The organism is Mycobacterium sp. NPDC048908, assembly GCF_043197955.1.
Lineage (GTDB): Bacteria > Actinomycetota > Actinomycetes > Mycobacteriales > Mycobacteriaceae > Mycobacterium.
The window spans coordinates 339897-451861 of record NZ_JBICUE010000003.1; the positions used below are offsets into that span (position 1 = coordinate 339897).

Consider the following 111965-nt stretch of genomic DNA (forward strand, 5'->3'; position numbering starts at 1 on the left):
AAGTGATCTCGCGGCCACGCATCGTCGCATGGTTGCGGCGTAGTTTCGCGGCGACCTATGTCATTCTCGCTGGCAGGCTCGTAGCGCAGACGCGCTGAGATCCGCCATCCCGGCCGCCCGACGAATGCAACGCCAATTCCGCGGTGAACGGGAAGGTCCAAGCGCGATGCGCGACAGGCACCTTCGCGACGGTGAGGCTGCCATCGACTGCGGCCCGTCCCGACCTCACGGCTCGCACGTGCCCGTCACGGACAATGGCCACCACGTCGTAGAGCTGAATGCGCGTGGTCAGTTCAACGCACAGCGTCATCACATGAAAGCCGTCCACCGCGACGTCCAAGTTGTGCTGCTGGGAAGCGGTGATGGTGTGGGTGCACAACTGCACGACGTGGTCGACGCCCCTTTGATGTAGGGACGTGCTGATCGCTCGCTTGACGGCACCATAGCTTCGCCAACCCCCGACGACCAGATCGGCGATCGTGTCGTTGAGGACGCTCCGAAGCTTTGTCTCGATCTCATCGACGAGAGCCCGTCGAGCGACGACGCCCAGCTTCTGCAGGGGGCGCGCACGCTCGCCCGCCCCAGCCGCATTGTGCGCCAACACTTTCTCGAGGCGGAGGCGGGTGCCGTCGGACATCGGCAGTAACCAACTTGCTATCGCAGTGTCGGGCCGTGCACCCGATGGCGGGGGCGCTACCGGCCTCGTCATGGAGATCGTCATAGTGGGTGTTCCTCCAGGGTCGTGGACTGTCGGACTTCGACGGGGACGACGCTCAATACGTGATCGCAGTCGGACTCATCTGTGGGCTTGTTCTCGAATGCCGCAGCGTTACCGGGCCGCTGGGTCACGGTGACGTGGGCGGCAAGCCACGACACGCCGCGACGACGGTATGCGCGCAGGAGCAACCCGGCTGTCAGCAGCACTGCGCCGACGAGCAGCAGCGGGGTTGCGGACATCCCGCCAGTGCGGGTCACCGCGTCGGTGACGGGGGTGGTGGACGGGGTGACGACAGTCGGTGGCGTGGGGGGCGGGCTTGTTTCCTCCGTCGGTGATGTTGCCGGAGCGGTGGGCTCCATGGGGGACGTCGTGTTGATGGTCGTCGTCGCCGTAGAGGTGGTCGTGGTCGTGGTTGTAGTCGTTGTCGTTGGTGTTGTCGTTGGTGCGGTCGTACTGGTGGGCGCAGTCGTCGTCGTGTCGGTCGTGGTCGTGGGTGTGGTCGTCGGGCACGGGGCGGCCTGGACACTGGGTGTCAGTGTCGGGCATTCGTTGTCCAGCCCGGCCGGGCGGATATCAACCGGTTGCCGTTGGGGCGAAGACGACGAGTCGGCGTACACCGAGACCGTCCCCGTCAGCGCGGTGATCCAGATCGCCGTCGCGACGGCCATCAGCGCCGCGGCGAGGCGACACTGGGCCGCTGCGGTCACTTCCCGCCGATCACCGCCAGCTTTCGCCACTGCCCCCACCGCCTAAGCCGCTCAACTACCGCCTCACCAGCATTGATCTACTGTCGCTGGTTGGACCGCGTAGACGAGTACTCGTTTTCTGATGGCTGCGCTGTTCGGTCGGCGCCTGCGGTGGCGGAGTGACTCAACGCGCAAGTCGCGAATCGCGCCCTCGGTCAGCTCACATCGACCGGCGCTTCCGACGCCTTGACCAGCCGCACCTCGGGTCTGGCAGGCACGGCGTCGGCAAGGAACCACCGGAATGCGAGGTTGCCCCGCGGATAGTCCAGGGTGGTCAAGGAATTCGGGTGCGCCGTCGACCCGCGGGAAACCACGATCGTCACCGAGCCATCGGGATTCGGCAGCGCGCTGTGGCCGTTCACCGAACTGCGCGCATCGTTGACATTGTGCGTGGCCATGAACTGGTTCCACACCACGAGGTTCCAGAACCGGCACTTCGGCGGTCGATGCGTGATGACGAGCGCTTCGTCGTCTTCGAGGACGAAGCTGCTGTATGCGTAGCATGCGTCGCGCGCAGACCAGCCGAAGTTGGCGTCGGGAACCTGATAAGGGTCGGCGAATTGGTTTGCTAATTGGGAGATTTCGTGCCCAAGGGTATGGGAGTCATCGACGCGTACGCCCACCCCGAGCGGCACGATGGCGAACATCGTGCGAAGCCAGGCGGCGCTGGCCCTCAGCGCCGCGGCCGTCTCGGCGTCGCCGTGCCGAATCGGTTCTGGCTCGTCGAGTGTCTCGATGCGCCAACTGACGGGGCGTCCGGTCAGCGGATCGGCCTGGTAGTCACGGGTCATCAGCACCGCGGCGTCGGGCGTCGGCCCGAATTCGAACGAGAAGTTGCCCGCCGCGTCCAAGTCGAGATCGTCATCACGGAAAAGCGCCACGATGCGGTCGGACCATGCGCCTGGCGCAGGCTCGTTGTAGGCGGTCACCGAGAAGTACACGCTGTCGCCTCTGTTGCCGCTGATGCGGTAGCGGCGCTTCGGGTCGACCGGGCACATGTGGTAGTAGGCGTCCGTGTTGTCTCCGCCCCACCGGCGGTCACGCCGGAACGGCGTGTTGACCTCCACGAACATCGGCCTGCCCGGTTCGGCGAACAAGTAGGTGTCGAACGCCACGCCCAGCGTGGTCGCGAGCATCCGGTAGCCGTCGGCGATGTGCCGGTCGTCGGTGACGGCGCGGTCACCCTCGAGGAACGAGCGGTCAAGGCCGCCAAGGGTTTCGAGCAGTTCGCGCCATGCCGCGGTCGATTCGTGGGTCATGAACTGATCCCTCTCAATATCAAGGTGGCGGTGCGCTGAACCCAGGTGTCGTCGAGTGCAGCGCCCCGGGTGAGCAGTGCCAGGAACGTGATGCCTGCGAGGGCTTCGGTGATCTCCGCTGCGGTGACATCGGGCCGAATCTCGTTGCGCGCCATGGCTTCGTCCAGTCGCTCGGTCAGACCACGCGACAGGATGCCGCCAAACCGCTCGAGCAGCGCGGTATGCAGCGTGAGGTCTGCGGCCATCTCGCCGACCAGGCCGGGCAGCGCCGCACGCGCCGCCGGAGTGGTCAACACGGCGGCCGTGCGCCTCACCATTTCGCGGACATCGTCGGCCAGCGAACCGGTGTCGGGGAGGTCCGTCCCGCTGCCGATGGGGAAGACCGCCTCATGGACGAGGTGCGCCTTGCTCGGCCAGCGGCGGTAGATGGCGGGCTTGCTCGTGCCTGCCCGGCGCGCGATCGCGTCGACGGAGAGCGCGGCGTACCCGGTCTCTCCGAGCAGGTCGACCGTCGCGCCCAGCACCGCATTGTCGATGCGCGGATCACGGGGTCGGCCAATTTCCACTGTCATTACGGAACTCAAAGTAACATAAGTCGGTGTGACGCACGCCGCGCCGGATCTGGTCCACCTCGACGATCTCGCCGAACCGCGATTCAGCCCTGAGGCGCAGCAGATCCGCGACATGATGACCGCGCTGGCGCGCGACTGTCCGCTCGAGGCGGACGCCTTGCACGCCAGGGCGACCGCGGACACCGGTCTGGACGACTTCGGGCCTGATGACTACCGCGAACGGCTCGATGTCTACCTTGCAGCGCTGCACGACATCGAGGACATGCACGGCCCGGGCATCGTGAACTTTTTCGGCCAGTTGACCCAATGGCTGAAGAACCGGTTACTGCTGACCGACCTGTTGAAGCGGCATCCGGAGATTCACGACATCCAACTGCAGCCGCCGGTGGTCATCGCGGGGCTGCCGCGCACCGGCACCACGCACCTGCACAACCTGCTGGCGGCGGGGCCGACCTTCAGGACGTTGCCGTACTGGGAGAGCTTCGAACCGTTCCCGTTGCCCGCCGAGGCCGACATCGAGCCCGATCCGCGGGTCGCGCGCATGGACATGGCGGTGGCCGTGATGAACACGCTCATGCCGCACTTCGCGCTCATGCACGAGATGACCACCGAACACGTCCACGAGGAAATCCAGCTGCTGGCCAACGATTTCTCCACCATGTTCATGGAGACCCTCGCGCACGTCCCGAGGTGGGAAACCTACTACCTCGGCCATGACCAGACCTCGACCTACGAGTATCTGGCCACTCAGCTCAGGGCGCTGCAGTTCCTGCGTGGCGGCAGACGCTGGCTGCTCAAGTCGCCCCAACACCTCGAACAGCTTCCCGTGCTGGACAAGGTGTTTCCCGGCGTCGCGGTGGTGTGCACGCACCGCGACCCGATTCCGGTGGCGATCTCGATGGTTGCGATGCTCACCTATTCCGCGCGCATGCACCGATCGCCGGTTCCGGTCGAAGAGATCGCCGAGGGCTGGATCGTCCGGCTCGCGGCGATGCTGAATGCGCTTGTCCGCGACCGCGATGTCATTGGGCCGGAGCGCTCGATCGACGTGACCTTCGACCAGTTCATGGCCGACGAACTCGGGGTGGCCGATCGGGTTTACGGTCTCGTCGGTGAACCGATGACCACCCAAGCTCGGGCGGCGATCAGCGGATATCTTGCCGGCCACCAGCGCGGCAGGCTCGGCAAGGTGGTGACGTCGACTGAGATGTTCGGGCTCGACGAGGACGAAATGTGTGAGCGCTTCGCGCCCTATGTCAGCCGATTCCTGACGTGACGACGCTGCGGGATTGCCGCGCCTCGAGCACCAGGATGCCCACCAGGCAGAGGGCCGACAGGATCGCCACCGCGATCGCGAAAGTCACGCCCGCCGTTTGCAATCCCCAGTCTTGAGCCGCGACGCCTTCACCGACCACCGGCAACGAGATTGCGATGTAGGCGACGACGAAGTACGTGGAGCTGACCTCGGCGCGCCGATCGGCAGGCGTGCGTTCGGCGACCGCAGCCAAGCCGCGACTGAAGCTGATGCCCTGCCCGATACCCGCCACCACCGCTGCCGCGACCAGCCCGGCCAATGACGAAACCTCCAACGCCACCGCGAGAACCACCATGCCGACCACCAAGATCGCGCAGCCGATCGCGACCGCGCGGTTCGGGTTGAGGTTGCGGGCCGCCAACTGCGTGGCCGCCGACGCGAAGAAAATCGAGCTGGCGATGAGCCCCGCGACCGCGTGGTTGTCGATGCCGACCACACCGGACACGAACGACGGCGCCACCGCGGCGAACAGCCCTGTCACCGCGAAGCCCGCGAACGCCGCCAGCGAGGCGACCACGAAAACGGCGCGCACTTCGGCGGGCACCGATAGCCGTTGCACGCCGATGCTGCCCGTGCGCGCAGAGGTCTCCGGCACGACCAGCACCGCCGCGCCGGCCAGTACCGCCAGCACAATGTGTACGACGAAGCTGAGTTGCAGTGGCGCGGGCGCATATTGGACGAGCAGTCCGGCCAGCAGCGGCCCGATGCCGAGGCCGCCCATGTTGGCGACCGTCGCCACCGCCGCGGCCTTGCTGTGCCACGATGCCGGGGCGGCCTCGATGACGGCTGCGGTGGCGGTGCCGGTGAAGATGCCCGCCGACAGCCCCGACAGCACACGACCGACGAGCAACAGCGACACCGAGTCGGCCACCAGGAAGACGGCCGCGCTGGCCAGCGCGCACACCACACCGGCCAGCAGCACCGGCCGTCGGCCGATCGCGTCAGACCAGCGCCCGAACACCAGCAGGGCGAAGAGCACGCCTGCCGCATACGTCGCATAAATCACCGTGGTGGTCAGCACCGCAAAGTGCATGTGCTCGCCGTACAGCGCGTACATCGGCGTCGGCAAAGTCGTGCCCACCATGATGGCCGCAAACGCGTACGCCAGCAGGCCGAAGGCGAATCGTCGAGCGGTCACGGGTGAAGATAACCCACCGGTCGGCCGCGGTAATCATTCGGTGTTAGTGGCTGACCGCCTTCTCAGCGCCGATGCCGGTCAGCGACCGCACCTCGAACTCGGCGTTGATGGCCGGGTCGCCGCGGTCGGGTGAGCTCAGCGTGCCGACGATGCCGAGCAGGAACGCCAGTGGGATCGACACGATGCCCGGATTGGCCAGCGGGAACCACGCGAAGTCGAGTTGCGGCAGCATCGCCGTCTTTGCGCCTGACACCGCGGGAGAAAAGACGATCAGCACGATCGTGGAGACCAGGCCGCCGTACATGCTCCACAGCGCGCCGCGGGTGTTGAACCGTCGCCAGTACAGCGAGTACAGGATCGTCGGCAGGTTGGCCGCTGCGGCGACCGCGAACGCCAGCGCGACGAGGAAGGCGATGTTCTGTTCGGCGGCCAATATGCCGAGGCCGATCGCCAGGATGCCGAGCACCACGACCGTGATCCGGGACACGCGCACCTGCTCATCCTCCGTCACTGTGTTTTTTCCATGGGCGCTTCGCACTACGCTGGCGTAGATGTCGTGCGCGAATGATGTTGCGGCGGTGATGGTCAAGCCCGCAACGACCGCGAGGATCGTCGCGAACGCGACCGCTGAGATGACGCCAAGGAGGATCACCCCGCCGAGTTCGAATGCGAGCAACGGCGCGGCCGAGTTCTGCGCTCCCGGCGCCGCCAGGATCTCGTCCGGCCCGACCAGCGCTGCGCCGCCGTAGCCCAGCGCGAGGGTGAACAAATAGAAGGCACCGATCAAAACGATGGCCCAGACCACCGAGCGGCGGGCTTCTTTGGCTGTCGGCACCGTGTAGAAGCGCATCAGCACATGCGGCAGGCCCGCGGTGCCGAGCACCAGCGCCAGCGCCAGCGATATGAAGTTGATCTGTGACGTCAGCGAGGTGCCGTACTGGGCGCCGGGAGCCAGCACGTCGCGCTTGGCGACGGCCTCATTGGCCGACCCGGAGACCGCGGACTGGGCCGCGCCGAGGATCTCGGAGAAGTTCAGCCCGAACTTGCCGAGCACGATGATGGTCATCAACGCGGCACCGCCGATCAACAGCACCGCTTTGATGATCTGCACCCAGGTGGTGCCCTTCATTCCGCCGATCAAGACGTAGACGATCATCAGCAAGCCGACGACGGCGATCACCAGAGCTTGGCCCACATCCCCGGTGACGTTGAGAAGCAACGCGACCAAACCCCCTGCGCCTGCCATCTGTGCAAGCAGATAGAACAGGCAGACCACGAGCGTGGTGGTGGCCGCGGCTATCCGTACCGGCCGCTGCTTGAGGCGGAAGCTCAGCACGTCGGCCATGGTGAATTTGCCTGAATTCCTTAGCAATTCGGCCACCAGCAGCAATGCCACCAGCCACGCGACCAGGAAGCCGATGGAGTACAGGAAGCCGTCGTAGCCGTATACCGCGATGGCGCCCGCGATGCCGAGGAAGCTTGCCGCCGACAGGTAGTCACCGGAGATCGCAATGCCGTTCTGCGGGCCGGTGAAGGCGCGCCCAGCGGTGAAGAATTCGGCAGCGGTGGCGTTCTTCTTGCTCGCTCGAATCACGATGAACAACGTGATGGCGACGAACAGAGCGAAGATGCCGATGTTGGCGACGGGATTGCCGACGGCCTGTGCGGCAACGATGTTGACCGTCATGCCGCACCGCCCTCTAGCTCTGCGCGGATGGCGTCAGCGCGCGGGTCGAGTTCGCGGTTGGCGAACCGGACGTAGATGCCTGTGATGACGAACGTCGAAACGAATTGGCCGAGGCCGATAAGAAGTCCGATGTTGACGTTGCCCCACACCTTGACCGCCATGAAGTCGTGCGCGAACGCGCCGAGCAACACGTAGGCGAAGTACCAGACCAGAAACAGCGCGCTCATAGGAAAAACAAACCGGCGCAGCCTATTTCGGAGCTCGTGGAACTCAGGACTGGCCTGCACGGCCAGATACTCGTCACCGCTGACGGCGGTGTCCTGGGGCGGATGTGGGGTCTCGGGCACGGTGACTCCTGACCTCGATGTGTAGATGTGCGCGCGTCGTCGTGAGACCCGCGTCACAATAAGCTAGTTCCCAGGCAACTCCAAGCTCAAACCGGGGGCCGGACGGATCAGGAGATAAAACGGCAGCTAGTTCGTTATCTGGCGGGCCAACTAGTTACCGGCGGCATAAGAAAATGTCGCGGCTGCAGTAGTGGAATCTGGCTTCCCGGCGATTTCGGCCGCGGCGTTGGGTCGCCACCATTTGCTCATCAATGGATGCGGCGAAAGGCCGCGAAGGAAAGGAACTTACGATGAGCAACACCATCGCGCTCAAGCGCGTACTTGTTCGATCTGTTGTCGCCGCAGGGGGCATCGCCATCTCGGCGTTGATCGTGACGGCACCCCTTGCGGGGGCCACGGACGCCAAAGACATCTGCACGCAGATGAGCGGCAAATTCGACTCTTCGAAGGACAAGGACGGAAACCGGGTCGAGTCGTGCAGCGTCGAAAGCGGCGGCGGTCCAGTGGTCGGATCGTGGGTCAACGGCCAATGGCAAGGCTCGGTGGCTCCCGGCGAGGACATCAGCAAGCCAGGTGCCGGTCACGTCTACGTCCCGATCAACCAGTATCCCCAGTAGCGCACGACAACTGCAGGCTCGAGAGCGTCGGCCGGTCGGAGACGCGCGGAACTGCGCCGAGACTACGGAATATGACGCTTTTTGCGCGAAATCCGTCAGAAACCGTAGCCTCGCCGAGGCCGGGCAGGGAGCGGAGTCGCCACCCGGCTGGCAAAGGCGGTTCAGACATTGCTGCGAATAGTCGAGTAGCGCGGTGAGGCGAGACTCCCATCGCTTCGGCGGTGGGGGTTTTCCCGTCTTGCCTAGACTGCGTTGATGCCGAACATTCAACTGACGGGCGACGCCGAAGCGGATTCGTTGCTCGCGGAGAACGCTTTCGCTCTTCTGGTGGGGATGCTTCTCGACCAGCAGTACCCGATGGAGGCCGCGTTCGCGGGGCCCAAGAAGATCGCCGACCGGATGGGCGGGGTGGACGCCCGCGAGATCGCCGACTACGACCCCGACAAGTTCGCCGCGTTGTCGTCGAAAACCCCTGCGATTCACCGCTTCCCGGGATCGATGGCGAAGCGGATCCAGGCCTTGGCGCAGATCATCGTCGACCAGTACGACGGTGACGCGGCGGCGCTGTGGACGGCCGGCAGTCCGGACGGGCCCGAGGTATTGCGTCGGATCAAGGCGTTGCCCGGCTTCGGTGAGCAGAAGGCGAAGATTTTCCTGGCCCTGTTGGGCAAGCAGTACGGCGCGACACCGAAGGGCTGGCGGGAAGCGGCAGGAGACTACGGCAAGGCCGGGTCGTTCATGTCGGTGGCCGACGTCAAGGACGCCGCCTCGCTGGAGAAGGTGCGGTCGTACAAAAAGCAGGCGAAGGCGGCGGCGAAGGCCGGCAGGGCCTGAGCCACTGGTCGAGCGAAGGCCGGCAGGGCCTGAGCCACTGGTCGAGCGAAGGCCAGCAGGGCCTGAGCCACTGGTCGAGCGAAGGCCGCCAGGGCCTGAGCCACTGGTCGAGCGAAGGCTGGCAGGGCCTAGCGTCGGTGGTCGCGCTGCAGGTCGAGCTGGGCCAGTGCGGTCAGTATGTGCGCGACGACGCGGCCGGTCGAGGTGCCGGTGTCGAGGCCCTCTTTCAGTGTGCGGAGCCGGATTCCGCGGTCGGTGAGGTCGGCGATGGTTCGGGTCACCTCGGCGGCCGAGCGGCCGAGGCGGTCGACGGCGACGACGACGACGGTGTCGCCCGAGCGCGCGTAGCTCAGCATCGCGTACAGGCCGGCACGGGCGCGCTCGGCGGAATCGGACAACCTGTCGGTGAACACCCGTCGCGGATCCACGCCCGCAGCATTCAGTTCCGCGAGCTGTCCCTCGAGGTTCTGCTCGGCGGCGCTGGCTGTGGCGTAGCCCAGCGTGCAGGTCACCGACCCAAGGTCTCATGGCCCGCGCCGTCAAGGAAGCGATGACACGTCATCGAGTTCGGCTCACCGCCGAACCGTTACCGAACGACGACCGGACGTCAGGCGGTGAACGGCTCGCCGTCGAACCGCTCACGGGTGGCGATTTCGCTGACCGGTTTGCGGGTCAGCTTCTTGAATTGCTTGACGGGCTTGCCGATCGGAACGATGGCCGCGATCGCGTGATCGTCGGGGATGCCGAGCAGTTCCTTGACCCGCGGCTCCTCGGGCACCGCCATGGTGGTGAGCACGCCGCCGTAGCCCTCGTTGCGGGCGGCAAGCAGGATGTTCCAGACAAACGGATACACAGACGCGCCGGAGACGACGCCGATGCGGTCGAGGTTCTGGTCCATTGCCGCACAGATGTTGAGGTCAACCGTGACGACCAGGACGGCGCCTGCGCTCAACACGGGCGCGCCCAGTTGTGGTGGCACCTCGGTGGCTGCCACCTCTTCCGGAGAAACCTCCATGGGCCGCACCGGGTTCCACGGCCCTTCGCCGTTCTTCGACTGGGCGATATAGCGTTGCGCGCCGGTGACGCTCAGTTCGACGATCGCCACCCTGGTGGCCGGGTCCCGGACGACGATGACCCGCGTGCCCTGGCGGTTGCCGCCGCTGGGGGCGAATCGGGCGTTGTCCAGGATGCGCTCGATGACCTCGTCGGGCAGGGGGTCGTCGGTGAACCGGCGGGCCGCACCGGTGGTGCGCATCACGTCGTACAAGTCCATGACCGACATCCTGCTGGATATGCGATTGTGAACATATGAAGACTCACTTGAACTGCCCGTGTGGTGAGGCGATCACAGGCAAAGACGAGGACGACCTCGTCGAGAAGGCTCAGGCCCATCTGGCCGAGGCACATCCCGGCCGCGAATACGACCGGGACATGATCCTCTTCATGGCCTACTGACCGGACCGGCGTTACGGAACGACGGTCGAACCGATCGTCGGCATGAACTGGCACTGCTTGTCGAGGGTGGTGACCTGACCGAAGATCGTCGAAATGATGCTGCCCGAGCCGGTATCGGCGATGGCCGACAGCGTCGTCGGTCCGCTGGGATTGATGTCGGGTCGCGGCTTGAGCGTCGCACTGCCCGACTTGCCCGTCGTCAGGTTGACCCAGGTGACGTTCAGCGGCAGCTTCTGCTCGGCCGCCGGCGCGGGTGTGCCAATCGCGGTGAACACGTAGGCCGTCTGGCCCGCGGCAGGCCCCGGTGCGGGAATCTTCGCAGGCCCGGCGACCGAGATCGCGGTCGCCAACACATTGCCGCCGTCCGCCAGGCACCCGTTGCTGATCGACGGATACAGGAAGTCCTGCGTCGTCGGTGCGTCAGGACCGAAGCCCGGCGCCGCGGCCGGGGCCGCGGCCGGAGCGGGCGCCGGTGCCGGTGCCGGTGCAGCTGGTGACGGTGCGGCGGCGGCCTGCGCCGGTGCCGCGGCCGCCGGAGCGGGGGCGAGCACTGGTGTCGCGTCCGGCACGGGGCCGACCGCGTGAGCCGGGTCCACGCCCAAGGGCAGATGCGCCTCCGTGCCCGGCACAGCGCCCTGCGCGGGAACGTGAGCGACGAACTGGTTCACCGCCGTCGCCACGTTCCGCGAATCCGACGGCAGCGCCGAATTCCCCGCGAAGGCCGCCGCCGCCGCCATCAATGTCGAAGCGGCGTTGGTCGGATCCGCCGCCGCCTGTTGAATGATCGGCCCGATGCCCTGCACCGCCGACAAGCCCGGCGCCTGCACCGCATCGATCGGCAGCGGCGCGGGCGCCGGATCGGCGGTGGCCGCCGGCGCCATTCCACCCAACAGCAGCGCTACCGACGACCCGACGACGGCTGCGGCGCCGCCGAACTTCGTGCTGATCGATCCCATGATGTCCCCGATTCCTGGTTGTGGTTATCGCTGCGCGCCTGCCGTCACGGCAAGGCGGACAACGGCATCAACAGCGGTGCGACGCTGGCGGCGGGCGCTGCCGCAGCCGGAGCGGCGGGTGCCGCGGCCGCGGGTGCGGCAGCGGCGGGTGCGGCAGCCGACGTCGCGGCGGGCAACAAGCCGGCCAACGGCGTGCCCTGCGGCAGCAGCGACGCGAGCCCGGTGGGCAACCCGGACAGCAGGTTCTGCGGTGCTGGGGCGGCAGCAGCCGGCGCGGCTGCGGGCGCAGGCGCCTGAGGCAGCGTGAGTGAGGCGGTTGCCGTCGGCGCGGGTGTGGCCGTCGCAGCGGCGGGCGCCGCGGCCTGCGTACCCGTCAGCACCGACGTGAGGCCCTGCATCAGCGATGTCGCTGCGGCCGGGTTGGTGGCCAATTGCTGGAGGAATGGCAGGCCGGGCACGCCGGGGGTGGGCGCCGGTGCGGCCGCCGGGTCGGCCGCCGCGGTGGCGCTGAGTCCTAAGGCGACGGGTACGGCAGCGGCTGCCGCGATCATGCTGGTGACGAGGGTTTTTCTGGTGAATTTCATGGTTCTCCCAATCCGTTGATGGCACGCCTGCGCCCGACAGTCGTCCAGTTACTGGTGTTACTCAAGTGACACGTGTGGCGGTTACTCAACCGTTACGGATGCGAAGGGAATCGGTGACCGTCGCTAGAGTCGGGCAGATAAGCACCTCGACTGACGCCGCACCGCGCATGGCCGCCCGCTTGGCCGCCACGGCGCCCGTGCTGTTGGCGCTCAGCATCGCGGCGCGCTTCGCATGGACCTACCTTGTGCCCAACGGCGCCAACTTCGTCGACCTTCGCGTGTATGTCGGCGGCGCGGCAGCACTCGACCACCCCGGCACGCTGTACGACTACGTCTACGCCGACCAGACGCCCGACTTCCCACTGCCCTTCACATATCCGCCGTTTGCTGCGGTCGTGTTCTATCCGTTGCACCTGCTTCCGTTCGGAATCCTCGCGTTCGCTTGGCAACTCGGCATCATCGTCGCGCTCTACGGCGTGGCCCGGGTCAGCCAGCGGTTGCTGCACGGCCCCGACAGCGATCGACGCACCGCGATGTTGTGGACCGCGGTCGGCATCTGGATCGAGCCGCTGCGAAGCACGTTCGACTACGGCCAGATCAACGTGCTTCTGGTGCTCGCGGTGTTGTACAGCGTCTACAGCACGCGATGGTGGCTGTCCGGACTGCTGGTCGGGCTCGCCGCAGGCGTGAAGCTGACGCCTGCGGTGTCGGGTCTGTACTTCGTCGGCGCCCGTCGATGGGGCGCCACGGTGTTTTCGGCGGTGGTGTTCTTCGCAACCATCGCCGTCTCGGCTCTGGTCGTCGGCGACCAAACCCGTTACTACTTCACCGAATTGCTCGGCGACGCCGACCGGGTGGGACCTGTCGGCACGTCGTTCAACCAGTCATGGCGCGGCGGAATCTCGAGGATTCTCGGCCACGACGCCGGCTACGGGCCGATCGTGGCGGCAGGCATCGTGATCACCGCGGTGTTCGCAGTGCTCGCCTGGCGCGCGATCGGCGGCGCCTCCGACCGGCTCGGCGGCATCGTCATCGTGCAGTTGTTCGGGCTGCTGCTGTCGCCGATCTCATGGACCCATCACTGGGTCTGGCTGATCCCGCTGATGATCTGGCTGCTGCACGGCCCGCTGCGCCAACGGCTCGGCGCGAAGGTGCTCGGCTTTGGCTGGCTTGTCCTCACGCTGGTCGGCGTGCCGTGGCTGCTGAGCTTCGCGCAACCGACGATCTGGGTGATTCCCCGGCCGTGGTATCTGGCCTGGGCAGGTCTGATCTACATCGTCGCCACGCTGGCGACGCTGGGGTGGATCGCCGCTACGGGTTCCCGACGATCTTATTTATCTCCCGCGCCATCGCCAGATCGTTCTCCGTAATACCACCCGCCGAGTGGGTGACCAACGCGAAAGTCACGGTCCGCCAACGGATATCGATGTCCGGGTGATGGTCCTTTTCCTCCGCTTTCTCTGCGACGCGGCGCACGGCGTCGATGCCGTCGAGAAACGCTGGGAACTTGACCGAGCGGCGCAGAACCCCTTCGACGCGTTCCCAGCCAGGAACGTCGGGCAGTGCGGCGTCTACTTGGTCGTCAGTCAACACAGCCATGTAGTCAACGTAGCGCGAGTATCCGCCCCCTGACAGGGTCCTGGCAGAGTGGTTTTGCAGGATTGAGCGGTGTATCGGCGTTCCGCATCTGTACTTGCCGCCGGCGGCTTGCTCGTCGTCCTGTTGGTCGGGCTGGTCGTCTCCGTCCTCTGGGTTTCTGACGACGCGAAACACCCCCTGAGGCAACCAGTTTCGTCACCACCATCGGCAACGGCGCCCGCCCCCACCGCTACGACCGCCGCCGTCCCGCCTGCGCCGTCAACGGTCGCCGAGGAGCCGGCACCGTTCGACGCATCGCAGGTGACGGCCGAGATGATCACCCCGCCACCCACCGCGCCGCGGCGTTGGCGGCTACACGAGTTGTTTCCCCAGCTGTTCCCAAGCGGTTAGCGCGCGATATAGCGTCGCTGGCAGTGTCGAACCAGATCGTCGTTGCGGGTGCGCTGACCTCAGGCCCTCTGCTGCTCGTGGCCCAGCGTGCCCGACCGCCGGAGCTGGCCGGTCTCTGGGAGCTGCCTGGCGGGAAGGTGGCGGCGGGGGAGACCGATGCCGCGGCCCTGACTCGCGAACTGCGCGAAGAACTCGGCATCGAGGTCGCAGTGGGCTCACGCATCGGCGCCGACGTGACATTGAGCCCGACGATGACGCTGCGCGCCTACCGCGTCACGCAGACCGGCGGCGCCTTGCAACTCAACGATCACCGCGCGCTGCGCTGGGTCGGCGCCGACGAGCTGGACGGCCTGCCGTGGGTGCCGGCCGACCGCGGGTGGGTCGGTCAGCTCAAACAGTCACTCGCTCAGTGATTCGTGTTTGCAGTAGCTCAGATTTGGCTGATCGAGTCGTTCTTCGCGCTCCCGCTGAGCTTCTTCATCGCCAAACTCATCGACATTCGGGTGATGCTCGCGATGTCCTACCCAGAGGTTTGTTCGGGCTGCGCGACTCGGTGCTCCACGGCCACAAGCTCTTCGCCGTGGATGAACCGGCCGTGGGTCTCGGGTAGGCGGAACAAGCCGATGAACACGATGACGATCAGCGCGGATACCACCGTCGTCGCCATCGCAATGCTGCCGCCGAACCAGCCTGTCGCGATGGCGCCCGCGAACAGCGGTCCTGCTGCGGTGAAGAAGCGACCGATGCTGTTGGTGACCGCGATAGCCGATGCCCGCACCGACGGTCCGAACAGTTCCGGGAAGTACACCGCGGTGCCGCCGATCGTTCCGAACACACCGAATCCGACGACTGGAAGCAACGCGAGGTACATGGCATAGCTGTGCGCGAACGGGTACAGCACACAGATCGCACCGAGCCCGATCAGCACACTCATCCCGAAGGCTTTTTTCCTGCCGATCTTGTCGGCGATGAAACCCCAAGTGGCGTAACCGATTGCGCCGCCGATGTTCAGCATCGCCACACCCCACGCGACTGCGGTGACCACCTCGCCACCGGTGACTCCTTGGTCGGCCATGACCACACGAATGTTCTGCGGTGTCCATGTGGTGACACCCCAGAACGCGAACAGCGCGCCGATGCATATGAGCGTGCAGGCGACAGTGGTCGACACCAATGGTTTGGTGAACAGCCGGACGAGCACGAAGCGGTCCGTGCTTGTCTTTGCCGAGCCTGCGGCACGTTGGGCCTTGCGTCGCCTGCGGGCCGCCTTCACCCCGACCATCGACGCGGGCTCGTGCACGGTGCGCCGGATGTAGAGCACCAGAAGCGCGGGTAGTAGGCCGAAGGCCATGGTCCACCGCCAGCCGAGATGCCCGACGAAGTTGTAGACAACCGCGGACAGCAGCGCGCCAAGGGCCAGCCCGGACATCATCACGCCGCTGGCTTTCGCCCGATGCCTGCTGCTCGACCAGGCCTCGGCGACCAGGGCCGCCCCGATCGGAAGCTCGACTCCGGACCCGATCCCGGCGATGAACCGGAATGCGACGAACTGTTCGTAGTTCACCACCACAACGGCCAGCGCAGTGAACACCGAATACAGCAGCACCCCGGTGATCAGTACGCGGACCCGGCCCACGTAGTCCGCGATCACTCCGAAGAGAATCGCGCCGACCGCCCAGCCGGTGAGGAACACGGTGACGGCGAGCCCGGCGTGGAAGGTGGACGCACGCCCGAGCAGATCGGCGGTCGCAGGTCCCGCGACTTGGGTGAACAAGCTGTAGTCGAATCCGTCGAGCGCCCAGCCAAGTGTGGTCGCCAACAGCACAGACCATTGGTAGCGGCTGATCTCCCGGTGCCAGGGCAAGTTCGCGCTCGCATCGGTCATAGCTGGCTCCTTTGCCACTTGGAACGAGATTCTTCGGGACTTGTCAAAGGTCGGGCTCACTGCGGCGCAGTGCCCCTACCACCAACCGATTGACGCTGAGTTCGAGAGCCTGGTCCTCGTCGAGCGAACGGAAAGCCCGTAGAAGGTCCTTGATCTCGGAGTGGATTCGCGGGTGGCGAGCGCGCAGCGCAGCGACCCGCTCGGCCACCTCCTTGGCCAGAGCGTCAGCGTCGCTGACGATCTCGTTCACCAGACCCATTTCCCGTGCCCGGTTTGCACCGATGGCTTCACCGGTTGCCGTGAGCCAGAACGCTTCTCGCTCACCGACTACGCGTGGCAGCCAGGCAAGCACCAGCGCAGGCGCGAGGTTGATGCCGACCTCGGGGAACGAGAACTGGGCGTCGGCCACCGCGATCGCGACATCGCACGCCGCAATCAGACCCACGCCGAAACCCGCTGCGTCGCCGTGGACCTCAGCGATCGTGACCAAAGCGGAATCGCGCAACGCCTGGTGCAGGGCAACCAAGATCCTGGTTTCAGAGACCAGGTCAGCAGGGGTTGCGCCGGCACGCTCCCTGCCGAGGCAGAACACGGCCCCGGCGGCGCGCAACACCAGGACATGGGCGCCCGCGGGTGGGTGTTGCAGCAGTTCGGTGAGTTCGACGCACGACTCGACGGTGAGCAGATTGTGCGGTGGCCGGTCGATGACCACCTCGAGGACGCCGTCCGACCGGGTTTCGACGCGCAGGCCCGCCACCTCAGTTCAGCCGATCCGTGGCCACGCCGCCATACCAGTCGACGTCGTCGGGTGCGGTGCGGACGGTGACCGCGCGGATATGGGTGAAGTCGTGGAACGACTCCCAGCCGCCCTCTCTGCCAACACCGCTGTCCCGCACACCGCCCCACGGGGACGAGGGGTCCAAGCGGTGGTGGTCGTTGACCCAGACCATGCCCGTCTCGAGTTGAGCGGCCACCCGGTGGGCACGGGCCACATCACGCGTCCATATCGACGAGCCCAACCCGAAGTCGGAGTCGTTCGCCATCGCGACGGCGTCGGCCTCGTCGTCGAACGGGATGGCGACGACCACCGGCCCGAAGATCTCCTCACACGCGACACGCATGTCGTTGGTCACGTCGGCCAGCACGGTCGGCTCGACGAAGAACCCGCCGGGCAGACCGGGCACGTCGGCCGCCCGACCACCGGTCACCAGCTTTGCGCCTTCGCCGACGGCGATGTCGACATAGTTGAGGATGCGCTCCTGGGCTCGCTTCGAAATGACCGGTCCCAGTTGGGTTGTCGGCTGCGCGGGATCCCCGATGCGGATCGACGCCGCGACCTTGGCAAGTGCGGAGACGACATCGTCGTACACGGTGCGTTGGATCAACAGCCTGCTTCCCGCGATGCACGTTTGCCCTGCGCCGATGAAACCGCCGAAGGCGGCGCCGCGGGCGGCCACGTCGACAGGGGTGTCGTCGAAGATCAGGACCGGTGACTTGCCTCCCAATTCGAGCGTCGCCTTGGCGAACCGTTTCGCCGTCGCGACCGCAATCGCCCTGCCGGGTTCGGTGCCGCCGGTGAAGACTGCCTTCTTGACGAGCGAGTGTTCGGTGAGCGCCGCACCGGCCGTCGGGCCAAGGCCGGGAACGACATTCAGCACGCCATCGGGGATACCGGCCTCCATGGCGATCTTGCCAAGCATCAGCGCGGTCAGTGGCGTCTGCTCGGAAGGCTTGAGTACCACGGTGTTTCCCGTTACCAATGCCGGCGCCAGACTCTTCGATGCGATCATCATGGGGTGGTTGAACGATGCGAGGATGCCGACCACGCCGATGGGAAAACGGCTGGTGTAGGAGTGGTAGTCACCGCGTAGGGGCACCACCGAGCTGCGATCGGCAAGCAGCAGTGCGGCGTTGTAGCGATACCACTCGGCGAGCCGGGTGATCTGGGCCTTCGTCTCGGTGATCGGCCGCCCGTTGTTCAGCGTCTCGAGCTCGTACAGCTGCGCCATATGCGCTTCGATGCCGTCGGCGAACCGGTGAATGACCCGGGCCCGATCGTGAATCGGCATGGTCCGCCACTCGCCGTGACGGAACGCTTCGTGGGCGGTCCTGACCGCGTCGTCGACATCCTCGGCGCTGGCGCCCGCCACTTCGGTGATCAGCTCGCCGGTCGCCGGGTTGATGACGGGGATGGGATCCGCCCGTCCCTCGACGACGCGACCGCCGATCAGCAACCCGGTCGGATAGGGCGCTCGCTCATCCGCGGAGGTTTCGGAGGGGGAGTCGATCAAGGTCATCGCTTAGGTGCTCCAGTCGTATACCAAAATGAAAAGTCGTATACGAAAGCTATCCGATGTGTGCGTAAAGTCGCAAGGGGATACAAAAGGAGTCCGATAGACTCGGTTTGCCACGCATGTCTGGCGACGACTGATCGAGAGGGTCGACATGGCGAGTGAGTCCGCGGCCGGCCGAGTCGCCCAGGCGCTTCGGCAGCGCCTGCTGAGTGGCGAACTGCGCCCGGGGACTCGGTTGTCCCAGCAGCAGGTCGCCAGCGATTACGGGGTCAGCCGGATGCCAGCCCGAGACGCCCTTCAGGCGTTGGCAAGCGAGGGGTTGGTCGATATCAGCGCGGCGACTGCGGTGGTGCGACGGCTGTCGGTTGCTGAGCTACAAGAGCTCTACGAACTGCGCGAGGCGGTCGAGCCGCTGTTGACCCGCATCGCCGTGCCGAACGTCGGAAGAGCCGAGCTCACCCGGATGGCGTCGATCCTGGAAATTATGGAGGCCGGGCCTGCCCCGCACGAATGGCTGGAGCTCAACACGCAATTCCACGCCCTGATCTATACGCAGGCGAACCGGCCCACGATGATCCATCTCACCGAACAACTGCGCCGTCTCACCGACCGCTACCTCTACTTGCATGTCGGGGTGTTCGGTGACATGGGACATCTTCACGAGGAGCATCGGCAGATCTACGAAGCGGTGAGTCGCGGCGATGCCATCGCCGCCGCTGAGCTGACCCGCAAACACCTGGCGACGTCGCACGATTTCATCCTGCGGTTCCTGCTGGACAGCGAACTCACCACGATGCAACCCGAAGAATCCAGTGCGGCAACGCCTTTCGGCGTCCTGGGAGTCGGCGGAACCGGTTGATGACTCGGCGCAACGCCGACCCAGCCGACCTAGTAGTGCAGCCTGTCGTTCACCACACGCACGCCCGAGTGCCGCAACGAGTAAATCGGATGCATCAACGCTGGGTGACGGCAGTGGGCGCACGACTCCTGCGCATGGTTGGCCGATGAGAACGTCAGATGGCGGCACATCTCGCATCGGACGATGTAGAAAGCGCCTATCCAATTGAGCAGACCGAGGTAGATCGCCGCAGTGGCAGCGGTCGCCAGAACGGCGATGACAACGATGGTGAAGACCTCTTCTACTGTCATCTAAGTCAACCTCCAACCCATCTCGACCAACGATGCCGACGCTACGCGCGCCAGCTGTGAGCGGACTGTCCTTCGAGTGACGGGCATCTCTCGTTTTCGTGATTGGCCGATCACACTGGGATGATTCGGACGTGGATTTGCGGCCTGACTTCAGAAACGTCGCCATCGTGGCACATGTCGACCATGGGAAGACGACCCTCGTCGATGCGATGCTGCGCCAATCGGGCGCGCTGCACCACCGCGGCGACGACGCCATCGAGCGCTTGATGGACTCCGGTGACCTCGAGAAGGAAAAGGGCATCACCATCCTGGCCAAGAACACCGCGGTGCACCGCAAGCACCCCGACGGTTCGACGACGGTGATCAACGTCATCGACACCCCCGGCCACGCCGACTTCGGCGGCGAGGTCGAGCGCGGCCTGTCGATGGTCGACGGCGTGCTGCTTCTGGTCGACGCCTCCGAGGGTCCGCTGCCGCAGACCCGTTTCGTGCTGCGCAAGGCCCTGGCCGCGCACCTACCGGTGATCCTCGTGGTCAACAAGACCGACCGGCCCGACGCCAGAATTTCGGAAGTCGTGTCGGATAGTCACGACCTGCTGCTCGACGTCGCCTCCGATCTCGACGAGGAAGCCCAGAAGGCTGCCGAGGAGGCGCTCGGATTGCCGACGCTCTACGCGTCTGGTCGGGCAGGTATCGCCAGCACTGTCGAACCGGCCAACGGCCAGAATCCGGAAGGCAAGAACCTCGATCCGCTGTTCGACGTCCTGCTCGAACACATCCCCCCGCCGAAGGGCGATCCCGAAGCGCCGCTGCAGGCGTTGGTGACCAACCTCGACGCATCCTCCTTCCTCGGCCGCCTCGCGCTGATCCGCATCTACAACGGCAGGATCCGCAAGGGCCAGCAGGTCGCCTGGATGCGTGAGGTCGACGGCCATCCCGTCATCACGAACGCCAAGATCACCGAACTGCTGGTGACCGAGGGCATCGAGAGGACCACAGCCGACGAAGCGATCGCCGGCGACATCGTCGCCGTCGCGGGGCTGCCCGAGATCATGATCGGCGACACCCTGGCCGATCCGGATCACGCGCACGCGCTGCCGCGCATCACCGTCGACGAGCCCGCCATCTCGGTCACCATCGGCACCAACACCTCGCGGCTCGCGGGCAAGGTGTCCGGACACAAGCTGACCGCGCGGATGGTGAAGTCGCGCCTCGATCAGGAACTCGTGGGCAACGTGTCGATCAAGGTCGTCGACATCGACCGGCCTGATGCCTGGGAGGTGCAGGGCCGCGGGGAGCTGGCACTGGCCGTGCTCGTCGAGCAGATGCGCCGCGAGGGCTTCGAGTTGACGGTCGGCAAGCCGCAGGTGGTCACGCAGATGATCGACGGCAAACTGCATGAACCGTTCGAGGCGATGACGATCGACTGCCCCGAGGAGTTCGTCGGCGCGATCACGCAGCTAATGGCTGCCCGCAAGGGCCGCATGGAGGAGATGACCAACCACGCCGCCGGGTGGGTCCGGATGGACTTCATCGTGCCCAGCCGCGGCTTGATCGGTTTCCGCACCGACTTCCTGACGCTGACGCGCGGCACGGGTATCGCGAACGCCGTGTTCGACGGCTATCGGCCGTGGGCGGGGGACATCCGCGCGCGGCACACCGGCTCGCTGGTGTCGGATCGGTCCGGGACGATCACACCGTTCGCGATGATTCAGCTGGCCGACCGCGGCCAGTTCTTCGTCGAACCGGGCCAGGACACCTACGAGGGCCAGGTGGTCGGCATCAATCCCCGCGCCGAGGACCTCGACGTCAACGTCACCCGCGAGAAGAAGCTGACCAATATGCGCAGCTCCACCGCTGACGTGATCGAGACGCTGGCCCGCCCGCTGGAGCTCGACCTCGAGCAGGCAATGGAGTTCTGCGCCGCCGACGAGTGCGTCGAGGTGACTCCCGAGGTGGTCCGGGTGCGCAAGGTGGAACTCGACGCCACCCAACGGGCCCGGGCGAAGGCTCGCGCCAAGGCCCGCGGCTAGTCGTGCCGATACCCTGAACAGCGTGCCGGGGCCCCTTCGCGTCATAGCTGCGCTATCCGCGCTGGTGACCTTGGTGGCGGGGTGTACCGTCAGCCCGCCGCCCGCGCCGCAGAGCACCGACACCAGCCAGTCGACGCCGCCGCCCCCGGCCAAGGCGACGCAGATCATCATGGCCATCGATTCGATCGGCCCGGGCTTCAATCCGCATCTGCTGTCCGACCAGTCGCCGGTGAACGCCGCGATCAGCGCGCTGGTGCTGCCGAGTTCGTTCCGTCCCGTCCCGGATCCCAAGTCGCCCACCGGATCTCGCTGGGAACTGGACACCACGCTGTTGGAGTCGGCGGAAGTGACCAGCCAGAACCCGTTCACCGTCACCTACAAGATCCGGCCCGAGGCGTCATGGACGGACAATGCGCCCATCGCCGCCGACGACTTCTGGTACCTGTGGCGCCAGATGGTCAGCCAACCCGGTGTCGTCGACCCGGCCGGCTACGACCTGATCACCGGCGTGCAGTCGATCGAGGGCGGCAAGACGGCGGTGGTGACGTTCTCGCAGCCATATCCCGCCTGGCGTGAACTGTTCAACGACATACTGCCGGCGCACATCGTCAAGGACGTGCCCGGCGGGTTCGGGGCCGGTCTGGCGCGCGCGCTTCCGGTCACCGGCGGGCAGTTTCGCGTGGAAAGCATCGACCCGCAGCGCGACGAGATCCTGCTGGCCCGCAACGACCGCTATTGGAGCGCGCCAGCCAAACCGGACCAGGTGCTGTTCCGGCGCGGCGGTGCACCTGCCGCGCTTGCCGATTCGATCCGCAACGGCGACACCCAGGTGGCTCAGGTGCACGGCGGGGCCGCGGCGTTCGCCCAACTGTCGGCGATCCCCGACGTGCGGACCGCGCGCATCGTCACACCACGCGTCATGCAATTGACGCTGCGGGCCCAGCAGCCGGCGCTCTCGGATTCCCAAGTGCGCAAGGCGATTCTGGGGCTGCTCGACGTTGACCTGCTGGCGTCGGTTGGTGCAGGCGACGACAACACCGTCACGTTGGCGCAGGCGCAGATACGCTCGCCGTCCGACCCTGGGTATGTTCCGACCGCACCCCCGGCCATGACCAAGGAGGCCGCACTGGCGTTGTTGGCCGGGGCCGGTTATCAGGTCGAGCCCATCGACACGACGTTGCCGACGACGCCGGGCGCGCCCACGCCGGAGAACCGAGGGCGCGTCACCAAGGACGGTGTGCCGCTTACGCTCGTGCTCGGGGTGGCGGCCAACGACCCGACCGCGGTCGCGGTCGCCAACACCGCAGCAGATCAACTCCGCAATGTCGGCATCGCCGCGTCGGTGTCGGCGCTGGACCCGGTGGTGCTCTACGGCGATGCGTTGCTCAACAACCGCGTGGACGCCGTGGTGGGCTGGCATCAGGCGGGCGGCGATCTCGCGACCTCGCTGGCGTCGCGGTACGGCTGCCCGGCGCTGGAAGCGACGGCCGTCTCGACCGCGACCCCTGGCACGGCGACGTCGTCACCAAAACCCACCAGCACCTCGCCCACGCCGCCGAAGCCGGCCACCACGGCCACCCAGACCAGTCCCGCCCCGGCACCGGAATCCGGTGCGCTCGTCCAAGCCCCCAGCAATATCACCGGGATCTGCGACCGCAGCATCCAGCCGAAGATGGACGCCGCCCTGGATGGCACCGAAGACATCGGTGAAGTGATCAACGCGGTGGAACCTCGCCTGTGGAACATGTCGACCGTGCTGCCGATCCTGCAGGACACCACGATCGTGGCGGCGGGTCCCAGCGTGCAGAACGTCAGCCTGTCCGGCGCCGTTCCGGTCGGCATCGTCGGAGACGCCGGAAAATGGGTCAAAGCGCCGCAGTGATCACTTCACGCATGGAGTGTTCGTCCCGGCCATCTCGGTGAGGTCGGTGGGTGCAGGCGCCTGGCTTCCGCTTGCTGTCGCGTCGACGGTGGTGACCGGCGCCGCCGAGGTGGTCGTCGGGCTGCTGTCGGTCATGTACTGATCGGCGGGAAAGTCCGAGCCGACGGTCAACTGGACGGTGTCGGGAGCGACGGTGTCGGAGGCCGTCGCGCTGAGCTGCAGATGGTCGGCCAGCATGCGAGCCGCGTCGGCGGCCCCCACCCCGTAGGCGATGGCGCTGGTGTCGGCCAACCGGTCGGCGGTCGACACCGAGCCTGCAACCAGGCCGTCGGCGCCGAGGATCCGCTCGAGGGCCGATCCGAGCCCGTCGTGGTCGGTGGCATTGACGACATCGAGTGTTGCTGGGGCAGAGGGTGTTTGAGTCGGGGTCGGGGTGGGTGGAGTCGATCCGTCCGTGAAAAGGCTGTGCACGATTTGCCGAATGCTTTGCACGTCAACGATATTGACATCTTCGCCCTGGGAATTCTGTCCGAACTCGCTGATGGGCAACGTGTACAGCGTCAGGCGGCTGTCGGTGAGGGCCGTTGCGCGGTCGACGAAGCGGGCGAGGTCGAACCCGTCGTCCACGGCGATGTTCTGCTGGGCCACCTGCAGAAGGTTCCTCAGGTCGGCGGGATTCGAAAGCGCTCCGCCGTGACGCAATGCGGTCACCAGCGAGACGATGAACGCCTGCTGTCGCCGGGTGCGGTCCATGTCCGTGAACAGTTGGTCGTTCTCGTCGCGGCGTTGCCGCACGAATGCCATTGCCTGTGAGGCGTTGATCTGCTGGACGCCGCGATGAAAATCCGCGCCTGAGTAGCTGTCTGAGGTGTCGTCGTTGAGACACACCGTGATGGGCTGAACGACCTGTGCGATCTGAAAGAACGCGCCGAGCGTGACTTCGATGAAGTGATCGATCGACACGGCAAGCAGGCGGCGCACGGTAGCGATCTCGGCCTTGCGACCCGCTTCGCGCGCTGTCTGCTCGCGGGTGGACTGAGTGATGCTGTCATCCAGCGAGTCCATCTTCTGCTGATACGCCAACCCGTAGGCCTGCTTGACCTTTCCTTTGCACACTCCGCTCGGGCAGCCTGGCAAATCAACATAGTCGTCGCGCGGCACCGATACGGCGCTGACGGATCCGCCACCTGACAGGTGCAACAGAATCAACACATTGGCGTTGTAGCCACCGACGGTTTCATCGCCTGCGTGCAGCGCGTCGTAGATGTCCTGGGGCAACGGCTGGCCGTGCTGGTCGAGTCGGCTGTCCAGCCCCATGATCAGAATGTTCTCCGCGCCGCCGACCGACGCTGGGGCGCCGACCAAGGCTTGAGATGTGGTGATGCCGCCGGACAGATTGCGGTAGCCGGACCACCCCGCTGCCGTCACCACCAAAGCGGCGACGGTGGCCAACGCGCCCAGCGCTCGGCCGGTGGCGAGGGCTCGGCGGCGGTTGCGCTCGCGGGGAAGCCGGTGCCGGGCGCCCGCGACCCGCGGTATCGGCTCGGTTTCCGGCCCTGAGACGGCTGGTCGACTCATAACAGATGCGGATTATCCCGGCGCCTCCTGAGCGGAGACTGAGGACCGCGACAACGGAATCGGCCCCCTCCGGTAGCGGAGGGGGCCGACCGACCTGCAGCGATTACTTCTTCTTCTTACCGGTCTTGGCGGTGCCTGACTTCTTGACCGTGTCCTTCTTGGCGTCGCCCGACTTCGCGGTGCTGTCGTCCTTCGCAGACGAGGCGGAGCCGGAGTCAGACCCCTTGGCTCCCTCGGAGCTACCGGTGCCGCCCTTGGCGCCGGTGTTGTCCTTGGCGCCCGCGTCGTCCTTGGCGGCGTTGTCATCCTTGGCGGAGGTGTCGTCGTTGGCAGCGGTGCCAGTCGACCCGTTCGAGGACTCCGCTTCGGTGGACGTCGAGTCGGCGGCCTTACCGGCCGTCTCGTCCTTGGCCGCGGTCTCGTCCGTGGCCGCGGCGCCCTTCTTTACCGTCTCCGTGTCGCCGGCGGAGGTGATTGCCGACGAAGAGTCCGTCGACGCTGTGCCGGTCTTCGGAGCAGTGACGTCCAGGGTGACGGTCCTGGCGGCCGCCGTCTTCGCCGAGGCCACCTCGTCAGTCGCGGCCGTTGTCTTGGCCGCTGCAACCGCCGGTGGGGTGATCGCAGTGACGATCGCGTCCCGGATGGTGACCAACAGGCTGAGGGTGCCCAAACCCGGCGACAACAATCCGCCCGTCTGGGTCGGCGCGTAACCGTTCAGGAAGCCGTCGAGCATCACAGCGGGGGCGTTGATGATCGCGTTGACGACGCCAAGGGGATCGCCGGACGTCGCGGCGTCGAAGACATTCTGCAGGGCCTGGCCCGTGGCCTGCACCAGCGCCAGCGGCGGCTGTATCACCCCGAGGCTGACCCCGAGCACCACGGTCGGCAACTGATCCACGACGTGGACGAAGTTGTTCAGCGGCTGCAGAAGCGGCGGCAAGAATGGAAATGCGGCCTGGATCAAACCGGTGGCGACGGTCTCTGACGCACCCTGGATATTGCCGGCGCGCAGTTCGCTCAACGCTTTCTGCAGCAACGCCGGAAAGCTGGACGGGTTGCTGATTTGCAGCGACTGCTCCAGCGCCTGGCCGAGTTGAGTGATCATGGTCGACTGGTTCTTCAGGACTTGCGCTAGAAGCGGTGCGACACCGTTCGCGAACGTCTGTTGAAACAAGTCGTTCAGATTGGTGACCGTGTGTTCCAGCAGCTGTCCGTAAGGACTGGTTGCCGCCGACAGCGCGACTTCGGCCGAGCGAACGCTGGGCAGCGACACGTGGGGCGGCGCTGGTGCGACGGGAGCGACCGCGATGACGCTTGCCCCGACCAGGGCGATACCCGCATTGAGATAAGGACGACGAACAGTGGCACCGTGCATAGCATCTCCTTCAAAATGCAGTAGATCGAGCATTCGAAACTTACTCACAAGTAAGAGGTCAAATCTCGCGTTTCAAAATATTATTTGTGGCTCACAGCGCGCTGGTAGAAATGGGTCAGTAGCTGAGCTAATCGAAAACGAACCGTATGAGTTAACAATGAAATTCGAAGGCTGAAATCGAACTCTATGAGCGTCTCGACCCAAATATCATTACCGATGTTTATTAGCTGGACTTTTCGAATCTTTGACAAAAGCGGCAATATATGTGCCTAACGCATATCGGCGACGTTGCCGGAAGGTTGCCGAAGCGGGGGGACTGATCTGATGCGCCATCCGAACGACGGACGGGTCCAGCAATGCTTGATTTCGCAACAAAGCTAAGCCGCGTCGTTTGCCGTCCGACTCAGACGCGACGCGGACCGACTTCAGGCCTGGATGCCACCGAGTGCTGCTCGCGGAGCAGACGCAGCCCGTGCGAGGCGAACGCTGCGATGGCGAACACCGCAAGTAGCCAATAGGGCGGCCGGGCGAGTTCCCAGACGAACAGAGCCGCGAACAACGGGGCCCGCTGCGTGATCGCGAGGACGCCCGCGGCGCACGTCAATGACACCGCTGCCACGTGGATATCGGTGCCTGCCCACTGATTCAGTGCAAGGGCCGCAAGCGATCCGGCGGCGGCGCCGGTGGCCATCGCGGGCGTCAGCAGGCCACCAACGGCGCCCGCCCGCAGGAACAGCGCGCTCAACAACGGCTTCAGCAATAAGATGAGCGCTGCTGCGCTCAACGTCAGACCGCTGTTGATGCTCACGGTCAGAATGCTTCGTCCGTTGCCGGGCAGTTCCGGCCACCAGATCGAGCAGATGCCGGTCAACAGGCCGGCCGCGGCCACCGAAGGACTCAGCACCCACGACTTCAGTTGCCGCGCGGGGCGTGCGATCGCCATGACGCGGTTGAACCCCAGTCCTACCGCGGCGGCCAGCGGCGCGATTACCAGTGCCAGGAACGCGAAGAGATAGGAGAGCTTCGCGTCCGGCCACGTCAGCGCGTGCGCGAGATGGGTGACGGGCGAGGCCACCGCAACCGCGAGGCTCGACGTGATCAGAGCGGCACCGAACGCTCTGGGATGCCAGGTGCCGAGCATGATGCGGGCTGTGAACAACGCTCCACCGAGCGGCACGCTGTAGACGGCGCCGAGACCGGCCCCTGCCGCACACGCCAACAGGATCTCGCGGTCGCGCGGTGTCAGCGCCAACCGTGTGGTGCCGAAATCGCTTAGCGCTGCGGCCAATTGGCGAGGTGCGCCTTCGCGGCCGAGCGACGCGCCCGATCCGACGAGGAGCACCTGAAGGAAGGCGTCGATCGACAGTGGCATCCGTGCAACGGCGCGGTGACTCTTGATGGTCTCGGTCAGGGCGGGAACCTGACTGCGCCGGCGAAGCATCCACCATCCCCAACCGGCCAGAGCACCGCCGATCATCGGGCCGACGGCCCGCCGGACCGGGCTGCTGCCCCCGACGCCGGTCAACAGTGAGCCGAAGGAGTAGTGATAAGTGAGGTGTTCGACTGCGTGCAGTAGCAGCGTCGTGGCCGCACCGGCGACGCCGGCCAGCAGGCCGACGATGACGATCGCACAACCGAACTCGATGTTGCGCCGCGTCACCAACTGAATCTATACGTGAATCGGCCCCCTCCCTGGTCGGATGAGGGGGCCGATTCCTGTGAGCGGTGTTCTGCTAGCTCGTTGGGCTTTGTCAATCCGCCTGCCGTCGAGCCGGTACGGCCCGCGATACCCGCCGCAACCGGCGGGTCCGATTCGGTTGAAGCGCATGCACGCTGCCGCACGGGTGCACCGTCGATCGCCGTCAGATCGGCACCTCCAGTCGCTGGCCCGACCCCCGACGGTAGCGTTGCATTCGATGCAGCCACAGGAAACCCCGCGTCTATTGTTCGTGCATGCCCATCCTGACGACGAAACCCTGACAACTGGTGCCACGATTGCGCATTACGTCGCACTTGGCGCCGAGGTCCACGTCGTCACCTGCACTCTCGGCGAAGAAGGTGAGGTCATCGGCGACCGCTATGCGAAGCTGGCGGTCGATGCCGCGGACCAATTGGGCGGCTATCGCATCGGTGAGTTGTCGACCGCGTTGCGCGCGCTGGGTGTCGCTGAACCGATCTTCCTCGGCGGTGCGGGTCGCTGGCGTGATTCAGGCATGGCCGGCACCCCGCCGCGGCACTGGCAGCGGTTCGTCGACGCCAACACGGACGAAGCCGTGGGCGAACTCGTCACGCTGATCCGGCAACTTAGACCCCACGTCGTGGTTACGTACGACAGCAAGGGCGGTTACGGTCATCCGGACCACATCCACGCGCACGAAGTCACGATGGCTGCAGTGGCCGCCTCGGGGGCCGAAAAGTTCGCCGGGGCACCCTGGACCGTTCCCAAGGTGTACTGGACGGTGATCTCCACGTCCGCGATGGCCGAGGGTTTGAAGGCGCTCGGCGACGCCCCGGCAGGGTGGCTGCGAGTGTCGATCGACGACGTCCCCTTCGGCTACCCCGACGACGCGATCGACGCCGTCATCGACGTACCCGATCAGCTACCCGCGAAAGTAGCTGCGCTGCGCGCCCACGCCACCCAGGTGACCGTCGCCCCGGACGGCAGGTCGTGCGCGCTTTCGAACAACATCGCGCTGCCGGTCGGCGCGGCCGAGCACTACATCCTTGCCGCCGGGACATCCGGCGCGCGCGACGGCCGCGGCTGGGAAACCGATCTGCTCGCGGGGCTGAACCTTCAATAGGCTCGCGGTAAGCTGCCCGTCAACTGCTCATGTGTGGAAGGGATGGCAATGGACCCGGACATGGATCCCAACCTGCAGCACTGGCAGGATCGTGGTGACAGCTTTCAGTGGGTGATCGGGTCGCTCGTCTCACTGCTCGACAGCATCCCGACCTGACGCCACTGCGTCCCCTCGTCCTGACGCTGCTCGCCATCGACGGCGTCGTTTCGGCCATCGCGGCCGCATTCTTCCTCCCTGTGCGAATCGGTCCCGTTCCATTTCCGATCAGCGCACTGCTCAGCGGTCTCGTCAACGCCGCTCTGGTGTGGGCCGCGTTGCAGTGGACCCAGTCGCCGCGGCTGGCCGCGCTGCCGCTGTGGTGCTGGCTGTTGACTGTCGCCGGGCTGACATTCGGCGGTCCCGGTGACGACATCGTGTTCGGCGGCGTCGGCGTCATGGAGTACGCACCGCTGCTGCTGATCGTGTTGGGCGCCCTGCCGCCCGCTCTGTTGCTCTGGCGGCGAGTGCGCGCGGACGCCTGACCGCTACTGGTGGTCCTTCTTGCCGGAGTCCTTCTTCTTTTCGCCGACGTCGTTCGTCTTGTTTTCGCCCTTGCCGTGGTTGGCCTTGGTTGAGACCGACGACTGTGTAGCAGCCTTCGGTCCCTTGTCGGCCTTCTTCTTGTCACTGGTCTTGTCCATGGTTGGGGCATTCTTGGCATCGGTGGCATCGTCGTTGGACTCTGCGCCGTCCTCGGCCGCAGCCGTGACCTCTGTCGTCGGATTCAGCTTCCTCGGTCCCTTTGGCACCTTGGGCGTCTTCAGTGCCTCGCCGTTGGTCTCGTCGACAGCGCCGGCGGCCTCTTCGTCGGGGGTGTCAGCGACGCCCGCAACCTGGATAGTGGCGTGCTTTTCCTTGGGCGACGTGGTGGCGGCGACCGCAAGCGTCGTGGCGTCTTCGGTCGTCGTCGTGCCCGCCGCCGCCGCGAACGGGAGAGGTGGCAGGGACGGTAGCCAGAAATTCCACTGATCGATGCCCAATTGGATGAACGCATCGATGGTCCATGCGATGCCCTCGCCGACGTTCTGCAAGAAGCTACCGTTACCACCCAGCCAGTCCAGAGTGTTGTGGGCGATCGCGTGGACGATGCTTTCGCCGAAGTTGTAGAAGATCATGATCTGGCCGGACAGCCAGCCGACCCAGGGAATCCAGCCCACCGCGTAGGTCGCAAGCTCGAAGCCGTATCGCACCCACGGCTCGATGGCGTGGTACGCCCATTCCAATGTGCCCGTAAGTGATTGGGGCGCCGGGGCTGGACCTGACGGCGGCGCCGGGAACGCTTGGCTCGCGCTCGGCGGCACGATGAATCGCTCCACCCACCCGGCCAAGAGATTCGGTAGCTCGGCCACTGCCAGCGGCTGCACTTGCGCAACGAGGCGAACCGGCGGCGACGCGATCTGTGCGACGGGCGCGGGCGCCCCAACGGGCCTCGGCTCCTGCACGGCCGGGCCGAACGCGACGGCGGCGGCCGCGATGGTCGTGACCCCCACGGTCAGGCACGAGCGAATCGGGTCACGCATTGGACCTCCCCCTCCAGCTATATCAGCTACTAGACAGTTCGCGAATTTACGCCAGTGTTATGAAGGTCGCGGCGCATTGAGCAACGTGTCGGGGGCGGGGGGCGATCACAGTGCCCGGCTGGGACTACTGTGGCCGATATGTTCGTCGCAGTGGTTTCAGAATGTGAGACATGCGGATGATTCTCGACGACCGTGGGGTTACACGGGAGTGGCTCTGAACCCCCAGCGCGGCGCCGATCTGCCCAGCCCGGTGGTCCCTCCAAAGTCAGGTGCGCCCTCCTCGGCCTCGTTGAGACGTGTCCTGCGGCGGGCCCGCGACGGCGTTGCGCTCAACGTGGAGGAAGCCGCGGTCGCGATGGCTGCCCGCGGCGACGAGCTGGCCGACTTGTGTGCCAGCGCGGCGAGGGTTCGCGACGCGGGCCTGGCGTCCGCAGGCAGGCGCGGCGCCACCGGTCGGTTGCCGGTCAGTTATTCGCGCAAGGTCTTCATCCCTGTCACCCATCTGTGCCGTGACACCTGCCACTACTGCACATTTGTCACGGTGCCCGGCAAGCTGCGTGCGCAGGGCATGGGCATGTACATGGAGCCCGACGAGATTCTCGACGTCGCGCGTCGGGGCGCCGAATTGGGTTGCAAGGAAGCGCTGTTCACCCTTGGTGACCGTCCCGAGACTCGATGGGATGAGGCGCGGCAGTGGCTCGACGAACGAGGTTACGACTCCACGCTGGACTACGTGCGCGCGATGGCCATCCGGGTGCTCGAGGAGACTGGGCTGTTGCCGCACCTGAATCCGGGCGTCATGTCGTGGTCGGAGCTGTCGCGGCTCAAGCCGGTCGCGCCGTCCATGGGCATGATGCTGGAAACGACGTCGCGGCGGTTGTTCGAGACCAGGGGCTTGGCGCATTACGGCAGCCCCGACAAGGATCCCGAGGTGCGGTTGCGCACCCTGGCCGACGCAGGCCGGTTGTCGATTCCCTTCACCACGGGCCTGCTGGTTGGAATCGGGGAAACACTCACCGAACGCGCCGAGACCATCCACGCAATTCGCCGCTCGCACAAGGAGTTCGGTCACGTTCAAGAAGTGATCGTGCAGAACTTCCGGGCGAAGGATCACACCGCGATGGCCGGTGTGCCCGACGCCGGTTTCGATGACTTCGTCGCCACCGTGGCAGTCACCCGGTTGGTGATGGGCCCGAAGATGCGCATCCAAGCGCCGCCGAACCTGGTGTCTCGCAACGAGTGCCTGGCGTTGGTCCGCGCGGGTGTCGACGACTGGGGCGGAGTGTCGCCGCTGACGCCGGACCACGTCAACCCGGAACGGCCGTGGCCGGCGCTCGACGAGCTCGCGGCCGTCACCGCCGAAGCCGGTTACGACTTGGTGCAGCGGCTCACGGCCCAGCCGCAGTACGTACAGGCCGGTGCGGCCTGGATCGATCCGCGGGTCCGCGGGCACGTCGACGCGCTCGCCGATCCGGAGACCGGACTGGCCCTGGACGTCAATCCGGTCGGGCGGCCGTGGCAGGAACCAGACGAGGCGGCAGAATCGCTGGGGCGCACAGATTTACATTCGGCGATCGATTCCGAGGGCCGTCTCACCGAAGCCCGCAGCGACCTGGGCAGCGCGTTCGGCGATTGGGAGTCGATTCGCGAAAAGGTGCACGAACTCGCGGCGCGGGCGCCGGAACGCATCGACACCGACGTGCTCGCGGCGCTGCGCTCGGCCGAGCGCAATCCGGCGGGCTGCAGCGACGACGAGTACCTGGCTCTGGCCACAGCGGACGGGCCGGCTCTCGATGCCGTTGCGGCTCTTGCGGATTCACTTCGCAAAGACGCGGTGGGCGACGACGTCACGTTCGTCGTCAACCGGAACATCAACTTCACCAACATCTGCTACACCGGCTGCCGGTTCTGCGCGTTCGCCCAGCGCAAGGGCGACGCCGATGCGTACTCGCTGTCGACCGCCGAAGTCGCCGACCGGGCATGGGAGGCGCACGTCGCGGGTGCCACTGAGGTGTGCATGCAGGGCGGCATCGACCCGGAGCTACCGGTGACCGGCTACGCCGATCTGGTGCGGGCCGTCAAGAACCGGGTGCCGTCGATGCATGTGCATGCATTCTCCCCGATGGAGATCGCCAATGGCGTTACCAAGAGCGGACTTTCGATTCGGGAGTGGTTGACCAGCCTGCACGAGGCGGGTCTTGGAAGCATCCCGGGAACGGCCGCCGAGATCCTCGACGACGAGGTGCGCTGGGTTCTCACCAAGGGCAAGCTGCCGACGTCGATGTGGATCGACGTCGTCACCACCGCGCACGAAGTAGGGCTGCGGTCGTCGTCGACGATGATGTACGGCCACGTCGACCAACCGCATCACTGGGTCGGGCACCTCAACGTGCTGCGCAAGATCCAGGATCAGACCGGCGGGTTCACCGAGTTCGTGCCATTGCCGTTCGTACACCAGAGCAGCCCACTGTACTTGGCGGGTGGGGCGCGGCCGGGGCCGACGCACCGCGACAACCGGGCGGTTCATGCACTGGCCCGAATCATGCTGCACGGCAGGATCTCCAACATCCAGACCAGTTGGGTGAAGCTGGGCGTCGAGCGCACGCAGGTGATGCTCACCGGCGGCGCCAATGACCTCGGCGGCACTCTGATGGAAGAGACCATCTCCAGGATGGCCGGTTCGGAGTTCGGTTCGGCGAAGAGTGTCCAGGAACTCGTCGAGATCGCGGCAGGCATCGGCAGGCCCGCACGCCAACGGTCGACGACATACGCGCCTTTAGCGGCGTAAATCACAGCGCAGCCGTGAACTAGTCGCCACGCTCGGCACGTGTACATGGCGAACCGACGCTGAGGAGAGCAATGACCACGATCACCGGTATTCCCGCGCACGCGCTGCTTGTGCACGCGATAGTGGTGCTGGCGCCACTGACCGCGCTGCTCGAGATGCTGTGCGCAGTGTGGCCGGCAGCCCGTCGTCGCTTCGTGTGGCTGGTGTTGGCGTTCGCGGTGGTGACCCTGGTGCTGACGCCGCTGACGACGGAGGCGGGCGAGTGGTTGTACCACCAAGAGGCGCGACCCAGCCCGATTCTTCAGGAACACGCTGAACGCGCCGATTGGATGATCTACTTCTCGATCGGTCTGTTGCTCGTCGCGGTCGCGCTCGCTGTACTGCACTGGCTGACAAGCAGATCGGACAAGTCGAGAACAGTGCTGACGGTGATCGTCGCGGTCCTGGCGCTAGCCGTCGGAGTCTCGTCGATCGTCGCTGTGGTGCGGATCGGGGACGCCGGCGCGCACGCGGTGTGGGGCCGGCAGAGCTGACGCCCCACCGGCCCCTGGCATCGTCAGGACTGCTTGACCGCCTCGATCTCCAATGCGATCGTGACCTTGTCGCCGACGACCGTGCCGCCGGTCTCCAACGGCATCTCGATGTCGATGCCGAAGTCCTTGCGGTTCAGCACCACTGATGCGTCGAAGCCGGCGACCTCACCGTGGCCCATACCAGGGTTGACGCCGTTGAACTCGAGGTCCAGGGTGACCGGCTTGGTGACGCCCTTCAACGTGAATTCGCCGTCCACGGCGTAGTTGTCGCCGTTGGCCCGCACGCCGGTGGATCGGAATGTGGCCGTCGGGTACTTCTCGGCCTCGAAGAAGTCCGCCGACTTGATGTGTGCGTCGCGCTGTTCGTTGTTGGTGTTGAGCGAGTCCACCGCGATCTCAGCGGTCACCGACGGCGTGCCGTCCTCGGCGACGACAATCGCGCCGCTGAACTTCTCGAAGTGGCCTCGAACCTTGCTCACCATCAGATGGCGTACCGAAAAGCTGATCGACGAATGCACCGGATCGATCGCCCACGTGCCCGCGCTGAGTTCGGTGGCTGCGGTGGCATCAAAGGTTGAGGTCATAGCGATGTCTCTTTCCACGGTGGTGTCGGCCTTCCCGACACCTTCGACGGGGTAAACGGACCATAGTCCGAATCCATTCCCCGGCGCGTTCCGCTGTCACCGAAATGCCGCCAGCGTTAACCTTTAGTTCACCTTCAGTTCAGCATTGGTTCAAAGGAGAGCCGCGATGATTGGAAAGGCGCTAGTCGCGATGTCGGTGGCCGCCGGCGGACTGCTCGTCCCCGCAGTGGCGCAGGCCGACAACATCATGAATCTCGGCACATACGCCGGTGATGTCATCGAGCAGCTGCAGGACTGGGGCTACACCGTGATGCTCAACGGCCTCGACAGGGACATCCCCTACATGGACGAAAACCAGAAGAGGCACTGCCAGGTACTCGGCATTTATCCGACCGTCGCGGAGCCGTTGCCCGCCGGTGTTTTCCAGACGGTGCACGTGCAGTTGTCCTGTCCGGAGAACCCGAGCAGCTCGACGCCGTCTACCTAGAGCTTGGCCGCCGACTCGGTGCCATCGGCGGGCAGGTGAGTCACCGCTCGGTGCACGGCGCTTTGAGGCGAGTCCGCGGCGCTATGCAACTTGTTGCAGTGCAATCAAGCGCATAGGCCGCGGATCGTGATCAGCACCAGGTCACGTCGACCGGTGACCCCTGGTAGTTCACGTGCACCGCGCAATCAACCGGCCGGGTGATGGCGCCGGGGTGGATGTTCGTCGAGTACACGTCTTCTCGTCCGGGAACGACGTAGTCGGGCGACGCCATAGCGGGGCCGGCCAAACCGATGGTGATCGCCGCGAAGGCGCCAGCGCTGGCCAGGCCGAGGGCAAATTTCCTCATTCCTGACTCCTTGGATACGACTTAGGCACACCTAAGTGACTGTCATTGGTTTAAACGTCTGGACAATTGCGGGATCTTCCCGTGAACGGGCGTTTTCGCTGGATGCGGCGAAGATCACTACGGAGATGGCATGCGCCCGGGCGTCACATCTTGCCCGGCACGCGGAAAGCAAGGTGTCGCTGGGCGTGCTGTATGTGCAACGTCTAGTATCAGTAACCACGCGGAACCCTTAACCGGGCGACGCGGAGGTTAGGGCACACTGATACGCACGTCCAGGTTCCGGCAACGGATACTTGGCAACGACTTTCGGCGGGCCCGACCAAGCACGGCAGCCCACTGACAGGAGATCGAGGAGACCTCAGTGACGTACACGATTGCCGAACCCTGCGTCGACATCAAGGACAAGGCCTGTATCGAAGAGTGCCCTGTCGACTGCATTTACGAGGGCGCACGCATGCTGTACATCCATCCGGACGAGTGCGTCGACTGCGGCGCGTGCGAGCCGGTCTGCCCTGTCGAGGCCATCTACTACGAAGACGACGTGCCCGATCAGTGGAGTGGATACACCCAGATCAACGCCGACTTCTTCAGCGAACTCGGATCGCCGGGCGGAGCGTCGAAGGTGGGCCTGACCGAGAACGATCCTGAGCCGGTCAAAAGCCTGCCGCCGCAAGGTGAGGACTCCTGACGGCTTCCGCGGAGATCCGCAGGCGCGTTTCTTCGTCATTGCCGGAGTTCCCGTGGGACACCCTGGCTGACGTCACCGCGCTGGCGAGTTCGCACCCAGACGGCATCGTCGATCTGTCGGTGGGAACACCGGTCGATCCGGTGGCGCCGCTGATTCGCGACGCGCTCGCCGCGGCGAGTTCTGCTCCGGGCTACCCGACGACTGCGGGCACTCCGGCGCTGCGGGCCTCGGCTGTCGCTGCGCTGAACCGTCGCTACGGCATCACGGGCCTCGACGAACAGGCAGTGCTTCCGGTCATCGGAACCAAGGAACTGATCGCGTGGCTGCCCACGCTGCTCGGTCTCGGCGCCGACGACGTCGTTGTGGTACCCGAATTGGCTTATCCCACATACGAAGTCGGTGCCAAGTTGGCCCGCGCTCGAGTGCTGCGGGCGGACTCGCTGACGCAGTTGGGTCCACAAACGCCGGCACTGGTCTACCTCAATTCGCCGAGCAACCCGACCGGCAAGGTGCTGGGCGTCGACCACCTCCGCAAGGTCGTCAGCTGGGCCCGCGACCGCGGGGTATTGGTGGCATCCGACGAGTGCTATCTGGGACTGGGTTGGGACGCCCAGCCGTTTTCGGTGCTGCATCCCGACGTCTGTGACGGCGACCACACCGGGTTGTTGGCCGTGCACTCGCTGTCGAAGACGTCGTCGCTGGCCGGCTATCGCGCGGGCTTCGTCGCGGGCGACCCCGCGGTGGTCGGCGAATTACTGGCCGTGCGCAAGCACGCGGGCATGATGGTGCCAACGCCGATACAGGCCGCGATGGTCGCCGCGCTCGACGACGACCCACATGAACTCGAGCAACGCGAGCGGTATGAGCGCCGTCGGGCAGTCCTGCTTCCTGCGCTGCGGGCCGCCGGCTTGAGCGTCGACAACTCCGAGGCCGGGCTGTACATCTGGGGCACTCGCGGCGAACCGTGCCGCGAGACGGTCGCGTGGCTGGCGCAGCGCGGGATCCTGGTGGCGCCCGGCGAGTTCTACGGCCCACGGGGTGCGCAGCATGTCCGGGTGGCGTTGACGGCATCCGATGAGCGGATCGCCGCCGCGGTGCAACGGCTGACCCCGTAACCCCGGCGAACGTGAGCCCAAGCACACGGTCGGCGACAAAGGCTAAGGCGCCGTCGCCCGCAACCCCACCGCCAACACCAAGCGGTCGTCGGGGTCGTCCAGCGATGTCGACAGCAGCTTCTCGATCCGGCGGATCCGATAGCGCACGGTGTTCGGGTGTACATGCAATCGCTGCGCGACCGCCGCGATGTCGCCGAACCCGTCGAGATACGCGTGCAGCGTCTCGGCCAGCATCGGTTCGTTGGCACGGAGTCGCCGCACCCGTGGGTCCACCAGTCGCGGTTGGCGTGCCACCTGCGAGACTATCTCGTCGAGCAGCACCGTGGTGCGCGCCTCGTCGAGCGAACTGACCTGACCGATCGCGCCGGGATGGCGCTCGGCGCTGTCGAACACCCGATCCACTTCGGCGCGGGCCGACGCCGCCGTCGACAGTGCGATCGGGGCGGCGATCACCGCGCGCAGGGTCAGCCCGAGTTCGCGACGCAATGCCGCGACCACGCCGCGCACCCACGACGCCACCGAGGACGCTCCGCCGGTCTTGGGTAGCAGCACGTACACCCGCTCGCCGGTCGACGCGATCTGGGCGTCAGCGCGAAAAGCGCTGGCGCTCAACGCGATTACGTCCGCCGGAACGGAGCCTTCCACGCCGACGAAGCCGATCAGTGCGGCGCGCCCGTCAGCGGTGATTCCGAGTTCGCGCGCGATCGCACCGATGTCTCTGCCCTCCAAGTCGTCGCCGACCAGTCCGAGTAGCTCCTGCACTCGCAGAGTGTGTGTCGACGGTGTCGCTGCCAGCCGCGACATGATGCGGGCGGCCAGCACCGCGCCGCCACGCAGGATGTCCTCGACATCATCGGACAGCGGAGCCGAACCCTGTTGCAGCCAAATGGTTCCGGCATAGCCGGGCCGTCGAGGCGAATCCGTGGGGGGCAGGTGGATGCCGACGGCGAGGCGCGGTCGCAGTCCCAGCTCCGGGCGTTCGGCGACCCGCACCACGTCACCGCTGGCGCGCAACGCGTCGAAAATGCCCCACTGTCCAAGCCATTCCAGATGTTCGGGCGGGCCCGCCCGGCCCAGAATCGTCAGCCGCCGCAGTTCGTCGGCTTCGTCGCTGGACGCCGAATACGCCAACATGTGAGAGTCTGCGTCCTCGATGCTGATCATTCCGCGGGTGCGATCGGCGATCGATTGTGCGAGGCCGAACAGATCGGTGCCGGAGTTCAGCGGGTCACCGCGGTCGCCATGGTGCTCGAAGGCGTGGTTGACCAGCTTGTAGAGCAGCTCCCAGCGGGCCTGCGGTTCGACGGCCACGACGGCGATGCCGAGCGCGACCGCCCGCGTGATCGCGGCGGCCGACGGTTCCTTGACGAAGATGGCCGTGGGAACGCCTGCGGGCTGTTGCCCGATCCAGCGCACGGCTTCCGCGTCCGAGACGCCGAGCAGAAAGAACAGATCCGCCGAGCCGGGACCGACGGCCAGCCCGTGGCGCACGTCGTCCGCGTCGACGAGCGCTACGGAGTTGACCGGCATGTCCAGGCCGCGCGGCGCCTCGACCAACGACACCATGGTGCGGTCGAGCGCCAGCAGCAGCTGTCCGAGACCCAGTCCGGGGGCGCGCTCCGCCATGGCCGCTCCTTTGTCTGATTCGACTATAAACGGCGGACTGCTTTGTTCGATCGGCCATGTGTTGCGCGTCGCATTCCGGGGATCCTTGCAGCTATGGACGCCATCACCGACGTGCCCTTCCCGGCCAACGAGCCGGTCCACGACTACGTACCAGGTTCGGCCGAGCGGACCCGGATCACCGAACAGCTCCGGGCCCTGGCCGACGCCCCTATCGACCTTCCGCATGTCATCGGCGGCGCTCACCGCATGGGCGGCGGCGACCGTGTCGACGTCGTCCAGCCACACCGGCACTCGGCGCGGTTGGGCACGTTCACCAACGCCCAGCACGCCGACGCGTCGGCCGCGATCGAGGCGGCGATGACAGCCAAGTCCGACTGGGAGGCCACCCCGTTCGACGAACGGGCCGCGGTGTTCCTGCGCGCCGCCGACCTGCTGGCCGGACCATGGCGGGAGAAGATCGCCGCCGCCACCATGCTGGGGCAGTCCAAGACCGCCTACCAGGCCGAGATCGACTCGCCGTGTGAGCTCGTCGACTTCTGGCGGTTCAACGTCGCATTCGCGCGGCAGATCCTGGCGCAGCAGCCGATCAGCGGCAGCGGTGTGTGGAACCGCACCGATTATCGTCCGCTCGAGGGCTTCGTCTACGCGATCACGCCGTTCAACTTCACCGCGATCGCGGGGAACCTGCCAACCGCGCCCGCATTGATGGGCAACACCGTGGTGTGGAAGCCGTCGCCGACGCAGACGTTCGCCGCCTACCTGACCATGCAGCTGCTGGAGGCGGCCGGCCTGCCGCCGGGGGTGATCAACCTGCTCACGGGTGACGGCATCGCGGTATCCGATGTGGCCCTTGCGGATCCGCGGCTGGCCGGTATCCACTTCACCGGTTCGACGGCGACCTTCCAGCACCTGTGGCGGACCGTCGGCGCCAACATCGACCGTTATCACACATACCCGCGCCTCGTCGGCGAGACCGGCGGCAAGGATTTCGTGGTTGCGCACACGTCGGCACGGCCGGATGTGTTGCGCACGGCGCTGATTCGCGGCGCGTTCGACTACCAGGGACAGAAGTGCTCGGCGGCGTCGCGCGCGTTCATCCCGCGTTCGGTGTGGCAGCAGATGGGTGACGACTTCCTGTCGGCCACCGAGGCGTTGCGCTACGGCGACGTCACCGATCTGACCAACTACGGCGGCGCGGTCATCGACGACCGGGCGTTCGCGAAGAACGTCAAGGCCATCGAGCGGGCCAAGAGCGCGCCGAACGTGACGATCGCGGTCGGCGGCGAATACGACGACAGCGAGGGCTATTTCGTGCGCCCGACGGTGCTGCTGTCCGACGACCCGACCGACGAGTCGTTCTGCACCGAATACTTCGGGCCGATCCTGTCGGTGCACGTGTACGCCGACAACGAATACGACCGCATACTCGACGTTGTCGACGGGGGCGCGAAGTACGCGTTGACCGGTGCGGTGATCGCCGACGACCGGTCCGCGGTGCTGGCCGCCGAGAAGCGCCTACGGCATGCGGCGGGCAACTTCTACGTCAATGACAAGCCGACGGGAGCCGTCGTCGGGCAGCAGCCGTTCGGCGGATCGCGTGGCTCGGGCACCAACGACAAGGCGGGCTCTGCGCTGAATCTGATGCGCTGGACGTCGGCCCGGTCGATCAAGGAGACGTTCGTGCCGCCGACCGACCACAAATACCCGCACATGGAGTCGGAATGATGACCGAGGTGTTCCACCGGGTCGCGCGCCCGGTGATACTGGCCGCCAGCAGACGAGACGGGCTGCGCAGGACCGCCGAGCGGCTACCCGTGACCAGGGACGTGGTGCACCGCTTCGTGCCTGGTGAAACGGTGGCCGATGCGATGAACTCCGTTGCGCAACTGCGTCATTCGGCGCGTCTGGTCAGCATCGACTACCTCGGCGAGGACGTCACCGACACCGACACCGCGAACGAGACTGTCGCCGCCTACCTGGCACTGATCGACGCGCTCGGCGGCCGAGACGAGCGCGCGGCGGCGGTGCGACCGCTGGAGGTGTCGCTGAAGTTGTCGGCGCTGGGTCAGGCTTTGCCGCGCGACGGCGAGAAGATCGCGCTGGAGAACGCGCATGTTATCTGCGAGCGAGCCCAACAAGTTGGAGTATGGGTGACCGTCGACGCCGAAGACCACACCACCACGGACTCGACGCTGTCGATCGTGCGGGATCTGCGCACCGAGTTCGACTGGCTGGGAACGGTTTTGCAGGCGTATCTCAAGCGCACCGAAGACGACTGTCGCGAGTTCGCGGGTGCGGGAGCGCGCATCCGGTTGTGCAAGGGCGCCTATGACGAACCGGCGTCGGTGGCGTACCGCTCCGGCGACGACGTCACCGACTCCTACCTGAGGTGCCTGGCCGTGCTGATGGCAGGGTCTGGCTACCCGATGGTGGCCTCGCACGATCCCCAGATCATCGCGGCGGTGCCCGAACTGGCCGGCGAGAACGGCCGTGGCGTCGACGATTTCGAATACCAGATGCTGTACGGCATCCGCGATGCCGAGCAACGCAGGCTGGCTGACGAGGGCAACCACGTCCGCGTCTACGTCCCGTTCGGCACGCAGTGGTACGGCTACTTCGTGCGCCGATTGGCCGAGCGACCGGCGAACCTGACGTTCTTCCTCCGCGCGCTGGCGGAGCGAAGGCCCTAGCCTGCCAGCGGGAACGAGCCGTGTTCGTGGGTGACGACCCAGCGGCCGCCGCGCTTGCGCAGTCCGAACGTCATTCGTAGGCGGTTGTCGGGGTTCGTCGCGAAGTCCTCCGGTTTACCGCAACGCGCCAGCGCGTACGCGAATGCGACGTCGTCCCCGGCGGTCACGTCGAGCTCGATGATCTCGAAGACGGCGCCCTGGCGCTGCCACTCGAAGAACTCCGGCCAGGAATCCCGATAGGCGTCGATGCCGCGAAGGCCGTCATACGGCGGCGGTACGTCGAACATCACGATGTCCGGATCACGGTCGGCCAAAACGGCTTCGATATCACCGGTGTGAACGGCGTCTGCCCAGCGGAGGATGAGTTGGCGGATGGTGTCCGCATCATTCATCGGGCTTACATCCTTTGCGTTCGGCGGTGCCGCCGGAGGACACGAGGACGTAGCCGGCACTGGCGAACAAGACTGGCATCATTGCCATCATGCCGAACATTGCGGTCATCGTGTCACCTCCTCGGACCTCTTGTTTGTTCAACGGTGCAGACCGTCGTGCGGTTCAAAAGTCATCGCCTGAGGTCGAATCTGGTGGCGCCGTACAGTTCGGCGGTGCCGAACGCGAACACGGTCTCGGGTTCGATCTTGTAGACGAACCATGGCGGCGGCCCGGCCGATGGCGCACTGAATTCGGCGGTCAAGGCTTCGCCATTGACCTGAGCGGGCCACCCATCGCGGTTGTATTCATCTGCGACAGAACGCAGTTCATCGTGATCGGTGACCCGGCCGGCGCTGCCCTCGAGCACCAAGTCGAACGGATGAGTGGCAATGCTCACGCTACAGCGCGGGTCTGCGGCCAGGTTCCGGGACTTCCGGGTGCCCGGTCCGGACGTGAAGTACCAAGCGCCGTTGACGTGGCCGCCGCCGACCGGGGTCACGTGTGGCGAGCCGTCCGGGTTGATCGTCGTCAGCCACATTGTGTGCCGATTCGGGCCGCCGGCGTCCGGTGCCTGGGTGATGTCCGAGCTGAGCACGGCGCGGACGCGCTCCCAGTCGATGGGCGGTGCTCCGTAGCCGTCTAGGTTCTTCGCTTTGATGACCATGCCGGTATAGACCGCGCGCTCCGCGAGAACTCATCAGGTGGGATGTGTCTCCTCCATCTGGCTGGCCGTCCACGAGGCAAGTAGGTCGAGGGCATGCGCCGTCGCGGATGCCGGTTCCGCGACGTAGAACGTGAGTGAGAGTCCAGGTTCGGACACCATGTCGACGCTTTCGTAGGCCAACTCGAGATTGCCGACAACCTGATGGTGAAAGTGTTTGAGTCCGGCACCGTGGGCGCGGACGTCGTGCGCGCTCCACCGGCGCCGGAAATCCTCACTGCGGGTGGACAATTCGCCGACGAGGTCGTGCATCAGGGTGTCGAAGGGATCGCGGCCGGCTTCGGTGCGCAGAATCGATACGCAGATGTCCGCAGCTCCGTCCCAGTCAGGATAGAAGCGACGGGAGTCCTCGTCGAGGAACGTGTAGCGGGCGAAGTTCGGATATTCGGTCGTGCAGTTGTCATACATCGCGGAATGCATACCGCGGCCGAGATGGTTGACAGCCAGCAGGTCCATGCGGCCGTTGCGCACGATGGCTGGGCCGGCGTACTTGTCGAGCACCCACTGCAGGCTGGGCCGAGGTGTCCACCGTTTTGCGGGCCGTCGCCGTGGACGCATTCCCGCACTGGTGCCGTCGGCGGCGTGGGCGAGGTGGAAGAGGTGGGCCCGTTCGGCGTCGTCAAGCTGAAGCGCTCGGGCGATTGCATCGAGCACCGACGAAGACACACCGGCCAGCGCGCCGCGTTCCAGCTTGCTGTAGTACTCGATGCTGACCCCTGCCAGCGCAGCGACCTCGCCGCGGCGCAGACCCGGCACCCGGCGGGTACCGATGACTGGCAGCCCCGCCTGCTGCGGGGTGACTTTGGCACGTCGCGAGATCAGGAACTCGCGGACCTCGGCGCGATTGTCCACGTCAACCACGGTACGGCTGCGCTTGCGCGGGTGGGATGCCTTCTCAGTACACCTCTCATCAGGCACTCGCACATCGACCGGGAAGGGAGTTCTCTGGGGATCGGCAATTCGATTGGTAGGAGGTCTTGATGCGTGGTGTCGTGATGTATGCCCCCGGCGATGTGCGGGTCGAGGACGTCGAGGAGCCTCGGCTCCTGAAGCCCACTGACGCGATCATCCGGCTGTCGGCCACCTGCATCTGCGGGTCGGACCTTTGGCCATACCGCGGCGCCGATGACGTCACCGAGCCGTTCCATATGGGCCATGAGTACGTCGGCATCGTCGAGGAGGTCGGCGATGCGGTGACCACGATCAAGCCCGGGCAGTTCGTCGTCGGCTCGTTCTTCGCGGCGGACAACACCTGCGAGATCTGTCAGGCGGGCTACCAGACGTCGTGCGTCAACCGCGAGGTGCTCGGCACCACCGGTCGGGCTCAGGCACAGCGGATGCGGGTGCCGCTGGCCGACGGCACGCTCGTCGCCACGCCTGACGTTCCGCCCGACGATCTGGTGCCAAGTTTCCTGGCCGCCTCCGATGTGCTCGGCACCGGCTGGTTCGGTGCCGTCGCGGCCGCTGCGGGACCGGGCAAGACGGTGGCGGTCGTCGGCGACGGTGCGGTCGGCCTGATGGCTGTGCTGGCCGCCAAACAGCTTGGCGCAGAACGAATCATCGCGATGAGCCGCCACGAGTCCAGGCAGAGCCTCGCGACGGAACTCGGGGCCACCGAGATCGTGGCAGAGCGTGGCGAAGAGGGCGTGGCCAGGATCAAGGAGTTGACCAACGGACTCGGGGCGCATTCTGTCGTGGAGGCGGTCGGTACTCCGCAGTCGATGGCGCAGGCGATAGGCGCAACGCGGCCCGGCGGGTCTATCGGCTACGTCGGCGTGCTACACGACGTCGAGCTCAAAGGCGATGACCTCTTCATGTCTCACGTCCACATCCACGGCGGGCCCGCCCCGGTACGCCGTTTCCTCCCCGAACTGATCGACCTGATCTGGAATCGAAAGATCAATCCAGGCAGGGTTTTCGACCTCGAACTACCCATCGACCGGGCAGCCGACGGCTATCGGGCGATGGATGAACGTCAAGCGATCAAGGTGCTGTTGCGGCCCTGAGCCCAGCGGTGCCCCACCTCAGAACAAGGAGTCTCAAGAATGAACGCGACCACACGCCGCGACGTGATCCGACGGTTCGGCGCCGGTGCCGCTTTACTCGGCGTGATGGCGGCCTCGGGCTGCACTCCATCCGAGCGAAATGCCAGCTCTTCGCCGTCGACAACACAGGCGGCGGCAAGATTGGCCGCGGGGGACCGGTCCAACGGCGCCGACAACTTCTACACGAGCGAGCGCGTCGACGTTGAGAAGGTGTCGTTCAACAACCAGTACGGAATGAGGGTGGCGGGAAACCTTTTCGTTCCGAAGGATCTCAACCGCAACGCGAAGGTCGCGGCGATGGTCGTCGGGCATCCGATGGGCGCCGTCAAGGAGCAGAGCGCGAACCTCTACGCCACCAAATTGGCCGAACGCGGGTTCGTGACCATGTCCCTCGACTTGTCGTTCTGGGGGGAGAGCGAAGGTCAGCCGCGCAATGCCGTGTTGCCAGACATGTATGCCGAAGACTTCAGCGCCGCAGTCGATTACCTGCGGTCTCAGTCGTTTGTCGACAAAGAGCGGATCGGTGCCCTCGGAATCTGCGGCAGCGGCAGCTTCGTAATCAGCGCCGCTAAAATCGACCCGCGTATCAAGGCGGTCGCCACCGTCAGCATGTACGACATGGGCGCCGCCAACCGCGACGGGCTGCGCCACTCGCAGACCGTCGAACGGCGCAAGCAAGCCATCGCAGCGGCGGCCGAGCAGCGTGATGTGGAATTCGCAGGTGGGGAAACTGAATACACGAGTGGTACCGTTCACCAACTCACACCCGACTCGACACCGGTCGAGCGCGAATTCTACGACTTCTACCGCACCTCTCGAGGTGCATATACTCCGCAGGGCACGACAGATCAGTTCACCACGCACCCGACGCTGACCAGCAACGTGAAGTTCATGAACTTCTATCCGTTCGAAGACATCGAGACGATCTCGCCTCGGCCGATGCTCTTCATCGCTGGCGAGAACGCGCATTCCAGGGAGTTCAGTGAAGAGGCATACCGCCTCGCCGGTCAGCCCAAAAGAACTGGTGATCATTCCTGGCGCCGGTCACGTGGATCTCTACGACCGGGTCGAATTCATCCCGTTCGACAAGCTGACGACGTTCTTCCAGAACAACCTGAGGTGACGCTCGCCGTTAGCTCAAGTACTGGTCGTCCGTGACGTGTTCGAGCCAGTCAACGGGCTTGCCATCGACGCTGTCCTGGATCGCGATGTGGCTCATCGTGTTTGAGTCGGTAGCGCCGTGCCAGTGCTTGACACCCGGCGGCGTCCAGATCACGTCACCGGGATTGATCTCCAGCTTGTCGCCGCCCCACTGCTGAATCCAGCCGGTCCTGGCGGTCACGACGAGTGTCTGGCCGGCGGGGTGCGTGTGCCACGCGGTGCGCGCGCACGGCGTGAAGGTAACGTGTGCCGAACTGAAGGTCCGCACGGCGTTTGGTCCGAACAGCGGCTTTACGCTGACTTGTCCAGTGAAGGTATCGGCGGGTCCGTCAGCGGCGGGCCGTGATTCGTCGGCCGAGATCTCCATACTGTCCTGGGATTCCACCGTTGTCCTTTCCTGCGGTCTCGATTGTGATCGGTGGTCCTGTCACCGTGCGGTGTACCCGCCGTCGACGGGCAGTGCGACGCCGACGACGAAGCTGGCGCCACCGCTACACAGCCAGAGCACGGCGGCGGCGACCTCACTGGCTTCGCCGATGCGGTTGATCGGCTGGTTGGCGACGGCGTCGTCGATGTCCAGTTCCCCTTTGTCGATCATGTCGGTGACCATAGGGGTCGCGATGGTGCCGGGGCATACCGCGTTGATGCGGACGCCGCGCGGCGCGTACTCGAGCGCCGCGCTGCTCGTCAGGCCGAGTACGCCGTGTTTGGACGCGTGATAGGCGGCCCGACCGGGAAGGCCGACCAGCCCTCCGAGGGAGGAGCAGTTGACGATTGCGCCGCTTCCCTGCGCGCGCATCTGAGCGAGTTCGTGTTTCATGCAGGCCCATACACCGCGAAGGTTGATGGCATTGACTCTGTCGAACACGTCGGCAGCTTCGTCAGCGGCATCGCATGGTGGAACTTGAATTCCGGCGTTGTTGAAGGCCATGTCGATCCGGCCGAACGCCTCGACGGCGGCCTGCACAGCGTCGGCGACACTCGTCTCGTCGGAGACATCGCACTCGACAGCGAGCACTTGGTGCCCAACCTCACTCAACGCATCGGCGGCGGCTTTCAACTTCGCGGTGTCGATGTCGGCCATCACGACCGCTGCGCCGGCTTCCGCGAACGCTTGGGCGGTGGCCAGACCCATGCCGGAGCCGGCGCCGGTGACCAAAGCCACCTGGCCGGTGAAGTCGTAGGACGGGTTCGAAGTCATGCCACCGACGTAACTCGCGTTCGTCGCGAACAGGGAGTGCCTGGCAAGACGTGTACCGGCAGTGCATCCCACTAACGGCCGGCAAGCAACAGCAAGGCCCAGGCGGCGATGCTCTGTGCGTCGGTAATACCGCCGTCGCGGATCATCTGCTCGAGTTGCGCGCGGCAGAACCACTGGCTGTACATGTCCTGCTCTTCATGCTCGCGGTCGTGCTCTCCCTCGGTGATGCCTGTAGCAAGAAACACCCGACCCCGTTGACTACTCATGCCCGGTGCCACATCCAGCATGCCCAGCAACTCCATCGACGCGGCCCGCAGCCCGGTCTCCTCGCGCAGTTCACGGTGAGCCAGCTCGATCGGGTCGGATTCCTGCTGGCCCGGCGCCGTGCCTTGAGGGAACTCCCAGCGCCGCAAACCCAGCGGATATCGGAACTGCTCGACCAGGTGGAACCGGTCGCCGTCGCGAGGAATCACCAGTGCACACGTCGGCTTGTCGACCACCGAGTAAATTCCCAGACTCCCGTCGGGACGCCGGATGTCGTCTTCCCGCAAAGTCAGCCAGTTGTTCCGGTACACCTCACGCGAGCCCACCCGCTGGATCTGGTTCACGCGCCCAGTATCGCCGAGCGCCATTTGGGTAACCTCACCTCGTGCTACTGGCCTCGCTCAACCCCTCCGCCGTCGCCGGCAGCGACGACGTCGCCGACGCGGTGCGTATCGACGGCGCCACCCTGAGCCGCAGCGACCTCGTCGGGGCTGCGACCTCGGTGGCTGAGCGGGTCGCCGCCGCCGACCGGGTAGCCGTGCTGGCCAGGCCCACCCCGGCGACCGTGTTGGCGGTGGCTGGATGCCTGATCGCGGGCGTCCCCGTTGTCCCCGTACCCGCCGACGTCGGTGCCGCCGAACGCCGTCACATACTGACCGACTCCGGCGCGCAGGTGTGGCTAGGTGAGAAGCCTGACGAAGCCGAGGGGCTGTCCCATATTCCGGTGCGTCTGCATGCCCGGTCGTGGCATCGCTATCCCGAGCCCCATCCGGACACGACAGCCCTGATCATCTATACGTCGGGCACCACCGGCCCGCCCAAAGGCGTGGTGTTGAGCAGACGCGCCGTCGCCGCCGACATCGACATGCTCGCCGAGGCCTGGCAGTGGACCGCTGACGACACGCTCGTGCACGGGCTGCCGATGTATCACGTGCACGGCCTGGTACTGGGGTTGATCGGATCGCTGCGAATCGGAAATCGATTGGTGCACACCGGAAAACCGACGCCGGAAGCGTACGCGCGGGCCGAAGGCTCGATGTACTTCGGAGTTCCGACGGTGTGGACGCGCATCGTCGGCGATGAGTCGGCGGCGCGAGCGTTGTCCTCGGCGCGGCTTCTGGTGTCGGGCAGCGCGCCGCTGCCGGTGCCGATCTTCGACAAGCTGGTCGCGCTGACCGGTCACCAGCCCGTCGAACGCTACGGGGCGACGGAGTCGCTGATCACTCTGTCCACCCGTGTCGACGGCGAGCGCAGGCCGGGTTCGGTGGGGATGCCGTTGACCGGCGTGCAGACCCGATTGGTCGACGAGCACGGCGAGACTGTGCCGCACGATTCCGAAACCATTGGGCGGCTGCAGATTCAGAGCCCGACGATGTTCGACGGCTACCTCAACAGGCCGGAAGCCACCGCCGAGGCATTCGACGCCGACTGGTATCGCACCGGCGACGTCGCGGTGATCGACGAGGCGGGCATGCACCGCATTGTCGGGCGCGAGTCCGTCGACCTGATCAAGACCGGCGGTTTCCGGGTGGGGGCAGGAGAGATCGAGACCGTGCTGCTGGGTCATCCCGGCGTCAGCGAGGTGGCGGTGGTCGGCGTGCCCGACGACGACCTCGGCCAGCGCATCGTGGCCTTCGTTGTCGGGGATGCCGATCCGCAGCATCTGATTGACTATGTCGCTCAAGAACTTTCGGTGCACAAGCGGCCGCGGGAGGTGCGATTGGTGGAACATCTGCCACGCAACGCGATGGGCAAGGTGCTGAAGAAGGAATTGACCAGATGACCTTGACGTTCGACGAGATCTGCATCGACGCCCACGACGCCGAGGCACTCGGCGCCTGGTGGTCAAAGGTGCTGGGCTGGCGGCACTACCGCGATGAGGACGGCGATGTGGTGCTGGAGGCCCCACCCGGTGCAGGACCCAACTTGCTGTTCCTCGACGTGCCCGATGACAAGGTGGTGAAGAACCGGATTCACCTCGACTTCCGGCCCGACGACCAGCAGGCCGAGGTCGACCGCGTGATCGGTCTTGGCGCACGGCATGTCGACATCGGACAAGGCGAGCAGACCTGGGTGGTGCTAGCTGATCCCGAAGGCAACGAATTCTGCATCCTCGCGGCGAACGATTGATGCGTATCTCGATTCTGCTCGTCGTGGCGGCACTCCTCGTCGGGGGATGCGCGACCGCGATCCCGGTCCAGCCGGTATCCACCACCGAGTCGCCGTTGCCTCCCGCGCCGCTGGACATCGGCCCTGCCGCGACCGACACCTATGGCGGGTGGATTCCCGACGGTCAGACGCTGAGCCCTTACGACACGTCGAATCCCGCGGTCACCAACTTGGATCCGGCGTTGCTCGGCGCGGTGCAGAAGGCCGCCGACGCGGCCAAAGCGCGGGGTGTCGATCTCAGGATCAATTCCGGGTGGCGCTCAAGAGGCTTTCAGCAGCGATTGTTCGACGACGCCGTCCGCGCCTACGGCAACGCCGACGTGGCCCGGCAGTTCGTCGCATCGCCGGACGTATCGAAACATGTTGTCGGCCAAGCAGTCGACGTCGCACCCGTCGATGCAGACAAATGGTTGATCGTCAACGGCGCGCAGTTCGGATTGTGTCAGATCTACGCGAACGAGATCTGGCACTTCGAGTTGGCACTGGACGCGCAGGGCAACTGCCCGCCACTGCTACCCAACGCGGCAGGCTAAGCGGTAGCGGGGAAGGCCTTATGGGACAGCAGAACCACCACAAGACCGATGCCAACCAACGACGCTCCCACCCAGGGCAACGACGACAGGCCCGCCGTCGGAAGCAACCAGGCGCCGATGGCAGCGCCACCGGCGATCCCCGCGTTGGCCGTCGCGTTCACCCACGCCCCTGCCAGTTCCGGCGACACCGCGTGTGTGCGCACGGCGCACGCCTGATAAATCGATGGCAGACCGCCGAACGCCCCATTCCAGACGGCCGTCGCGACGACGACGGCCACCATCAACGGCCACACGCCACCGAGCACGATCACCGCGACGACCACCGTGCCGAGCACGGCCACGGCGGCCGTTCTGGGGCTTCGGTCGAGATGCCTTCCCACCCACCACAGCGAGAGCAGTCCACAGGCCCCGCACACCAGTAGGATCGGGCCGACGAAGGCCGGCCTGACCCCACTGGACAGCAACAGCACGCTGACGAATGTGTACACCGTGAACTGGCCGAGAAACGAGAACAGATTCGACGCGGACACCGCGGCGAGCGCCGTTCGACCCGCGGTAGCCGAACGATTCGAGATCGCTTCGTGATTCACGCTCGGCAGCAACCGGCCGACGAGCAGCAGGGTGACGACCGACAGCGCGGCCAGCAAGGCGAACGATGCCCGCCAGCCCACCGCGGTGCCCAGCGACGTGGCCACGGGAACCCCGAGCACCATGCCCGCCGAGGCGCCACCGCCCGCGAGCGCCAATGCGCGGCCGACGTGCGCGCGCGACACCAGTCGCGGGGCGTATCCGATCATCAACGAAAAGAACAGCGCGTGGGTCACCCCGCCGATCGCCCGTCCGGCGGCGACGACCGCGAACACCGGCGCGACGGCGACAAGGGCATTGCTCACCGCGTACCCCAGCACGGTCATCAGCAGCAGTGGCTTTCGGCCGAACCGAGCGGTCGCGGAGGTCAGCGGTACCGCAAGCGCGGCGACCATCACCGCGTAGAGGCTGACCAACAGGCCGGTGACGGAATCGGACACTCCGAACGTGGCGCCGACCGCGGGTAGCAGTCCCACCAACGAAACCTCGGTCGTCACCGCGAGAAATGCGGCAAGCGCGAGCGACAGCAGTCCCGGCAGGCCTTGTCGGAGCCCACGCTCGGCGGCACGCTCAGCGGCTAACGTCACAGTTGCCGAATATACTCGGCCGTTGAGTCTATTCAAAGAGGAATACTACCGGCGATGGCACAGGATCCGCGGCAGGGTGCGCCCATGCGTTGGTTGGGCGCTGCTCAACTGATCGATGTGGTTCGGGCCGAACCGGGTATCACGCGCGCCGCCGCCGCGCAGCGCCTCGGCATCGGCAGCGGCGGAGCCACCGAATTGGTGGCACGAATGCGACAAGCACGCCTGCTCGACGAAACGCCTGCGCCCGCGTCCGGACGCGGAAGACCGACGACGGTATTGGGCCCTCACGCCGATGGTCCGCTGGTGATCGCGGCGGACCTACGGGTGACCGACTGGCGCCTTGCCGTCGCCGGCCTCGACGGCGTGCCGAGGCCGGTGGCACAGGCCGCGTACGCCGGCGACGCGTTGGCGCCGGTCCTCACCCAGTTGGCCGATGCGATAGCCGCCGTCTATCGACGAAACGCCAAGCGGCTCAGGGCGATAGCGATATCGGTAGCGGGCACCGTCAGCGACTCCAAATTGGTTCAGTTCACCTCCCGCGGCTGGAGTGACGTCGACCTTTCGGTGTTGACCTCGAAGATTCCGAACCGGGCCGGCATCTCTTTGTTCGTGGGCAACGACGCGACGCTGGCCGGGCTGGCGGAGGCACGTACCGGCGCCGCTCGATCAGCCGCGACTGCGCTGTATCTGATTGTCGCGCAGGGCATCGGCGGTACGTTGGTGGTCAACGGCGAGACGCTGACGGGCGCGCACGGCGCGGCGGGCGAATACGGCCACGTGCCGTTCGGGGACCCGGCGCTCGTCTGCCCGTGCGGTGCGCGCGGATGCTGGGACCTCACCGTGGACGGGCGCGCACTGGCCAGGCATCGAGGCGATCAACCGCCTGATGATCCCGTCGCATACCTGCACACCATGGTCGGAGCGCGCGATGCCGCGACCCGTCGAGCTTTCGACGCCGTTGCCGCGTCACTCGGCCGAGGTGTCGGTGGCCTGGTGAACCTGCACGATCCTGAGGTGGTCACGCTGGGCGGGGTGGCCGCGCTGATCCGGTCCGCCGCGCCGGACGTTTTCGACGCCGCCTACCGCGACGGTTTGATGGCATTCCGCAAAGCCACGCCGCCGGCCGTGCGTGACGCGCAACACGGCGAAGAGGGACCGTTGCACGGTGCGGCCGTCTTGGCGCTCGACCATGTCACCAAGCCGGCTGGGCTGGCGGACTGGGTTGGCCGGCAGCGTGATTGACGACTCAGCCGCGGACCACCTTCTCAATGAGGTCAGCGGCCAACAACCGTCCCGGCGAGTCCTGCAACCGCTTGGACGCGACGGCCAGGCGTGCCGCAAGCTGCCGGTCGTCGCTGAGCCGCTCGATCGCCGCGTGCAACTCGTCGTCGGTGAACTCGTAGGTGGAAAGGCGTACGCCGTAGCCACATTCGTCGATTCGTTGCGCGTTGTCGTATTGGTCCCAAAACAGCGGAAGCACGATCGTCGGCACCCCGAACGTGAAGGCCTCGCCGACGGTGTTGTTGCCGCCGTGAGTGATCATCACGTCGCACTGCGGCACGATCGCGGTCTGCGGGACGAACTGCTCACCCCACATCCGGTCGCCGAGTGTGAGTTGCTCGTGCAGCGGACCCATCGACACGATCACCCGGTGCGGCGTGCGGTCCAGCGAGTCGATCACCCGCTGCATCAACGGCACATCCATACATCCGAGGCTGCCCAACGACAGGTACACGAGTTTGCCGTCGGTGCCAACCTTCTCGGCGACGTCGAAATCACCATCGGAGTTCCTGGTCGACGTGTCGATTCGGCGCCACGTCGCACCGAGCGGACGCGAGCGCTGATAGTCGAGTTCGGCGGGATACATGTAGAGGTTCAAATAGGGCGAGACGTATTGGAATTCGCCATCCGGCAGCGGCGGGGCACCGCACTGCTGATGAAACGCCGACGCCCGTTCGACCAGAGGGTCGGTGAGCCGGCGGTACTCCACCCAGAATTCGTCCCATCCGCTGCGGTCCCGCGAGGGGTAGCCGGAGAAGACCGGCGGGATGTCGGGATCGGTGATCTCGAGCGGATTGGCCGACACCACCCGAATCCATGGACATCCGGCCCGCGACACCGAAGGGAAGCTGGCCACGCAGTCGTGCACGATCGCATCGGGCCGCAGATCGGCCCAGATCTCGGTCAGCCTGTCGTGTGAATACTCGGCACCCTCCACGAATTCGGCCCAGATCGGCGCAGTCACCGTCGCCAACTGCTCGATGGTCGGCCGCCGGAACTGCGGTGAGGTCTCGCGGACGAATTCCGCCCAACCGCCGCCGACGGCCTCGGGCTCCGGAGCCGCTTGGCCGGCGACATATGGCTCCGGAGCCGCTTGGCCGGCGACATCTGATTCCGACGGCGGCGGCGTCATTCGCATCAACCGCTCTTCGAAGCCACGGTTGGCGAGTTCACCTTCGAAGGATTCGTCGATGACGAAGACCGTGCGGATTTCTCGCTCCCGCAGGTGATTTCCCAGGGCGACCAGGTTGTTGGTCGGCCCCCACGCGCCGGGCTCGGGAAACAGTGCCACGGTGGGCTGGCTGCTCATGAAGGCCGAATGTACGCCGCTCAGCCGCCGCGAGCGTGCGCAAATTGCGCACCATTACCGGCGTGTCGGCGTACAGACACGCGCGCTCGCGAGGGGTGGGGAACCTAGTTGGCGTGCAAGGCTTCGTTCAGCGTGATGCCGCTGCCGTCGCGCTTGACCACCTCGACCGCACCGGACACCGAATTGCGGCGGAACAGCAGGTTGTTGGCGCCGGACAGCTCGCGCGCCTTGACGATCTCACCGTCGGCGGTCTGCACCTTCGTCCCCGCGGTCACATACAGGCCCGCCTCGACAACGCAGTCGTCGCCGAGCGAGACGCCCAACCCGGCGTTGGCGCCAAGCAGGCAGCGCTTGCCGACGGAGATGACCTGCGTGCCGCCGCCGGACAGCGTGCCCATGATCGACGCGCCGCCGCCCACATCGGAGCCGTCGTCGACGACCACGCCCGCCGAGATGCGGCCCTCGACCATCGAACTGCCCAGCGTGCCCGCGTTGTAGTTGACGAAACCCTCGTGCATGACGGTGGTGCCCGACGCCAGGTGGGCACCCAGTCGCACCCGGTCGGCGTCGGCGATGCGCACGCCGGAGGGCACCACATAGTCGACCATCCGCGGGAACTTGTCGATGCCGTAGACCGTCACCGGTCCGCGCCGGCGAAGCCGGGCCCGCACCACCTCGAAGCCGTCTACCGCACACGGGCCGTAATTGGTCCACACCACGTTGGTGAGCACGCCGAAGAAGCCGTCGGCGTTGAGTCCGTGCGGGGTCACCCGCCGGTGCGACAGCAGGTGAAGTCGCAGGTAGGCGTCGTAGGCGTCGGTGGCCTTGTCGTCCAGCGATGTGATCGTCGTGCGCACCGCCACCGTCTCGACGTCGCGGTCATCGTCGCGGCCGGTCAGCTCGGCCAGCTCGTCGGGCACCTCGGCGACCGACAGCCGCACGGTGCCGGTCGGGCCGTCGGCACCCAGTTCGGGCGCCGGGAACCAGGTGTCGAGTACGGATCCGTCGGCGGCGATGGTCGCCAAGCCGACGCCTGAAGCAGAAGTCACGTCGCCAAAGGCTACTCGACTAACCTCAAGGCCTGTGGGCCTGGATTTACACGGCGACCCCGTCGCGCTGACCGCGGCGCTGGTGGACATCCCTAGCGAGTCGCGCGACGAGCAGCGCATCGCCGACGAAATTGAGGCCGCGCTGCGCGAGCAGACCACCGGCTTCGAGGTGGTGCGCAACGGCAACGCGGTGCTGGCCCGCACCTCGCTGGGTCGGCCGTCGCGGGTCTTGCTCGCCGGCCACACCGACACTGTGCCGATCGCGGACAACCTGCCCAGCCGAATGGACGGCGGCGAGTTACACGGCTGCGGCACCTCCGACATGAAATCCGGCGACGCGGTGTTTCTGCACCTCGCCGCGACGGTCGCGGACCCCGCGCACGACCTGACGCTGGTGATGTACGACTGCGAGGAAATCGAGTCGGCCGCCAACGGCCTGGGCCGCATCGAACGCGAGCTACCCGACTGGCTTCACGCCGATGTCGCGATCCTCGGCGAGCCGTCGGGCGGCTACATCGAGGCCGGCTGTCAGGGCACGCTGCGCGTCGTGGTCAGCGCAACAGGCACCCGTGCGCACTCGGCTCGATCGTGGTTGGGCGACAACGCCATTCACAAACTCGGCGAGGTGCTGGCCAGGTTGAAGGCATACCAGGCGCGCAGTGTCGACATCGACGGCTGCGTCTATCGCGAGGGGCTGTCGGCCGTGCGCATCGACGGTGGCGTCGCGGGTAACGTCATCCCGGATGCGGCGTCGGTGACCGTGAACTTTCGCTTCGCTCCCGACCGCAGCGTCGAGCAGGCGCTTCACCACGTTTACCAGGTGCTGGACGGGCTGGACGTGCACATCGAACTAACCGACTCTGCGCCGGGCGCCTTGCCTGGCCTGACCAAGCCTGCCGCCGCTGCGCTCGTCGAGGCCGCAGGCGGACAGGTGCGCGCCAAATACGGCTGGACTGACGTGGCGCGCTTTGCGGCGCTGGGCATTCCGGCCGTCAACTACGGCCCGGGTGACCCGAACCTCGCGCACCGCGCCGACGAACGCGTCGACGTCGCCGCGATCAGCGCATCCGCCGACATGCTGCGCGGATATTTATCCGCTTGACCCCATCCGTACCCTGGAGGCATGTGAGTCAGCGACAGCCATCGGCCGTCCGTCCGTGCATCGTCACGAGAGATCACTCACATGTCCATTACCTGTTCCAACCTGTCCATTTCCTGGTCCGATGGCACGCCGCTGTTCGAGGATCTGTCGTTCACCGTCGGCGACGGCCGCACCGGGCTGGTAGCGCCGAACGGTGCCGGAAAGAGCTCGCTGCTCAAGCTGATCGCGGGCGAATACCGGCCTACCGCAGGGACAATCGTCGTAGACGGCACCGTCGGCTATCTCCCGCAGACGCTGCCGTTCGCTGCTGATCAGCGCGTCGCCGAGTTGCTAGAGGTGGCTCCCGTCCTCGATGCGCTCGCGGCGTTGGCCGCGGGCGATGCACGCGAAGAAGTGTTCACCGCAATCGGCGACGACTGGGATATCGAGGAGCGCACCCGCGCCCAGCTGGACCGGTTGGGCCTTGGCGATCTCGACTTCGACCGACGGCTGGGATCACTGTCCGGCGGTGAGGTCGTGTCACTCGGGTTGGCGGGGCAATTGGTCAAGCGGCCCGACGTGCTGCTGCTCGACGAGCCGACCAACAATCTGGACGTCGACGCCAGGCATCGGCTCTACGCGGCGCTGGACGACTACCCCGGATGTCTGCTGCTCGTCAGCCACGATCGGGTGCTGCTTGACCGGATGGACCGCATCGCCGAGCTCTATCACGGCGAAATGATGTGCTACGGCGGCAATTTCACCATGTATCAAGAGGCCGTGCAGGACACGCGGCAGGCTGCCGAAGCCAACCTGCGCAATGCCGAGCAGCAGCTGAAACGCGAGAAGCGGCAGCGACAGGAGGCTCATGAGCGGGCCGCGAGACGGTCGAGCGCTGCGGCGCGCAACCTGAAGAATGCGGGGCTGCCGAAAATCGTCGCAGGCAAGTTGAAGCGCGATGCCCAGGAGTCGGCGGGCAGGGCCGACGACGTGCACGCCAAACGGTTGCACGAGGCGCGGGCTCAGGTCGACGAGGCCGAACGGGCGCTTCGCGACGACGATGTGATCGTGCTCGACCTGCCCGACACCACGGTGCCCGCGGGGCGCACCATCTTTCACAGTGAAGGCCTGCAGGCCTGTCGTGGCGGGCGAAAGCTGTTTGCTGACAACGGGATCGACCTGGATATCGGCGGCGCGGAACGCATCGCGCTGACCGGGGCCAACGGTGCAGGCAAGTCGACGCTGCTGCGCATCATCGGCGGAGATGTGCCACCCGATGCGGGGATGGTGACGCGTGCCGACGGCCGCATCGCCTACTTGTCGCAACGCCTGGATCTGCTGGACGAAGAGCGCACCGTGGCGGAGAGTCTGGCCGCATACGCACCGAGCCTGACGCATACCCGAAGGATGCATCTGCTGGCCCAATTCCTGTTCAGCGGCAACCGGATTCATCTTCCCGTGGCGGCGCTGTCGGGTGGTGAGCGACTGCGCGCCACGTTGGCTTGCGTGCTCTACGCACAGCCCGCCCCGCAGTTGCTGCTGCTCGACGAACCCACCAACAACCTGGACCTGCTCAGCGTCACGCAACTGGAGGCGGCGCTCAATGCCTACCGGGGTGCGTTCGTCGTGGTCAGCCATGACGAGCGGTTCCTCGGTGAGATCGGGATCCAGCGTCGGCTGCGGCTGCTGGAGGGCCGGTTGGAGTCGATTTAGCGGACCGACAGCTACCGCAGGCACGGTAAATTCGAGCGCATGGCAATCGAGCCCGACAGCAGCCCATACGGGTCGCAGACGGTAACGGGTCCCGGCTGGCCGAATGTTGACGAGGAGATGTTGGCGGCTACCGCGGCGAACTATGAGGCACTGGCCGCGAAGATCACCGGAGCCGTCGTGCCCCAGCAACAAGGCCAGCTGATGAAGCTTGCCGACGTCTGGGAGGGTGCCGGGGCGCTGGCGGCCACCGGCGAGGCGACCACGATCATCGGCGGCCACGAGGCCAACGCCGCGCACGCCGCGGCGATCGCGGGCAAGCTGCGGGCGATGGAAGCCACTGTGGTGAAGGCGAAGATGCTGGCGAACACCATCGCTCAAGAGGTCCAGCACGAGTGTGAGGCGCTCTCGGCCATGCCGTTCAGCAATACCCAGGAGTTGGTGCAAAGCCGGATCAAGATGGGGTTGTCGCAGAACATCGCCAACGTGACGGCCCACACGACGGAGCTCGCCAACACCCTTGGCGTGCCTCCGAGCATTCCGTTTCCCGGTGCCGCGCCGTCGGTGCCCGGCGGTAAGGAGGCGAAGGACACCAGCGAGGAGGCCACGAAGCAGGCGGGCCAGGGTTCGCAGCAGGCGATGCAGATGATGAGCCAGATGGGCTCGATGCCCGCGCAATTGCCCATGCAGCTGGGCCAGGCGGTGTTGGCGGTGCCGCAGCAGATGGGTCAGCAGCTGGCCCAGCCGCTTCAACAGCTGACGTCGATGTTCGGCAAGGGCGGGAAGGCGGATTCCCTTGGTGCCGCCGGCCTGCCGTTCTCGACGTTCTCCAACCACCCGCTGGCGGGGGGTTCCGGCGCTGGCGGAGGCTCCGGCATGGTGCGGTCGGCGTCGCTGCCCGGCGCGGGGGGAAGTCCGCTGCAGACGCCGCAGATGGCGAATCTGGTCGGCACCAGATCGGTGAGCACCGCGCCGGCAGAGGGCGCGACGGCCGGAACCAGTGCGTCGGGTGGGGCCGCGCCGGTGGCTGCGGGCAGCGGCATGGGCGGCATGGCCCCGATGATGGGGCAGCGCGGCGAAAGTGGCGGTATGAGTGCGAGCTTGGCGGTGCCCGCGCCGCTCGACTATGACCTTGCCGAGGACGACGTCGACGATGATTGGTGACTTGCGATGACTGACCCGCTGCGCAAACCCGAGGGCCTGAGCTGGGACCCGGCGTCCGTCGAGCTTCCCGAGATCCCGATGCTTTCCGCCGGACAGGACGCGTTGAGTGCCACCATCTCGGCAGTGCTGCCGACGCTGGCCGCCCCGCTGGCGGCGAACGTCGCGACGCTGCAGGCCAAGGAGGGCATGTTCGCCGGCAAGCTGGGCGTCGCGCAGGCGGCGTACCAGAATTCGGATGACGCCGGTTCGCAATCGGTCGGACACGTAGTCGGCATGCTCGGCCAGCTGGGGCAGCAAGCGGGCCAGATGGGGCAGATGGCCGGCGCGCCCGCGCAGGCGATCGGCGGGCAGACCGGCATGTTCGGCTCACTCATGCAGCAGGCCATGCAGGCCGCGCAGGGCGGTGGGGGAGGCCAGCCGGCAGCGGGCGCGCCGCCCGCCACAGCCGCGGCCCCGAGTTCACCGGCCGCAGCGGCCGCCGCGCCCCCGCCCGTGCGCGAGAATCCTGCACAGGCCCCGCAATCCCACGAACCCCGGCGCGAACCGCTGCACCGCTTGGAAACAAACGATCGCGCCGGGGCGGGACCGTCGGAGGGCGGCAAGCAGGGCCACGCCCCGGTGAAGCAGCCGGAGCACCAAAGTCACCGCAGCGAGGACGATCTCGGCCGCAGGCTCTGATGGCTGACAAAGCCGATTACGTGTAGCGCCCTTCTCGGCGAGAGTCAATGGGTTCCGTGCGCTCGCCCGCAGTCTCGGCGGGCGCCTTGCCTGCGCGCGCGGTGTCGCCCGCGGCGGCCTGATCTCCTTTTTCGTCGACCTTCTCGGCGGCTGACGACGCCACCTGCGACACCTGTTGGGCGATCTGCTGCGCACCCTGCAGGACCTGTTGCGGAACCTGTTGCAGCCCTTGGCCAATGCCCTGCAACGGCTGGGTGATGGACTGTGCCACCTGGCCGACCTGCTGGCCGACCTGTCCCATCACGTCTGCGCCGCCACCCGCACCCGACGCGCCGGCCGCTGCTGTCGACGTGTCCGCGGGAGCGCCAGACGATCCCGGCGAGCCTTCCAAAGCTTCTGCAGCGGCGCGCAACGTCGCTGCGCCCTTCTGATCGCCGTGCTCGTACATCTGCGCGGCCTTCTGCAGCAGTTCCGAAATGGTCTGCGCGGAAGACGATGTCGCTTGCAGCGTGCCCTGACGACCGCCGAGCACCTGGCTCAGTGCACTGCTGACAGACGAGGCGATCGCCCCGTGACTGGTCTGCACCCCCGCGGCCTCCGGTGCGGCCACCCCCATCAACTGCGACAATCCAGCCGCCACTTCGTCGTGGATCTGCGAGTACGACCGCACGCTGTCGGGCTGGACGTACAGTGGGTCACTCATTTCGATCCTCCATACCGAAGTCGTTGGCGTAATTCATCTTTGACGGTCCTCTGTGTCAACTCAGAAATGCGATGAGGGAATAAACGCTTGCGATCACCGGCAACACCGGCGCTACTGCGATACCCAGGGCGATGGAACGTCTCTCGGATCCTCGAAGTTGCCGGGTCAGCGCAAACGAAAGAGTCAGTATCACCCCGAGGTATACGATGATCATGAATCTTATTGGGATGGTGACGGTTAGAGCGGTTATCCCAACCAGCCACAGAACGTATCCCATCACCATGCCGGGTAGGACCGCCGCCGATCGCTCAATCATCTTTGGCTTCATCCGCTAGACCGTGACTCCGCCGGAGCTGTGTGGCGAGGCGGGCAGTCGGCTGCCGAGATTGTCTGCGAATACTTGCGACCCTTCGCCAAAGGATTTTCGGGCGCCCGACCACACGGACAGGAAGGCGTCGATCATGCCCACTGCGCCAACCTCCAGCTATTACGACAGCTCACTCAAGTCTATGAGGACCGATCCGACCCTTCCGTCACCAATTCGGCAGTCAGACGCGTTCGGCTTGCGCGGCAGCGGCGGCCGCCGCGCGCTTCATGCCGATCGCGTCGAACCGAGCCGACACCGCGTTCAGTGCTTCCGCGTCTTTGGCGACCAACGCCCGCGCATGCGCAAGCGCCAACTGCCCCAGCGCACAGTCGACTTCGCCGGTGAGCCGCGCGATGCCGTCGGCTGCCCGGAGGTCGCCGAGCCGTGCCGCGTCCAGCAGCGCGCGCAGCGCCACCGCGGTCTGACCGCCGCGCTCGGCGGCCTTCGCCGCGTCGCGCGCCGCCGCGACCGCCCCGTGCTCGTCGCGTCGCGCCCACATCGTCCACGCGCGCGCCAACGAAAGCTCCGGTGCGAACAGCATCGACTTCAACCCGTGCCGGGATTCCGCGCGCGACAGGATCTTTCCGGCCTCGGCTGTCTCACCCAACTGCCCCAGCGCCTGCGCCAACAACATCAACGCCAGCGGACCCCACGAATACCCGGTCGGCGCGAGTGCCGCGGTGGCGCCGCGCAACAGCGACACCGCCGACTCCAACTCGCCCTTGGCGATCAACACGTCGGCAACCAGCACCTCACCGATCGCGCGGCCGGGCTGCTGCAGCTGCGCAAAGTCGGTGAGCCGCTGGCCCAAGGCCTGCGCCCGGTCCAGCTCGCCCGCCATCACCAGCGCCGTCGTCTGGCCGAACCCGCTGGTGAACCGCAACAGGCCGGGATGCCCGGCCGCGATCGCGCGCTCGGCCAGCGCGTCCACCTCACTGAACCGGCCCATCCGCGCCGCGCTCAGCGCCGCCGCGGCCGCAGCCCAGCCGACGGCGGTGTCGTCAGCGGCCGGCGACGACAGCACCTCGTCGGCGATCGACTTCGCCCGGCTCGGGCCACCTGCGTTCATCGCGAACGTGGCCGACAGCGCGTCCAGTGTGGTCTGCGCGGCCGGTGTCGACACCCGGCCCCGCGTCGTCCGCAGAAACGCCGTCGCCCGTTCCGGCTCCGAAAGCATCCAGAACTGGTTGGCCGCGCGCGGTAGCGCCCACGCCATCAGCTCGGTCTCGGACAGCGTCGACGGTTCCACACCGCCGAGCACCGCGTCGGCCTCGCGGCCGCGACCCTGCCACGCCAGTGCGTAGGCCAGTGTCAGTCGGGTCCCCAGATCGGAGGATCGATCGACCGCAGCGCGGGCCAACCGCTCGGCGAACTCGAGATCGCCCAGCCGCAGCGCATCCTCGGCCGCGGCGGCCAGATCGGCCACCGGCTGCGGGCTGTCGCTGTCGAGTGCGAGCACCGCGAACCGCAGTCGCTCCACCACGCCGACCGGCGGCGCCAGCCGATTCACCAACTCCGTTCGCAGCCGCCGCAACTCCGGCCCGCCGAGCGCGTCGCGGACGGCCTCGACGAACAACGGATGCCCAGGCCGAACGAGGTCCCCGTCGACGACCACGGCGCCCGCCGCCTGCGCATCGGCCACGTCACCTGCCAGCGCAGCGACGTCGGCGCGCGTCAGCGGGTCGGCGACGGCCAGATACTCCAACACCCGGTGCGCCGGGCCCGGCAGCGACCCGACGAATTCCCGGACAAGAGCTGCCTGCCTGCTGTCGTCGTGGCCAGGCGGGTCCACGTCGACCCTGGCCAGCAGGTCGTCCCGCCACAGCGCCGAGATCTCGTCGGCCACGACGCTATTCGGGTCGACGGTGACGATCGTCTTCACCGCGCCGCTGACCGCAAGCTGGTAGACCAACGCCGCGGACAGCTTGTCGAGCAGGTGCGCGTCATCAACGATCAGCAGCCTGCCATCGCTCAGCGACTCACGCGCGGTCCGCAGCACCTCCGCCGTCTTACCGGAGTCGGGCACCTCGATGAGGTGGTTGAAGGCGGCGAACGGAACCGCGTCCGCTGTCCCGGTGACCCAGTCGACGCGATCGAACTGTGCGGTCAACCGGTCGGCCGTCGCGCGCGCCAACCATGTCTTGCCGACACCCGCGGACCCGATGAGCACTGCGCCCGCCTGCTCGCGGAGACCCGCTTCGACCAACTCCAGTGCCGGTTCGGGCGGCGCGGTTACCCACTCAACTGGCACCGCCGGAGACTATCGCTACGTTGTGCGTGTGTCCCCAGAACCCAATCGCGAATGGGCGGTCTGCGTGTACTGCGCGTCCGGGCCAACGCATCCGGAGCTGTTGGCGTTGGCCGTCGAGGTCGGCGAGGCGATCGCCGAGCGCGGCTGGACGCTGGTGTCCGGCGGCGGCAACGTGTCGGCGATGGGCGCGCTCGCCAGCGCGGCCCGCGCGCGCGGTGGCCGCACCGTCGGCGTCATTCCCAAGGCACTGGTGCACCGGGAGGTGGCCGACACCGACGCCGACGAACTCGTGGTGACCGACACCATGCGCGAACGCAAGCAGGTCATGGAGGACCGCGCCGACGCGTTCATCGCCTTGCCGGGAGGCATCGGCACCCTCGAAGAGTTCTTCGAAGCCTGGACAGCGGGCTATTTGGGTATGCACGACAAGCCGGTGGTCATGCTCGACCCGATCGGGCACTACGACGGCCTGCTGGCGTGGTTGCACGGGCTGGTCGACAGCGGTTATGTCGCCCAAGGTGCGCTGGACCGATTGGTCGTCGTCGACGAGGTAGCCGCGGCGATGGCGGTGTGCGCACCGGCCCAGTGACCATGGTCACTAGGGTGTGGCACAACAGAACAGTGGAGGGGACGCACCGAACATGAGTGACAAGGGGACTCGCAGCAGCGTCGGGTTGCTCGACATCGCCAGTCAGGTACCGGGTCTGCTGATGGACCTACCGACCATCTTGAGTGGGGTGATCACCGGATTCGGCGCCCGCCCGTCGGCCAAGACGTCCATCGGCAAGGTTTTCCAGGACCGAGCGGCCCGCTACGGCGACAAGGTGTTCCTGAGGTTCGAGGACCGCGAGATCACCTACCGGGAGGCCAACGAGACCGCCAATCGGTACGCCGCCGTGCTCGCGGCACGCGGGGTCGGCCACGGCGACGTCGTCGGCATCATGCTGCGCAACTCGCCGGAACCGGTCCTCCTGATGCTCGCCGCGGTCAAGTGCGGCGCCATCTCCGGAATGCTGAATTACCACCAGCGCGGCGACGTCCTCAAGCACAGCCTGGGACTGCTTTCGGCGAAGGTCGTCGTCGCCGACTCCGAATTCGTCGACCCCATTCATGAAAGCGGCGCCGACACCGACGGTCTGGTGACGCTCGACGAATTCAACCGTCTCGCCGAAACCGCACCGACCGGTAACCCGGCCACCGCGTCGGCCGTCCTCGCCAAGGACAAGGCGTTCTACATCTTCACCTCGGGCACGACCGGCATGCCGAAGGCCAGCGTGATGACGCACTACCGGTGGCTGCGGGCGCTGGCCGGGTTCGGCGGTCTGGGGATGCGGTTGAACAGCAACGACACCCTGTACTGCTGTCTACCGCTCTACCACAACAACGCGTTGACGGTCGCGTTGTCGGCTGTGCTCAACGGGGGTTCGACACTGGCACTGGGCAAGTCGTTCTCGGCGTCGAAGTTCTGGGACGAGGTCATCCGCTACAACGCAACCGCTTTCGTCTACATCGGCGAGATCTGCGCGTATCTGCTCAATCAGCCGGAGAAGGACACCGACCGCAAGCACAAAGTGCGGGTGATCGCCGGAAACGGCCTGCGCCCTGCGATTTGGGACGATTTCACCAAGCGGTTCGGGATCGCCCGAGTGTGCGAGTTCTATGCCGCCAGCGAGGGCAACACCGCATTCGTCAACGTGCTCAACGTCGACAAGACGACAGGCATCTGCCCGACGCCGGTGGCCTTCGTCGAATATGACTCGGAGACAGGCGATCCGGTGCGCGACGACAACGGCCGCGTCCGCAAGGTGCGCAATGGCGAACCCGGACTGCTGCTGTCAAAGGTCAGCAGCTTCCAGCCGTTCGACGGTTACACCGACAAGGAAGAGTCCGAGAAGAAGCTGGTGCGCGACGCCTTCAAGGACGGCGATGTGTGGTTCAACACCGGCGACTTGATGCGCTCGCAGGGCTTCGGGCACGCGGCGTTCACCGACCGGCTCGGCGATACCTTCCGATGGAAAGGCGAGAACGTGGCCACCACCGAGGTCGAGGCGGCGATCTCCACCGACCCGCAGGTCGAGGAGGCGACGGTGTTCGGGGTCGAGGTGGAGGGCGCCGGCGGCAAAGCGGGCATGGCGGCCATACAGCTCAAGGAGGGCGAGGAGTTCGACGGCAAGGCGTTGGCAAAAGCGGCTTACGACAAATTGCCCGGTTATGCGGTGCCGCTGTTCGTCCGCGTCGTCAAGGAGTTGGCGCACACGTCGACGTTCAAGAGTCAGAAGGGCGACCTCCGCAAGGAGGGCTACGGCGGCAACACCGGCGAGGGTGACGAAGAAGCCGACAAGATCGAAGACCCGATCTACGTGCTGGCCGGCCGCGACGAGGGCTACGTCGAGTTCTATGACGAGTACCCGAAAGAGGTCGCGGACGGCAAGCGGCCCAAGAACTAGCGATTCCGGTCAGTCGTAGACGATCACCGCGCGGCCGAGCACATCGCCGCGAGCGATCGATTCCAGCGTCTCGTTCACGTCGTCGAAGCGCGAGCACTTCTTTGAGATCGTTGTAGCTTCCCCAGAACGAGCCGAAGTACGTGAACTCCCTCGCCACCAACGGAAACAGCGGAATGTCGACGCGGTTGCCGATCAAGCCGACGGAAGCCACCGCGCCCTCGGTCGCCAGTAGCGAGAACGCCAGCCGGATGGAGTCCTCGGAGCCCGCGCATTCGATGACCGCGTCGAGTTCGGGGCGCCCGGTGAGCGCCTCCAATTCCGAGCGCACCGATTCGGCCGTCTTGTCCCGAACGTTGATCGCGTGGTCCGCGCCGTTGTCGAGGGCGATCTTCAGCTTCTCCTCGCTGCGCGCGAACGCCACGACGTCGGCGCCGCCTCCGAGAAGTTTCGCGTACTGGGCGGCATAGCTGCCGAGACCACCGACGCCGCTGACGGCCACGGTTCTGCATGCGCCGAGATGTCCCGCATCACGCAGTTTCTTCAGACCGCGATAGGGGGTGAGCCCGGCGTCGGTGAGCGGTGCCAGATGCTCCGGTGTGAGGTCGTCGTGCCGCGGCACCTTGATCAGGTAGCGGTAGTTGACCGGGAGGTACTCCTGGTAACCGCCGTGGAGTCCGAAACCGGACCAGGTGCCGTGCGCGCACAGTTGCTCGAGGCCGTCGTGGCACTGCCTGCACACGCCATCGCCCCAACTGCCGTAAACGACGACCTGGTCACCCTCCGCGAGACCGGACGCCTTCGGCACGTCCGGCCCGACGCTGTCGACCCAGCCGGCGACCTCATGACCCGGGGTGATCGGAAACGCCATGTCGAGCCCGGTGTTGAAGTAGCCGTCGATCAGTTGGAAGTCGGTGCGACACATCCCCGCGCCGCCCACCTTGACGAGCACCTCCTCTGGACCCACCGATGGAATCGGAATCTTCATTCGGGCGGCGCGCATCGGCCTGTGCAGCGATTTGTGGAGTCTCAACCGCGCTGAGCGCGGCCCGCGCTCCACAAATCGCACGCCCGTAGCCTGGAAGGCGTGCTGTCCACCTTCTGCGGTCGTCCGGTGGCCGCCGATCGCGCCTTGATCATGGCGATCGTCAACCGCACACCGGACTCGTTCTACGACCGCGGTGCCACCTTCACCGACGAGGCTGCCAAGACGGCGGCGCACCGGGCGATCGAGGACGGCGCCGACGTCGTCGATGTGGGCGGCGTGAAGGCCGGGCCGGGCGAGACGGTGGGAATCGACGAGGAGATCGTCCGCGTCGTGCCATTCATCGAGTGGCTGCGCGCCACCTTTCCCAATCAGTTGATCAGCGTCGACACCTGGCGTTCCGAGGTGGCCAAGCAGGCCTGCGCGGCCGGTGCCGATCTGATCAACGACACCTGGGGCGGCGCCGATCAGGCCCTGCCCGAGGTCGCCGCCGAATTCGGGGCAGGGTTGGTGTGCTCGCACACCGGCGGAGCGACACCCCGGACGCGGCCGTTCCGGGTCAACTACGGCATCTCCGAACGCGGCGTCGTCGACGACGTGATCGCGGAAGTGACCGCGGCGGCCGAGTGCGCCGTGGCGGCAGGTGTGGCCAGGGATGCGGTGCTGATCGACCCGACCCACGATTTCGGCAAGAACACTTACCACGGTCTTAGTTTGTTGCGCCATGTGAAAGACCTTGTAAACACTGGATGGCCGGTCCTGATGGCGCTGAGCAACAAGGATTTTGTCGGGGAAACTCTGGGTGTGGAATTGACCGAACGCCTGGAAGGCACCCTGGCCGCGACGGCTCTGGCCGCCGCAGAGGGGGCTGCCATGTTCCGCGTGCACGAAGTCGGTCCCACGCGGCGGGTGCTGGAGATGGTCGCGTCGATTCAGGGCGCACGTCCACCGGCGCGGACAGTGAGGGGACTGGCATGACTGTGATCATGGAGCCGACGCCCGGCTCCTCAGGAACGGACGTCGTCACCGGCAGATGGCTGGACGACCACACCTGGAACCGGCCGTCGTGGACGGTCGCCGAACTGGTGGCCGCCAAGGCCGGCCGCACGATCTCGGTGGTGCTGCCCGCGCTCAACGAGGAAGAGACGGTCGGCAGCGTCGTCGAGACCATCACGCCGCTGCTCGGCGGGCTGGTCGACGAGTTGATCGTGCTCGACTCCGGATCCACCGACGAAACCGAGATCCGCGCGATCGCGGCGGGCGCCAGGGTGGTCAGCCGCGAGGTCGCGCTGCCGGAAGTCGAACCGCAACCGGGCAAGGGGGAAGTGCTGTGGCGGTCGCTGGCCGCGACCACCGGCGACATCATCGTGTTCGTCGACTCCGATCTGATCGACCCCGATCCGATGTTCGTGCCCAAGCTGGTCGGCCCTCTGCTGACGACCGACGGCGTGCACCTGGTGAAAGGCTTCTACCGGCGTCCGCTGAAGGTGAGGGGCAGCGAGGACGCCAACGGCGGCGGCCGGGTCACCGAACTGGTCGCTCGCCCGCTGCTGGCGTCGCTGCGGCCAGAACTGAGCTGCCTGCTGCAACCGCTGGGCGGCGAATACGCCGGCACCCGCGAACTACTCACCTCGGTACCTTTCGCGCCGGGCTACGGCGTGGAAATCGGGTTGCTGATCGACACCTACGACCGGCTCGGACTTGACGCGATCGCCCAGGTCAACCTCGGCGTGCGCACCCACCGCAACAGGCCGCTGACCGAACTCGCATCGATGAGCCGCCAGGTCATCGCGACCCTGCTGTCGCGCTGCGGTGTGCCGGATTCCGGGGTGGCGCTGACGCAGTTCTTCGCCGACGGCGACGACTACACCCCGCGCACATCATCGGTGTCGCTGGCCGACCGGCCGCCGATGAACACGCTGCGCGGTTAGCGACCTGTCGGAGCCATCCGGCAATATCGTGGCGTGACCCTGGTTTTGCTCTACCTCGTGGTGCTGATCTTGGTGGCCGTGGTCTTGTTCGGCCTTGGCAGCGTGCTGTTCGGCCGCGGCGAGTCGTTGCCGCCGCTGCCGCGCGCCACCACCGCCACCGTGTTGCCGGCCTCTGGCGTCACCAGCGCCGACGTCGACGCCGTGAAGTTCACCCAGACTGTGCGCGGCTACAAAACCAGCGAGGTGGACTGGGTACTCGACCGACTCGGACAGGAACTCGACCTGCTGCGGGGTCAACTCGCTGCGGTGCGGGCCGCCCACGGCGTCGAGGACGACAGCGACCAAACAGAGGAACACGTCGAGGGTGGCGCCCACGCATTGCCAAGCGGCGAGGATGATTCGTGACCGACGACGGCCGCACCCGGTGCGGCTGGATCGACCAATCACGTTTGGCCCCAGCCGATTTCATCCTGTACCGGGACTATCACGATACGGAGTGGGGTCAGCCGCTGCGGGATTCGGCCGCGCTGTTCGAACGGATCAGCCTCGAGGCGTTCCAAAGCGGTCTTTCCTGGTTGATCATCCTTCGCAAGCGGGAGAACTTCCGCCGCGCGTTCCACAGGTTCGACGCAGGGCGCATCGCCCGCTACACCGAACGCGACGTCGACCGCCTGATGGCCGACACCGGAATCGTGCGCAACCGAATGAAGATCGAAGCGACCATCGCCAACGCGCGCGCGGTCGCCGATCTGGATGTCGATCTCGGCGAGTTGCTGTGGTCGTTCGCGCCGCCGGACCGAGCACAGCGGCCAAGACCCGCCGACCTGTCCGAGGTGCCCGCGGTGACGCCGGAGTCGACCGCGATGGCCAAGGAATTGAAACGCAGAGGCTTCCGATTCGTCGGCCCCACGACGGCCTACGCGTTGATGCAAGCCACCGGGATGGTCGACGACCACACCGTCGACTGCTGGGTACCAACCATCAAAGCCGCATGATATTGACGGTCATGGCCGGGTCTTTGCACACCGGACGCCGCGGATAGGGAACAATAGGGGGAAGATCAACAGCCCGAGCGGGGCCAACTCATGTGGAGGGAGCACTCGATGGCGGCGATGAAGCCCCGGACCGGCGACGGTCCACTGGAAGCAACCAAGGAGGGGCGCGGCATCGTGATGCGGGTACCACTGGAGGGCGGCGGGCGACTCGTCGTCGAACTGACGCCCGAAGAGGCGGCCGCTCTCGGCGACGAACTCAAGGGCGTCACGAGCTAGGTCGTACCGCCTAGGAAGACACTTTTCGGTAGATCTCCAAAGTCTGTTCGGCGATATGCGCCCATGAGAATTCTTGGATGCAACGCTGGCGTCCTGCGTGGCCGTACTGGCGGGCCCGGTCCGGGTCGGCCACCAATGAGTTGACCGCATCGGCGAGTTGGCGCTCGAACAGTCCTGGGTCGCCCGCGTCGTAGTGCACGAGCAGCCCGGTCTGACGGTCCGCGACCACCTCCGGAATGCCGCCGACATCGGAGGCGACCACCGCCGTCGCACACGCCATCGCCTCCAGGTTCACGATGCCCAACGGCTCGTACACCGATGGGCAGACGAAAACGGTAGCGGCGGAGAGTATTTCGCGGATCTTCCCGATGGGAAGCATCTCACGAACCCAATGCACGCCGCTGCGAACAGCCGCCAGCTCCTGCACGGCCGAGGTCACCTCGGCTGCGATTTCGGGGGTGTCCGGGGCGCCCGCGCACAGCACCAACTGGATCTCGGGTGCGAAGTGATGCGTCGCCGCGATCAGATGCGCGACGCCCTTCTGCCGGGTGATCCGCCCGACGAAGGCCACGATCGGCCGGGTCAGGTCGACGCCGAGCTCGGCGAGCACCGAGCCGCTGGGCTCCGGCTCGGCCGGATACCAGACATCGGTGTCGATGCCGTTGCGCACCACGTGCACCCGGTTGGGATCGAGCGCGGGATACGTCTTCAGCACGTCGTCGCGCATGCCGGAGCTGACCGCGATCACCGCGTCGGCCGCCTCGACCGCCGTCTTCTCCACCCACGACGACACGCGGTAGCCACCGCCGAGCTGTTCGGCCTTCCACGGCCGCATCGGCTCGAGCGAATGCGCGGTCAGCACGTGCGGGATGCCGTACAGCAGCGCGGCCAGGTGGCCGGCAAGCCCGGTGTACCAGGTATGCGAATGCACGACGGTGGCGTTCGACGCTCCGTTGACCATGTCGAGGTCCGCCGACAGCGTCGACAACGCCGGATTGGCGCCCTTGAGAGCCGGATCTGGCTGGTGGACGAACGCCCCCGGTCGCGGTGCCCCCATGCAGTGCACGTCGACCTCACACAGGTGGCGCAGCTGCGCGACGAGTTCGGTGACGTGGACGCCCGCCCCGCCGTACACCTCGGGTGGATACTCCCGAGTCATCATCGCCACCCGCATAGTCACGACCGTAGTAGCTGTCGAAGGTTTAATCGACCGCCAGAACGCCAAATACCTTGACTGACAAAACCGATCAATAGCACTCAATGGCTGGCAGCCACGTGCACCTGCGGATAGGTTTGATCCATGAGGGAGTTGCCACACGTCCTTGGCATCGTCCTGGCCGGCGGGGAAGGCAAGCGGCTTTACCCGCTGACCGCCGATCGCGCGAAACCAGCGGTTCCGTTCGGGGGCGCGTACCGGCTGATCGACTTTGTGCTGTCCAATCTGGTGAACGCCCGATACCTGCGCATCTGCGTGCTGACGCAATACAAGTCGCATTCGCTGGACCGCCACATTTCGCAGAACTGGCGGCTGTCCGGGCTGGCAGGCGAGTACATCACTCCGGTGCCGGCCCAGCAGCGGTTGGGGCCGCGCTGGTACACGGGGTCGGCGGACGCGATCTATCAGTCGCTGAACCTGATCTACGACGAGGACCCCGACTACATCATCATTTTCGGCGCTGACCACGTGTACCGGATGGATCCCGAGCAGATGCTTCAGTTCCACATCGAAAGCGGTGCGGGGGCCACGGTGGCCGGAATCCGGGTGCCGCGCGCGGAGGCCAGCGCCTTCGGCTGCATCGACTCTGACGAATCCGGGCGCATCCGTGGCTTCATCGAGAAGCCTGCCGATCCGCCGGGCACCCCTGACGACCCCGAGTCGACGTTCGTGTCGATGGGCAACTACATCTTCACGACCAAGGTGCTGATCGACGCGATCCGGGCCGACGCCGACGACGACCACTCCGATCACGACATGGGCGGCGACATCATCCCGCGCCTGGTTTCCGACGGCATGGCCGCCGTCTACGACTTCCACAACAACGAGGTGCCCGGCGCCACCGAACGCGACCACGGCTACTGGCGCGACGTCGGAACGCTGGACGCGTTCTACGACGCCCACATGGACCTGGTGTCGGTGCACCCGGTGTTCAACCTCTACAACAAGCGCTGGCCAATCCGCGGCGAGGCGGAGATGCTTGCGCCCGCCAAGTTCGTCAACGGTGGTTCGGCGCAGGAGTCGGTGGTGGGCGCGGGCAGCATCATTTCGGCCGCGTCGGTTCGCAATTCGGTGCTGTCGTCCAATGTGGTGGTCGACGACGGCGCGATCGTCGAGGGCAGTGTGATCATGCCGGGCACCCGGGTCGGCCGGGGCGCGGTGGTGCGCCACGCGATTCTCGACAAGAACGTCGTCGTCGGACCCGGCGAGATGGTCGGTGTGGACCTGGAGAAGGACCGCGAGCGGTTCGCGATCAGCGCAGGGGGAGTGGTCGCGGTCGGCAAGGGCGTCTGGATCTAACCCGGTGCCGCTTGACGTCGCCGCCGCCGCCGCACGATCCGCACCACGGCCCACGCCAGCGCGATGACGACGGCGAGCACCAGCACGGGTATCAGGATCGCCAGGAACACCAGGCCCACGCTGGCGACGTCTTCGATCGTGGACAGCACCGGCGCGGCCACCCCGGCGGTGGCGATGTTGGCGGCGGGCCGCACCGTCGACTTCGCCAACGACACCACCAGCGCGGTGACCACCCCGATCGCGACCGGGATCCATTGACCCGATTGCGCGAACGCCCCCGGATCGGTGACCGCGGACGTCTGGGCGGCGGTGCCGGACCCGAACACGATGCCGCCTGCTGTCGGCCGAACGAACGTCTGGATCGCGTCGTTGACACTGTCGAGCGCGGGAACCTTGTCCGCGACGATCTCGGCAACGAGCAACGTCGCGACGATCGTCATCACCCAGCCGTTCTCCAACCATGCCCAGCCGTGCGGCAACGTGACCAGATCGGTGAACCGCGACAGCAGGCCCAGCGCCAGCAGCGGGATGTACGCGTTCAGCCCCGCAGCGGTGGCCAGCCCGAAGCCGGTCAACAGTTCCACATACCGATTATCAGTCCAGCACGGCCAGACGAAACCGACTCAGCCGTTGCGGATCGGCGACGATGTCGATCTGCGTGATCGCGTCGCCTGCAATCACGAAGCGCAGCACCAGCGCCAGCTTGCCGTTGGGGGCGACGACGATGCCCACTGCGTCGTCTACCAACGCAGACTCGGCGAACCGCGCGTTGGCCGAGAACGCCTGCGCATTGGCGGCGACCGTGCGGGCCCCGCGGAATGTGGTCGGGGTGCCCGCAGCGGCGGCATCCACATGCAGTACCACGTCGCTGTCGAGCATCGCGAGCAGCGCATCGAAATCGCCGTTGCGGGCGGCGGCGAGGAATGCGTCCACGAGCCTGCGTTGATACGCGAAATCCGTTGCGGCGCCCGGGGCTTTACCGCGGACCCGGCGACGGGCCCGCGACGCGAGCTGGGCGGCGGTGCTCTCGGTCCTGCCGACGATCGGTGCGATCTCGGCGAACGGCAGGTCGAACATGTCGTGCAGCACGAACGCGAGGCGTTCGGCTGGGCTCAGGGTCTGCAGAATGACCAGCAGTGCCACTCCGATCGAGTCGGCCAGGACCGCCTCGCCTTCCGGGTCGACGGATTCATCGGCGGCGACAAGCGCTTCGTCGAGCGGTTCCTCGGCCCGCGCCCTGCGCGCCCTCAGCATGTCGAGGCAGACGTGCGCCACGACCGTGGTCAACCAGCCGCGCAGATTGCGTACATCGCTGACATCGGTGCGCTCGAACCGCAGCCACGCCTCTTGGACGGCGTCGTCGGCCTCGGTCAGCGAGCCCAACAGCCGAAAGGCGACCGCGCGCAGATGGGTGCGGTGCTCCTCGAACAGTTCCACGGGCATATCGCACCTCCTGCTGTCATATTGCGCCGCTGCGGGCCGTCACGGTTATGACGGATGAGTGCTCGGCGACATGACAGGGAGGACCGATATGACGGCGCTGAGGGCGGTTTTCGTATTGCACGGCCTGATCACCCTGGCAGGCGCGGCAGTACTGATGGTGTTTCCCAGGGCCATTCCGGCGATGGTGGGCATCACCATCACGAAGCCCGACTACCTGCTCGTTTACCTGGTCGCCGCGGCGGAACTCGCCGTCGCAGTGCTGTCGTTCGGCGCAAGCCGCATCACGGATCGGCCCGCGCTGGGTCTGATCGTGACGACGGTGGTGGTGCTGCACGCGACAAGCGGCGTCCTCGACGTCGTCTACATGACACTCACGGCACCGAACGCGACCATGATCTGGAACACCGGCTTGCGGTTCGCGGTCGTCGCGGTGTTCCTCGTGGTGTGGTCGGCCGCGCGTCGTCACCAGACGCCTGGCACCAACCGGTAGTGCACTCGCTGGGCGTATTCGTCGTACCCCGTGAGATCGGAAGTCAGCGCCTTCTCCTCGTCGAGAATGCGCGCGGCAAGCACAGCCAATCCGGGAAGCACCAACATCAGTGCCCAATACGAACCGAGCGCAAGCGGAACACCGATCATCAGCACGACGTTGCCGGAGTACATCGGATGGCGGACAACGGAATACATACCGGTCGACACCACTTTCTGGTCGGCTTCCACGTTGATGTTCGCCGCGGCATAGCCATTCTGGATCGTCGTTCCCATCGCGATCAGCAGGCCGACACCGACCAGGACATCGCCGACGACGGAGACGGCGGCCGGCACCGATGACCAACCGAAGCGGTAGTCCAGAACGCTCACCACGATCATCGCTGCCAGCGTGAGAAACGCGAACGTGATGATGAGTTTCTGCAACGGCCGACTCTCCGCCGCGGGACCGGCCCGCATACGTCGTTGCAAGGCAGCGGGATTGGTGGCGGCGAGGTACACACTGGGGATCAGTGTGGCAGCGGCGAACACCGCGATGAACGCCCAGCCCCGCCAGTAGTCGAAGGTTCCGGCGGGCGCGAACACCAGCAGCAGGAAGATGCCGAATCCGACGATCGACGTTGCCACCGATTGAATGGCCGTCTTCATTGCTCGCTCCTCACCACACACCGGGTATCAGTCGGGAGCGCACCTTCTGGGTGTACTGCTGGTAGCCCGTCAGTTCCTCCGCCAGTGCCTTCTCCTCGTCGAAGATTCGCGCGGCGAACAGGACCAGGTAGAAGCCATCGATCAGCAACGCCCAGAACGACCCGAGCGCAAGCGGAACGCCGATGAGCATGACCAGCGCGCCGAAGTACATCGGGTGCCGGACCAACCCGTAAAGGCCGGTGGAGATCACCGCCTGGTCCGCCTCGACCGTGATATTCGCTGCGGCATAGACGTTTTGGTTGACGACAACCATGGCGATGCTGAGCCCCGCCACCACCAGCAGGTTGCCGATGGCGACCACCGGGGTCGGGACGTGCGACCAGCCGAATCGATGGTCGAGCGCCGAAACCACAAGCAGCGCAGCGAACGCCAGCACGATGCCCGCGCTGATGACCTGCTGGGCAGGCCTGGACTCGTGGCGCGGGCCTGCGTTCATCCGCCTGCGCAACACCGCGGGGTTGGTCAGGCCGATGTACACCGTGAAGATCACCGACAACACCAGGTAGATGCCGAGGAACACCCACGCCTCCCAGTAGTCGAACGTGCCCGCCGGCCAGAACAGCGCCAGCGCGAACAACCCGAAACTGAGCAAGGACGTAACCGTCACCTGTAGTGCGGTCTTCATATCATCACCTCATAGAGCGTCGCGGTTGCGATACATCCACCCGGCCATGAGCGTCAGCGCCGCGGCGGCGACCACCATGACCGTGAGCGCGACGGCCGAATAGTGCGACGGCGCCGTGGTGCGGCCCACCGGCGACAGGTCGATCAGCCATCGCGGCAACCTCAGCAGTGCACCGAGATAGAGCGATGTGACGACGAATGTCACTGCCAGCCAACCGATCCAGGTGCTTCGGACGGCGACGGCCAGAGCGGCGACGCCCGCGATGACCGCCATGGCGGGCACGTAGGCCAGGCCCGCGAGCGTCAACCTCGCGATCGTCGCGGGCTCACCGAGCGTGAGGCCCGCGCCCAGCCCGTTGCCGAGGCCGGCGAAGAACATCAGCACAACCGACCCGATCAACGCGGCCGCCACCGTGGTCAGCAGCCATCGCCACCGCGACACCGCACCCGCCAACACGGCCTCACCAAGTCCCGATTGCTCGTCGCTGTAGACCCGCAGCACGGCACTGACCACATATGCGGTGGCGGCCGCCGCGAGGAATTGCGTCATCGTCGTGTAGACACCGTCGTTACCCTGCGCGGCAAGCACCCTGGCAAGAAGCTCGTTGTCCTTCGCGGCGTCGAGCAGCGACTTGGTCATCGAGCCGAATGCCAAGCCTGCCAAGAACAATCCGACCGTCCAGCCGACGGCCTGGCCGCGCTGCAGCGTGAGATGCAAACCGAGAACACCTCTGATCGGGCGCGCGTTCGGCTTCTCCCCGGTGGACGGCATGACGCCGTCGTCGTACTGCCTGCGGCTTTCCAGCCAGGCCGCCAGTGTCATCAACGCCAGGGCGAGCGCGACCAGAAGCGCGAACGGCCACCAGCGCAGGTCGACGAACGGGCGCATCTGCTGAGCCCACGCGATGGGGGAGAACCAACTCAGTGCGGATCCGGAATTGTTGATGACGTCTCCGATGCCGCGCACCAACGCGGCCGCGGCCAAGGCGCCCATCGCCGCTCCGGTCGCGGCCCGGGCCTGGCGCCACAACTGCGCCGTCACGGCGGCCGCCGCCCCGAACACCATGGCAACGCCGGTGATTCCGAGGCACATCGCCGCGGTGTCGACCACCCGGAACCCGGTCGATGCCATCGCCAGCGTCATGGTGACCGCGAGGACGGCATTCACACCGCCAACGAGGATCAACGCGGCATACGTGCGGGCGTGGCGGCCGACCACTGACGACAGCACCAGTTCGGCGCTGCCGTTCTCCTCCTCGGCACGGGTGTGCCGAATGACGGTGGTGATGGCCAGGATGGACGCCGTGACGATCAGCGTGAGCATCAGTTCGTTGGCCATCATCACGCCGAGATCGGTCTCGTTGCCGCCGAACATTGGTCCGCCCAACATCATTCCCGCGGGTGTCTTGAGCAGGTTGACCCGCGCCAATCGCTGCGCCTCTTCTGGATACGCCAGCTTGATCGCGTTCGGGGCGTACACCATCATCAGCGTCAGGACCGCGACCCATACCGACAGCCGGATCCGGTCGCGGCGCAGCGCAAGCCGTAGCAGACCCGTGGCCCCGGTCAACGGCGAGCCAGGCGCGACGGCCTCATGCCTGCCCGCGACCGCCGTTGTCATCGGTTCACACCCTGATACTCGCGCAGGAAGAGATCTTCCAACGAGGCAGGCGTCACCGTGAGTTCCTCAATACCGAGTTCGGTGAGGTGTTCCATCACGAAGTCCAGATCGGTGCGGTCAACCGAGAAGCGGGCCTCGGCGTCTTGGGAGGTGAAGTCGTGCACATACGGAACCTGTTGCAGCGCACGGGCGTCGCCGCGAGTGCGCACGGCGATGGTGGTCCGCATCAAATGCCGCAGTTCGCCGAGGGGTCCCGATTTCACCGCGCGACCGGCGCGGATGATCGTGACGTTGTCACACAGTTTCTCCACCTCGGCCAGGATGTGGCTGGAGAGCAGCACCGCGGCACCCCGGTCGGCGACCTCTCTGACGCACGACTGAAACGCCTTCTCCATCAACGGATCCAGCCCCGACGTCGGCTCGTCGAGAATGTACAACTCAGCGTTGGTGGAGAACGCCGCGACGATTGCCACCTTCTGCCTGTTGCCCTTCGAATAGGTGCGCGCCTTCTTGTGCGGATCGAGTTCGAATCGCTCGATCAAAAGATCGCGGCGCCGCGTGTCGACGCCGTTGCCACGCAGCCGAGCAAGAAAGTCGATGGCCTGAAGCTCGGTCAGGTTGGGCCACAACGTCACATCGCCGGGCACGTAGGCGATGCGCCGGTGCAATGCGACCGCGTCACGCCACGGATCGCCGCCGAGCAGTTGAACGGTGCCGCCGTCGGCCCGCAGCAGGCCGAGCAGCACCCTGATGGTGGTGGACTTGCCCGCTCCGTTCGGGCCGAGGAAGCCGGTGATGTCACCCGGCGCGACAGTCAGGTCGAGGCCGTCGAGCGCCTTGGTGCGGCCGAAAGACTTCGACAGTCCCCGGATTTCGACAGCTTGCTGCGACCGTGGGGTATCAGCCCGTTGCAGGGATGCCGCCGTCATTGTGCTCTCCTTCATTGGATGTGAACGGAATGCCTTTTTCACGTGCCTCGAGGAATGCGTCGTACATGGTCGAGTCGGTCATCAGGCCCTCGGTGTAGAGCTCGAGAGCGGGCAACACCATCTGTTCGCCGTAATCGCGAAGGACTGCGCGTAAATCGGTTGGGTTGTCGTGCATCTGGATGAACAGGAAGAATCCGCCGCCGCCGGTAAGTCCCATGAACTTGGCGCGGGCGCGCGGGTCGCGGCTCGGCTTGAGCAGGCCGTTGCGGACGCCTTCTTCGAGGTATCCCTCGGCGTTGTCAATCATCCTCTGCCACAGCATTTTTGCCAGGTCGCTGCCGGACTGCATGCTGCGGACCAGGTAGGCCATCATCGGCGCGTATGAATCGATCTCGGCCATCAGTCTGAACCACTCGGCCGGATCACTGGTCTGCATCGATGCCGACTTGCCGGTGCGGATCTCCTCGGCGATGTAGTCGTCGCACGCCTTGTGCAGGCCGTCCTTGGATCCGAAGTGGTGGATGACCAGTGCGGCGGAGACGCCCGCCTTCTCGGCGATGGTTCGAAGCCCGACGTTGAACCCGTGTTCGCCCCACTGCTCGATCGCGGCATCGCGGATTCGGGCGACGGCGGTGCGGTCATCCTGTGCTGAACGCATGTTCAGTACGCTAAACGCGCGTTCAGTGGATCGTCAAGCACCGAGGCCGTAAGAGATTCGTAAAGAGCGAGTTGTTCCCGACACCGGGCGAGTTCGCTGGATAGTTTCTCCACGTCATGTGTGGCTTTGCGGGAGGACGGCGGCTGAGTGGGAAGAGCGATCGGGGAGATCCTGCCGTTGGCGGTGGCACTGGCGGCCGGGCCGCTGCCGATCATCGCGATCATGCTGATCCTGGTTTCGCAGGACGCGAAGGCGAAGGGTATCGGCTTCGCGTCCGGCCGCGTCGCGGGTCTTGCGCTGATCGTCGCTGCCGGGTTGGTGATCTTTTCGCTGGTCGACGATCCGGCGTTGGCGGACCACAGCCACCCACGGCCGGCGATGTCGGTGGCCAGGATCGTGATCGGCGTCGCGTTGATCCTGCTCGCCTGGCGGAACTGGCGGCGGCGTAACGAGCCCTCGAAACCAAGCCCGCTGACGCGCCGGGTGGCTGCGCTGACCGCCAAGGGGTCGGTGGGCCTGGGGATGGTGCTGAGTGTCGTCGACCCGGCGAGCATCTCGCTGGGGCTCCTTTCCGGCGTGGACATCGCGGCCGCGCGGTTGCCGGTTCCGACGGCGGTGATCGTGGCGTGCGCGTTCATCGTGTTGGCGACGGTGACGGTCACCGTGCCGTTGGCGGCCTATCTCGTCGGCGGGCAGGCCGCGCGTGACCGCCTCGTCGGCATCAAGGTGTGGCTGGAGACCAACGAGAAGGCGGTGATGGTGGTGTTGTTCCTGCTGGTCGGCGCGATGCTGATCGGCCGAGGGATACGGGACCTAGCCGCCGGGTGACTCCGCGTCGCGGGCGGCGGCGAGCAGGCCGTCACCCAGCGGGATGAGCACGGGCGTCAGCCGCTCATTCTCGGCGATCAGCCGCGCCGCTTCGCGTACCGCGACGACTTCCGCATCCTTGGCATTCGCGTCACCCGCGCGTCCGCCAAGGGCCGCCCGATGCACGACGATCGCGCCCCCTGGCCGCAGCAGCCGAACCCCTTCCTCGACGAACTGCGGCTGGTCGATCGGATCGGCGTCGATGAAAACCAGGTCGTAGGACTCGTCGGCAAGTCGTGTGAGCACTTCCTGCGCCCGGCCGACGATCAGACGCGTCCGCGACGGGCCCACACCCGCCTCGGTGAACGCCTGCTTGGCCAGCCGCTGATGCTCCGGTTCGACGTCGATCGTGGTGAGCACGCCGTCCTCACGCATACCCGAGAGCAGCCACAGGCCGCTGACACCGGCACCCGTGCCCACCTCGACCACTGCCTTGGCCGCGGTCAGCTTGGCCAACACGCAGATCAGCGCGCCGACAGCCGGCGTGACCGCGCCGGCGCCGATGTCGACGGCCCGCTCGCGGGCCGCGGCGACGATCGCATCCTCGGAGATCGAGCCCTCGGCGTGGCTCACGATCGACTCGGGCCGGCTTTGCGGTCCGATGATGTCGTCGATGCCGGCCATGCCCGCAGCGTAGAGCGAACCCATGTGAGCCGCAGCAGCGACACGCCCGGCCCGTTCGCGAGAATCGCAGCCTGGGGAAACTCGTTTCAGCTGGTGAGAAGACGGGTAGCGAATGTTCTCAGGAAAAGTTCAGTTTGCTCATATGCCAAGCACACCCCGGTCGGAGACGGTATCTCGCATGGAACACGGCGAACGCTGGCGTGCTGGGAATAAGAACATCGACAAGCGCGTTGCCGTGCACATCGAGCCGTCGATGACAGATGACGGCTGTGATCAGGAGGATCCGACGACTACCACCAAGCTGGCTCCAGTTTCGATGGCGCATCTGGAGCAGTACACCGACGGGACGTGGGTAGAGCCGAACGACGAGCTGACCGGTACTGCGGTGTTCGACGCGACCGGCGACAAGACCACCATGCCGTCGTGGGACGAGCTCGTCCGTCAGCACGCCGACCGGGTGTACCGGCTGGCCTACCGGTTGTCGGGCAATCAGCACGATGCCGAGGATCTGACACAGGAAACCTTCATCCGGGTCTTCCGCTCGGTGCAGAACTATCAGCCAGGTACCTTCGAAGGCTGGTTGCACCGCATCACGACGAACCTGTTCTTGGACATGGTTCGCAGGCGCGGGCGCATCCGCATGGAGGCGCTACCCGAGGACTACGACAGGGTGCCCGCCGACGAGCCGAACCCCGAGCAGATCTACCACGATTCGCGGCTGGGTCCTGACCTGCAGGCCGCACTCGATTCGCTGCCGCCCGAGTTCCGCGCCGCGGTCGTGCTGTGCGACATCGAAGGGCTGTCCTACGAGGAGATCGGCGCCACGCTGGGCGTCAAACTGGGCACGGTCCGCAGTCGCATCCATCGCGGACGCCAGGCGTTGCGCGATTACCTGGCCAGCCACGCGGCCGACACGGTCAAAACCGCCTGACGGTTCGCACGTGTGGCCCACAGGCTGCCGCGCTACATTCGATTCAGGCCCGTTGTTGCGGCATGACCACATGAGAGGAGCTGGGTGATGGTCGACCCGGGACACGTGTTCCGCAGAGCATTTTCCTGGCTGCCTTCTCAGTTGGCCTCGCAGAGCGACGCCCCCGTCGGGCCACGCCAGTTCGGGTCGACCGAGCACCTGTCGATCGAGGCCGTCGCGGCATTCGTCGACGGCGAATTGCGGATGACTGCCCACTTGCGCGCCGCGCACCACCTTTCGCTGTGCCAGGAGTGCGCGACCGAAGTCGAGGCCCAGCGGCAAGCCCGTGCGGCGTTGCGGGACTCCGGGTCCATCGTCGTGCCGACGTCTCTTCTGGGGATGTTGTCCCAGATCCCGCACCATGCTCCCCCGGAGCCGCCCGATCACGCCGACCAGCCTCAGTGGCCCGACGGCACGCCGCGGTATCGGCGTAGACGCCGGTAGGGTGAATCCAAATGACGTGCGCCGGACCCCACGTTTCGGGCGGGCGCTCCAGTAGAGGGTGATGAACGGGTGACCAATCTGGACCAGTCTGGGCGCGAGCGCCTCGAGCCGCGCCCTGTGTCCCGTCCACCCGTCGATCCGGCGTCGAGGCGTGCGTTCGGCCGGCCCGACGGCGTCGAGGGATCCTTTGCCGGTCTGGACCGCTACCGCGAACAGACCGAGTACGTACCGACCAACAAACAAGCCGACCCGGTACTCGCCGAGGCGTTCGGGCGGCCGTACGCCGGCGGCGATTCGCTGCAGCGGCATCCCGCCGATGCCGGCGCGTTGGAGGCCGAACGCGACGTCCAGGACTTCGACGAGGCCGACGACCCGTGGCGTAATCCCGGCGCCGCCGCGGCACTGGGCACGCCGGCGTTGCCCCAGTCCGCGCCCGCGCCGTCGACCGCCGCTATGGGCAAGGTCGGCGTGCGCGACGTGCTGTTCGGCGGCAAGGTCTCATACGTTGCGCTGGCCGTCCTCGCCATCGTCGCGTTGGTGATCGGCTTCGGCGGTGGCTGGATCGGCCGCAAGACCGCCGACGTCGTCGAGGCGTTCACCACATCGAAAGTGACACTCGAAACCAGCGACAACGGCCCTCCTCCGCAAGGGCAGTTCGCGAAAGTGGCCGCGGCCATTGCGGATTCGGTGGTGACGGTCGAAGCGGTCAGCGATTCGGAGGGTTCGCAGGGCTCCGGCGTCGTCGTCGACGGGCGCGGATACATCGTGACCAACAACCACGTCATCTCCGAGGCGGCGGCCAACCCCAGCCAGTACAAGACCACCGTGGTGTTCAACGACGGCAAGGAAGTGCCGGCGAATCTGGTCGGCCGCGATCCGAAGACCGACCTCGCGGTGCTCAAGGTCGACAACGTCGACAACCTGTCGGTGGCCAAGCTTGGCGACTCCGAGAAGCTGACCGTCGGCGACGAGGTGATCGCGGCCGGTGCGCCGCTGGGGCTGCGCAGCACCGTCACGCACGGCATCATCAGCGCCCTGCACCGGCCGGTCCCGCTGTCGGGCGACGGCTCGGACACCGACACCGTCATCGACGGTGTGCAGACCGACGCGTCGATCAACCACGGCAACTCCGGCGGTCCGCTGATCAACATGAACTCCGAAGTCATCGGCATCAACACCGCCGGTAAGTCGTTGTCCGACAGCGCCAGTGGCCTTGGCTTCGCGATTCCGGTCAACGAGGTCAAGCAGGTCGTCGACGCGTTGATCAAGGACGGCAAGATCGCCCACCCGACGCTGGGCCTGACCGCCCGCTCGGTCAGCAACGACATCGCGTCGGGCGCGCAGGTCGCCAACGTGAAGGCAGGCGGCCCCGCCGAGAAGGGCGGCATCCTCGAGAACGACGTCGTGGTCAAGGTCGGCAATCGCACCGTCGCCGACGCTGACGAATTCGTCGTCGCGGTGCGCCAGTTGACGATCGGCCAGGAGGCGCCGATCGAGGTGGTTCGCGACGGCCGTCATGTCACCCTGATGGTGACCCCTGGCGCCGACAATCCGGCGGTCTGATGTTCGCGAACGTCGGCTGGGGCGAGATGCTGGTCCTGGTGATCGCCGGGCTGGTGATTCTCGGGCCCGAGCGGTTGCCCGGCGCGATCCGCTGGACGTCGGGTGCGGTGCGACAGGCCCGCGACTACATCAGCGGAGCTACCAGTCAACTGCGTGAAGACCTCGGTCCCGAATTCGAGGATCTGCGCGAACCGCTCAGCGAGCTCAACAAACTGCGCGGCATGACGCCGCGTGCCGCTCTGACGAAACACCTTCTCGACGGCGATGATTCGATCTTCACCGGCAAGTTCGACAAGTCCGAACCCGCCGCGGAGAAGCCGCTGTCGGCCCCTGCGCCCCAGCCCGTCGCAAAGCCGGAGCCGCCCGCTACGACGCCGTTCGACGCCGACGCCACCTGAGTCTCCGCGCGAAAACCTAACGCCCGGCGGGGTCCAGCCCCAACGACATGCCTGCCAGCCCGCGCTTGCGACTGGACAGCGCGTCGGCGATCTTCCGAAGCTCCTTGCCCGCCGCCGAATCCGGCGCCGACAACACCAGCGGCACTCCGTCGTCTCCCGCGGCGACGAGCGCCGGGTCAAGCGGAACCTGGCCGAGCAGCGGCACATCCGCGCCGACCGAACGGGACAGGCTCTCGGCCACCTGCGTGCCGCCGCCTTCGCCGAAAATCTGCATAGTCGTGCCGTCGGGCATCAGCAGTCCGGACATGTTCTCCACCACGCCGACGATGCGCTGACGGGTCTGCAGCGCGATCGCGCCCGCCCGCTCGGCCACCTCAGCCGCCGCCAGTTGCGGTGTCGTCACGACGAGGATCTCCGCGCCAGGGATCAATTGAGCCACCGAGATCGCGACGTCGCCGGTGCCCGGCGGCAGGTCCAGCAGCAGCACGTCGAGGTCGCCCCAGTACACATCGGCCAGGAACTGCTGCAGCGCGCGGTGCAGCATCGGCCCCCGCCACACCACCGGGGTGTTGCCCTGGGTGAACATCGCGATCGAGATCACCCGCACGTCGTGTGCGACCGGCGGCAGAATCATCGACTCCACCTGGGTGGGCCGGTCGGTGGTGCCCATCATCCGCGGCACCGAATGCCCGTAGATGTCGGCGTCCAGCACGCCGACCGACAATCCGCGCGCGGCCATTGCGGCGGCGAGGTTCACCGTGACGCTGGACTTGCCGACGCCGCCCTTGCCGGACGCGACCGCGTACACCCGGGTCAGCGAACCCGGTTGAGCGAACGGGATCACCGGTTCACGCGAGTCGCCGCGCAACTGTTTACGAAGTTCGGTGCGCTGCTCGTCGTTCATCACATCGAGGCTGACCTTGACCGCGCCGGTGCCGGGCACATCGGCAACCGCACGGCTGACGCGCTCGGAGATCTCGGTCTTCTTCGGGCACGCCGCCGTGGTCAGATACACCTCGACGTGCACTCCGGCGTCGTGGTCGACGGTGACGTTCTTGACCATGCCGAGCTCGGTGATCGGCCGCCGCAGCTCGGGGTCGATGACCTTGGTCAGTGCGGCGCGGATCGCCGATTCCAGCTCTGGGGGAGATGCAGACATCAGTGACGAGTCTAGGCCGACTCGCGCCGCGTTCTTAACCGACCGGTCCCGCGGCCGGGCCGGGCGCCGGACCGGGCGCCTGCGGCAGAATCGGCTGCTCTGCCGGTGCCGGGCCTGGTGCAGGCCCGGGCGCGGACTGGTTGAGGGGCGCAGGAGCCGCGGGCGGTGCCTGAGGCATCAGCATCTGCGCGTCACCCGGTGCCGGCGCGACGCTCGGCGCGGGCGCCGTCGGGGTGATGCAGAACACCGCGCACTCGGCGGGACGCGGCTGTTCCTGCGGCGCAGGCGGCTGCTGCATCCAGGGCGGCAGCCACGGCGGTGTGGCCGGCTGCTCGGGCTCCGGCTGCTTGGGCGCCACCAGCGGTGCGGGCCCGGGTAGGGGGCCGAGGACCTGACCTGGATAGAGCTGGCTGGCGACATCGCCGCGACCCATCATCGGAATCAGCGCAAGCGGGTCGTTGGCGGGCAACCCCAGCGCGTTAGCAGGCAGCCCGGGGCCAAGGCCCTCATAGTTGTCCAGGTGGGTGTCGCCGAGCGGCGGCACCGGCCCGGTGATCGGCGGCAGATCCACCGGCACCACACCGGTCGCGTAGGCCGCGGCCCAGCCCAGCACGTTGCGGGCATAGGCGATGGAGTTGTTGTAGCGAAGAATTGCGGTCATCACCTGGCTGGGGTCGCGCAGGTTCAAACCGCCGCTGCAGAGGTAGCGGGCCGCCGCCAGTGACGCGTCGTAGACGTTCTGCACGTCCGCCTTACCGTCGCCGTCGCCGTCGCTGGCGTAGCGCGACCAGGTGCCGGGCAGGAATTGCATCGGACCCATCGCCCGCGCGTACGTCACGCGGTTGGACGTGCGACTCTGCACGATGACCTCGTTGCCGGGCAGCGTGCCGTCCAGCGCGGGACCGTAGATCGGCTGTACCGCCGTGCCGCGCGAGTCGGTGGCGCCGCCGTTGGCGTGCAGCGACTCGATGCGCCCGATGCCCGCCAGCAGGTTCCAGCTCACCCCGCACGTCGGGTAGGCGGCGGCCATCATCCGCTCCGCGTTGCGGTAGGCCGACAGCGCGACCGCCGGAATGCGAAGTGTCCCAGGCGAATTCACCACCGCCGAGGGCGGGGGAGCGGAGATCGTGGTCGCGGCGATGTGAAACGCGGACGGGCTCTTGGTGACCGCAACCACGGACGCACCGTCGCGGTTGCTCGCCGAGGATGAAACGGCCGCCAGTGGCGTCACTGCGGAATCGCGGACCGGTGTCGGTGCGGAGGCGCCGACGGCCCCGGCGAGGACGAGCGGAGCGATGATGGCAACGCCGAAGGCAGGCTTGCCTACGAGTCGCCGTGCTCGGCGCCGCGCTGCGTCAACGGCGGCTCGTCCCCCTATGTGCACTCAACCGTCCTAGGTGTGCGGTGAATGGTGAACCAAGTCACCATACCTACTCTCATTTCGGCCGTTGCAGCAATCGCAATACCCGATCACCCAGGTCGTTTGGCCCGCCCCTGCGACCCGTCGGACTTCGTCGCGGCTTCGCCGTCCGCCGGCGCTTGCGGCTGGCGCAATTCGGCCAGCAATTCCCGCAATTCTTCGAGCTCGCGGCGCAGGTAATCGCGGGTCGCCACCTCGCCGACGGCCAACCGCAATGCGGCCAGTTCACGGGCCAGATATTCGGTGTCGGCCTTGGTCTGTTCTGCGCGCCGCCGGTCTTCCTCCAACGACACCCGGTCGCGGTTCTCCTGGCGGTTCTGCGCCAGCAGGATAAGCGGAGCCGCGTATGCCGCCTGCGTGGAGAACGCGAGATTGAGCAGGATGAATGGATACGGATCCCACCGCAGGCCGACCGCGAACAGATTCAGCGCGATCCAGACGATCACGAGGATGGTCTGCCACGCCAGGTAGCGCCCGGTACCGAGGAAACGCGCGATCGATTCACTGAATTGGCCGACGGCCTCGGCGTCGACGTTGAGCGAGAAACGACGGCGCGACGTGCGCGGCGTGTCGAGGCGCTGACGCGCCGACGAATCGCTCATGTCGCTGCTTCCGGAGCCGCTCGGCCGGCGACATTCGGCATCGGAGCCGCTCGGCCGGCGACATTCGGGCGGGTGCCGGACAGTTCAGGTTCCTCGCGTTCCCGCCAGTCGTCGGGCAGCAGGTGGTCGAGAACGTCATCGACCGACACCGCGCCGAGCAGGTGGTTCTGCTCGTCGACAACCGGACCGCAGACCAGGTTGTAGGCAGCGAAATAGCGGGTCACCGCCGCGAGCGGGTCTTCTGGGCTCAGGCTCGGCAGGTCGGTGTCGATGATGCCGCTGACCAACTCGGCGGGTGGCTCGCGCAGAAGCCGCTGCAGGTGCACGCAGCCCAGGTAGTGTCCGGTCGGCGTCGCGGTCGGCGGGCGGGTCACGAAGACCAGCGACGCGACCGCCGGGGTCAGATCGGGATCGCGCACCCTGGCGAGTGCCTCGGCGACAGTGGTGTCGGGCGCGAGTACCACCGGCTCCGACGTCATCAGGCCGCCGGCGGTGTCGGGCGAGTGGCTCAGCAGCCGGCGCACGTCCTCGGAGTCCTCGGGGTCCATCCGGCGCAGGAACTGCTCGGCGTCCGCGGGCGTCATGGTGCCGAGCAGGTCGGCGGCGTCGTCGGGATCCATCGCCTCGAGCACGTCGGCCGCGCGTTCGGCCTCCAGTTTGCGGAGCACGTCGGCCTGTTCGTCTTCGGGCAATTCCTGCAATACGTCGGCGAGCCGCTCGTCATCGAGCGCCTTGACCACCTCGAACCGTCGCTTGGCGGGCAGCTCGCGCAGCGCTTCGGCGACTTCGATGGGCCGCTGGCCGTCGAACTGTTCGAGCAGTTGCGCGACGCCCTGATCGGGCATCGCGAGCCCGGACGGCGTCAGCCCGTGCACCCGATTCCATTCGACGACCGAGACGTTGCTGCGACGGCCGAGGCGGCGCTGCGGGCGGACCGCGACCCTGGTCACCACCCAGTCCCTGGTGCGGGTCTGCTCGATGCCCAGATCGACCACCACGACGTCGATTCCGGACAGCTCGGGCAGATCGGAATCGTCGACGCGGACCCGGGTTTCGACGACCTCACCGAGCACAAGCACCTCGTTGGGGCGCTTGGAGAACCGGCGCAACGACACGTTGCCGGTCGCGAGGGTGACGGCGCTGGGCTCGATGGCCGTCACCCGCAGTATCGGTACGAAAATCCTTCGGCGAGTGAGCAATTCGACGACCAGGCCAAGCACCCGCGGCTGATGACCTGCCACCCCGATGCTGATCACCACATCGCGGACACGACCGATGGACTCGCCGTCAGGGCCGAGCACCACCATCCCCGCGAGTCGGGCCACGTAGACCCTGTTGACCGCCGCCATGTCTGTAGAGAGTAGAGAGTAGGGCTGTGGATGATGCTCTTTGGGCTGCGTATCGGCCCCGTCGGACGTGTCTTTCGGTTCCGGGCAGCAACCCCAAGATGATCGAGAAGGCCAAGACACTGCCCGCCGATGAGGTGTTCCTCGATCTGGAAGACGCCGTCGCACCCGAGGCGAAGGCCGAGGCGCGCAGTCAAGTGGCCGTCGCTCTCGCTGAGCCGGGATGGGCGGGTCAACTGCGCGGGGTGCGGGTCAACGACTGGACGACGCCGTGGACCTACGCAGACATCATCGAGGTGGTTTCGACGGCAGGCACATCGCTCGACATCGTCGTGCTGCCGAAGGTGACCGACGTCTCGCACATCCACGCGCTCGACCTTCTGCTGAGCCAACTCGAAACCACGCACGGACTACCGGTGGGCCGCATCGGGATTGAAGCGCAAATCGAAAACGCCCAGGGGCTGGCCAACATTGACGCCATCGCGGCGGCTCCCCGCATGCAGGCGCTGATCCTCGGGCCCGCCGACATGGCGGCCAGCCTCAACATGCGCACGCTCGAAGTGGGTGAGCAACCGGAGGGCTACGACGTCGGCGATGCGCACCACCACGTGCTGATGCGGATCCTGATCGCGGCCCGCACGCACGGCGTCCTCGCGATCGACGGGCCGTACCTGAAGGTTCGCGACGTGGACGGCTTCCGGCGGGTCGCCGGACGGTCGGCGGCACTCGGCTACGACGGCAAATGGGTGCTGCATCCTGACCAGATCGCGGCGGGCAACGAGGTTTTCAGCCCTCGGCAGAAGGACTACGACCACGCCGAGTTGATCCTGGAGGCCTACGAGTGGCACACATCGCGCGCGGGCGGGGCCAGGGGCGCGGTGATGCTCGGCGACGAGATGATCGACGAGGCCAGCCGCAAGATGGCGTTGGTGATTGCGGGCAAGGGTCGCGCCGCAGGCATGGAGCGCACCACCGAACCGTTCCGGCCACCGAGTTAGCCTCGCTACGGCGCCCACTGCCAGCCGCTGGCGTAGATGCTGATCGACAGCAGCAGATAGACCACCCAGCCCGCGACGGCGAGTCCGCCGATGATCGTGCCCACCAACGCGATCGGGTAGCCGTCCTGGCCGGTGCGTTTGGTTTCGCGCATCGCGACCACGCCGAGCACCAGGCCGACGATCGACGGCAGGCCGCAACAGAACAACCCCGCGAGCGACGCGACCAGCGAGCCGATCGCCTTCGCGTTCGTACCCGGCGGCTTGATGGGCCGGTAAGGGTCGTAGTAACCCGGATAGGGCGGATATCCCTGTGCCCCCGGCGGCGGATGAACCGGCGGCGGCAACCCGACATTCGCCGGATAGTCGACGGGCGGATTCGAATCCGGGTCGCTGGCGGTCATCGTCAGCTACTGAACGCCACCACGAAGAAGATGAGTCCGACGACGAGTGACAGCGCCCCGATCGCGATTCCGGCGACCGCGAAACCGTGGCCCTGTTCACCGGTCCGTTTGATCTGGTTCATCGCGAGGATGCCCAGCGCGATACCGGCGATCGACCCGAGCCAGCAGAGGAATCCGATGAGCGAGGCCACCAGTGACGCGATCGCCATCGAGTTCGTCTTCGGCTGCGGGGGACCGTAGGCCGAGTATTCGGGCGCCGGATAGCCGGTCGGTGGCGGACCGTAGCCGGGCGGCGGAGGGGGATAGCCAGGCGTCGGCGCGCCGTACTGCGGCGGCGGCGGATATGGCGGCGCGCCAAAGCCGGTAGGGCCGGGATACGGCGGCGGAGGGTAGCCAGGCTGGGCCGCGCCAGGAGGCGGGTACGACATCGGCTGCGGGTAGTCGGGCGGCGGGAAACCAGGATAGCCGGGCTGCTGGGGATAGCTGGGCTCCTGGTAAACCGGGGCCGGGTTGTAGGCGGGCGGCGGCGCATAACCGAGCTGATCGCCGGACTGCTGCGTGGTGCTCGACTCCGCGGAACTGTCTGCGGACTGCTCGATCGAGGGCGCCTCGTAGCCGCCGGCAGCCGGTTGCGATGCCTCGCCGCTGGAGTCGGATGATGCCGTTCGGCCTGCGTCCTCGCCCGGATTTGTCATGCTGTCAACCTAGCGCAACTACTGGGCACCATTGCGGCCGTCGCATCGTTGATCCGGGTGAGAAAATGCTACGTAATTCAGGCGCGCATAGAGGAGATGGAAGACCGATGACCAGCCCGTTCCAGCCAGGACAGAACCCAGGCACGACGCCGGGCGCCGCGACCCCTGGGCGTGGTGGCCCAGCCCAGTTGCCCACCCCGCCGAAGGGTTGGCCGATCGGCTCATACCCGACCTATGCCGAGGCTCAGCGCGCCGTCGACTACCTGTCGGATCAACAGTTCCCGGTGCAGGAGGTGACCATTGTCGGGGTTGACCTGATGCAGGTCGAACGCGTCACGGGCAGGCTGACCTGGCCGAAGGTCCTCGGCGGCGGTGTGATCACCGGCGCGTGGTTGGGCCTGTTCATCGGGCTGATCCTGGGGTTCTTCAGTCCCAGCCCGTGGGGCGCGCTGGCCACCGGCCTTGTGGCAGGCGTGTTCTTCGGTCTGATCACGTCGGCCATCCCGTATGCGATGGCGCGCGGCACAAGAGATTTCAGCTCGACCATGCAGCTCGTCGCTGGTCGCTACGACGTGCTCTGCGATCCACAGAGCGCCGAGCGCGGCCGGGATCTGCTGGCGCGCTTGACGATCTGACCCCGTCTGCAGCTACCGGCGCTGGTAGCTGGCTGTTTGCCTTCGTTCGCAATTACGTAACGGTGTGCGACGCGCGCATCGAAAGTGTTGCGAATCACGCCTGACTGGCAATACGGTTTGCCCCGCGGGAGAGTCCCGCCGGAGCTGCCCCGGCGGCGACATCCGACGCGGACGGGAGTTTCAGTGGTGAGCCCACGGCGGCTAGGTGCTGCGGCATTGGCCGCGTTGACGACTGCGTCAGTCGTGTCCGCGTGTGCAGCCACTGGCGGCGGCATCGTCATCAATTACTACACCCCGGCTAACGAGATGGCCACGTTCACGGCCGTCGCCAAGCGTTGTAACGAAGAACTCGGCGGCCGCTTCAAGATTCAGCAAGTCAGCTTGCCGAAGGGCGCCGACGACCAGCGGTTGCAGTTGGCGCGCCGGCTCACCGGCAACGACAAGACGCTGGACGTTATGGCGTTGGACGTGGTGTGGACCGCCGAGTTCGCTGAAGCCGGTTGGGCTTTGCCACTTTCGGACGATCCTGCAGGGCAAGCTGAGGCCGATGCGAAGAACAACACGCTGCCCGGCCCCCTGGAGACGGCCACCTGGCGCGACAAACTCTACGCCGCACCGATCACGACGAATACCCAATTGCTTTGGTATCGAGCTGATTTGATGGACGAACCGCCGAAGACGTGGGATGGCATGGTCGCCGAGGCGACACGTTTGCACGCGGCGGGCAAGCCCAGCTGGATCGCCGTTCAGGCCAAGCAGTACGAGGGTCTGGTCGTGTGGTTCAACACCTTGCTGGAAAGCGCTGGTGGTCAAGTGCTTTCCGATGACGGCAAATCCGTCACGCTGACCGACACACCCGAACACCGCGCCGCCACCGTCAAGGCACTCCAGATCATGAAGTCGGTTGCTACCGCGCCGGGCGCGGACCCGTCCATCACGCAGACCGATGAGGGAACGGCGAGGCTCGCCCTCGAGCAGGGCAAAGCCGCGCTGGAAGTGAATTGGCCGTTCGTGTTGCCGTCGATGCTCGAAAACGCGGTCAAGGGCGGCGTGAGTTTCCTGCCGCTGGACAAGCAGCCCGACCTGACGGGCAGCATCAACGACGTCGGGACATTCTCACCGACCGATGAGCAGTTCAAGTCGGCCTACGAGGCCAGCAAGAAGGTGTTCGGGTTTGCGTCGTATCCGGGTGTGCAGGAAGGCCAACCCGCCAAGGTGACGCTGGGCGGGCTGAATCTCGCGGTTGCCAAGACCACCCAGCACCGCGCGGAAGCATTCGAGGCCATTCGTTGTATGCGCAATGTCGACAACCAGCGGTACACCTCGGTCGAGGGCGGCCTGCCCGCCGTGCGGGCGTCGCTTTACGACGACCCGACCTTCCAGGCGAAGTACCCGCAGTACGCGATCATCAGGGAGCAACTCACCAACGCCGCCGTGCGTCCGGCGACGCCCGTCTACCAGGCGGTGTCGACGCGCATCTCGGTCACGCTGTCGCCGGTCACCGCGATCGATCCGGAACGCACCGCCGACGAGTTGACGACCCAGGTGCAGAAGGCCATCGACGGCAAGGGGCTGATTCCATGACCGCTGTGGCCCCGACCGCCGCTCCCGTCGCGCCGACCGTTGGCACCGATGACAAGAAGTCGGAACGGCGGCTGGCGTTCCTGCTGATCACGCCCGCGGTGCTACTGATGCTGTTGGTCACCGCCTACCCGATCGGTTACGCGGTGTGGCTGAGTCTGCAGCGCTACAACCTCGCCACCCCGGAGGACACCTCGTTCGTCGGGTTGGGCAACTACATCACCGTGCTGTCCGACCGGTATTGGTGGACGGCGTTCGCGGTGACGCTGGCGATCACGGTGGTATCGGTGGCGATCGAGTTCGTGCTCGGCATGGCGCTGGCGCTGGTGATGCACCGGACGATCTTCGGCAAGGGCGTGGTACGCACCGCGATCCTGATTCCGTACGGCATCGTCACGGTCGCAGCCTCGTACAGCTGGTATTACGCGTGGACGCCGGGCACCGGATATCTGGCGAACCTCCTGCCGGAAGGCAGTGCGCCGCTGACAGAACAGATTCCGTCGCTGGCCATCGTGGTGCTGGCCGAGGTGTGGAAGACGACGCCGTTCATGGCGCTGCTGCTGCTTGCCGGACTGGCGCTGGTGCCACAGGATCTGCTGAACGCCGCGCAGGTGGACGGTGCGGGCGCGTGGCGGCGGTTGGTCAAAGTGATCCTGCCGCTCATCAAACCGGCGATTTTGGTGGCGCTGCTGTTCCGCACTCTCGACGCGTTCCGCATCTTCGACAACATTTATGTGCTCACCGGCGGCGCCAACGAAACGGGCTCGGTGTCGATCCTGGGCTACGACAACCTCTTCAAGGCGTTCAACCTCGGGCTGGGGTCGGCGATCAGCGTGCTGATCTTCCTGTCGGTGGCGCTCATCGCGTTCATCTACATCAAGCTCTTCGGCGCTGCGGCGCCGGGTGCCGACGAGGGTCGGCAGTGAAGAGGGAGGCGTGATGTCTGAGCGGGTCGGCGCGGGACGTGCGACGGGCTGGTCCGTCGTCAACGTTCTGGTCGTCGTTTACGCGCTGTTCCCCGTGCTGTGGATCCTGAGCCTGTCGCTCAAGCCGACGTCAACCGTCAAGGACGGCAAGCTGATCCCGACGCAGATCACCTTCGACAACTACAAGGGCATTTTCCAAGGCTCCATCTTCTCCTCGGCGCTGATCAACTCGATCGGCATCGGGTTGATCACCACGGTGATCGCGGTGGTGGTCGGCGGGATGGCGGCCTATGCCGTTGCGCGACTTGATTTTCCGGGTAAGCGGTTACTGGTCGGCGTCGCGCTGCTGATCGCGATGTTCCCGCAGATTTCGTTGGTGACCCCGATCTTCAACATGTGGCGCAGCATCGGGTTGTTCGACACCTGGCCCGGGTTGATCATTCCGTACATCACCTTCGCGCTGCCGCTGGCGATCTACACGTTGTCGGCGTTCTTCCGGGAAATTCCGTGGGATTTGGAGAAGGCCGCGAAGATGGACGGTGCCACGCCCGGCCAGGCGTTCCGGAAAGTGATTGCGCCGCTTGCCGCGCCGGGCATCGTCACCGCGGCGATCCTGGTGTTCATCTTCGCGTGGAACGATCTGTTGCTGGCGTTGTCGCTGACCGCGACGCAACGCGCGATCACGGCGCCGGTGGCGATCGCCAACTTCACCGGCAGTTCGCAGTTCGAGGAACCGACCGGTTCCATCGCTGCCGGCGCGATGGTGATCACCATCCCGATCGTTATCTTTGTCCTGATTTTCCAACGACGGATTGTCGCCGGCCTGACGTCCGGTGCGGTGAAGGGATAGCTCGATGGCCGAAATTGTGTTGGACCGGGTGACCAAGAGTTACCCCAACGGCGCGACGGCCGTCAAAGATCTGTCGATCACCATCGCCGACGGTGAGTTCATCATTCTGGTCGGCCCTTCCGGCTGCGGTAAATCGACCACGCTGAACATGATTGCCGGACTGGAGGACATCTCGTCGGGCGAGTTGCGCATCGGTGGCGAACGGGTCAACGAGAAGGCGCCGAAGGACCGCGACATCGCGATGGTGTTCCAGTCCTACGCCCTCTACCCGCATATGACTGTCCGGCAGAACATCGCGTTCCCACTGACGCTGGGGAAGGTGAGCAAGGACGAGATCGCCCGCAAAGTCGACGAAGCCGCGAAAATCCTTGACCTGACTGAGCTTTTGGACCGCAAGCCCGCGCAACTGTCGGGTGGTCAGCGACAGCGGGTGGCGATGGGCCGCGCGATCGTGCGCAATCCCAAGGCCTTCCTGATGGACGAGCCGCTGTCGAACCTCGACGCCAAGCTGCGGGTGCAGATGCGCGCAGAGATCGCGCGGCTGCAGAACCGGTTGGGCACCACCACCGTTTACGTCACCCACGATCAGACCGAGGCGATGACGCTCGGCGATCGGGTGGTGGTGCTGCTTGCGGGCGCCGCGCAGCAGATCGGCACGCCCGAAGAGCTGTACAACAGCCCGGCCAACCTGTTCGTCGCGGGCTTCATCGGCTCGCCTGCGATGAACTTCTTCCCCGCCACCCTCATCGACGTCGGTGTACGGCTGCCATTCGGGGAGATCACGCTCACCCAGGAGGTACACGATCTGCTGGGCAGGCACCCGAAGCCCAACAACGTGATCGTGGGGATCCGGCCCGAACATCTCGAGGACGCCGCGCTGATCGACACCTACGCACGAATCCGTGCGCTGACCTTCCAGGTGAAGGTCGACTTCGTCGAGTCGCTCGGCGCCGACAAATACGTTCACTTCAAGACCGAAGGCGCTGGCGCTCAGGCCGCACAGCTGGCCGAGTTGGCGGCTGACTCCGGCATTGGTGAAAACGAGTTCGTGGCGAGGGTTTCCACCGAATCGAAGGTGACCCCCGGCCAAACGATGGAGTTGGCATTCGACATGTCGAAGATCGTGATCTTCGACGCGGACAGCGGCGCGAACCTGATGATCGAACCCGCGGACGCGCCACAACCCGCGGAGCCCGAGCCGCCGAGTGAGCCGGTGCCTGCCCCGCCGCCCGCCGAGTGATCGACGTCCTCGCCAAGGTCCGCTCGCATCTCAGCGAGCACTTCACCCGCGCCGGGATCATCGCCGAACCCGACGAAGCGAGCGTCACGTTCCTCGGCACCGAGCGCATCGACGTGCTGCGGTTCGGCCCCGACGAGGACGGCGTGAATCACTATGTGTCGATTGGCTGTTCGCGCAATCCGATGTTCGATCCGGCGGAGATGGTGACCGACGCGCTGCACGGTCCGCGGGCCGAGGTCGTCGTCGCGTTGCGCGGCCCGTCGCCCGCGGGGCTGGCCCGGTCGATCGCAATCGTGGCCGCCGCGCCCGCCGTCGAAGGCTTGATTCTGGAGCCCGACGCGTTGATCGACCTCGAGTCGCCGCTGTGGGAAGCGGCGGCGTTCACGGCGTTCTTGTTGAGCCGCAGCGATATCGACGATGTGCCGATGACCGATCCGCTTCCGCCGGTCACAGTGCTGGCGGCCACGCCGATCACCGCCACCGAGGCGGCGTGGGTGCGCCTCAAAGGCGCCGACGCGATGCGGGAGGCGTGGGCGCAGGACGGGGTCGACGTGCTGGACCCACGGCGGCGGGCCGCCAATCCCACCTGAGCGGCGGGCCGCCAATCCCACCTGAGGCCGCGAAACTGCGCACAGATCGCAAAATTTAGCCTGAACGCGATCTCCCCGCAGTTTCGGCGAAACTTACAGCCAGTGGTTGTGCCGGAACGTCCGGTACAGCAGCAGGCAGATGACCGCCATCAAAGCCAGCACCGTCGGATAGCCCCACACCCAATGCAGTTCGGGCATGTGGTCGAAGTTCATGCCGTAGATGCCCGCGAGCGCGGTCGGCACCGCGGCGATCGCTACCCACGCCGAAATCTTGCGCATGTCGACGTTCTGCTGCATCGCCACCTTGCCGAGAGCGGCCTGCACCAGCGAGCTCAACATCTCGTCATAGCTGGTGATCCGGTCGGAGGCCTGGGTGTTGTGGTCCAGCACGTCGCGCAGGTACCGACGCACCTCGATCGAGATCAGGTCGTTGTGGTCGGTGCCCATCCGCTGCAACGCAAGCGTCAGCGGCGCCACCGCCCTTCGCAACTCGACGACCTCGCGCTTGAGCAGATAGATGCACTCGATGTTGGTCTGGCTGCGCGGCGAGAAGATGTCTTCTTCCATCGCGTCGATGTCTGTCTCGATCAGGTCAGTGATGTCGAGATAGTTGTCGACCACGTGATCGGCGATGGCGTGCATGACCGCGTACGGACCGAGCTTGAGGGTGGCTGGCGACGCGTCGAGTTGCTTGCGCACCCCGGCCAGCCCGCCGTGCTCGCCGTGCCGGACGGTCACCACGAAGTCGCGCCCGACGAAGATCATGATCTCGCCCGTTTCCACGATCTCCCGCGCGATCGACATCGACGCGTGCTCGACGTACTTCACGGTCTTCAGCACCAGGAACAAGGTCTTGTCGTAACGCTCCAGCTTGGGCCGCTGATGCGCGTGCACCGCATCCTCGACGGCCAGTTCGTGCAGACAGAACACGTCGGCGACCGCCTGCATCTGGTGTTCGTCGGGTTCGTGCAGGCCGATCCATACGAACGCGTTCTTGCCTTCGTTTTCGAGTTCGCGGACCTTGTTCAATGCCGCGGCGTGGGTGTACTTGCCCGGCGCCCGCTGACCGTCGACGTAGATGCCACAGTCGACCATGGCGCGGGCGACCGGTACGTGAATCGACTTGGCATCCGGATGGGTGTGTTTGGGCCTGGCCACGGGCCGGAAAGATGATGGCAATGCGCGAAACGATGGCATCTCTAATCTCCCCGGGAGAGGACAGCTGCGCAGGTCTGATCAGCGGGTTAATGCTACGCGTCTCGACGTACCCGCACATTCGCCAAAAGAAGCGGGTGCGCTAGTTTCGTCCAGGAGACAACCGACGCCCAAGGAGCATCCGACGTGAGCACAACTCCCCTCAAGGTCGCCGTCACCGGTGCGGCAGGCCAGATCGGCTACAGCTTGTTGTTCCGCCTCGCGAGCGGATCGCTGCTCGGCCCCGACCGCCCGATCGAGCTGCGACTGCTGGAGATCGAGCCTGCGCTCAAGGCGCTCGAGGGTGTCGTGATGGAGCTGGACGACTGTGCTTTCCCGCTGCTTGCGGGCGTCGAGATCGGCGCGGACGCCAACAAGATCTTCGACGGGACGAATCTGGCCCTGCTGGTCGGCGCCCGTCCGCGTGGTCCCGGCATGGAGCGCAGCGATCTGCTCGAGGCCAACGGCGCGATCTTCACGGCCCAGGGCAAGGCGCTCAACGAGGTTGCCGCCGACGACGTCCGTATCGGTGTGACCGGTAACCCGGCCAACACCAACGCGCTGATCGCGATGAGCAACGCCCCCGACATTCCGAAGGAGCGGTTCTCGGCGCTCACTCGCCTCGACCACAACCGCGCGATCTCCCAGCTGGCCAAGAAGACCGGCGCGGCCGTCACCGACATCAAGAAGGTGACGATCTGGGGCAACCACTCGGCCACCCAGTATCCGGACATCTTCCATGCCGAGGTCGGCGGCAAGAACGCCGCCGAGGTGGTCAACGACCAGGCGTGGATCGAGAACGACTTCATCCCCACTGTCGCCAAGCGCGGCGCGGCGATCATCGACGCCCGCGGCGCATCTTCTGCCGCCTCGGCTGCCTCCGCGACCACCGACGCGGCCCGCGATTGGCTGCTCGGCAGCCCCGAAGGGGACTGGGTGTCCATGGCCGTCCTCTCCGACGGCAGCTACGGCGTCCCGGAGGGCCTGATCTCCTCGTTCCCGGTGACCACCAAGGACGGCAACTGGAGCATCGTGCAGGGTCTGGAGATCGACGAGTTCTCCCGCGGCCGGATCGACAAGTCCACCGCTGAACTGGACGACGAGCGCAGGGCCGTCACCGAGCTGGGACTGATCTGAGTTCCAGGTGACCGAAACACTGCCGCCGAAGGTCCAACAACCGCAGGTTGTCGTCACTGACGACGAGATCTTCGAGGCGCACGTAGGCGGCAAGCTGTCCGCTGGGCTGAAGGCACCGCTGGACACGCAGCGCGCGCTGTCGATCGCGTACACCCCAGGCGTGGCACAGGTCAGCCGCGCCATCGCCGCCGACTCCACCCTGGCGGCCCGCTACACCTGGGCCAACAGGCTGGTGGCGGTGGTCAGCGACGGCACCGCTGTGCTGGGCCTCGGCGACATCGGCCCGTCGGCCGCGCTGCCGGTGATGGAAGGCAAGTGCGCGCTGTTCAAGGAGTTCGGCGGACTGGACGCGATTCCGATCGTGCTCGACACCAAGGACCCCGACGAGATCGTCGAGACCTTGGTGCGGCTGCGGCCGTCGTTCGGGGCGGTGAACCTCGAGGACATCTCCGCGCCGCGCTGCTTCGAGATCGAGCGCCGCGTCATCGATGCGCTCGACTGCCCGGTCATGCACGACGATCAGCATGGCACCGCGATTGTCGTGCTGGCGGCGTTGATGGGCGCAGCCAAGACGCTCGACCGTGACATGGCCTCGCTGCGAGTGGTGGTCTCCGGTGTCGGCGCAGCCGGCGTTCCGTGCACCAATATCCTCATGGCCGCAGGCGTTTCGAACATCACCGTCGTGGATACCCGTGGCATCCTGCATCCCGGCCGTGACGGTCTGACGCCAGTCAAGGCCGAACTTGCGGGACGCACGAACCCCGACGGACTCACCGGTGGCATCGCCGAGGCGCTCGCGGGCGCCGACATGTTCCTCGGCGTCTCGGGAGGTGGGATCCCCGAGGAGATCGTTGCGACGATGGCGCCCGGCGGGATCGTGTTCGCGCTGTCGAACCCGGACCCTGAGATACATCCTGACGTGGCGGCGAGATACGCCTCGGTGGTCGCGACGGGCCGCAGCGATTTCCCGAACCAGATCAACAACGTGCTGGCGTTCCCTGGCGTGTTCCGCGGCGCGTTGGACGCGGGCGCCCGGCGGATCACCGAGCAGATGAAGGTGGCGGCCGCCGAGGCGATCTTCGCGGTGGCGTGCGATGATCTCGCGCCAGACCGGATCGTGCCAAGCCCACTGGATCCGCGGGTCGGGCCGGAGGTCGCAGCGGCGGTGGCCGCGGCGGCCGCGCAGGCCTGATCGACCCGATGCGTCTGCTGGCGGTGGCGCTGCTGGCGCTGGTCCTCGTCGGCTGCGGGGGACCGGCGGGACCGCCGTCGATCGCGGTGGGCGCCACATCAGACCCTGAATCGAAATTGGTGGCGCACCTGTATGCGGCGGCGTTGCGGTTCTACGGCAGCCCGGCACACGTGAAATCGGTGGCCGATCCGGTGGGAGAACTCGATTCCGGCGGTGTTCGGGTGGCACCAGGGTTCACAGGTCAGTTGCTGGCGAGGTTCGACCCTGACTCGACAGCGCGCGCGGCCGCGCAGGTGTACCGGGCCTTGTTGTCCGCGTTGCCGGAAGGCATTGCGGCGAGCGACTATACGACGTCGGCGGAAGACAAGCCCTCGATCGCGGTGACCGAGCGGACCGCTGATGCGTGGGGTGGACGTGACGTCACCGCGGTTGCCCGCAACTGCGCGAAGGTCACGGCTGGTGCTCTCGCGGGGGCGCCGTCACCGGGCAAGCTCGGCCCGTGCGCGCTGCCAAAACCCCGCGAATTCCCCGACCACACAGCGCTGTTCACGGCGCTGCGTGGCGGCCAGATCAATGTCGCATGGACCTCGGACGCGACCCCGAACACCCCATCGGAGCTGGTTGTGTTGGCGGACAAGACCGCACTCATTCCCGCCGAGAATCTCGTTGCGCTGTATCGACGTAACGAACTCGACGAGCAGCAGGTGTTGGCACTCAACGAGGTGGCCGGTGTGCTCGACACCGGGTCATTGGCCGACATGCGTCGACAGGTCGCGGAAGGCAAGGAACCGGGGCAGGTGGCCGGCGCGTGGCTGGACGCCCACCCGCTAGGCCGCTGACCCCATTTCGCCGAGCGTGCGTGTTTGCGCCCCGACACGCCGCACTGTGCGTGCATTGCCCGCACAGTCGTCAGCCTCGAGCGTGACGTCGCAGCCGTTCGCGGGCCTCGCCACGCTATTCGACACCGACGCCGACCAGATCACCGCCGAATGAGCGTGAACGGCTACTTGTTGGCGCCCTTACCGGTGTGCGTCACCCCGAGGGCGTCTCGACTGGCACGCGAATTGTTGGTGACGACTGCAGTCGATTCACCCGTCATCTGGTCAACCGGCTGGCTGACCTGAAACGGCGTGCCGGTGCCGTTGGCGGTTACCCTGCCGCAGGCGGTGTCGTACTGCGACGGCGCGCCGGCGGCGTTGTACGCCTGGTTACCCTTACCGCCGTTGGCGCTTGTGATGCCGGGTTCGTTGAAGATCGACCCCGGTGACGTCGCTGAGTTGCCGGGGTAGCTGGTGGCTCCCGACTTCCCGCACTCGAAGCCGTGGTCCGTAGCGGCGTATGCGGGCGCCGCGCCCACGACCGCGGCGGCGATCATGCCGCTCGCGCAAAGCAGTGTGTACCTCATGTTTGCCCCTCCGTTCTTGACGGAGCCATCGGATGTCCAAGGGCACGTGACTGAACCCCTCGTCGACCCCCCTTGTCCATCACGGTGTCGAAGGGCGTTTGGTTCAGCACCGCGGCAGGCAATTCGCTATTTGGACAACGAGATTGACGCTCCCGCCGATATCAGCGCGCTTCGGGCACGATCCGCGACATCACCCTCGAAAACAGACGTTGGTAGCCGGATCCGCTGATCCGCACGATCAGGTCGAGCACCGTCGCGTCGGGGCCGACGAGCACGCGGGCCTTGTTCTTGCGGACGCCGTCGAGAATGATCTGCGCCGCCTTCTCCGGGGTGGTGCTGGCGAGTTTCTTGTCGAATGTGTTGGTCAGCTTCGCCTTGTCGACGCTGTCGACAGCGGTCATGTTGCGCACGATGTTGGTCTTGATGCCGCCGGGATGCACGGTCGTCACCTTGACCGGATGCCCGGCCAGTTGCATCTCTTGGCGCAACGCCTCGGTGAAGCCGCGGACGGCAAACTTCGCGGCGTTGTAGGCGCCCTGCCCCGGCACCGCGAAGATGCCGAAGATACTGGAGACGTTGACGACGTGGCCGTCGCCCGATTCGATCAAGTGGGGGAGGAACATCTTGGTGCCGTTGACGACCCCCCAGAAGTCGACGTCCATCACCTTCTCGATGTCCTTGAACTGGCTCACCTCGATGTCGCCCGCGAACGCGATGCCCGCGTTGTTGTAGATCTGGTTCACCTTGCCGAAGTGGGCCTTGACCGCGTCGGCGTACAACTCGAACGCCTCGCGCTCGGTGACGTCGAGGCGGTCGGTCTTGACCTGGGCACCGATCGCCTTCAACCGCTCCTCGGTGGCGGCCAGGCCCTCGGTGTCGACGTCGCTGATCGCCACGCTGGCGCCCGAGCGGGCCAGCTCGACGGCCAGCGCCTGCCCGATGCCGGATCCGGCACCCGTCACCACCGCGACTTTCCCGGCGAAGCCCTGCATAACCACTCCCTCATGTCCGTTGACTCGGGTCGAGGTTAGTCGGTACCCGCGGTTCCGCTTAGGCCGGCCTCGCGGTGGCCGAGATCAGAGTTACGACACGCCGACCCCGCTTTCTGCGTACCGAAACCTCATTCCGGCGTCGTCAGGCCGGTCTGCACGGCGACGATCGCCGTTCGGGCGCTACATCTTTGGCTGTCAATGAGCTGTGAGGCAGGTCAAGATGTCAACCAGCGTTTCCCGCTGATTCGTTTCGCCGCACAGCGATCACCGGTCAACTGCGGCACCATCTCATAGTGCCCACACCAGGCGACATCCCAGACACCGGCATCCCCGCGGACATCGTCGCGCGCATGACGATCGCAGAACAGTATGAGTGGCATCAGGCTTACCTGCGCCGCCATCGGGTATCCCGGCGCAACTTCTTACGTGGATCGGCCGCCGTCGCGGCGGTTGCTGGTCTCGGCGCATCGCCGTTCGGTAGTCGCGCCTATGCGCAGGATGCGCCGCTGAGCGTGGCCAACCGACGGGTCGGCTACGGCGCAGACGCCGCCAGTCAACTGCGTCTGGCGGCCCAGTTATCCCGAAATCCCGGCAGAATCAAGGTTTTTCTCGATCACGGCCCGACGCCGGACCTGGGGGCGACGGTGCAGGCCGAGGTACGCAACCTCGTCACACAGATACCCGACGCCGGTGGCGGCGTGCTGTCAGCCGAACAGTTCTACGTCCACGCGCCGGTCGACGGCCTACCCGGCCGGACGTCGCTGTTTTATAAGTGGCGCACCGACGATGGTTTCGTCAGCGACGTCCTGTCGGCGGCCACGGCCATGCCCAATGCACGCGACGCGATGGGCCCGTTCCGGTTCACCATGATGGGGGACCAGGGCACCGATGACACCCCACCGCTTCCGCCCGGTCTTGGTGCTGGTGACTACGACGACAGCTACTACAAGCCCGACAACGATCCCACCGTTGCGCACGCCTCGAATGTGCTGAACCAGATCGTCGCGTCGCGTCCCGACTTCCACGTGCTGGCGGGCGATATCGCCTATGCCGACCCGTCGGGTGAGGGCAAGGCGCCCAAGTTCGTGCCATCAGGTGGTTCTGCGCCATCCGGTTTCGACAAGTTCAATCCGTTCGTCTGGGACGTGTATTTCGGATCAATCGAAGCGAGCGCGGCGACGACGCCGTGGATGTTCGCCACCGGCAATCACGACATGGAGGCCGCCTACCCGGTGCACGGCTACGGCGGCCATCTCGCACGGCTGTATTTTCCGGGCAACGGCCCCGCCAACTGCCCGTCGGTGTATTCGTTTGTCTACGGCAACGTCGCCGTGCTCTCGCTTGACGCCAACGACGTCAGCTATGAGATCACCGCGAACACCGGTTACTCGGGCGGCGCGCAAAACCGTTGGGTGGAGGCCACGTTGGCTGCGCACCGCGCCAACCCGAACGTCGACTTCATCGTCTGCTTCTTCCACCACTGCGCATACTCGACCACCGCGACGCACGCCAGCGACGGTGGAGTCCGAGCCGCCTGGTGCGAACTGTTCGACCGGTATCAGGTCGACTTGGTTCTTCAGGGCCACAACCACGTCTACGAACGCTCGGACCCGATCCGGGCAGGCAGGCCCACCTCGGCGGCCGGCGACAACTCGACCGTCTATCCCGAGACCGACGGCACCGTGTACTACACCGTGGGTTCGGCGGGGCGGCCGCGGTATCCGTTTCAGCCGGGTGAGGCGGACAGCTACCGCGGGCACGAGGCGGCGGACACCTTCGTAGCCAACAGCTACGTCTGGACCACCGACGGCGACAAGCGACAAGAAGCCGTCGGCTGGTCGAGGGTGCGGTTCGCGAACTACGCCTTCATCCGCGTCGACGTCCGCCCGGGCACGCTGATGAGCGAGATGGACGTGACGGCGGTCGACGAGTACGGCTTTGAATTCGACAAAGTCACGTTCCGCCGCCCAGTCCGCGCGTGACCGTTACCGCGCGAATGCCTCGTGCTGGCTGATGCTCCTCGGCATTCGCTTCACTTCGTTCATCCGAATGCCTCGTCGATGATTTCCTGCTGCTCGACTGCGTGCACCTTCGACGAACCCGACGACGGCGCCGACATCGCGCGACGCGAAATCCGTTTGATGCCTGACAACCTGTCCGAGCAGACTTCTGGAAGCGTCAGCCCGAACGTCGGCCACGCGCCCTGGTTGGCAGGCTCCTCCTGCACCCAGAAGTACTGCTCGACGTTCGGATACCGATCCAGCGTCTCCTTGAGCCGCCGCCGCGGCAACGGGGCAAGCTGCTCGATGCGCACGATCGCGACGTCGTCGCGGTTGTCCTTTGCCTTGCGGGCGACCAACTCGTAGTACAGCTTGCCGCTGGTCAGCAGCAGCCGCTTGACCGTGCTGCGGTCGCCGGTGCCCTCCTCGTAGGTGGGCTCCTCGAGCACCGAACGGAACTTGCCCTCGGTGAACTCCTTCAGATCGCTGACCGCAGCCTTGTTGCGCAGCATCGACTTTGGCGTCGCCACGATCAGCGGCCGGTGGATGCCGTCGAGACCGTGCCTGCGCAGCAGGTGGAAATAGTTCGCCGGTGTCGACGGCATCGCGATCGTCATCGAACCCTCGGCCCACAACAGCAGGAACCGCTCGATGCGGGCCGACGTGTGGTCCGGTCCCTGCCCCTCATGTCCGTGCGGGAGCAGCAGCACCACGTCGGAGAGCTGGCCCCACTTGGCCTCGCCGGAGCTGATGAACTCGTCGATGATCGACTGCGCGCCGTTGACGAAGTCGCCGAACTGGGCCTCCCACAACACAAGTGCGTCAGGGTTGCCCACCGAGTAGCCGTATTCGAAGCCCACCGCGGCGAACTCCGACAGCGCGGAGTCGTACACCATGAACTTGCCACCGGTGGGCGTGCCGTCGCTGTTGGTGGTCAGCAGCTGCAGCGGCGTGAACTCGCGTCCGGTCTTGCGGTCGATGATCACCGAATGCCGCTGGGTGAACGTGCCGCGGCGGGTGTCCTGCCCCGACAGACGAATCGTCTTGCCCTCGGCCAAGAACGAGCCGAGCGCCAGCAACTCGGCGAACGCCCAGTCGACCTTGCCTTCGTACGCCATCTCGCGGCGCTTCTCCAGCACCGGTTTGACGCGCGGATGCACGTTGAAGTCGTCGGGGTACGCCAGGTGCGCATCACCGATGCGGGCCAGCAGCGACTTCTCCACCGCGGTGGTCATCCCGGCCGGCACCATCTGGTCGGACTCCACCGAGGAACTCGGCGCGATCGGATGTTTCTCCAGATCGCGGACCTCGTTGAACACCCGCTCGAGCTGGCCCTGGTAGTCGCGCAGCGCGTCCTCGGCTTCTTTCATCGAGATGTCGCCGCGGCCGATCAGGGCCTCGGTGTAGGTCTTTCGCGAGCCGCGCTTGGTGTCGATCACGTCGTACATGTACGGCTGCGTCATCGACGGGTCGTCGCCTTCGTTGTGCCCGCGGCGGCGGTAGCACAGCATGTCGATGACGACGTCCTTCTTGAACTGCTGACGGAAGTCCATCGCCAGCCGCGCCACCCAGACACACGCCTCCGGATCGTCGCCGTTGACGTGAAAGATCGGCGCCCCAATCATTTTCGCGACATCGGTGCAGTACTCCGACGACCGGGAGTCGTTCGGTGACGTGGTGAAGCCGATCTGGTTGTTCACGATGATGTGGATGGTGCCGCCGGTGCGGTAGCCGCGCAGCAGCGCAAGGTTCAGCGTCTCGGCCACCACGCCCTGGCCGGCGAACGCCGCGTCGCCGTGCAGCATCATCGGCACGACCGAGAAGCCGTCCGGGCCGTCACCCTTGTCCAGCAGGTCCTGTTTGGCGCGAACCAGGCCCTCCAGCACCGGGTCGACTGCCTCCAGGTGCGACGGGTTGGCGACCAGCGAGACCTGAATGTCGTTGTCGCCGAACATCTGGATGTAGTTACCGGTGGCGCCGAGGTGGTATTTGACGTCACCCGAGCCGTGCGCCTGCGACGGGTTCAGGTTGCCCTCGAACTCACTGAAGATCTGCGAGTAGGGCTTGCCGACGATGTTGGCCAGCACGTTCAGCCGACCGCGGTGTGGCATTCCGATCACGACCTCGTCGAGCGCATGCTCGGCGGCCTGATCGATCGCCGCGTCCATCATCGGGATGACGGTCTCCGCGCCTTCCAACGAGAACCGTTTCTGCCCAACATATTTGGTCTGCAGGAACGTCTCGAACGCCTCGGCGGCATTCAGCTTCGACAGGATGTACTTCTGCTGCGCGACGGTCGGCTTGTCATGCTTGACCTCGATGCGCTCCTGCAGCCACTTCTGCTGCTCAGGCTCCAGAATGTGCGTGTACTCGACGCCGACGTGGCGGCAATACGCGTCGCGCAACAGCCCGAGAACGTCGCGCAACTTCTTGTATTCCTTGCCCGCGAAGCCGTCGACCTTGAACTCTCGGTCCAGGTCCCACAGCGTCAGGCCGTGGGTGGCCACATCGAGGTCGGGGTGGCTGCGGAACCGGGACTTGTCCAGCCGCAGCGGGTCGATGTCGGCCATCAGGTGGCCGCGGTTGCGGTAGGCGGCGATCAACTCGATGACGCGCGCGTTCTTGTCGACGATCGAGTCGGGGTTGTCCGTGCGCCAACGCACCGGCTCGTACGGGATGCCGAGTTCGCGGAAGATCTCGTCGAAGAAGTCGTCGGACAGCAGCAGTTCATGGATGGTGCGCAGGAAGTCGCCCGACTCCGCGCCCTGGATGATGCGGTGGTCGTAGGTCGACGTGAACGTGACCAGCTTGCCCACCCCGAGTTCGGCGATGCGCTCCTCGCTGGCGCCCTGGAACTCGGCCGGGTACTCCATCGCGCCGACGCCGATGATCGCGCCCTGGCCGCGCATCAGTCGCGGCACCGAGTGCACCGTCCCAATGGTTCCGGGGTTGGTCAGCGAGATCGTGACGCCGGAAAAGTCTTCGGCCGTCAGCTTCCCGTCGCGGGCCCGCCGGACGATGTCCTCATAGCCGGCGATGAACTGGCCGAATTGCATTGTCTCGCAGCCTTTGATGGCGGCGACGACAAGTTGGCGGTTGCCGTCCTTGCCCTGCAGGTCGATCGCGAGCCCGAGGTTGACGTGTTCGGGGGTCACCGCGTTCGGCTTGCCGTCCACCTCGGCGAAGTGGCGGTTCATGTTCGGGAACTTCTTCACCGCCTGCACCAGCGCATAGCCGATCAGGTGGGTGAAGGAGATCTTGCCGCCGCGGGTGCGCTTGAGGTGGTTGTTGATGACGATCCGGTTGTCGATCATCAACTTGGCCGGGATGGCCCGCACGCTCGTCGCGGTCGGCACCTCCAACGACGCCGACATGTTCTTCACCACGGCGGCCGCCGCGCCGCGCAGCACCTGCGTCTGGTCGCCGTCGGCGGGCGCAGGCGCCGGGGCCTTGGGTTTCGGCGCGGGCTTGGCGGGTTCCGGCGCCTTGGCGGGCGCAGCGGCCACGCCGTTGCCCTTGTCGACCTTGGGCGGAGGCGCGGGCGCCGGTTCCGGCGGCGCGACGGGCGCGGCGGCGGCCGTCTGGGCCGGTTGGCCGTTGCCCTTCGGGGCTTGCGGTTCAGTGGTTGGCTCGGGCGAGTAGTCGACTAAGAATTCATGCCAACTCGGGTCTACCGACGAGGGATCCTCGCGAAATTTGCGATACATCTCCTCGACCAACCACTCGTTCTGTCCGAATGGTGATGGTGAGTTCACGGCAGCTACTCGCCTCGATTCCTTCGCTTCAGGCAAGCGGTTCACGCTCGCCACCCATATTCCTGCGGATCACGGGGGTTACCCGTGTTATCGCCGCCTAAAGGCTAACGCTTCCCGATTATCCCAAGCAGGCCAAACCGCGTGAACGGCAGTTATCCTCATCGCTCGTTCGGGGCGGGGAGCACGTGCAGCGCGGACGGCCATCGCGGCGGCGCGTTGCCGAACGCCCTATGGGCGTTGGCGATGATCTTCTTGGCCATCAACCGGTTTCCTACGCCGCCGACCATCGCGCCAATGCCGACTGGCAACAACTTGCCGAAGGCCATCGCACCGCGTTTGAGGGTGTAGCGCTTGACGAAGTACCGGAGTAGCCGCGAATTGAGTTGGGACACCGCCGGTAGCGGCAACGTCGCCGCACCCTCGGACAACCAGGCGCCGCTGGTGCGGCCCGGACCGAGCAAATCGGTGACCGCCTGCTTGCTCTCGTCGCCGACGAGAACGGCGAGCACCAAAGCGCGGCGGCGTTCACGGTGGTCGGCCGAAATCCCGTACACCTCCGCCAGCGCGAGTACGTAGACAGCGGTGGCCTCGAGGAACACCACCGTCTCGCCTGCCACCGCGGACAGCGCCGCAAGGGTGCCGATGCCCGGGAATGCGGCCGCGGAGCCTACGGCCGCGCCGCTGGCCATCACCGCGGCGGTGTAATGCTTCTCGAGCTTCGTGGCCACCTCGGCGGGCGAGGCAGCAGGATTTTGCTGGCGCAACCGGTCGACATAGGCCTTGACGGCAGGCGCCTGGACCCTGGAGCCGCGCTCGATGATCTGGGAGAGCACCTTGGCTGCCGCGCCGGGGTTCTCGTCCGCGCCGTCCCTGACAGCCGGCAGCTGGCTCTTGGCTTTCGACCGAGCACTCATGTCGGCTCCCCCTTGGTTCCGAAGCGGCTGCTTTCAGGCTAACGCTTGGTCAACGAACGGGAGTCGTGGTGAGTGCCTCAACGATGATGCGACGAGCCCCCGCGCCGCAGCTGCGGCGCGGGGGCTCACCGTAGGAATCAGACGCGCGGGTCGGTGCCGCGACCCGTCGCCGTGCCCGTGACAACCCGGCGGTCGGCGTCGTTTCGACGCTTCAGGCCCAACAGGCCAAGCAGGCCAAGCAGTCCCGCGAGGCCCCACAGGCCGTTGTCGCCGCTGTCATCGTTGGCCTCGTCGGCTGCAAGGGTGCTCGTCGACGTGACCGCTGGACCGCTCTGCAGAGCAGGCGTCGGTGTGGCGTTCGCCACTCCGGCTCCCGCTAGAGACACGGCACCGGCAGCGATGAGCGCAGCGAGTGTGTTTCGCATTTCGATCTCCTTGATCTAGGGGCGTGAAAGCCCCGAAGGCGCGAACCAACGGGCTGTAGCTCGCTTATCTGCGGCAAGGAAAGAATTCCCCATGCCACGCCTCCAGATACCCGGCCGCGATCCAGGTAAACTTCTTTGACTTGCTAACTACTCGCCCTCGCGCCGACCGCCTCGTCGGCGTTCACGGGGAACAAACTATTGAGAAGCGGCGCTAACCAATCTCATGGCAACATCGACCGACGTGAACGTGACCAGCACACAGCCCACGCCGAGTCGCACCAGGATGATCGTCGTCCTGGGTGCCCTCGTCGCGCTTGGCCCGTTGACCATCGACATGTATCTGCCTGCGCTGCCCAAGATCGCCGACGACCTGTCGGTGTCGTCGTCCGTCGCCCAGCTCACGCTGACTGGGACGCTCGCCGGCTTGGCCCTCGGCCAGCTGATCGTGGGGCCGCTGTCGGACTCGCTCGGCCGCCGCAAACCGATGATGGCCGGCATCGTGCTGCACATGCTGGCGTCGTTGCTGTGCCTGTTCGCGCCCAACATCGCCGTGCTCGGCGTGGCGCGCGGCCTGCAAGGCGTCGGCGCCGCCGCGGCCATGGTGGTCGCCATCGCGGTGGTCGGTGATCTGTACGCCGATTCGGTCGCCGCGACGGTGATGTCCCGGTTGATGCTGGTGCTCGGGGTCGCGCCGGTGATCGCCCCGTCGCTTGGCGCGGCGGTACTGCTGACCGCGTCGTGGCACTGGGTCTTCGCGGTGCTCGTCGTGCTCGCGGGTGGGCTTCTGCTGCTGGCGGCGCTCTCGCTGCCGGAAACCCTGCCCGTATCGCATCGGCGCCTGTTGAAGGTCCGCGCCATCGCGGCCACCTATGTCGAAGTGCTGCGCGACGCCAGGTTCGTCATCTTGGTGCTTGTCGCCGCTCTCGGCATGTCCGGGCTGTTCGCGTACATCGCGGGCGCACCGTTTGTGCTGCAGGGCCACTACGGCCTCGACCAGCAGGCGTTCGCGCTGGTGTTCGGCGCCGGCGCGGTCGCGCTGATCGGCGCGACCCAGTTCAACGTGGTGCTGCTGCGGCGGTTCGCGCCGCAGACCATCGCGTTGTGGGCGTTGGCGGCGGCCGTGGTGGCCGGCGTGGTCCTCGTCGGATTGGCGTACGGCCGCGTCGGCGGGCTCGCCGGTTTCGTGGTGCCGGTGTGGGCGGTACTCGCCGCCATGGGCCTCGTGCTCCCCAACGCCCCCGCGGTGGCGTTGTCGCGGCACCCCGACGCGGCAGGCACCGCGGCCGCTTTGCTGGGCGCGGCTCAGTTCGGCATCGGCGCAGCGGTGGCGCCGTTGGTCGGCGTCCTTGGCAACAACGAGATCGCGTTAGCCTTGGTGATGACGGCCGGCATGGTGATCGCATTGCTGGCGTTGTTGGCGGTCGGCGTGCCTGCCGCTGAACCCAAGGACGACGTCACCGGCGACGCCGTCGCCGAACCAGCCTGACGTTCGTCAGTGGTTGACCCCGGACTTGTCCGGGCATGACCAGGTACGTACCGTCGGCTGAATCCGTCTTTATCTAGTCGACCCGAGATGTACCCAACGCTGACCAACCGGCAAGAAGGCCGCGCTCGAGGGGGGGCGCGGCTAGCAGCCGACGGCGGAAAACAACGACCGCCCGCCGTGGAAAATCCGTGGAACGCCTTGTGGGCCATGCTCGTCGGCTTCTTCATGATCCTGGTGGACGCGACCATCGTCGCGGTCGCCAACCCGTCGATCATGGACAAACTCGGTGCAAGCTACGACTCGGTCATCTGGGTCACGAGCGCCTACCTGCTGGCGTATGCGGTACCGCTGCTGGTAGCCGGCCGCCTTGGCGACCGGTTCGGGCCGAAGAATCTCTACCTCATCGGCTTGGCGACGTTCACCGCCGCATCGTTGTGGTGTGGCCTCGCCGGCAGCATCGGCATGTTGGTCGCGGCCCGCGTGGTCCAGGGCGTCGGCGCGGCGTTGCTCACGCCGCAGACTTTGTCGACCATCACCCGAATCTTCCCTGCCGAGCGCCGCGGGGTGGCGATGAGCGTGTGGGGGGCGACGGCCGGGGTGGCCACGCTGGTCGGCCCGCTGGCGGGTGGAGTGCTGGTCGACTACCTCGGCTGGCAGTGGATCTTCTTCGTCAACGTGCCGGTCGGCATCATCGGGCTGGGGTTGGCGCTCTGGCTGATCCCGGCGCTGCCCACCTCGACGCACACATTCGATCTGCTCGGCGTCGTGCTCTCCGGCATCGGCATGTTCCTGATCGTGTTCGCTCTGCAGGAGGGCCAGGCGCACGACTGGGCGCCATGGATCTGGGGCACCATCGCCGGTGGCATCGGCTTCATCGCCGCATTCCTCATTTGGCAGTACGTCAACACCGGCGAGCCGCTGATACCGCTGGTCATCTTTCGGGACAGGGATTTCTCACTGTCCAACGTCGGGGTCGCGACCATCGGCTTCGTCATGACGGGCACGTTCTTGCCGTTGATGTTCTACGCCCAAGCGGTGTGCGATCTTTCGCCGACGCGGTCGGCGCTGCTGACGGCGCCGATGGCGGTCACGACCGGTGTGCTCGCGCCGTTCGTCGGCAAGATCGTCGACCGATCGCATCCGCGCCCGGTGATCGGTTTCGGGTTCTCCGTGCTGGCGATCGCGATGACCTGGCTGTCGATCGAGATGACGCCGAGCACGCCGATCTGGCGGCTGGCGCTGCCGATCACGGCGATGGGCGTCGGCTCGGCGTTCATCTGGGCCCCGCTGGCGGCGACGGCCACCCGCAATCTGCCGTCCAAGCTGGCGGGCGCCGGTTCCGGTGTCTACAACACCACCCGGCAGGTCGGCTCGGTGCTGGGCAGCGCGGGCATGGCGGCGTTCATGACGTCGCGGATCAACGCCGAGATGCCGCCGCTGCCAGGGCAGGCGGCGCAGGCTGACGGCTCGGCGATCGAGCTGCCCACGTGGCTGAACGAACCGTTCGCCGCGGCGATGTCGCAGTCGATGCTGTTGCCTGCGTTCTTCGCATTGTTCGGTGTCGTCGCCGCGATGTTCCTGCTCGGCTTCGGTGATCCGGCCCGGCTGGTCGAT

At 66.2% G+C, this 111965-nt stretch carries 112 protein-coding genes and 1 pseudogene (2 of these 113 cut by a window edge); 57 read left to right on the forward strand and 56 right to left on the reverse strand.

Going from position 1 to position 111965, the window contains the following annotated elements; all coding sequences use genetic code 11:
- Positions 1-98 carry the 3' end of a LysE family translocator gene (locus ACGFK1_RS10550; RefSeq protein ID WP_393428202.1) on the forward strand. It extends 514 nt beyond the left edge of the window, so only the last 98 of its 612 coding nucleotides appear in the window; the start codon falls outside the window, past its left edge; the stop codon is at positions 96-98.
- Here the strand turns inward: ACGFK1_RS10550 and ACGFK1_RS10555 are convergent.
- Positions 56-637: a hypothetical protein gene (locus ACGFK1_RS10555; protein WP_393428203.1), complete on the reverse strand. Its 582-nt coding sequence runs from the start codon at positions 635-637 to the stop codon at positions 56-58. The two genes, ACGFK1_RS10550 and ACGFK1_RS10555, sit on opposite strands and share 43 nt — an antisense overlap.
- 80 nt (positions 638-717) lie before the next feature.
- On the reverse strand, positions 718-957 hold the full coding sequence (locus ACGFK1_RS10560; RefSeq protein ID WP_393428204.1) for a hypothetical protein: 240 nt from the start codon (positions 955-957) through the stop codon (positions 718-720).
- A 118-nt stretch (positions 958-1075) separates the two neighbouring features.
- Between ACGFK1_RS10560 and ACGFK1_RS10565 the strand changes: the two genes are divergently transcribed.
- On the forward strand, positions 1076-1471 hold the full coding sequence (locus ACGFK1_RS10565) for a hypothetical protein (protein ID WP_393428205.1): 396 nt from the start codon (positions 1076-1078) through the stop codon (positions 1469-1471).
- Between the two features lie 148 nt (positions 1472-1619).
- Here the strand turns inward: ACGFK1_RS10565 and ACGFK1_RS10570 are convergent, their stop codons facing one another.
- Together ACGFK1_RS10570 and ACGFK1_RS10575 are read right to left on the reverse strand one after the other, a co-directional pair.
- Positions 1620-2723 carry a DUF1214 domain-containing protein gene (locus ACGFK1_RS10570; RefSeq protein WP_393428206.1) on the reverse strand — a complete coding sequence of 368 codons (1104 nt, stop codon included), beginning with the start codon at positions 2721-2723 and terminating at the stop codon, positions 1620-1622.
- Positions 2720-3295 (reverse strand): TetR/AcrR family transcriptional regulator, encoded by a 576-nt coding sequence (locus tag ACGFK1_RS10575; RefSeq protein ID WP_393428207.1) that lies wholly within the window; start codon positions 3293-3295, stop codon positions 2720-2722. The genes ACGFK1_RS10570 and ACGFK1_RS10575 overlap by 4 nt, the downstream gene beginning before the upstream one ends.
- Positions 3296-3407: 112 nt before the next feature.
- Between ACGFK1_RS10575 and ACGFK1_RS10580 the strand changes: the two genes are divergently transcribed.
- Complete coding sequence (locus tag ACGFK1_RS10580) at positions 3408-4571, forward strand: sulfotransferase family protein (protein WP_393428466.1); 1164 nt, start codon at positions 3408-3410, stop codon at positions 4569-4571.
- Here the strand turns inward: ACGFK1_RS10580 and ACGFK1_RS10585 are convergent.
- From ACGFK1_RS10585 to ACGFK1_RS10595, 3 genes are read right to left on the reverse strand one after another with little or no spacing between them, the layout of a single operon-like run.
- Positions 4552-5748, reverse strand: coding sequence for an MFS transporter (locus ACGFK1_RS10585; RefSeq protein WP_393428208.1), 1197 nt, complete (start codon positions 5746-5748; stop codon positions 4552-4554). The genes ACGFK1_RS10580 and ACGFK1_RS10585 overlap by 20 nt on opposite strands.
- A 43-nt stretch (positions 5749-5791) precedes the next feature.
- Positions 5792-7435 (reverse strand): cation acetate symporter, encoded by a 1644-nt coding sequence (locus ACGFK1_RS10590; protein ID WP_393428209.1) that lies wholly within the window; start codon positions 7433-7435, stop codon positions 5792-5794.
- Complete coding sequence (locus ACGFK1_RS10595; RefSeq protein WP_393428210.1) at positions 7432-7782, reverse strand: DUF485 domain-containing protein; 351 nt, start codon at positions 7780-7782, stop codon at positions 7432-7434. Before ACGFK1_RS10595 ends, ACGFK1_RS10590 begins: the two co-directional genes overlap by 4 nt.
- A gap of 290 nt (positions 7783-8072) precedes the next feature.
- On the opposite strand from ACGFK1_RS10595, the gene ACGFK1_RS10600 reads away from it, so the two are divergent.
- Both ACGFK1_RS10600 and ACGFK1_RS10605 read left to right on the forward strand, forming a co-directional pair.
- A complete protein-coding gene (locus ACGFK1_RS10600) occupies positions 8073-8399 on the forward strand; it encodes a hypothetical protein (RefSeq protein WP_393428211.1) in 327 nt (108 codons plus the stop codon).
- Between the two features lie 255 nt (positions 8400-8654).
- Positions 8655-9233: an HhH-GPD-type base excision DNA repair protein gene (locus ACGFK1_RS10605; protein ID WP_393428212.1), complete on the forward strand. Its 579-nt coding sequence runs from the start codon at positions 8655-8657 to the stop codon at positions 9231-9233.
- Between the two features lie 128 nt (positions 9234-9361).
- Here the strand turns inward: ACGFK1_RS10605 and ACGFK1_RS10610 are convergent, their stop codons facing one another.
- Positions 9362-9745: a recombinase family protein gene (locus ACGFK1_RS10610; protein WP_393428213.1), complete on the reverse strand. Its 384-nt coding sequence runs from the start codon at positions 9743-9745 to the stop codon at positions 9362-9364.
- A gap of 95 nt (positions 9746-9840) precedes the next feature.
- Positions 9841-10506, reverse strand: coding sequence for a nitroreductase family protein (locus ACGFK1_RS10615; protein WP_393428214.1), 666 nt, complete (start codon positions 10504-10506; stop codon positions 9841-9843).
- 35 nt (positions 10507-10541) lie between these two features.
- On the opposite strand from ACGFK1_RS10615, the gene ACGFK1_RS10620 reads away from it, so the two are divergent.
- A complete protein-coding gene (locus tag ACGFK1_RS10620; RefSeq protein WP_067802734.1) occupies positions 10542-10688 on the forward strand; it encodes a DUF1059 domain-containing protein in 147 nt (48 codons plus the stop codon).
- Between the two features lie 11 nt (positions 10689-10699).
- Here the strand turns inward: ACGFK1_RS10620 and ACGFK1_RS10625 are convergent, their stop codons facing one another.
- Both ACGFK1_RS10625 and ACGFK1_RS10630 read right to left on the reverse strand, forming a co-directional pair.
- Positions 10700-11644, reverse strand: a complete 945-nt coding sequence (locus ACGFK1_RS10625; RefSeq protein ID WP_393428215.1) for a hypothetical protein — start codon at positions 11642-11644, stop codon at positions 10700-10702.
- 44 nt (positions 11645-11688) lie between these two features.
- Positions 11689-12228, reverse strand: a complete 540-nt coding sequence (locus ACGFK1_RS10630) for a hypothetical protein (RefSeq protein ID WP_393428216.1) — start codon at positions 12226-12228, stop codon at positions 11689-11691.
- A gap of 98 nt (positions 12229-12326) precedes the next feature.
- Between ACGFK1_RS10630 and ACGFK1_RS10635 the strand changes: the two genes are divergently transcribed.
- On the forward strand, positions 12327-13598 hold the full coding sequence (locus ACGFK1_RS10635) for a mannosyltransferase (RefSeq protein WP_393428217.1): 1272 nt from the start codon (positions 12327-12329) through the stop codon (positions 13596-13598).
- Here the strand turns inward: ACGFK1_RS10635 and ACGFK1_RS10640 are convergent.
- Entirely contained in the window at positions 13540-13827 is a 288-nt protein-coding gene (locus ACGFK1_RS10640; RefSeq protein WP_393428467.1) for a 4a-hydroxytetrahydrobiopterin dehydratase, read from the reverse strand. The two genes, ACGFK1_RS10635 and ACGFK1_RS10640, sit on opposite strands and share 59 nt — an antisense overlap.
- Positions 13828-14240: 413 nt before the next feature.
- Here ACGFK1_RS10640 and ACGFK1_RS10645 point away from each other — a divergent pair, with 413 nt between their 5' ends.
- Entirely contained in the window at positions 14241-14630 is a 390-nt protein-coding gene (locus tag ACGFK1_RS10645) for a (deoxy)nucleoside triphosphate pyrophosphohydrolase (RefSeq protein WP_393428218.1), read from the forward strand.
- A gap of 107 nt (positions 14631-14737) precedes the next feature.
- On the opposite strand, the gene ACGFK1_RS10650 is transcribed toward ACGFK1_RS10645, so the two are convergent.
- The 3 genes from ACGFK1_RS10650 to ACGFK1_RS10660 are packed head-to-tail and all read right to left on the reverse strand — an operon-like array spanning position 14738 to position 18399.
- Positions 14738-16102, reverse strand: a complete 1365-nt coding sequence (locus ACGFK1_RS10650) for an MFS transporter (protein ID WP_393428219.1) — start codon at positions 16100-16102, stop codon at positions 14738-14740.
- A gap of 43 nt (positions 16103-16145) precedes the next feature.
- Positions 16146-16859, reverse strand: coding sequence for an enoyl-CoA hydratase/isomerase family protein (locus ACGFK1_RS10655; protein ID WP_393428220.1), 714 nt, complete (start codon positions 16857-16859; stop codon positions 16146-16148).
- A gap of 1 nt (position 16860) precedes the next feature.
- Positions 16861-18399: an aldehyde dehydrogenase gene (locus tag ACGFK1_RS10660; protein WP_393428221.1), complete on the reverse strand. Its 1539-nt coding sequence runs from the start codon at positions 18397-18399 to the stop codon at positions 16861-16863.
- A gap of 148 nt (positions 18400-18547) precedes the next feature.
- Between ACGFK1_RS10660 and ACGFK1_RS10665 the strand changes: the two genes are divergently transcribed.
- The gene (locus tag ACGFK1_RS10665) at positions 18548-19255 is read left to right on the forward strand and encodes a GntR family transcriptional regulator (RefSeq protein ID WP_393428222.1); all 708 of its coding nucleotides are present in this window, start codon (positions 18548-18550) and stop codon (positions 19253-19255) included.
- A gap of 29 nt (positions 19256-19284) precedes the next feature.
- Here the strand turns inward: ACGFK1_RS10665 and ACGFK1_RS10670 are convergent, their stop codons facing one another.
- On the reverse strand, positions 19285-19545 hold the full coding sequence (locus ACGFK1_RS10670) for a hypothetical protein (RefSeq protein WP_393428223.1): 261 nt from the start codon (positions 19543-19545) through the stop codon (positions 19285-19287).
- Between the two features lie 137 nt (positions 19546-19682).
- Between ACGFK1_RS10670 and typA the strand changes: the two genes are divergently transcribed.
- The gene (typA, locus tag ACGFK1_RS10675; RefSeq protein ID WP_393428468.1) at positions 19683-21578 is read left to right on the forward strand and encodes a translational GTPase TypA; all 1896 of its coding nucleotides are present in this window, start codon (positions 19683-19685) and stop codon (positions 21576-21578) included.
- 13 nt (positions 21579-21591) lie between these two features.
- Positions 21592-23460 (forward strand): ABC transporter substrate-binding protein, encoded by a 1869-nt coding sequence (locus ACGFK1_RS10680; RefSeq protein WP_393428470.1) that lies wholly within the window; start codon positions 21592-21594, stop codon positions 23458-23460.
- Here ACGFK1_RS10680 and ACGFK1_RS10685 read toward each other — a convergent pair whose 3' ends face one another.
- The 3 genes from ACGFK1_RS10685 to ACGFK1_RS10695 all read right to left on the reverse strand — a co-directional run bounded on the left by ACGFK1_RS10685 (position 23461) and on the right by ACGFK1_RS10695 (position 28073).
- Positions 23461-25038 carry an LCP family protein gene (locus tag ACGFK1_RS10685; RefSeq protein WP_393428224.1) on the reverse strand — a complete coding sequence of 526 codons (1578 nt, stop codon included), beginning with the start codon at positions 25036-25038 and terminating at the stop codon, positions 23461-23463.
- A 103-nt stretch (positions 25039-25141) separates the two neighbouring features.
- Positions 25142-26413, reverse strand: coding sequence for a hypothetical protein (locus ACGFK1_RS10690; RefSeq protein ID WP_393428225.1), 1272 nt, complete (start codon positions 26411-26413; stop codon positions 25142-25144).
- 403 nt (positions 26414-26816) lie between these two features.
- A complete protein-coding gene (locus tag ACGFK1_RS10695) occupies positions 26817-28073 on the reverse strand; it encodes a chloride channel protein (protein WP_393428226.1) in 1257 nt (418 codons plus the stop codon).
- Between the two features lie 256 nt (positions 28074-28329).
- Here ACGFK1_RS10695 and mshB point away from each other — a divergent pair, with 256 nt between their 5' ends.
- Both mshB and ACGFK1_RS10705 read left to right on the forward strand, forming a co-directional pair.
- The gene (mshB, locus tag ACGFK1_RS10700; protein WP_393428227.1) at positions 28330-29214 is read left to right on the forward strand and encodes an N-acetyl-1-D-myo-inositol-2-amino-2-deoxy-alpha-D-glucopyranoside deacetylase; all 885 of its coding nucleotides are present in this window, start codon (positions 28330-28332) and stop codon (positions 29212-29214) included.
- A gap of 107 nt (positions 29215-29321) precedes the next feature.
- Positions 29322-29735 carry a hypothetical protein gene (locus ACGFK1_RS10705; protein ID WP_393428228.1) on the forward strand — a complete coding sequence of 138 codons (414 nt, stop codon included), beginning with the start codon at positions 29322-29324 and terminating at the stop codon, positions 29733-29735.
- Between the two features lie 3 nt (positions 29736-29738).
- Here ACGFK1_RS10705 and ACGFK1_RS10710 read toward each other — a convergent pair whose 3' ends face one another.
- Positions 29739-30773: a hypothetical protein gene (locus ACGFK1_RS10710; RefSeq protein ID WP_393428229.1), complete on the reverse strand. Its 1035-nt coding sequence runs from the start codon at positions 30771-30773 to the stop codon at positions 29739-29741.
- A gap of 208 nt (positions 30774-30981) precedes the next feature.
- Here ACGFK1_RS10710 and ACGFK1_RS10715 point away from each other — a divergent pair, with 208 nt between their 5' ends.
- Together ACGFK1_RS10715 and ACGFK1_RS10720 are read left to right on the forward strand one after the other, a co-directional pair.
- Positions 30982-33561: a bifunctional FO biosynthesis protein CofGH gene (locus ACGFK1_RS10715; protein ID WP_393428230.1), complete on the forward strand. Its 2580-nt coding sequence runs from the start codon at positions 30982-30984 to the stop codon at positions 33559-33561.
- A gap of 71 nt (positions 33562-33632) precedes the next feature.
- Positions 33633-34094, forward strand: a complete 462-nt coding sequence (locus ACGFK1_RS10720) for a DUF2231 domain-containing protein (RefSeq protein WP_393428231.1) — start codon at positions 33633-33635, stop codon at positions 34092-34094.
- Positions 34095-34117: 23 nt separating this feature from the next.
- Here the strand turns inward: ACGFK1_RS10720 and ACGFK1_RS10725 are convergent, their stop codons facing one another.
- Positions 34118-34678, reverse strand: a complete 561-nt coding sequence (locus ACGFK1_RS10725) for a YceI family protein (RefSeq protein WP_393428232.1) — start codon at positions 34676-34678, stop codon at positions 34118-34120.
- 166 nt (positions 34679-34844) lie between these two features.
- Between ACGFK1_RS10725 and ACGFK1_RS10730 the strand changes: the two genes are divergently transcribed.
- Positions 34845-35165 carry a hypothetical protein gene (locus tag ACGFK1_RS10730; protein ID WP_393428233.1) on the forward strand — a complete coding sequence of 107 codons (321 nt, stop codon included), beginning with the start codon at positions 34845-34847 and terminating at the stop codon, positions 35163-35165.
- Between the two features lie 130 nt (positions 35166-35295).
- On the opposite strand, the gene ACGFK1_RS10735 is transcribed toward ACGFK1_RS10730, so the two are convergent.
- Positions 35296-35511 carry a hypothetical protein gene (locus ACGFK1_RS10735; RefSeq protein ID WP_393428234.1) on the reverse strand — a complete coding sequence of 72 codons (216 nt, stop codon included), beginning with the start codon at positions 35509-35511 and terminating at the stop codon, positions 35296-35298.
- A gap of 361 nt (positions 35512-35872) precedes the next feature.
- On the opposite strand from ACGFK1_RS10735, the gene fdxA reads away from it, so the two are divergent.
- Together fdxA and dapC are read left to right on the forward strand one after the other, a co-directional pair.
- On the forward strand, positions 35873-36199 hold the full coding sequence (gene fdxA, locus ACGFK1_RS10740; RefSeq protein ID WP_101952592.1) for a ferredoxin: 327 nt from the start codon (positions 35873-35875) through the stop codon (positions 36197-36199).
- Between the two features lie 14 nt (positions 36200-36213).
- The gene (dapC, locus tag ACGFK1_RS10745) at positions 36214-37314 is read left to right on the forward strand and encodes a succinyldiaminopimelate transaminase (protein WP_393428472.1); all 1101 of its coding nucleotides are present in this window, start codon (positions 36214-36216) and stop codon (positions 37312-37314) included.
- Positions 37315-37356: 42 nt separating this feature from the next.
- Here the strand turns inward: dapC and ACGFK1_RS10750 are convergent, their stop codons facing one another.
- Positions 37357-38940: a PucR family transcriptional regulator gene (locus ACGFK1_RS10750; RefSeq protein ID WP_393428235.1), complete on the reverse strand. Its 1584-nt coding sequence runs from the start codon at positions 38938-38940 to the stop codon at positions 37357-37359.
- 93 nt (positions 38941-39033) lie between these two features.
- On the opposite strand from ACGFK1_RS10750, the gene pruA reads away from it, so the two are divergent.
- Both pruA and ACGFK1_RS10760 read left to right on the forward strand, forming a co-directional pair.
- Positions 39034-40665 (forward strand): L-glutamate gamma-semialdehyde dehydrogenase, encoded by a 1632-nt coding sequence (pruA, locus tag ACGFK1_RS10755; protein WP_393428236.1) that lies wholly within the window; start codon positions 39034-39036, stop codon positions 40663-40665.
- On the forward strand, positions 40665-41630 hold the full coding sequence (locus ACGFK1_RS10760) for a proline dehydrogenase family protein (protein ID WP_393428237.1): 966 nt from the start codon (positions 40665-40667) through the stop codon (positions 41628-41630). The genes pruA and ACGFK1_RS10760 overlap by 1 nt, the downstream gene beginning before the upstream one ends.
- Here ACGFK1_RS10760 and ACGFK1_RS10765 read toward each other — a convergent pair.
- From ACGFK1_RS10765 to ACGFK1_RS10775, 3 genes are all read right to left on the reverse strand, one after another.
- A complete protein-coding gene (locus tag ACGFK1_RS10765) occupies positions 41627-42022 on the reverse strand; it encodes a nuclear transport factor 2 family protein (RefSeq protein WP_393428238.1) in 396 nt (131 codons plus the stop codon). The two genes, ACGFK1_RS10760 and ACGFK1_RS10765, sit on opposite strands and share 4 nt — an antisense overlap.
- A gap of 170 nt (positions 42023-42192) precedes the next feature.
- The gene (locus tag ACGFK1_RS10770) at positions 42193-42726 is read right to left on the reverse strand and encodes a pyridoxamine 5'-phosphate oxidase family protein (protein WP_393428239.1); all 534 of its coding nucleotides are present in this window, start codon (positions 42724-42726) and stop codon (positions 42193-42195) included.
- A 33-nt stretch (positions 42727-42759) separates the two neighbouring features.
- On the reverse strand, positions 42760-43635 hold the full coding sequence (locus ACGFK1_RS10775) for a helix-turn-helix transcriptional regulator (RefSeq protein WP_393428240.1): 876 nt from the start codon (positions 43633-43635) through the stop codon (positions 42760-42762).
- A gap of 128 nt (positions 43636-43763) precedes the next feature.
- Here ACGFK1_RS10775 and ACGFK1_RS10780 point away from each other — a divergent pair, with 128 nt between their 5' ends.
- Both ACGFK1_RS10780 and ACGFK1_RS10785 read left to right on the forward strand, forming a co-directional pair.
- Positions 43764-44789 carry a zinc-dependent alcohol dehydrogenase family protein gene (locus tag ACGFK1_RS10780; RefSeq protein WP_393428241.1) on the forward strand — a complete coding sequence of 342 codons (1026 nt, stop codon included), beginning with the start codon at positions 43764-43766 and terminating at the stop codon, positions 44787-44789.
- A 249-nt stretch (positions 44790-45038) separates the two neighbouring features.
- On the forward strand, positions 45039-45986 hold the full coding sequence (locus ACGFK1_RS10785) for an alpha/beta hydrolase (RefSeq protein ID WP_393428242.1): 948 nt from the start codon (positions 45039-45041) through the stop codon (positions 45984-45986).
- Here the strand turns inward: ACGFK1_RS10785 and ACGFK1_RS10790 are convergent.
- The 3 genes from ACGFK1_RS10790 to ACGFK1_RS10800 form a co-directional block, all read right to left on the reverse strand.
- Entirely contained in the window at positions 45961-46374 is a 414-nt protein-coding gene (locus tag ACGFK1_RS10790) for a cupin domain-containing protein (RefSeq protein ID WP_393428243.1), read from the reverse strand. The two genes, ACGFK1_RS10785 and ACGFK1_RS10790, sit on opposite strands and share 26 nt — an antisense overlap.
- A gap of 42 nt (positions 46375-46416) precedes the next feature.
- Entirely contained in the window at positions 46417-47190 is a 774-nt protein-coding gene (locus ACGFK1_RS10795) for a glucose 1-dehydrogenase (protein WP_393428244.1), read from the reverse strand.
- A gap of 71 nt (positions 47191-47261) precedes the next feature.
- Positions 47262-47798 (reverse strand): NUDIX domain-containing protein, encoded by a 537-nt coding sequence (locus ACGFK1_RS10800; RefSeq protein WP_393428245.1) that lies wholly within the window; start codon positions 47796-47798, stop codon positions 47262-47264.
- Positions 47799-47839: 41 nt separating this feature from the next.
- On the opposite strand from ACGFK1_RS10800, the gene ACGFK1_RS10805 reads away from it, so the two are divergent.
- From ACGFK1_RS10805 to ACGFK1_RS10815, 3 genes are read left to right on the forward strand one after another with little or no spacing between them, the layout of a single operon-like run.
- Entirely contained in the window at positions 47840-49237 is a 1398-nt protein-coding gene (locus ACGFK1_RS10805) for an acyl-CoA synthetase (RefSeq protein WP_393428246.1), read from the forward strand.
- Positions 49234-49584, forward strand: coding sequence for a VOC family protein (locus tag ACGFK1_RS10810; RefSeq protein WP_393428247.1), 351 nt, complete (start codon positions 49234-49236; stop codon positions 49582-49584). The genes ACGFK1_RS10805 and ACGFK1_RS10810 overlap by 4 nt, the downstream gene beginning before the upstream one ends.
- Positions 49584-50156: a M15 family metallopeptidase gene (locus tag ACGFK1_RS10815; protein WP_393428248.1), complete on the forward strand. Its 573-nt coding sequence runs from the start codon at positions 49584-49586 to the stop codon at positions 50154-50156. The genes ACGFK1_RS10810 and ACGFK1_RS10815 overlap by 1 nt, the downstream gene beginning before the upstream one ends.
- On the opposite strand, the gene ACGFK1_RS10820 is transcribed toward ACGFK1_RS10815, so the two are convergent.
- Positions 50153-51331 carry an MFS transporter gene (locus ACGFK1_RS10820; protein WP_393428249.1) on the reverse strand — a complete coding sequence of 393 codons (1179 nt, stop codon included), beginning with the start codon at positions 51329-51331 and terminating at the stop codon, positions 50153-50155. The genes ACGFK1_RS10815 and ACGFK1_RS10820 overlap by 4 nt on opposite strands.
- A gap of 84 nt (positions 51332-51415) precedes the next feature.
- On the opposite strand from ACGFK1_RS10820, the gene ACGFK1_RS10825 reads away from it, so the two are divergent.
- Positions 51416-52573, forward strand: coding sequence for an ROK family transcriptional regulator (locus tag ACGFK1_RS10825; protein ID WP_393428250.1), 1158 nt, complete (start codon positions 51416-51418; stop codon positions 52571-52573).
- 4 nt (positions 52574-52577) lie between these two features.
- Here the strand turns inward: ACGFK1_RS10825 and ACGFK1_RS10830 are convergent, their stop codons facing one another.
- Both ACGFK1_RS10830 and dapD read right to left on the reverse strand, forming a co-directional pair.
- Entirely contained in the window at positions 52578-53921 is a 1344-nt protein-coding gene (locus ACGFK1_RS10830) for a nucleotide disphospho-sugar-binding domain-containing protein (RefSeq protein WP_393428251.1), read from the reverse strand.
- A 104-nt stretch (positions 53922-54025) separates the two neighbouring features.
- The gene (gene dapD / locus ACGFK1_RS10835; RefSeq protein WP_393428252.1) at positions 54026-54970 is read right to left on the reverse strand and encodes a 2,3,4,5-tetrahydropyridine-2,6-dicarboxylate N-succinyltransferase; all 945 of its coding nucleotides are present in this window, start codon (positions 54968-54970) and stop codon (positions 54026-54028) included.
- 34 nt (positions 54971-55004) lie between these two features.
- On the opposite strand from dapD, the gene dapE reads away from it, so the two are divergent.
- The 4 genes from dapE (at position 55005) to ACGFK1_RS10855 (ending at position 59603) form a co-directional block, all read left to right on the forward strand.
- Positions 55005-56072, forward strand: a complete 1068-nt coding sequence (dapE, locus tag ACGFK1_RS10840; RefSeq protein ID WP_393428253.1) for a succinyl-diaminopimelate desuccinylase — start codon at positions 55005-55007, stop codon at positions 56070-56072.
- Positions 56073-56153: 81 nt separating this feature from the next.
- On the forward strand, positions 56154-57764 hold the full coding sequence (locus tag ACGFK1_RS10845) for an ABC-F family ATP-binding cassette domain-containing protein (RefSeq protein WP_393428254.1): 1611 nt from the start codon (positions 56154-56156) through the stop codon (positions 57762-57764).
- A gap of 39 nt (positions 57765-57803) precedes the next feature.
- Positions 57804-58925: a hypothetical protein gene (locus tag ACGFK1_RS10850; RefSeq protein WP_393428255.1), complete on the forward strand. Its 1122-nt coding sequence runs from the start codon at positions 57804-57806 to the stop codon at positions 58923-58925.
- 6 nt (positions 58926-58931) lie between these two features.
- The gene (locus ACGFK1_RS10855; RefSeq protein WP_393428256.1) at positions 58932-59603 is read left to right on the forward strand and encodes a hypothetical protein; all 672 of its coding nucleotides are present in this window, start codon (positions 58932-58934) and stop codon (positions 59601-59603) included.
- A 16-nt stretch (positions 59604-59619) separates the two neighbouring features.
- Here the strand turns inward: ACGFK1_RS10855 and ACGFK1_RS10860 are convergent, their stop codons facing one another.
- Positions 59620-60306, reverse strand: a complete 687-nt coding sequence (locus tag ACGFK1_RS10860; RefSeq protein ID WP_393428257.1) for a type VII secretion target — start codon at positions 60304-60306, stop codon at positions 59620-59622.
- A gap of 548 nt (positions 60307-60854) precedes the next feature.
- Positions 60855-62924 carry an AAA family ATPase gene (locus tag ACGFK1_RS10865; protein WP_393428258.1) on the reverse strand — a complete coding sequence of 690 codons (2070 nt, stop codon included), beginning with the start codon at positions 62922-62924 and terminating at the stop codon, positions 60855-60857.
- Between the two features lie 28 nt (positions 62925-62952).
- Here ACGFK1_RS10865 and ACGFK1_RS10870 point away from each other — a divergent pair, with 28 nt between their 5' ends.
- Together ACGFK1_RS10870 and fadD6 are read left to right on the forward strand one after the other, a co-directional pair.
- On the forward strand, positions 62953-63513 hold the full coding sequence (locus tag ACGFK1_RS10870; RefSeq protein ID WP_393428259.1) for a TIGR00730 family Rossman fold protein: 561 nt from the start codon (positions 62953-62955) through the stop codon (positions 63511-63513).
- A gap of 52 nt (positions 63514-63565) precedes the next feature.
- On the forward strand, positions 63566-65371 hold the full coding sequence (gene fadD6 / locus ACGFK1_RS10875; protein ID WP_393428260.1) for a long-chain-acyl-CoA synthetase FadD6: 1806 nt from the start codon (positions 63566-63568) through the stop codon (positions 65369-65371).
- Between the two features lie 145 nt (positions 65372-65516).
- Here the strand turns inward: fadD6 and ACGFK1_RS10880 are convergent.
- Positions 65517-66371, reverse strand: a pseudogene (locus ACGFK1_RS10880) (alcohol dehydrogenase catalytic domain-containing protein); the annotation flags it as partial.
- A gap of 135 nt (positions 66372-66506) precedes the next feature.
- Between ACGFK1_RS10880 and folP the strand changes: the two are divergent.
- The 5 genes from folP (at position 66507) to ACGFK1_RS10905 (ending at position 69555) form a co-directional block, all read left to right on the forward strand.
- On the forward strand, positions 66507-67331 hold the full coding sequence (gene folP, locus ACGFK1_RS10885) for a dihydropteroate synthase (protein ID WP_393428474.1): 825 nt from the start codon (positions 66507-66509) through the stop codon (positions 67329-67331).
- Positions 67332-67339: 8 nt separating this feature from the next.
- Positions 67340-68284 carry a glucosyl-3-phosphoglycerate synthase gene (locus tag ACGFK1_RS10890; protein ID WP_393428476.1) on the forward strand — a complete coding sequence of 315 codons (945 nt, stop codon included), beginning with the start codon at positions 67340-67342 and terminating at the stop codon, positions 68282-68284.
- Positions 68285-68317: 33 nt separating this feature from the next.
- Positions 68318-68689: a DivIVA domain-containing protein gene (locus ACGFK1_RS10895; protein ID WP_393428261.1), complete on the forward strand. Its 372-nt coding sequence runs from the start codon at positions 68318-68320 to the stop codon at positions 68687-68689.
- On the forward strand, positions 68686-69279 hold the full coding sequence (locus ACGFK1_RS10900) for a DNA-3-methyladenine glycosylase I (protein ID WP_393428262.1): 594 nt from the start codon (positions 68686-68688) through the stop codon (positions 69277-69279). Before ACGFK1_RS10895 ends, ACGFK1_RS10900 begins: the two co-directional genes overlap by 4 nt.
- 108 nt (positions 69280-69387) lie before the next feature.
- Positions 69388-69555 (forward strand): DUF3117 domain-containing protein, encoded by a 168-nt coding sequence (locus ACGFK1_RS10905; protein ID WP_003931055.1) that lies wholly within the window; start codon positions 69388-69390, stop codon positions 69553-69555.
- A gap of 10 nt (positions 69556-69565) precedes the next feature.
- On the opposite strand, the gene glgA is transcribed toward ACGFK1_RS10905, so the two are convergent.
- Positions 69566-70729, reverse strand: coding sequence for a glycogen synthase (gene glgA / locus ACGFK1_RS10910; RefSeq protein ID WP_393428263.1), 1164 nt, complete (start codon positions 70727-70729; stop codon positions 69566-69568).
- A gap of 126 nt (positions 70730-70855) precedes the next feature.
- Between glgA and glgC the strand changes: the two genes are divergently transcribed.
- Positions 70856-72070 carry a glucose-1-phosphate adenylyltransferase gene (gene glgC / locus ACGFK1_RS10915; RefSeq protein ID WP_393428264.1) on the forward strand — a complete coding sequence of 405 codons (1215 nt, stop codon included), beginning with the start codon at positions 70856-70858 and terminating at the stop codon, positions 72068-72070.
- Here glgC and ACGFK1_RS10920 read toward each other — a convergent pair.
- Positions 72067-72654: a DUF4126 domain-containing protein gene (locus ACGFK1_RS10920; RefSeq protein WP_393428265.1), complete on the reverse strand. Its 588-nt coding sequence runs from the start codon at positions 72652-72654 to the stop codon at positions 72067-72069. The genes glgC and ACGFK1_RS10920 overlap by 4 nt on opposite strands.
- 10 nt (positions 72655-72664) lie before the next feature.
- Positions 72665-73513: a sigma-70 family RNA polymerase sigma factor gene (locus tag ACGFK1_RS10925; RefSeq protein WP_393428266.1), complete on the reverse strand. Its 849-nt coding sequence runs from the start codon at positions 73511-73513 to the stop codon at positions 72665-72667.
- An 88-nt stretch (positions 73514-73601) separates the two neighbouring features.
- Here ACGFK1_RS10925 and ACGFK1_RS10930 point away from each other — a divergent pair, with 88 nt between their 5' ends.
- Positions 73602-74003 (forward strand): hypothetical protein, encoded by a 402-nt coding sequence (locus ACGFK1_RS10930; RefSeq protein ID WP_393428267.1) that lies wholly within the window; start codon positions 73602-73604, stop codon positions 74001-74003.
- Here ACGFK1_RS10930 and ACGFK1_RS10935 read toward each other — a convergent pair.
- Genes ACGFK1_RS10935 through ACGFK1_RS10955 form a run of 5 tightly spaced genes read right to left on the reverse strand, consistent with a single transcriptional unit; the run spans position 73976 to position 78542 of the window.
- Positions 73976-74650, reverse strand: a complete 675-nt coding sequence (locus tag ACGFK1_RS10935) for a methyltransferase family protein (RefSeq protein ID WP_393428268.1) — start codon at positions 74648-74650, stop codon at positions 73976-73978. The two genes, ACGFK1_RS10930 and ACGFK1_RS10935, sit on opposite strands and share 28 nt — an antisense overlap.
- Positions 74651-74660: 10 nt before the next feature.
- Complete coding sequence (locus ACGFK1_RS10940) at positions 74661-75335, reverse strand: methyltransferase family protein (RefSeq protein WP_393428269.1); 675 nt, start codon at positions 75333-75335, stop codon at positions 74661-74663.
- A 9-nt stretch (positions 75336-75344) separates the two neighbouring features.
- Positions 75345-76955, reverse strand: coding sequence for an ABC transporter permease (locus ACGFK1_RS10945; protein ID WP_393428270.1), 1611 nt, complete (start codon positions 76953-76955; stop codon positions 75345-75347).
- Positions 76952-77884 carry an ATP-binding cassette domain-containing protein gene (locus ACGFK1_RS10950; protein WP_393428271.1) on the reverse strand — a complete coding sequence of 311 codons (933 nt, stop codon included), beginning with the start codon at positions 77882-77884 and terminating at the stop codon, positions 76952-76954. The genes ACGFK1_RS10945 and ACGFK1_RS10950 overlap by 4 nt, the downstream gene beginning before the upstream one ends.
- A complete protein-coding gene (locus tag ACGFK1_RS10955; protein ID WP_393428272.1) occupies positions 77856-78542 on the reverse strand; it encodes a TetR family transcriptional regulator in 687 nt (228 codons plus the stop codon). Before ACGFK1_RS10955 ends, ACGFK1_RS10950 begins: the two co-directional genes overlap by 29 nt.
- 147 nt (positions 78543-78689) lie before the next feature.
- Between ACGFK1_RS10955 and ACGFK1_RS10960 the strand changes: the two genes are divergently transcribed.
- On the forward strand, positions 78690-79370 hold the full coding sequence (locus ACGFK1_RS10960; RefSeq protein ID WP_393428273.1) for a GAP family protein: 681 nt from the start codon (positions 78690-78692) through the stop codon (positions 79368-79370).
- Here the strand turns inward: ACGFK1_RS10960 and ACGFK1_RS10965 are convergent.
- Positions 79356-80033 carry an O-methyltransferase gene (locus ACGFK1_RS10965; RefSeq protein ID WP_393428274.1) on the reverse strand — a complete coding sequence of 226 codons (678 nt, stop codon included), beginning with the start codon at positions 80031-80033 and terminating at the stop codon, positions 79356-79358. The two genes, ACGFK1_RS10960 and ACGFK1_RS10965, sit on opposite strands and share 15 nt — an antisense overlap.
- A 178-nt stretch (positions 80034-80211) precedes the next feature.
- Between ACGFK1_RS10965 and sigE the strand changes: the two genes are divergently transcribed.
- The 4 genes from sigE to tatB all read left to right on the forward strand — a co-directional run bounded on the left by sigE (position 80212) and on the right by tatB (position 83408).
- Positions 80212-80964 (forward strand): RNA polymerase sigma factor SigE, encoded by a 753-nt coding sequence (gene sigE / locus ACGFK1_RS10970; RefSeq protein ID WP_393428275.1) that lies wholly within the window; start codon positions 80212-80214, stop codon positions 80962-80964.
- 87 nt (positions 80965-81051) lie between these two features.
- On the forward strand, positions 81052-81447 hold the full coding sequence (gene rseA, locus ACGFK1_RS10975; RefSeq protein WP_393428276.1) for an anti-sigma E factor RseA: 396 nt from the start codon (positions 81052-81054) through the stop codon (positions 81445-81447).
- Between the two features lie 69 nt (positions 81448-81516).
- Positions 81517-83010: a S1C family serine protease gene (locus ACGFK1_RS10980; RefSeq protein WP_393428277.1), complete on the forward strand. Its 1494-nt coding sequence runs from the start codon at positions 81517-81519 to the stop codon at positions 83008-83010.
- Positions 83010-83408 (forward strand): Sec-independent protein translocase protein TatB, encoded by a 399-nt coding sequence (gene tatB / locus ACGFK1_RS10985; RefSeq protein WP_393428278.1) that lies wholly within the window; start codon positions 83010-83012, stop codon positions 83406-83408. Before ACGFK1_RS10980 ends, tatB begins: the two co-directional genes overlap by 1 nt.
- Positions 83409-83424: 16 nt before the next feature.
- On the opposite strand, the gene ACGFK1_RS10990 is transcribed toward tatB, so the two are convergent.
- From ACGFK1_RS10990 to ACGFK1_RS11005, 4 genes are all read right to left on the reverse strand, one after another.
- Positions 83425-84567 (reverse strand): Mrp/NBP35 family ATP-binding protein, encoded by a 1143-nt coding sequence (locus ACGFK1_RS10990; protein ID WP_393428279.1) that lies wholly within the window; start codon positions 84565-84567, stop codon positions 83425-83427.
- A gap of 34 nt (positions 84568-84601) precedes the next feature.
- Positions 84602-85951 carry a lytic transglycosylase domain-containing protein gene (locus ACGFK1_RS10995; RefSeq protein WP_393428280.1) on the reverse strand — a complete coding sequence of 450 codons (1350 nt, stop codon included), beginning with the start codon at positions 85949-85951 and terminating at the stop codon, positions 84602-84604.
- 86 nt (positions 85952-86037) lie between these two features.
- Positions 86038-86589: a DUF1003 domain-containing protein gene (locus tag ACGFK1_RS11000; protein ID WP_393428281.1), complete on the reverse strand. Its 552-nt coding sequence runs from the start codon at positions 86587-86589 to the stop codon at positions 86038-86040.
- Entirely contained in the window at positions 86586-87938 is a 1353-nt protein-coding gene (locus ACGFK1_RS11005; protein ID WP_393428282.1) for a magnesium transporter MgtE N-terminal domain-containing protein, read from the reverse strand. The genes ACGFK1_RS11000 and ACGFK1_RS11005 overlap by 4 nt, the downstream gene beginning before the upstream one ends.
- 26 nt (positions 87939-87964) lie before the next feature.
- Between ACGFK1_RS11005 and ACGFK1_RS11010 the strand changes: the two genes are divergently transcribed.
- Positions 87965-88933 carry an HpcH/HpaI aldolase/citrate lyase family protein gene (locus ACGFK1_RS11010; protein ID WP_393428283.1) on the forward strand — a complete coding sequence of 323 codons (969 nt, stop codon included), beginning with the start codon at positions 87965-87967 and terminating at the stop codon, positions 88931-88933.
- 5 nt (positions 88934-88938) lie between these two features.
- On the opposite strand, the gene ACGFK1_RS11015 is transcribed toward ACGFK1_RS11010, so the two are convergent.
- Together ACGFK1_RS11015 and ACGFK1_RS11020 are read right to left on the reverse strand one after the other, a co-directional pair.
- Entirely contained in the window at positions 88939-89334 is a 396-nt protein-coding gene (locus ACGFK1_RS11015; RefSeq protein WP_393428284.1) for a DUF4190 domain-containing protein, read from the reverse strand.
- A 2-nt stretch (positions 89335-89336) separates the two neighbouring features.
- Entirely contained in the window at positions 89337-90029 is a 693-nt protein-coding gene (locus ACGFK1_RS11020) for a DUF4190 domain-containing protein (protein ID WP_393428285.1), read from the reverse strand.
- 107 nt (positions 90030-90136) lie between these two features.
- Between ACGFK1_RS11020 and ACGFK1_RS11025 the strand changes: the two genes are divergently transcribed.
- The 6 genes from ACGFK1_RS11025 to ACGFK1_RS11050 all read left to right on the forward strand — a co-directional run bounded on the left by ACGFK1_RS11025 (position 90137) and on the right by ACGFK1_RS11050 (position 95851).
- A complete protein-coding gene (locus ACGFK1_RS11025) occupies positions 90137-90664 on the forward strand; it encodes a general stress protein (protein ID WP_393428286.1) in 528 nt (175 codons plus the stop codon).
- A gap of 186 nt (positions 90665-90850) precedes the next feature.
- Positions 90851-92248, forward strand: coding sequence for an ABC transporter substrate-binding protein (locus ACGFK1_RS11030; RefSeq protein WP_393428478.1), 1398 nt, complete (start codon positions 90851-90853; stop codon positions 92246-92248).
- Positions 92245-93171 carry a carbohydrate ABC transporter permease gene (locus ACGFK1_RS11035; protein WP_393428287.1) on the forward strand — a complete coding sequence of 309 codons (927 nt, stop codon included), beginning with the start codon at positions 92245-92247 and terminating at the stop codon, positions 93169-93171. Before ACGFK1_RS11030 ends, ACGFK1_RS11035 begins: the two co-directional genes overlap by 4 nt.
- Before the next feature lie 13 nt (positions 93172-93184).
- Positions 93185-94021: a carbohydrate ABC transporter permease gene (locus ACGFK1_RS11040; RefSeq protein WP_393428288.1), complete on the forward strand. Its 837-nt coding sequence runs from the start codon at positions 93185-93187 to the stop codon at positions 94019-94021.
- A 4-nt stretch (positions 94022-94025) separates the two neighbouring features.
- A complete protein-coding gene (locus tag ACGFK1_RS11045) occupies positions 94026-95261 on the forward strand; it encodes an ABC transporter ATP-binding protein (protein WP_393428289.1) in 1236 nt (411 codons plus the stop codon).
- Positions 95258-95851 (forward strand): suppressor of fused domain protein, encoded by a 594-nt coding sequence (locus ACGFK1_RS11050; protein ID WP_393428290.1) that lies wholly within the window; start codon positions 95258-95260, stop codon positions 95849-95851. Before ACGFK1_RS11045 ends, ACGFK1_RS11050 begins: the two co-directional genes overlap by 4 nt.
- A gap of 93 nt (positions 95852-95944) precedes the next feature.
- Here the strand turns inward: ACGFK1_RS11050 and corA are convergent, their stop codons facing one another.
- Positions 95945-97048, reverse strand: a complete 1104-nt coding sequence (corA, locus tag ACGFK1_RS11055) for a magnesium/cobalt transporter CorA (RefSeq protein WP_393428291.1) — start codon at positions 97046-97048, stop codon at positions 95945-95947.
- 144 nt (positions 97049-97192) lie between these two features.
- On the opposite strand from corA, the gene ACGFK1_RS11060 reads away from it, so the two are divergent.
- Genes ACGFK1_RS11060 through ACGFK1_RS11070 form a run of 3 tightly spaced genes read left to right on the forward strand, consistent with a single transcriptional unit; the run spans position 97193 to position 100213 of the window.
- Positions 97193-98182, forward strand: coding sequence for a malate dehydrogenase (locus ACGFK1_RS11060; protein WP_393428292.1), 990 nt, complete (start codon positions 97193-97195; stop codon positions 98180-98182).
- 7 nt (positions 98183-98189) lie between these two features.
- The gene (locus ACGFK1_RS11065; RefSeq protein ID WP_393428293.1) at positions 98190-99374 is read left to right on the forward strand and encodes an NADP-dependent malic enzyme; all 1185 of its coding nucleotides are present in this window, start codon (positions 98190-98192) and stop codon (positions 99372-99374) included.
- Positions 99375-99382: 8 nt separating this feature from the next.
- Positions 99383-100213: a glycine betaine ABC transporter substrate-binding protein gene (locus ACGFK1_RS11070; RefSeq protein WP_393428294.1), complete on the forward strand. Its 831-nt coding sequence runs from the start codon at positions 99383-99385 to the stop codon at positions 100211-100213.
- 164 nt (positions 100214-100377) lie between these two features.
- On the opposite strand, the gene ACGFK1_RS11075 is transcribed toward ACGFK1_RS11070, so the two are convergent.
- Positions 100378-100779, reverse strand: coding sequence for a hypothetical protein (locus ACGFK1_RS11075; protein WP_393428295.1), 402 nt, complete (start codon positions 100777-100779; stop codon positions 100378-100380).
- Positions 100780-100940: 161 nt separating this feature from the next.
- Positions 100941-101771 carry an SDR family NAD(P)-dependent oxidoreductase gene (locus tag ACGFK1_RS11080; RefSeq protein ID WP_393428296.1) on the reverse strand — a complete coding sequence of 277 codons (831 nt, stop codon included), beginning with the start codon at positions 101769-101771 and terminating at the stop codon, positions 100941-100943.
- 350 nt (positions 101772-102121) lie between these two features.
- Between ACGFK1_RS11080 and ACGFK1_RS11085 the strand changes: the two genes are divergently transcribed.
- Positions 102122-103753: a metallophosphoesterase gene (locus ACGFK1_RS11085; protein WP_393428480.1), complete on the forward strand. Its 1632-nt coding sequence runs from the start codon at positions 102122-102124 to the stop codon at positions 103751-103753.
- A gap of 59 nt (positions 103754-103812) precedes the next feature.
- On the opposite strand, the gene ACGFK1_RS11090 is transcribed toward ACGFK1_RS11085, so the two are convergent.
- From ACGFK1_RS11090 to ACGFK1_RS11100, 3 genes are all read right to left on the reverse strand, one after another.
- Positions 103813-107526, reverse strand: a complete 3714-nt coding sequence (locus ACGFK1_RS11090) for a multifunctional oxoglutarate decarboxylase/oxoglutarate dehydrogenase thiamine pyrophosphate-binding subunit/dihydrolipoyllysine-residue succinyltransferase subunit (protein WP_393428297.1) — start codon at positions 107524-107526, stop codon at positions 103813-103815.
- Positions 107527-107684: 158 nt separating this feature from the next.
- Entirely contained in the window at positions 107685-108440 is a 756-nt protein-coding gene (locus ACGFK1_RS11095) for a hypothetical protein (RefSeq protein ID WP_393428298.1), read from the reverse strand.
- 137 nt (positions 108441-108577) lie between these two features.
- Positions 108578-108865, reverse strand: a complete 288-nt coding sequence (locus ACGFK1_RS11100; RefSeq protein WP_393428299.1) for a WGxxGxxG family protein — start codon at positions 108863-108865, stop codon at positions 108578-108580.
- 223 nt (positions 108866-109088) lie between these two features.
- On the opposite strand from ACGFK1_RS11100, the gene ACGFK1_RS11105 reads away from it, so the two are divergent.
- Positions 109089-110351: a multidrug effflux MFS transporter gene (locus tag ACGFK1_RS11105; protein WP_393428300.1), complete on the forward strand. Its 1263-nt coding sequence runs from the start codon at positions 109089-109091 to the stop codon at positions 110349-110351.
- Between the two features lie 87 nt (positions 110352-110438).
- On the forward strand, positions 110439-111965 hold the 5' portion of the coding sequence (locus ACGFK1_RS11110; protein WP_393428301.1) for an MFS transporter. Its footprint extends 561 nt past the window's final position; only the first 1527 of its 2088 coding nucleotides appear in the window; it begins with the start codon at positions 110439-110441; its stop codon lies off the right edge, out of view.

What these genes read in the sequence shown, in the direction of transcription:
- ACGFK1_RS11015 (WP_393428284.1), bottom strand. Translation starts at nt 89,334, where the DNA reads ATGACCGCCAGCGACCCGGATTCGAATCCGCCCGTCGACTATCCGGCG.
- fadD6 (WP_393428260.1), top strand. Translation starts at nt 63,566, where the DNA reads ATGAGTGACAAGGGGACTCGCAGCAGCGTCGGGTTGCTCGACATCGCC.
- ACGFK1_RS11000 (WP_393428281.1), bottom strand. Translation starts at nt 86,589, where the DNA reads ATGAGCGATTCGTCGGCGCGTCAGCGCCTCGACACGCCGCGCACGTCG.
- sigE (WP_393428275.1), top strand. Translation starts at nt 80,212, where the DNA reads ATGGAACACGGCGAACGCTGGCGTGCTGGGAATAAGAACATCGACAAG.
- ACGFK1_RS10725 (WP_393428232.1), bottom strand. Translation starts at nt 34,678, where the DNA reads ATGACCTCAACCTTTGATGCCACCGCAGCCACCGAACTCAGCGCGGGC.
- ACGFK1_RS10660 (WP_393428221.1), bottom strand. Translation starts at nt 18,399, where the DNA reads ATGACCTTGATCGACTCCCCCTCCGAAACCTCCGCGGATGAGCGAGCG.
- ACGFK1_RS11005 (WP_393428282.1), bottom strand. Translation starts at nt 87,938, where the DNA reads ATGGCGGCGGTCAACAGGGTCTACGTGGCCCGACTCGCGGGGATGGTG.
- ACGFK1_RS10905 (WP_003931055.1), top strand. Translation starts at nt 69,388, where the DNA reads ATGGCGGCGATGAAGCCCCGGACCGGCGACGGTCCACTGGAAGCAACC.
- ACGFK1_RS11105 (WP_393428300.1), top strand. Translation starts at nt 109,089, where the DNA reads ATGGCAACATCGACCGACGTGAACGTGACCAGCACACAGCCCACGCCG.
- ACGFK1_RS11095 (WP_393428298.1), bottom strand. Translation starts at nt 108,440, where the DNA reads ATGAGTGCTCGGTCGAAAGCCAAGAGCCAGCTGCCGGCTGTCAGGGAC.
- ACGFK1_RS10690 (WP_393428225.1), bottom strand. Translation starts at nt 26,413, where the DNA reads ATGCACGGTGCCACTGTTCGTCGTCCTTATCTCAATGCGGGTATCGCC.
- ACGFK1_RS10815 (WP_393428248.1), top strand. Translation starts at nt 49,584, where the DNA reads ATGCGTATCTCGATTCTGCTCGTCGTGGCGGCACTCCTCGTCGGGGGA.
- ACGFK1_RS10955 (WP_393428272.1), bottom strand. Translation starts at nt 78,542, where the DNA reads ATGCGTTCAGCACAGGATGACCGCACCGCCGTCGCCCGAATCCGCGAT.
- ACGFK1_RS10600 (WP_393428211.1), top strand. Translation starts at nt 8,073, where the DNA reads ATGAGCAACACCATCGCGCTCAAGCGCGTACTTGTTCGATCTGTTGTC.
- ACGFK1_RS10730 (WP_393428233.1), top strand. Translation starts at nt 34,845, where the DNA reads ATGATTGGAAAGGCGCTAGTCGCGATGTCGGTGGCCGCCGGCGGACTG.
- ACGFK1_RS10580 (WP_393428466.1), top strand. Translation starts at nt 3,408, where the DNA reads ATGATGACCGCGCTGGCGCGCGACTGTCCGCTCGAGGCGGACGCCTTG.
- ACGFK1_RS10810 (WP_393428247.1), top strand. Translation starts at nt 49,234, where the DNA reads ATGACCTTGACGTTCGACGAGATCTGCATCGACGCCCACGACGCCGAG.
- rseA (WP_393428276.1), top strand. Translation starts at nt 81,052, where the DNA reads ATGGTCGACCCGGGACACGTGTTCCGCAGAGCATTTTCCTGGCTGCCT.
- ACGFK1_RS11100 (WP_393428299.1), bottom strand. Translation starts at nt 108,865, where the DNA reads ATGCGAAACACACTCGCTGCGCTCATCGCTGCCGGTGCCGTGTCTCTA.
- ACGFK1_RS10735 (WP_393428234.1), bottom strand. Translation starts at nt 35,511, where the DNA reads ATGAGGAAATTTGCCCTCGGCCTGGCCAGCGCTGGCGCCTTCGCGGCG.
- glgA (WP_393428263.1), bottom strand. Translation starts at nt 70,729, where the DNA reads ATGCGGGTGGCGATGATGACTCGGGAGTATCCACCCGAGGTGTACGGC.
- ACGFK1_RS10930 (WP_393428267.1), top strand. Translation starts at nt 73,602, where the DNA reads ATGACGGCGCTGAGGGCGGTTTTCGTATTGCACGGCCTGATCACCCTG.
- ACGFK1_RS10685 (WP_393428224.1), bottom strand. Translation starts at nt 25,038, where the DNA reads ATGAGTCGACCAGCCGTCTCAGGGCCGGAAACCGAGCCGATACCGCGG.
- ACGFK1_RS11045 (WP_393428289.1), top strand. Translation starts at nt 94,026, where the DNA reads ATGGCCGAAATTGTGTTGGACCGGGTGACCAAGAGTTACCCCAACGGC.
- ACGFK1_RS10795 (WP_393428244.1), bottom strand. Translation starts at nt 47,190, where the DNA reads ATGACTTCGAACCCGTCCTACGACTTCACCGGCCAGGTGGCTTTGGTC.
- ACGFK1_RS11020 (WP_393428285.1), bottom strand. Translation starts at nt 90,029, where the DNA reads ATGACAAATCCGGGCGAGGACGCAGGCCGAACGGCATCATCCGACTCC.
- ACGFK1_RS10760 (WP_393428237.1), top strand. Translation starts at nt 40,665, where the DNA reads ATGACCGAGGTGTTCCACCGGGTCGCGCGCCCGGTGATACTGGCCGCC.
- ACGFK1_RS10780 (WP_393428241.1), top strand. Translation starts at nt 43,764, where the DNA reads ATGCGTGGTGTCGTGATGTATGCCCCCGGCGATGTGCGGGTCGAGGAC.
- ACGFK1_RS10855 (WP_393428256.1), top strand. Translation starts at nt 58,932, where the DNA reads ATGACTGACCCGCTGCGCAAACCCGAGGGCCTGAGCTGGGACCCGGCG.
- glgC (WP_393428264.1), top strand. Translation starts at nt 70,856, where the DNA reads ATGAGGGAGTTGCCACACGTCCTTGGCATCGTCCTGGCCGGCGGGGAA.
- ACGFK1_RS10940 (WP_393428269.1), bottom strand. Translation starts at nt 75,335, where the DNA reads ATGAAGACCGCACTACAGGTGACGGTTACGTCCTTGCTCAGTTTCGGG.
- ACGFK1_RS10825 (WP_393428250.1), top strand. Translation starts at nt 51,416, where the DNA reads ATGCGTTGGTTGGGCGCTGCTCAACTGATCGATGTGGTTCGGGCCGAA.
- ACGFK1_RS10935 (WP_393428268.1), bottom strand. Translation starts at nt 74,650, where the DNA reads ATGAAGACGGCCATTCAATCGGTGGCAACGTCGATCGTCGGATTCGGC.
- ACGFK1_RS10950 (WP_393428271.1), bottom strand. Translation starts at nt 77,884, where the DNA reads ATGACGGCGGCATCCCTGCAACGGGCTGATACCCCACGGTCGCAGCAA.
- ACGFK1_RS10640 (WP_393428467.1), bottom strand. Translation starts at nt 13,827, where the DNA reads ATGGCTGTGTTGACTGACGACCAAGTAGACGCCGCACTGCCCGACGTT.
- ACGFK1_RS10990 (WP_393428279.1), bottom strand. Translation starts at nt 84,567, where the DNA reads ATGTCTGCATCTCCCCCAGAGCTGGAATCGGCGATCCGCGCCGCACTG.
- ACGFK1_RS10625 (WP_393428215.1), bottom strand. Translation starts at nt 11,644, where the DNA reads ATGGGATCGATCAGCACGAAGTTCGGCGGCGCCGCAGCCGTCGTCGGG.
- ACGFK1_RS10650 (WP_393428219.1), bottom strand. Translation starts at nt 16,102, where the DNA reads ATGACCGATGCGAGCGCGAACTTGCCCTGGCACCGGGAGATCAGCCGC.
- ACGFK1_RS11025 (WP_393428286.1), top strand. Translation starts at nt 90,137, where the DNA reads ATGACCAGCCCGTTCCAGCCAGGACAGAACCCAGGCACGACGCCGGGC.
- ACGFK1_RS10965 (WP_393428274.1), bottom strand. Translation starts at nt 80,033, where the DNA reads ATGGCCGGCATCGACGACATCATCGGACCGCAAAGCCGGCCCGAGTCG.
- ACGFK1_RS10750 (WP_393428235.1), bottom strand. Translation starts at nt 38,940, where the DNA reads ATGGCGGAGCGCGCCCCCGGACTGGGTCTCGGACAGCTGCTGCTGGCG.
- ACGFK1_RS10615 (WP_393428214.1), bottom strand. Translation starts at nt 10,506, where the DNA reads ATGGACTTGTACGACGTGATGCGCACCACCGGTGCGGCCCGCCGGTTC.
- ACGFK1_RS10575 (WP_393428207.1), bottom strand. Translation starts at nt 3,295, where the DNA reads ATGACAGTGGAAATTGGCCGACCCCGTGATCCGCGCATCGACAATGCG.
- ACGFK1_RS10630 (WP_393428216.1), bottom strand. Translation starts at nt 12,228, where the DNA reads ATGAAATTCACCAGAAAAACCCTCGTCACCAGCATGATCGCGGCAGCC.
- ACGFK1_RS10860 (WP_393428257.1), bottom strand. Translation starts at nt 60,306, where the DNA reads ATGAGTGACCCACTGTACGTCCAGCCCGACAGCGTGCGGTCGTACTCG.
- ACGFK1_RS10945 (WP_393428270.1), bottom strand. Translation starts at nt 76,955, where the DNA reads ATGACAACGGCGGTCGCGGGCAGGCATGAGGCCGTCGCGCCTGGCTCG.
- mshB (WP_393428227.1), top strand. Translation starts at nt 28,330, where the DNA reads ATGCAGCCACAGGAAACCCCGCGTCTATTGTTCGTGCATGCCCATCCT.
- ACGFK1_RS10555 (WP_393428203.1), bottom strand. Translation starts at nt 637, where the DNA reads ATGTCCGACGGCACCCGCCTCCGCCTCGAGAAAGTGTTGGCGCACAAT.
- ACGFK1_RS11080 (WP_393428296.1), bottom strand. Translation starts at nt 101,771, where the DNA reads ATGCAGGGCTTCGCCGGGAAAGTCGCGGTGGTGACGGGTGCCGGATCC.
- ACGFK1_RS10770 (WP_393428239.1), bottom strand. Translation starts at nt 42,726, where the DNA reads ATGGTCATCAAAGCGAAGAACCTAGACGGCTACGGAGCACCGCCCATC.
- ACGFK1_RS10620 (WP_067802734.1), top strand. Translation starts at nt 10,542, where the DNA reads ATGAAGACTCACTTGAACTGCCCGTGTGGTGAGGCGATCACAGGCAAA.
- ACGFK1_RS10720 (WP_393428231.1), top strand. Translation starts at nt 33,633, where the DNA reads ATGACCACGATCACCGGTATTCCCGCGCACGCGCTGCTTGTGCACGCG.
- ACGFK1_RS11085 (WP_393428480.1), top strand. Translation starts at nt 102,122, where the DNA reads ATGACGATCGCAGAACAGTATGAGTGGCATCAGGCTTACCTGCGCCGC.
- ACGFK1_RS10665 (WP_393428222.1), top strand. Translation starts at nt 18,548, where the DNA reads ATGGCGAGTGAGTCCGCGGCCGGCCGAGTCGCCCAGGCGCTTCGGCAG.
- ACGFK1_RS10925 (WP_393428266.1), bottom strand. Translation starts at nt 73,513, where the DNA reads ATGCCCGTGGAACTGTTCGAGGAGCACCGCACCCATCTGCGCGCGGTC.
- ACGFK1_RS11040 (WP_393428288.1), top strand. Translation starts at nt 93,185, where the DNA reads ATGTCTGAGCGGGTCGGCGCGGGACGTGCGACGGGCTGGTCCGTCGTC.
- ACGFK1_RS11035 (WP_393428287.1), top strand. Translation starts at nt 92,245, where the DNA reads ATGACCGCTGTGGCCCCGACCGCCGCTCCCGTCGCGCCGACCGTTGGC.
- ACGFK1_RS10710 (WP_393428229.1), bottom strand. Translation starts at nt 30,773, where the DNA reads ATGCGTGACCCGATTCGCTCGTGCCTGACCGTGGGGGTCACGACCATC.
- ACGFK1_RS11070 (WP_393428294.1), top strand. Translation starts at nt 99,383, where the DNA reads ATGCGTCTGCTGGCGGTGGCGCTGCTGGCGCTGGTCCTCGTCGGCTGC.
- ACGFK1_RS10830 (WP_393428251.1), bottom strand. Translation starts at nt 53,921, where the DNA reads ATGAGCAGCCAGCCCACCGTGGCACTGTTTCCCGAGCCCGGCGCGTGG.
- ACGFK1_RS10845 (WP_393428254.1), top strand. Translation starts at nt 56,154, where the DNA reads ATGTCCATTACCTGTTCCAACCTGTCCATTTCCTGGTCCGATGGCACG.
- ACGFK1_RS10565 (WP_393428205.1), top strand. Translation starts at nt 1,076, where the DNA reads ATGGGGGACGTCGTGTTGATGGTCGTCGTCGCCGTAGAGGTGGTCGTG.
- folP (WP_393428474.1), top strand. Translation starts at nt 66,507, where the DNA reads ATGGCGATCGTCAACCGCACACCGGACTCGTTCTACGACCGCGGTGCC.
- corA (WP_393428291.1), bottom strand. Translation starts at nt 97,048, where the DNA reads ATGCCATCGTTTCGCGCATTGCCATCATCTTTCCGGCCCGTGGCCAGG.
- ACGFK1_RS10590 (WP_393428209.1), bottom strand. Translation starts at nt 7,435, where the DNA reads ATGACGGTCAACATCGTTGCCGCACAGGCCGTCGGCAATCCCGTCGCC.
- ACGFK1_RS10605 (WP_393428212.1), top strand. Translation starts at nt 8,655, where the DNA reads ATGCCGAACATTCAACTGACGGGCGACGCCGAAGCGGATTCGTTGCTC.
- ACGFK1_RS10635 (WP_393428217.1), top strand. Translation starts at nt 12,327, where the DNA reads ATGCGAAGGGAATCGGTGACCGTCGCTAGAGTCGGGCAGATAAGCACC.
- pruA (WP_393428236.1), top strand. Translation starts at nt 39,034, where the DNA reads ATGGACGCCATCACCGACGTGCCCTTCCCGGCCAACGAGCCGGTCCAC.
- ACGFK1_RS10765 (WP_393428238.1), bottom strand. Translation starts at nt 42,022, where the DNA reads ATGAATGATGCGGACACCATCCGCCAACTCATCCTCCGCTGGGCAGAC.
- ACGFK1_RS10570 (WP_393428206.1), bottom strand. Translation starts at nt 2,723, where the DNA reads ATGACCCACGAATCGACCGCGGCATGGCGCGAACTGCTCGAAACCCTT.
- ACGFK1_RS11075 (WP_393428295.1), bottom strand. Translation starts at nt 100,779, where the DNA reads ATGAGGTACACACTGCTTTGCGCGAGCGGCATGATCGCCGCCGCGGTC.
- ACGFK1_RS10890 (WP_393428476.1), top strand. Translation starts at nt 67,340, where the DNA reads ATGGAGCCGACGCCCGGCTCCTCAGGAACGGACGTCGTCACCGGCAGA.
- ACGFK1_RS10560 (WP_393428204.1), bottom strand. Translation starts at nt 957, where the DNA reads ATGTCCGCAACCCCGCTGCTGCTCGTCGGCGCAGTGCTGCTGACAGCC.
- tatB (WP_393428278.1), top strand. Translation starts at nt 83,010, where the DNA reads ATGTTCGCGAACGTCGGCTGGGGCGAGATGCTGGTCCTGGTGATCGCC.
- ACGFK1_RS10850 (WP_393428255.1), top strand. Translation starts at nt 57,804, where the DNA reads ATGGCAATCGAGCCCGACAGCAGCCCATACGGGTCGCAGACGGTAACG.
- ACGFK1_RS10670 (WP_393428223.1), bottom strand. Translation starts at nt 19,545, where the DNA reads ATGACAGTAGAAGAGGTCTTCACCATCGTTGTCATCGCCGTTCTGGCG.